This window comes from Micromonospora sp. GCM10011542, from assembly GCF_042650685.1.
In the GTDB taxonomy this organism is placed as follows: Bacteria; Actinomycetota; Actinomycetes; order Mycobacteriales; family Micromonosporaceae; genus Micromonospora.
Genome location: NZ_JBHSBO010000058.1, coordinates 567,504 through 681,498 on the forward strand (window position 1 = coordinate 567,504; position 113,995 = coordinate 681,498).

105 protein-coding genes, 1 tRNA gene and 3 pseudogenes (1 of these 109 running past the window's edge) are annotated in these 113,995 nt (G+C 72.6%); 35 read left to right on the plus strand and 74 right to left on the minus strand.

Annotated elements, in window-relative coordinates; all coding sequences use genetic code 11:
- From ACFOW4_RS23465 to ACFOW4_RS23510, 10 genes are all read right to left on the minus strand, one after another.
- Positions 1–667, minus strand: partial view of a glycoside hydrolase family 65 protein gene (locus tag ACFOW4_RS23465; RefSeq protein ID WP_377531238.1) — the 5' end (the start) only. It extends 1,739 nt beyond the left edge of the window; 667 of the gene's 2,406 nt are visible here — the first part of the coding sequence; its start codon is at positions 665–667; its stop codon lies off the left edge, out of view.
- Entirely contained in the window at positions 664–1,491 is an 828-nt protein-coding gene (locus tag ACFOW4_RS23470; RefSeq protein WP_377531241.1) for a beta-phosphoglucomutase family hydrolase, read from the minus strand. Before ACFOW4_RS23470 ends, ACFOW4_RS23465 begins: the two co-directional genes overlap by 4 nt.
- A gap of 60 nt (positions 1,492–1,551) precedes the next feature.
- The gene (locus tag ACFOW4_RS23475; protein WP_377531244.1) at positions 1,552–2,016 is read right to left on the minus strand and encodes a DUF4442 domain-containing protein; all 465 of its coding nucleotides are present in this window, start codon (positions 2,014–2,016) and stop codon (positions 1,552–1,554) included.
- Between the two features lie 65 nt (positions 2,017–2,081).
- Entirely contained in the window at positions 2,082–3,032 is a 951-nt protein-coding gene (locus ACFOW4_RS23480) for a hypothetical protein (protein WP_377531246.1), read from the minus strand.
- 94 nt (positions 3,033–3,126) lie between these two features.
- Positions 3,127–4,425, minus strand: coding sequence for an ABC transporter ATP-binding protein (locus tag ACFOW4_RS23485; RefSeq protein WP_377531249.1), 1,299 nt, complete (start codon positions 4,423–4,425; stop codon positions 3,127–3,129).
- A gap of 137 nt (positions 4,426–4,562) precedes the next feature.
- A complete protein-coding gene (locus tag ACFOW4_RS23490; protein WP_377531252.1) occupies positions 4,563–6,773 on the minus strand; it encodes a CDP-glycerol glycerophosphotransferase family protein in 2,211 nt (736 codons plus the stop codon).
- Positions 6,774–6,788: 15 nt separating this feature from the next.
- A complete protein-coding gene (locus ACFOW4_RS23495; protein WP_377531253.1) occupies positions 6,789–8,840 on the minus strand; it encodes a DUF5941 domain-containing protein in 2,052 nt (683 codons plus the stop codon).
- Entirely contained in the window at positions 8,837–9,583 is a 747-nt protein-coding gene (locus ACFOW4_RS23500) for an ABC transporter ATP-binding protein (protein WP_377531256.1), read from the minus strand. Before ACFOW4_RS23500 ends, ACFOW4_RS23495 begins: the two co-directional genes overlap by 4 nt.
- Position 9,584: 1 nt before the next feature.
- A complete protein-coding gene (locus ACFOW4_RS23505; RefSeq protein ID WP_377531258.1) occupies positions 9,585–10,412 on the minus strand; it encodes an ABC transporter permease in 828 nt (275 codons plus the stop codon).
- Between the two features lie 70 nt (positions 10,413–10,482).
- Entirely contained in the window at positions 10,483–11,853 is a 1,371-nt protein-coding gene (locus tag ACFOW4_RS23510) for an L-serine ammonia-lyase (RefSeq protein ID WP_377531261.1), read from the minus strand.
- Positions 11,854–12,189: 336 nt separating this feature from the next.
- Here ACFOW4_RS23510 and ACFOW4_RS23515 point away from each other — a divergent pair, with 336 nt between their 5' ends.
- Positions 12,190–12,396 (plus strand): PspC domain-containing protein, encoded by a 207-nt coding sequence (locus ACFOW4_RS23515; RefSeq protein WP_377531263.1) that lies wholly within the window; start codon positions 12,190–12,192, stop codon positions 12,394–12,396.
- A 104-nt stretch (positions 12,397–12,500) separates the two neighbouring features.
- Here the strand turns inward: ACFOW4_RS23515 and ACFOW4_RS23520 are convergent, their stop codons facing one another.
- From ACFOW4_RS23520 to pdxH, 7 genes are all read right to left on the minus strand, one after another.
- A complete protein-coding gene (locus tag ACFOW4_RS23520) occupies positions 12,501–13,337 on the minus strand; it encodes a DUF4230 domain-containing protein (RefSeq protein WP_377531265.1) in 837 nt (278 codons plus the stop codon).
- A 99-nt stretch (positions 13,338–13,436) separates the two neighbouring features.
- Entirely contained in the window at positions 13,437–14,597 is a 1,161-nt protein-coding gene (locus tag ACFOW4_RS23525; protein WP_377531268.1) for an acyl-CoA dehydrogenase family protein, read from the minus strand.
- A 34-nt stretch (positions 14,598–14,631) separates the two neighbouring features.
- The gene (locus ACFOW4_RS23530) at positions 14,632–14,937 is read right to left on the minus strand and encodes a type II toxin-antitoxin system VapB family antitoxin (RefSeq protein ID WP_007454850.1); all 306 of its coding nucleotides are present in this window, start codon (positions 14,935–14,937) and stop codon (positions 14,632–14,634) included.
- Positions 14,938–15,126: 189 nt separating this feature from the next.
- Positions 15,127–15,729 (minus strand): nitroreductase family protein, encoded by a 603-nt coding sequence (locus ACFOW4_RS23535; protein WP_377531270.1) that lies wholly within the window; start codon positions 15,727–15,729, stop codon positions 15,127–15,129.
- A 5-nt stretch (positions 15,730–15,734) separates the two neighbouring features.
- Positions 15,735–16,664, minus strand: a complete 930-nt coding sequence (locus ACFOW4_RS23540; protein ID WP_377531273.1) for an aldose 1-epimerase family protein — start codon at positions 16,662–16,664, stop codon at positions 15,735–15,737.
- A gap of 63 nt (positions 16,665–16,727) precedes the next feature.
- Entirely contained in the window at positions 16,728–18,029 is a 1,302-nt protein-coding gene (locus tag ACFOW4_RS23545; protein ID WP_377531276.1) for an MFS transporter, read from the minus strand.
- On the minus strand, positions 18,026–18,655 hold the full coding sequence (pdxH, locus tag ACFOW4_RS23550; protein ID WP_377531726.1) for a pyridoxamine 5'-phosphate oxidase: 630 nt from the start codon (positions 18,653–18,655) through the stop codon (positions 18,026–18,028). The genes ACFOW4_RS23545 and pdxH overlap by 4 nt, the downstream gene beginning before the upstream one ends.
- 281 nt (positions 18,656–18,936) lie before the next feature.
- Here pdxH and ACFOW4_RS23555 point away from each other — a divergent pair, with 281 nt between their 5' ends.
- The 3 genes from ACFOW4_RS23555 to sepH all read left to right on the plus strand — a co-directional run bounded on the left by ACFOW4_RS23555 (position 18,937) and on the right by sepH (position 22,738).
- The gene (locus tag ACFOW4_RS23555; RefSeq protein WP_377531279.1) at positions 18,937–20,043 is read left to right on the plus strand and encodes a citrate synthase 2; all 1,107 of its coding nucleotides are present in this window, start codon (positions 18,937–18,939) and stop codon (positions 20,041–20,043) included.
- A 302-nt stretch (positions 20,044–20,345) separates the two neighbouring features.
- The gene (serC, locus tag ACFOW4_RS23560; RefSeq protein ID WP_377531281.1) at positions 20,346–21,473 is read left to right on the plus strand and encodes a phosphoserine transaminase; all 1,128 of its coding nucleotides are present in this window, start codon (positions 20,346–20,348) and stop codon (positions 21,471–21,473) included.
- 185 nt (positions 21,474–21,658) lie between these two features.
- Complete coding sequence (gene sepH / locus ACFOW4_RS23565) at positions 21,659–22,738, plus strand: septation protein SepH (protein WP_377531284.1); 1,080 nt, start codon at positions 21,659–21,661, stop codon at positions 22,736–22,738.
- Positions 22,739–22,860: 122 nt separating this feature from the next.
- On the opposite strand, the gene thpR is transcribed toward sepH, so the two are convergent.
- The 5 genes from thpR to ACFOW4_RS23590 form a co-directional block, all read right to left on the minus strand.
- Entirely contained in the window at positions 22,861–23,439 is a 579-nt protein-coding gene (gene thpR, locus ACFOW4_RS23570; RefSeq protein WP_377531287.1) for an RNA 2',3'-cyclic phosphodiesterase, read from the minus strand.
- A 12-nt stretch (positions 23,440–23,451) separates the two neighbouring features.
- The gene (locus ACFOW4_RS23575; RefSeq protein WP_377531290.1) at positions 23,452–23,961 is read right to left on the minus strand and encodes a hypothetical protein; all 510 of its coding nucleotides are present in this window, start codon (positions 23,959–23,961) and stop codon (positions 23,452–23,454) included.
- A 148-nt stretch (positions 23,962–24,109) separates the two neighbouring features.
- On the minus strand, positions 24,110–25,390 hold the full coding sequence (locus ACFOW4_RS23580) for an MFS transporter (protein WP_377531293.1): 1,281 nt from the start codon (positions 25,388–25,390) through the stop codon (positions 24,110–24,112).
- Between the two features lie 72 nt (positions 25,391–25,462).
- Positions 25,463–25,912 (minus strand): MarR family winged helix-turn-helix transcriptional regulator, encoded by a 450-nt coding sequence (locus ACFOW4_RS23585; RefSeq protein ID WP_377531295.1) that lies wholly within the window; start codon positions 25,910–25,912, stop codon positions 25,463–25,465.
- A gap of 116 nt (positions 25,913–26,028) precedes the next feature.
- Positions 26,029–27,507 (minus strand): NCS2 family permease, encoded by a 1,479-nt coding sequence (locus ACFOW4_RS23590; RefSeq protein WP_377531728.1) that lies wholly within the window; start codon positions 27,505–27,507, stop codon positions 26,029–26,031.
- 89 nt (positions 27,508–27,596) lie between these two features.
- Here ACFOW4_RS23590 and ACFOW4_RS23595 point away from each other — a divergent pair, with 89 nt between their 5' ends.
- On the plus strand, positions 27,597–27,845 hold the full coding sequence (locus tag ACFOW4_RS23595) for a DUF2530 domain-containing protein (RefSeq protein WP_377531297.1): 249 nt from the start codon (positions 27,597–27,599) through the stop codon (positions 27,843–27,845).
- A 30-nt stretch (positions 27,846–27,875) separates the two neighbouring features.
- Here ACFOW4_RS23595 and ACFOW4_RS23600 read toward each other — a convergent pair whose 3' ends face one another.
- Positions 27,876–28,715 carry a DUF3027 domain-containing protein gene (locus ACFOW4_RS23600; protein ID WP_377531298.1) on the minus strand — a complete coding sequence of 280 codons (840 nt, stop codon included), beginning with the start codon at positions 28,713–28,715 and terminating at the stop codon, positions 27,876–27,878.
- 84 nt (positions 28,716–28,799) lie between these two features.
- On the opposite strand from ACFOW4_RS23600, the gene ACFOW4_RS23605 reads away from it, so the two are divergent.
- Both ACFOW4_RS23605 and ACFOW4_RS23610 read left to right on the plus strand, forming a co-directional pair.
- Entirely contained in the window at positions 28,800–30,530 is a 1,731-nt protein-coding gene (locus tag ACFOW4_RS23605) for an MFS transporter (protein ID WP_377531300.1), read from the plus strand.
- A complete protein-coding gene (locus ACFOW4_RS23610) occupies positions 30,527–31,177 on the plus strand; it encodes a futalosine hydrolase (protein WP_377531301.1) in 651 nt (216 codons plus the stop codon). Before ACFOW4_RS23605 ends, ACFOW4_RS23610 begins: the two co-directional genes overlap by 4 nt.
- A gap of 16 nt (positions 31,178–31,193) precedes the next feature.
- Here the strand turns inward: ACFOW4_RS23610 and ACFOW4_RS23615 are convergent, their stop codons facing one another.
- Complete coding sequence (locus ACFOW4_RS23615) at positions 31,194–32,021, minus strand: helix-turn-helix domain-containing protein (protein WP_377531303.1); 828 nt, start codon at positions 32,019–32,021, stop codon at positions 31,194–31,196.
- Positions 32,022–32,408: 387 nt separating this feature from the next.
- Here ACFOW4_RS23615 and ACFOW4_RS23620 point away from each other — a divergent pair, with 387 nt between their 5' ends.
- On the plus strand, positions 32,409–33,257 hold the full coding sequence (locus ACFOW4_RS23620) for a 1,4-dihydroxy-6-naphthoate synthase (RefSeq protein WP_377531304.1): 849 nt from the start codon (positions 32,409–32,411) through the stop codon (positions 33,255–33,257).
- Here ACFOW4_RS23620 and ACFOW4_RS23625 read toward each other — a convergent pair.
- Positions 33,218–33,604 (minus strand): cold shock domain-containing protein, encoded by a 387-nt coding sequence (locus ACFOW4_RS23625; protein ID WP_355588232.1) that lies wholly within the window; start codon positions 33,602–33,604, stop codon positions 33,218–33,220. The two genes, ACFOW4_RS23620 and ACFOW4_RS23625, sit on opposite strands and share 40 nt — an antisense overlap.
- Before the next feature lie 28 nt (positions 33,605–33,632).
- Positions 33,633–34,256 (minus strand): HAD family hydrolase, encoded by a 624-nt coding sequence (locus tag ACFOW4_RS23630; protein WP_377531307.1) that lies wholly within the window; start codon positions 34,254–34,256, stop codon positions 33,633–33,635.
- 86 nt (positions 34,257–34,342) lie between these two features.
- On the opposite strand from ACFOW4_RS23630, the gene ACFOW4_RS23635 reads away from it, so the two are divergent.
- Positions 34,343–36,829 (plus strand): helicase-associated domain-containing protein, encoded by a 2,487-nt coding sequence (locus ACFOW4_RS23635; RefSeq protein WP_377531309.1) that lies wholly within the window; start codon positions 34,343–34,345, stop codon positions 36,827–36,829.
- 49 nt (positions 36,830–36,878) lie between these two features.
- Here the strand turns inward: ACFOW4_RS23635 and ACFOW4_RS23640 are convergent, their stop codons facing one another.
- Both ACFOW4_RS23640 and ACFOW4_RS23645 read right to left on the minus strand, forming a co-directional pair.
- A complete protein-coding gene (locus tag ACFOW4_RS23640) occupies positions 36,879–37,115 on the minus strand; it encodes a hypothetical protein (protein ID WP_377531311.1) in 237 nt (78 codons plus the stop codon).
- Between the two features lie 93 nt (positions 37,116–37,208).
- Positions 37,209–38,096 carry a L,D-transpeptidase family protein gene (locus ACFOW4_RS23645; RefSeq protein WP_377531314.1) on the minus strand — a complete coding sequence of 296 codons (888 nt, stop codon included), beginning with the start codon at positions 38,094–38,096 and terminating at the stop codon, positions 37,209–37,211.
- A 169-nt stretch (positions 38,097–38,265) separates the two neighbouring features.
- On the opposite strand from ACFOW4_RS23645, the gene ACFOW4_RS23650 reads away from it, so the two are divergent.
- Entirely contained in the window at positions 38,266–39,945 is a 1,680-nt protein-coding gene (locus ACFOW4_RS23650; RefSeq protein ID WP_377531316.1) for a DNA repair helicase XPB, read from the plus strand.
- Between the two features lie 88 nt (positions 39,946–40,033).
- On the opposite strand, the gene ACFOW4_RS23655 is transcribed toward ACFOW4_RS23650, so the two are convergent.
- The 5 genes from ACFOW4_RS23655 to ACFOW4_RS23675 form a co-directional block, all read right to left on the minus strand.
- On the minus strand, positions 40,034–42,940 hold the full coding sequence (locus ACFOW4_RS23655; protein ID WP_377531319.1) for a hypothetical protein: 2,907 nt from the start codon (positions 42,938–42,940) through the stop codon (positions 40,034–40,036).
- 206 nt (positions 42,941–43,146) lie between these two features.
- Positions 43,147–44,115: a CPBP family intramembrane glutamic endopeptidase gene (locus ACFOW4_RS23660; protein WP_377531322.1), complete on the minus strand. Its 969-nt coding sequence runs from the start codon at positions 44,113–44,115 to the stop codon at positions 43,147–43,149.
- A 383-nt stretch (positions 44,116–44,498) separates the two neighbouring features.
- A complete protein-coding gene (locus tag ACFOW4_RS23665) occupies positions 44,499–45,059 on the minus strand; it encodes a hypothetical protein (RefSeq protein WP_377531323.1) in 561 nt (186 codons plus the stop codon).
- Between the two features lie 508 nt (positions 45,060–45,567).
- Complete coding sequence (locus ACFOW4_RS23670) at positions 45,568–45,993, minus strand: hypothetical protein (RefSeq protein ID WP_377531326.1); 426 nt, start codon at positions 45,991–45,993, stop codon at positions 45,568–45,570.
- A gap of 200 nt (positions 45,994–46,193) precedes the next feature.
- Positions 46,194–47,213: an aldo/keto reductase gene (locus ACFOW4_RS23675; RefSeq protein ID WP_377531327.1), complete on the minus strand. Its 1,020-nt coding sequence runs from the start codon at positions 47,211–47,213 to the stop codon at positions 46,194–46,196.
- A 156-nt stretch (positions 47,214–47,369) separates the two neighbouring features.
- Here ACFOW4_RS23675 and ACFOW4_RS23680 point away from each other — a divergent pair, with 156 nt between their 5' ends.
- Positions 47,370–47,948 carry a TetR/AcrR family transcriptional regulator gene (locus ACFOW4_RS23680; RefSeq protein WP_377531329.1) on the plus strand — a complete coding sequence of 193 codons (579 nt, stop codon included), beginning with the start codon at positions 47,370–47,372 and terminating at the stop codon, positions 47,946–47,948.
- A 163-nt stretch (positions 47,949–48,111) separates the two neighbouring features.
- Here the strand turns inward: ACFOW4_RS23680 and ACFOW4_RS23685 are convergent, their stop codons facing one another.
- From ACFOW4_RS23685 to ACFOW4_RS23700, 4 genes are all read right to left on the minus strand, one after another.
- Positions 48,112–49,071, minus strand: a complete 960-nt coding sequence (locus ACFOW4_RS23685; RefSeq protein ID WP_377531331.1) for a zinc metalloprotease — start codon at positions 49,069–49,071, stop codon at positions 48,112–48,114.
- A 257-nt stretch (positions 49,072–49,328) separates the two neighbouring features.
- Positions 49,329–52,355, minus strand: coding sequence for a S8 family serine peptidase (locus ACFOW4_RS23690; protein WP_377531332.1), 3,027 nt, complete (start codon positions 52,353–52,355; stop codon positions 49,329–49,331).
- Positions 52,356–52,556: 201 nt separating this feature from the next.
- Complete coding sequence (locus ACFOW4_RS23695; RefSeq protein WP_377531334.1) at positions 52,557–53,492, minus strand: alpha/beta fold hydrolase; 936 nt, start codon at positions 53,490–53,492, stop codon at positions 52,557–52,559.
- A 130-nt stretch (positions 53,493–53,622) separates the two neighbouring features.
- Positions 53,623–54,369, minus strand: a complete 747-nt coding sequence (locus ACFOW4_RS23700; protein ID WP_377531336.1) for a TIGR03089 family protein — start codon at positions 54,367–54,369, stop codon at positions 53,623–53,625.
- Positions 54,370–54,516: 147 nt separating this feature from the next.
- Between ACFOW4_RS23700 and ACFOW4_RS23705 the strand changes: the two genes are divergently transcribed.
- Positions 54,517–54,825, plus strand: a complete 309-nt coding sequence (locus ACFOW4_RS23705; RefSeq protein ID WP_377531338.1) for a hypothetical protein — start codon at positions 54,517–54,519, stop codon at positions 54,823–54,825.
- Between the two features lie 339 nt (positions 54,826–55,164).
- Here the strand turns inward: ACFOW4_RS23705 and ACFOW4_RS23710 are convergent, their stop codons facing one another.
- Both ACFOW4_RS23710 and ACFOW4_RS23715 read right to left on the minus strand, forming a co-directional pair.
- A complete protein-coding gene (locus tag ACFOW4_RS23710) occupies positions 55,165–55,566 on the minus strand; it encodes a hypothetical protein (protein WP_377531339.1) in 402 nt (133 codons plus the stop codon).
- Positions 55,567–55,685: 119 nt separating this feature from the next.
- Positions 55,686–56,267, minus strand: coding sequence for a TetR/AcrR family transcriptional regulator (locus ACFOW4_RS23715; protein ID WP_377531342.1), 582 nt, complete (start codon positions 56,265–56,267; stop codon positions 55,686–55,688).
- Between the two features lie 87 nt (positions 56,268–56,354).
- Here ACFOW4_RS23715 and ACFOW4_RS23720 point away from each other — a divergent pair, with 87 nt between their 5' ends.
- The gene (locus tag ACFOW4_RS23720; RefSeq protein WP_377531344.1) at positions 56,355–56,726 is read left to right on the plus strand and encodes a DUF4267 domain-containing protein; all 372 of its coding nucleotides are present in this window, start codon (positions 56,355–56,357) and stop codon (positions 56,724–56,726) included.
- Between the two features lie 26 nt (positions 56,727–56,752).
- Positions 56,753–57,247, plus strand: a complete 495-nt coding sequence (locus ACFOW4_RS23725; protein WP_377531346.1) for a cupin domain-containing protein — start codon at positions 56,753–56,755, stop codon at positions 57,245–57,247.
- 29 nt (positions 57,248–57,276) lie between these two features.
- Here ACFOW4_RS23725 and ligD (ACFOW4_RS23730) read toward each other — a convergent pair whose 3' ends face one another.
- Complete coding sequence (gene ligD, locus ACFOW4_RS23730; protein ID WP_377531347.1) at positions 57,277–58,191, minus strand: non-homologous end-joining DNA ligase; 915 nt, start codon at positions 58,189–58,191, stop codon at positions 57,277–57,279.
- Positions 58,181–59,122, minus strand: a complete 942-nt coding sequence (ligD, locus tag ACFOW4_RS23735) for a non-homologous end-joining DNA ligase (RefSeq protein WP_377531349.1) — start codon at positions 59,120–59,122, stop codon at positions 58,181–58,183. The genes ligD (ACFOW4_RS23730) and ligD (ACFOW4_RS23735) overlap by 11 nt, the downstream gene beginning before the upstream one ends.
- A gap of 85 nt (positions 59,123–59,207) precedes the next feature.
- Between ligD (ACFOW4_RS23735) and ACFOW4_RS23740 the strand changes: the two genes are divergently transcribed.
- Positions 59,208–60,233: a Ku protein gene (locus tag ACFOW4_RS23740; protein WP_377531350.1), complete on the plus strand. Its 1,026-nt coding sequence runs from the start codon at positions 59,208–59,210 to the stop codon at positions 60,231–60,233.
- 46 nt (positions 60,234–60,279) lie between these two features.
- On the opposite strand, the gene ACFOW4_RS23745 is transcribed toward ACFOW4_RS23740, so the two are convergent.
- The gene (locus ACFOW4_RS23745; RefSeq protein ID WP_377531353.1) at positions 60,280–60,672 is read right to left on the minus strand and encodes a PPOX class F420-dependent oxidoreductase; all 393 of its coding nucleotides are present in this window, start codon (positions 60,670–60,672) and stop codon (positions 60,280–60,282) included.
- Between the two features lie 194 nt (positions 60,673–60,866).
- On the opposite strand from ACFOW4_RS23745, the gene ACFOW4_RS23750 reads away from it, so the two are divergent.
- The 6 genes from ACFOW4_RS23750 to ACFOW4_RS23775 all read left to right on the plus strand — a co-directional run bounded on the left by ACFOW4_RS23750 (position 60,867) and on the right by ACFOW4_RS23775 (position 65,304).
- The gene (locus ACFOW4_RS23750) at positions 60,867–61,184 is read left to right on the plus strand and encodes a MerR family DNA-binding protein (protein WP_377531355.1); all 318 of its coding nucleotides are present in this window, start codon (positions 60,867–60,869) and stop codon (positions 61,182–61,184) included.
- On the plus strand, positions 61,154–61,501 hold the full coding sequence (locus tag ACFOW4_RS23755; RefSeq protein ID WP_377531357.1) for a thioredoxin family protein: 348 nt from the start codon (positions 61,154–61,156) through the stop codon (positions 61,499–61,501). The genes ACFOW4_RS23750 and ACFOW4_RS23755 overlap by 31 nt, the downstream gene beginning before the upstream one ends.
- A gap of 127 nt (positions 61,502–61,628) precedes the next feature.
- The gene (locus tag ACFOW4_RS23760) at positions 61,629–62,321 is read left to right on the plus strand and encodes an FKBP-type peptidyl-prolyl cis-trans isomerase (RefSeq protein ID WP_377531358.1); all 693 of its coding nucleotides are present in this window, start codon (positions 61,629–61,631) and stop codon (positions 62,319–62,321) included.
- A 188-nt stretch (positions 62,322–62,509) separates the two neighbouring features.
- Positions 62,510–63,361, plus strand: coding sequence for a hypothetical protein (locus tag ACFOW4_RS23765; RefSeq protein WP_377531729.1), 852 nt, complete (start codon positions 62,510–62,512; stop codon positions 63,359–63,361).
- A 45-nt stretch (positions 63,362–63,406) separates the two neighbouring features.
- On the plus strand, positions 63,407–64,057 hold the full coding sequence (locus ACFOW4_RS23770) for an HAD family hydrolase (protein ID WP_377531360.1): 651 nt from the start codon (positions 63,407–63,409) through the stop codon (positions 64,055–64,057).
- 233 nt (positions 64,058–64,290) lie between these two features.
- Complete coding sequence (locus ACFOW4_RS23775; RefSeq protein WP_377531363.1) at positions 64,291–65,304, plus strand: NADPH:quinone reductase; 1,014 nt, start codon at positions 64,291–64,293, stop codon at positions 65,302–65,304.
- 173 nt (positions 65,305–65,477) lie between these two features.
- Here the strand turns inward: ACFOW4_RS23775 and ACFOW4_RS23780 are convergent, their stop codons facing one another.
- Positions 65,478–67,112: a fatty acid--CoA ligase gene (locus ACFOW4_RS23780; protein WP_377531731.1), complete on the minus strand. Its 1,635-nt coding sequence runs from the start codon at positions 67,110–67,112 to the stop codon at positions 65,478–65,480.
- Between the two features lie 71 nt (positions 67,113–67,183).
- Between ACFOW4_RS23780 and ACFOW4_RS23785 the strand changes: the two genes are divergently transcribed.
- Positions 67,184–67,675 carry an NUDIX domain-containing protein gene (locus ACFOW4_RS23785; RefSeq protein WP_377531366.1) on the plus strand — a complete coding sequence of 164 codons (492 nt, stop codon included), beginning with the start codon at positions 67,184–67,186 and terminating at the stop codon, positions 67,673–67,675.
- A gap of 49 nt (positions 67,676–67,724) precedes the next feature.
- Here ACFOW4_RS23785 and ACFOW4_RS23790 read toward each other — a convergent pair whose 3' ends face one another.
- Positions 67,725–69,401 carry an MDR family MFS transporter gene (locus ACFOW4_RS23790; protein WP_377531368.1) on the minus strand — a complete coding sequence of 559 codons (1,677 nt, stop codon included), beginning with the start codon at positions 69,399–69,401 and terminating at the stop codon, positions 67,725–67,727.
- A gap of 74 nt (positions 69,402–69,475) precedes the next feature.
- Positions 69,476–70,018, minus strand: coding sequence for a type 1 glutamine amidotransferase domain-containing protein (locus ACFOW4_RS23795; protein ID WP_377531370.1), 543 nt, complete (start codon positions 70,016–70,018; stop codon positions 69,476–69,478).
- A 125-nt stretch (positions 70,019–70,143) separates the two neighbouring features.
- On the opposite strand from ACFOW4_RS23795, the gene rfaE2 reads away from it, so the two are divergent.
- Both rfaE2 and ACFOW4_RS23805 read left to right on the plus strand, forming a co-directional pair.
- Positions 70,144–71,943 (plus strand): D-glycero-beta-D-manno-heptose 1-phosphate adenylyltransferase, encoded by a 1,800-nt coding sequence (gene rfaE2 / locus ACFOW4_RS23800; RefSeq protein ID WP_377531373.1) that lies wholly within the window; start codon positions 70,144–70,146, stop codon positions 71,941–71,943.
- Positions 71,940–72,818 carry a glycosyltransferase family 2 protein gene (locus tag ACFOW4_RS23805; protein ID WP_377531375.1) on the plus strand — a complete coding sequence of 293 codons (879 nt, stop codon included), beginning with the start codon at positions 71,940–71,942 and terminating at the stop codon, positions 72,816–72,818. The genes rfaE2 and ACFOW4_RS23805 overlap by 4 nt, the downstream gene beginning before the upstream one ends.
- Positions 72,819–72,872: 54 nt before the next feature.
- Here the strand turns inward: ACFOW4_RS23805 and ACFOW4_RS23810 are convergent, their stop codons facing one another.
- Genes ACFOW4_RS23810 through ACFOW4_RS23820 form a run of 3 tightly spaced genes read right to left on the minus strand, consistent with a single transcriptional unit; the run spans position 72,873 to position 75,039 of the window.
- Complete coding sequence (locus ACFOW4_RS23810; protein ID WP_377531377.1) at positions 72,873–73,979, minus strand: glycosyltransferase family 9 protein; 1,107 nt, start codon at positions 73,977–73,979, stop codon at positions 72,873–72,875.
- A gap of 8 nt (positions 73,980–73,987) precedes the next feature.
- Complete coding sequence (locus tag ACFOW4_RS23815; RefSeq protein ID WP_377531379.1) at positions 73,988–74,536, minus strand: Hsp20/alpha crystallin family protein; 549 nt, start codon at positions 74,534–74,536, stop codon at positions 73,988–73,990.
- Positions 74,533–75,039 carry a DUF2231 domain-containing protein gene (locus tag ACFOW4_RS23820; RefSeq protein ID WP_377531381.1) on the minus strand — a complete coding sequence of 169 codons (507 nt, stop codon included), beginning with the start codon at positions 75,037–75,039 and terminating at the stop codon, positions 74,533–74,535. The genes ACFOW4_RS23815 and ACFOW4_RS23820 overlap by 4 nt, the downstream gene beginning before the upstream one ends.
- A gap of 175 nt (positions 75,040–75,214) precedes the next feature.
- Here ACFOW4_RS23820 and ACFOW4_RS23825 point away from each other — a divergent pair, with 175 nt between their 5' ends.
- Positions 75,215–75,832 (plus strand): pyridoxamine 5'-phosphate oxidase family protein, encoded by a 618-nt coding sequence (locus ACFOW4_RS23825; protein ID WP_377531383.1) that lies wholly within the window; start codon positions 75,215–75,217, stop codon positions 75,830–75,832.
- Between the two features lie 16 nt (positions 75,833–75,848).
- Here ACFOW4_RS23825 and ACFOW4_RS23830 read toward each other — a convergent pair whose 3' ends face one another.
- Both ACFOW4_RS23830 and ACFOW4_RS23835 read right to left on the minus strand, forming a co-directional pair.
- The gene (locus ACFOW4_RS23830; RefSeq protein ID WP_377531385.1) at positions 75,849–76,265 is read right to left on the minus strand and encodes a VOC family protein; all 417 of its coding nucleotides are present in this window, start codon (positions 76,263–76,265) and stop codon (positions 75,849–75,851) included.
- A gap of 63 nt (positions 76,266–76,328) precedes the next feature.
- Positions 76,329–77,102: a hypothetical protein gene (locus ACFOW4_RS23835; protein WP_377531387.1), complete on the minus strand. Its 774-nt coding sequence runs from the start codon at positions 77,100–77,102 to the stop codon at positions 76,329–76,331.
- A 162-nt stretch (positions 77,103–77,264) separates the two neighbouring features.
- On the opposite strand from ACFOW4_RS23835, the gene ACFOW4_RS23840 reads away from it, so the two are divergent.
- Positions 77,265–78,008, plus strand: a complete 744-nt coding sequence (locus tag ACFOW4_RS23840; RefSeq protein WP_377531389.1) for a hypothetical protein — start codon at positions 77,265–77,267, stop codon at positions 78,006–78,008.
- A 157-nt stretch (positions 78,009–78,165) separates the two neighbouring features.
- On the opposite strand, the gene ACFOW4_RS23845 is transcribed toward ACFOW4_RS23840, so the two are convergent.
- Positions 78,166–78,239 (minus strand) — tRNA-Thr (locus tag ACFOW4_RS23845).
- A 144-nt stretch (positions 78,240–78,383) separates the two neighbouring features.
- On the opposite strand from ACFOW4_RS23845, the gene ACFOW4_RS23850 reads away from it, so the two are divergent.
- Positions 78,384–80,147: a metallophosphoesterase family protein gene (locus ACFOW4_RS23850; protein ID WP_377531391.1), complete on the plus strand. Its 1,764-nt coding sequence runs from the start codon at positions 78,384–78,386 to the stop codon at positions 80,145–80,147.
- Between the two features lie 46 nt (positions 80,148–80,193).
- Here the strand turns inward: ACFOW4_RS23850 and ACFOW4_RS23855 are convergent, their stop codons facing one another.
- The 6 genes from ACFOW4_RS23855 to tmk all read right to left on the minus strand — a co-directional run bounded on the left by ACFOW4_RS23855 (position 80,194) and on the right by tmk (position 86,094).
- Positions 80,194–81,033: a stage 0 sporulation family protein gene (locus ACFOW4_RS23855; RefSeq protein ID WP_377531393.1), complete on the minus strand. Its 840-nt coding sequence runs from the start codon at positions 81,031–81,033 to the stop codon at positions 80,194–80,196.
- 301 nt (positions 81,034–81,334) lie between these two features.
- On the minus strand, positions 81,335–82,015 hold the full coding sequence (locus tag ACFOW4_RS23860; RefSeq protein WP_377531394.1) for a hypothetical protein: 681 nt from the start codon (positions 82,013–82,015) through the stop codon (positions 81,335–81,337).
- Positions 82,015–82,320 carry a hypothetical protein gene (locus ACFOW4_RS23865; protein ID WP_377531396.1) on the minus strand — a complete coding sequence of 102 codons (306 nt, stop codon included), beginning with the start codon at positions 82,318–82,320 and terminating at the stop codon, positions 82,015–82,017. The genes ACFOW4_RS23860 and ACFOW4_RS23865 overlap by 1 nt, the downstream gene beginning before the upstream one ends.
- Before the next feature lies 1 nt (position 82,321).
- A complete protein-coding gene (locus tag ACFOW4_RS23870; protein ID WP_377531398.1) occupies positions 82,322–82,651 on the minus strand; it encodes a YbaB/EbfC family nucleoid-associated protein in 330 nt (109 codons plus the stop codon).
- Positions 82,652–82,783: 132 nt separating this feature from the next.
- On the minus strand, positions 82,784–84,034 hold the full coding sequence (locus tag ACFOW4_RS23875) for a DNA polymerase III subunit delta' (RefSeq protein WP_377531400.1): 1,251 nt from the start codon (positions 84,032–84,034) through the stop codon (positions 82,784–82,786).
- Positions 84,034–86,094 (minus strand): dTMP kinase, encoded by a 2,061-nt coding sequence (tmk, locus tag ACFOW4_RS23880; RefSeq protein ID WP_377531732.1) that lies wholly within the window; start codon positions 86,092–86,094, stop codon positions 84,034–84,036. The genes ACFOW4_RS23875 and tmk overlap by 1 nt, the downstream gene beginning before the upstream one ends.
- A 341-nt stretch (positions 86,095–86,435) precedes the next feature.
- Here tmk and ACFOW4_RS23885 point away from each other — a divergent pair, with 341 nt between their 5' ends.
- Positions 86,436–87,644, plus strand: a complete 1,209-nt coding sequence (locus tag ACFOW4_RS23885; protein WP_377531402.1) for an amino acid deaminase/aldolase — start codon at positions 86,436–86,438, stop codon at positions 87,642–87,644.
- A gap of 113 nt (positions 87,645–87,757) precedes the next feature.
- On the opposite strand, the gene ACFOW4_RS23890 is transcribed toward ACFOW4_RS23885, so the two are convergent.
- Entirely contained in the window at positions 87,758–88,360 is a 603-nt protein-coding gene (locus ACFOW4_RS23890) for a TetR family transcriptional regulator (protein WP_377531404.1), read from the minus strand.
- A gap of 225 nt (positions 88,361–88,585) precedes the next feature.
- On the opposite strand from ACFOW4_RS23890, the gene ACFOW4_RS23895 reads away from it, so the two are divergent.
- Positions 88,586–89,902 (plus strand): D-arabinono-1,4-lactone oxidase, encoded by a 1,317-nt coding sequence (locus ACFOW4_RS23895; RefSeq protein ID WP_377531406.1) that lies wholly within the window; start codon positions 88,586–88,588, stop codon positions 89,900–89,902.
- A 117-nt stretch (positions 89,903–90,019) separates the two neighbouring features.
- Entirely contained in the window at positions 90,020–90,979 is a 960-nt protein-coding gene (locus tag ACFOW4_RS23900) for an endonuclease domain-containing protein (RefSeq protein ID WP_377531408.1), read from the plus strand.
- 74 nt (positions 90,980–91,053) lie between these two features.
- Here the strand turns inward: ACFOW4_RS23900 and topA are convergent, their stop codons facing one another.
- The 6 genes from topA to ACFOW4_RS23930 form a co-directional block, all read right to left on the minus strand.
- The gene (gene topA, locus ACFOW4_RS23905) at positions 91,054–93,888 is read right to left on the minus strand and encodes a type I DNA topoisomerase (protein ID WP_377531410.1); all 2,835 of its coding nucleotides are present in this window, start codon (positions 93,886–93,888) and stop codon (positions 91,054–91,056) included.
- A gap of 368 nt (positions 93,889–94,256) precedes the next feature.
- The gene (locus ACFOW4_RS23910) at positions 94,257–94,856 is read right to left on the minus strand and encodes a hypothetical protein (RefSeq protein ID WP_377531734.1); all 600 of its coding nucleotides are present in this window, start codon (positions 94,854–94,856) and stop codon (positions 94,257–94,259) included.
- A gap of 137 nt (positions 94,857–94,993) precedes the next feature.
- Entirely contained in the window at positions 94,994–95,536 is a 543-nt protein-coding gene (locus tag ACFOW4_RS23915) for a hypothetical protein (RefSeq protein ID WP_377531411.1), read from the minus strand.
- 114 nt (positions 95,537–95,650) lie between these two features.
- Positions 95,651–98,011, minus strand: a complete 2,361-nt coding sequence (locus tag ACFOW4_RS23920) for a sodium-translocating pyrophosphatase (protein ID WP_377531414.1) — start codon at positions 98,009–98,011, stop codon at positions 95,651–95,653.
- A 317-nt stretch (positions 98,012–98,328) separates the two neighbouring features.
- On the minus strand, positions 98,329–98,766 hold the full coding sequence (locus ACFOW4_RS23925; RefSeq protein ID WP_377531416.1) for an ATP-binding protein: 438 nt from the start codon (positions 98,764–98,766) through the stop codon (positions 98,329–98,331).
- Positions 98,763–99,119 (minus strand): STAS domain-containing protein, encoded by a 357-nt coding sequence (locus ACFOW4_RS23930; protein ID WP_377531419.1) that lies wholly within the window; start codon positions 99,117–99,119, stop codon positions 98,763–98,765. Before ACFOW4_RS23930 ends, ACFOW4_RS23925 begins: the two co-directional genes overlap by 4 nt.
- 189 nt (positions 99,120–99,308) lie before the next feature.
- On the opposite strand from ACFOW4_RS23930, the gene ACFOW4_RS23935 reads away from it, so the two are divergent.
- Positions 99,309–101,681: a DEAD/DEAH box helicase gene (locus ACFOW4_RS23935; RefSeq protein ID WP_377531735.1), complete on the plus strand. Its 2,373-nt coding sequence runs from the start codon at positions 99,309–99,311 to the stop codon at positions 101,679–101,681.
- A 52-nt stretch (positions 101,682–101,733) separates the two neighbouring features.
- Positions 101,734–102,312: a hypothetical protein gene (locus ACFOW4_RS23940; RefSeq protein WP_377531422.1), complete on the plus strand. Its 579-nt coding sequence runs from the start codon at positions 101,734–101,736 to the stop codon at positions 102,310–102,312.
- A gap of 78 nt (positions 102,313–102,390) precedes the next feature.
- On the opposite strand, the gene ACFOW4_RS23945 is transcribed toward ACFOW4_RS23940, so the two are convergent.
- The 9 genes and pseudogenes from ACFOW4_RS23945 to ACFOW4_RS23985 form a co-directional block, all read right to left on the minus strand.
- Complete coding sequence (locus tag ACFOW4_RS23945; protein WP_377531424.1) at positions 102,391–102,768, minus strand: Rv3654c family TadE-like protein; 378 nt, start codon at positions 102,766–102,768, stop codon at positions 102,391–102,393.
- A gap of 196 nt (positions 102,769–102,964) precedes the next feature.
- A pseudogene (locus ACFOW4_RS23950) lies at positions 102,965–103,318 on the minus strand (TadE family type IV pilus minor pilin); the annotation flags it as partial.
- 65 nt (positions 103,319–103,383) lie between these two features.
- Positions 103,384–103,551 (minus strand): DUF4244 domain-containing protein, encoded by a 168-nt coding sequence (locus tag ACFOW4_RS23955; RefSeq protein ID WP_081883916.1) that lies wholly within the window; start codon positions 103,549–103,551, stop codon positions 103,384–103,386.
- Positions 103,552–103,575: 24 nt separating this feature from the next.
- Positions 103,576–104,262 carry a type II secretion system F family protein gene (locus ACFOW4_RS23960; protein ID WP_377531428.1) on the minus strand — a complete coding sequence of 229 codons (687 nt, stop codon included), beginning with the start codon at positions 104,260–104,262 and terminating at the stop codon, positions 103,576–103,578.
- A pseudogene (locus ACFOW4_RS23965) lies at positions 104,262–105,433 on the minus strand (hypothetical protein). The gene ACFOW4_RS23960 and the pseudogene ACFOW4_RS23965 overlap by 1 nt, the downstream one beginning before the upstream one ends.
- Positions 105,430–106,641, minus strand: coding sequence for a TadA family conjugal transfer-associated ATPase (locus ACFOW4_RS23970; RefSeq protein ID WP_377531431.1), 1,212 nt, complete (start codon positions 106,639–106,641; stop codon positions 105,430–105,432). Before ACFOW4_RS23970 ends, ACFOW4_RS23965 begins: the two are co-directional and overlap by 4 nt.
- A pseudogene (gene ssd / locus ACFOW4_RS23975) lies at positions 106,638–107,741 on the minus strand (septum site-determining protein Ssd). Before ssd ends, ACFOW4_RS23970 begins: the two are co-directional and overlap by 4 nt.
- A gap of 233 nt (positions 107,742–107,974) precedes the next feature.
- Positions 107,975–108,964: a CU044_5270 family protein gene (locus tag ACFOW4_RS23980; RefSeq protein ID WP_377531433.1), complete on the minus strand. Its 990-nt coding sequence runs from the start codon at positions 108,962–108,964 to the stop codon at positions 107,975–107,977.
- A complete protein-coding gene (locus tag ACFOW4_RS23985) occupies positions 108,964–109,515 on the minus strand; it encodes an RNA polymerase sigma factor (protein WP_377531434.1) in 552 nt (183 codons plus the stop codon). Before ACFOW4_RS23985 ends, ACFOW4_RS23980 begins: the two co-directional genes overlap by 1 nt.
- A gap of 880 nt (positions 109,516–110,395) precedes the next feature.
- Here ACFOW4_RS23985 and ACFOW4_RS23990 point away from each other — a divergent pair.
- The 3 genes from ACFOW4_RS23990 to ACFOW4_RS24000 all read left to right on the plus strand — a co-directional run bounded on the left by ACFOW4_RS23990 (position 110,396) and on the right by ACFOW4_RS24000 (position 113,208).
- A complete protein-coding gene (locus tag ACFOW4_RS23990) occupies positions 110,396–110,806 on the plus strand; it encodes a YybH family protein (protein WP_377531436.1) in 411 nt (136 codons plus the stop codon).
- A 628-nt stretch (positions 110,807–111,434) separates the two neighbouring features.
- Positions 111,435–112,052, plus strand: a complete 618-nt coding sequence (locus tag ACFOW4_RS23995; protein WP_377531438.1) for a tyrosine-type recombinase/integrase — start codon at positions 111,435–111,437, stop codon at positions 112,050–112,052.
- 352 nt (positions 112,053–112,404) lie between these two features.
- A complete protein-coding gene (locus ACFOW4_RS24000) occupies positions 112,405–113,208 on the plus strand; it encodes an HAD family hydrolase (RefSeq protein ID WP_377531439.1) in 804 nt (267 codons plus the stop codon).
- A 17-nt stretch (positions 113,209–113,225) separates the two neighbouring features.
- Here the strand turns inward: ACFOW4_RS24000 and ACFOW4_RS24005 are convergent, their stop codons facing one another.
- Positions 113,226–113,972: an oxidoreductase gene (locus ACFOW4_RS24005; protein ID WP_377531441.1), complete on the minus strand. Its 747-nt coding sequence runs from the start codon at positions 113,970–113,972 to the stop codon at positions 113,226–113,228.
- Positions 113,973–113,995: the final 23 nt, after the last annotated feature.

A 113,995-nucleotide genomic window follows, 5' to 3' on the forward strand; every position in this document is an offset into this window, starting at 1 on the left:
CGGCGGCCACCCGCAGGCCGGAGACCTTGGTGCGGTGGATCAGCTGCCCGCCGTCGGGGGTGGTCAGCTCCTCCTCGGCCTGCAACGGCGACTCCAGCACCGCGGCGACCCGGGGGTCCTTGCTCTGCGGCGGCAGCGTCTCGTTGGCCACCAGCTCGGACTGCACGATCAGCCGGAGTGGGCCGTCCACGGCCTCCACCTCGTAGTTGATCGCGGCGACCGCCCGCTGGGTGAACGACACCAGGCGGGTGCTGCGGACCTTGACCTCCCGGCCGGCCGGCGAACGCCAGTGCAGCTCACGGTGCAGGGTGCCGGCGCGCAGGTCGAGGATCCGCTCGTGGGCGAGCAGCTCGCCGTAGCGGACGTCGAGGGGCTCGTCGTCGACCAGCAGCCGGATCAGCTTGCCGTTGGTGACGTTGACGATGGTCTGCCCGGATTCGGGGAAACCGAAGCCGGCCTCCGCGTACGGCAGCGGACGCAGCTCGTAGAAGGAGTTGAGGTAGGTGCCGGGCAGACCGTGCGGCTCGCCCTCGTCGAGGTTGCCCCGCAGCCCGACGTGCCCGTTGGAGAGCGCGAAGACCGACTCGGACTGGGCGAGCACGTCCATGTCCAGCCGGGTCTCCCGGACGTGCCACGGCTCGACCGGATAGGCGCGTTCCCTGATCATGCGGGTCTCCCTTCACCGGCCGGACGGCCCGCGGTCGACGGATCTCCGGCCCTGCCGCGGCGCGGTGCGGGTGGATCGGCGTGGGCCGCGTCGAGCAGGTCGGCGAGGTCGTCGACGACCACGTCGGCGCCGTGCGCGCGCAGCTCGTCGGCCTGCCCGACCCGGTCGACGCCGATCACGTAGCCGAACCCGCCGGCCTTGCCGGCAGCGACGCCGGAGAGCGCGTCCTCGAAGACCGCCGCCTGCGTCGGGTCCACCCCGAGCAGCTTCGCCCCGGCGAGGAAGCTGTCCGGGTGCGGCTTGCCGCGCAGACCCTGGGCCCGGGCGACCAGGCCGTCGACCCGCGCCTCCAGCAGCGGCTCGATCCCGGCGGCGGCCACCACCTCGCGCCCGTTGGCGCTCGCGGTGACCACGGCCCGGCGCAGCCCGGCGGCGGCCGCCGCCTTCAGGTACGCCACCGAGCCGGGGTAGACCTCGACGCCGGAGGTGCGCAGCCGCTCCAGCAGCAGGACGTTCTTGCGGTTGCCGACCCCGTTGACGGTGTCGGCGTCCGGTGGGTCGTCAGGGCTGCCCTCGGGCAGCACGATCCCCCGCGACGCCAGGAACGCCCGGACGCCGTCGGCGCGCGGGCGGCCGTCGACGTACCGGTTGTAGTCCGGGCCCGGGTCGAAGGGCCGGTACGGCTCACCGGTGGCCGTGGCGCGCTGCCGCAGGAACTCGTTGAACGTCTCCGTCCATGCGGCGTTGTGGACCCGGGCGGTCTGCGTCAGCACACCGTCCAGATCGAAGAGACAGGCGGTCACATGAGCAGGTAGGCCCAGCACGGTACGAATCTATCCATCCGGCCGGGCCTGCAAACCCGTTTCCGCCCGCGTCGGCGCTGCTCAGTTTGGCCGAAGCGTCCAGACCACGGTCATCGCCGAGGTGGGTGTGCCGTCCTGGGTGGCGATCTGCACCTCCACCGGGAACTCCGGCCGCCGGCCGGACTCCAGCTCCGCGATGACCTCCGGCGCCGGCCGGCCGAGGCGCGCGGTGGCCAGCACGGGCCCCATGGCGAGCTTCCGGTAGGCGATCTCCGCCCGGACGGCGAGCGGCACCGCCCGGTCCAGCAGCTGGCCGAACGCGGCGAGCACCACCGCACCCGAGGCGGTCTCACCGAGGGTGAACATCGCCCCGGCGTGCGGGCCGCCGACGTGGTTGTGGGTGGCCGACGAGTCGGGGAGCCGGACGACGGCCCGCACCCCGCCCTCCGCCTCGGGGGCCACCTCGACGAATTCGATGCCGAGCGTACGGGCGAACGGCACCGCTTCCAGCATGCCGGCCGCAACCTGGCGGGAGTCGATGGTCATGGTCCGACGTTACTAGCCGGTAACCATGGGGGCAACCAGGGACTTTCCAGGTTTTGGGCCGGCGCTCACAGGTTGGCGATCGTGCGCAGGATCTCGGCGTAGAAGTTGCCGTCGATGCTGCGGAACAGGGCGAAGTCCTGACCCGGGTCGCCGAAGAACGGGCGCAGCGTCCACGCCAGCTGGGTGCCGACGAAGCCGAAGAGCAGGATCCAGATGTACAGCAGCGTCATGCTGGCCGGCCGCTGCGCCGGCTCGCGGCGTACCTGCGGGTTGACCCACGGGCGCTGCGCGGACCCGATGGAGGCGCCGAGGGGCTGCCCGGCCGGCAGGGGCTGGGCCGGAACCGCCGGGGAGCCGACCTCGGCGGGGTTGGCGCCGTTGGGCACCGCACCGGCCGACGCGCCGGCGGACTCGGCCACCGCACCGACCGGCACCGGCTGAGCGGCGGGCTGCGCTGGCGGGGCGGCGGGAACGGCCGGCGCGCTCTCGGTCGGCGTCGCCACCGCCTGCGGGGCGAGCAGGCCGTGGTCGTTGAGTACCTGCATTCCGCCGGTCAGGAAGCGCAGCCCGACCAGCGCGGACAGGGTCAGGATCGCCACGTTGAGCAGCTTGAAGAAGCCGTAGTCCGGTGCGGTGATCAGGAAGAAGAGGCTGATCGGCGCGAACGCCACCGCCAGCATCGAGGTCACCGTGATCGCCACCATCACCAGCGCCAACGACTGGCGTACCGAGAGGCGGGCGCCGAAGACCAGGTTGAACAGGTAGAGCGTGGGCAGGCAGATGGCCAGCGTGACCAGGAACAGCAGGGGCAGCTTCAGCGCGGAGGTGAGCGCCATCAGCACGCTGTGGAAGGCGCCCAGCACCGCCCCGTAGCAGGCGAGGGCGATGGCGGAACTGGCCAGCATTCGGCCGGTCAGCGCGTTCAGGTCGCGCTCGGCCACGATCTGCTGCCAGATCCCCTGCCGGTCACGCAGGATGCGCTCGATGACGAGCGGACTCGGACGGTCACCCGACACGGGTGCACCCCTCTCGATGGGCTTTCACTGTGGACTGGGTGCGCCGACGGTAGGGCACCGGGCGGCACCGCCGCCACCCCGTCGGCGGTGGAGTTCAGCGCCAACCCACGTCGATCCGCGCCCCGCGCTCGTCGAAGAAGTGCAGCGCGTCCATCCGGACCGAGACGGCCAGCGGGTGACCGGCGGCGACCGCCGGGTACGGGGCGAGGCGTACCGCCAGCTCCGCCGGGCGCCGGTGGTGCCGGCCGGGGTCGGTCAGCACGCTGGTCCGGCCGCCGCCGGAGGGCTCGTCGCCCGCCTCCACCGGCTTGCCGGCGAGTCGCTGCATGACCTGACCGAACCGGCGCCGGCCACGCTGGCCCACCGCCGGCGGGTCCACCGACGCGCCCATCTCGTCGACCACGATCGCGGTGGCCCCGATGTCCAGGAACGCCAGCGACTCGTGCCCGTGGTGCTCCAGGAAGCGGATCCGCCCGCGCAGCACGTCGCCGGGGCTGTCCGGGGCGACCGGGGTGAGCGCCTCGGCCCGCATGCCGACCACGATCCGCTCGCCGTGGTAGTGCGCGACCGCCCGGCTGCGGATGTCGTCCCACGGCAGGTGGAGCGCCTGGTCACCGAGGTTGAGCGTGACGTAGCGGTCGAGGTGGACGTAGACCGACGCCTCCAGCAGGTTCATCCGCGGGCTGCCCAGGAAGGCGGCCACGTAGAGCGTCGCCGGCCGGCCGTACACCTGGGTGGGGGTGCCCACGTCCTGCAGGACACCCCGGCGCATGATGGCCACCCGGTCGGCCATGGTGAGCGCCTCGGCCTGGTCGTGGGTGACGTAGACGGTGGTGACGCCCAGCTCACGGGTCAGGCCGGAGATCTCCGCGCGCAGTTCCGCGCGCAGCCCGCTGTCCAGGTTCGACAGCGGCTCGTCCATCAGGAACAGCCCCGGTCGGCGGACGATCGCCCGGCCCATCGCCACGCGCTGCCGCTGCCCGCCGGAGAGCTGGCTCGGCTTACGCGCGAGCACGTCGCCGATGCCCAGCGCGCTGGCCACGTCGCTCACCCGCTCGCCGCGGGGCGTCGGCTCCACCCCCGCCAGCCGCAGGGGAAAGGCGATGTTGTCGCCGACCGTCATGTGCGGGTACAGCGCGAAGTCCTGGAAGACCATGGCGATCCTGCGCTCCCGCGGAGGCAGGTCGTTGGCGAGTTCCCCGTCCAGCAGCACGGCGCCCTGGGTCGGATCCTCCAGGCCGGCGATCATCCGCAGCACGGTGGACTTTCCGCAGCCGGACGGACCGAGCAGGACCATGAACTCACCGTCGTTCACGTCCAGGTTGACGCTGTCGACGGCGAGCGTGCCGTCCTTGAAGACCTTGGTGACGTCCTTGAGCGCGACGGTGGTCACCGTCACCTCCCCCAACTCTCGGCGAACCCCGCATGACTGTGACCAGGATCATGTGATCAGCACATCGGGTGAACGTCTCATGTTCGGTCGGCGACGACTCCGTTACCGCATATCGAGCGGTGCCGATCGATTGGCGATCAGCAGTGCGGCACCGGCTCGGCCCGCTCATCCAGGAAGACCCGGCGGACCACCCGTTCCGCGGCGTGCCCGTCGTCGAGCGCGCAGAACCGGCCCCGGAACTCCTCGCGCGCCTTGGCCGCCGCGTCCGAGCGCACCTCGCCGGTGCGGAACAGGTCGAGCAGGTCGGCGAAGGTGGTCGCCACGGCACCCGGCGGCTCCGCCGTGACGTCGAAGTAGACCCCCCGGGCCAGCCGATACGCCTCCCAGTCCGGGGCGTAGACCACGATCGGCCGGTCCAGCACCGCGTAGTCGAACATGGCCGACGAGTAGTCCGTGACCAGCACGTCGGCGACCAGGTACAGGTCCTCGACCCGCTGGTGACCGCTGACGTCACGGACCCGTTCCCGGTCCACCGGGCGGCGTGGCCGGCGGTCCCGGTCGTGGAAGTAGTGGCTGCGCATCAGCAGCCGGCCGGAGTCGCCCAGCACGTCGAGGAACCGGTCCGGGTCGAACGGCGGCCGGTAGCCCGGCAGGTGCTCGCGGTGCGTCGGGGCGTACAGCACCACCTGCCCGTCGGCGGGCAGACCCAGCTCCGCCCGGAGCCGGCGCACCTCCTCCGGGCCGGCGGTGACCAGCCGGTCGTTGCGCGGGTAACCCACCTCCAGCGTGGTGTACGTGGCCGGGTACGCCCGGTCCCACATCTGGGTGGAGAAGCTGTTGGCGCTGACGCTGTAGTCCCAGCGGTCCACCCGGCGTAGCAGGCCGGCGAAGTCCATCCGGCCGGCGCCGAGCGGATAGCGCTGTTGGTCGAGCCCCATCACCTTGACCGGCGTGCCGTGGTGGGTCTGCACGTGCACCTGCTCCGGCCGCTTGCGGACGAAGTCCGGGAAGTTGACGTTGTTGACGAGCCAGCGGGCCCGGGCCAGCACCCGGTAGTAGCCCGGGGTGCCGGCGACCACGTACTCCACACCGGTCGGCACGGTGTGCACCCGGTCCCGGCGCACGATCCACACCCCGCGTACCCCCGGCGCCAGCCGGCGGGCCGCCTCGTAGATCGCCGCCGGGTTGCAGGCGTAGCCCCGGTACCAGTAGGCCGCGTAGACGGCGAGCGTCGGGTCCACCGCGCGGCGCAGCTCGGCCCGGTAGTACTCGCGCAGCAGGCCGTCGCGGGTCAGCCGGGCGCCGCGACGGGCCAGTGGCACGAACCGACGCCGGGTGGTACGGACCCGCCGGCGGGCGGCCTCCCGGGCCCGACCGGCGGTACGCAGAGCGCTGAACGTCCGCCAGCGGCTCCCGGCGACCAGGCGGTGCTTGACCCCCTCCACCCCGTCCGGTCGGGGGTAGCCGCCCGGCGGCAGCCAGCGGGCGTAGTCGGCGCTGATCTGCGCGAAGAAGCCGGGACGTAGTTCGGGGGCGATCCGCTGCCCGTTGCCGAGCACCGTCAGGTAGTGCCAGATCATCCGTTCGAAGACCGCCGGACGCAGGTCCGCCACGGCCGGCCCCCAGGCGTCCATCAGTGTGAAGACCCGGTGCCACTGCGGGAAGACCTCGAAGTGCCGGTCGCCGCGGGTCTTCGTGATCGCCCCGGCTCGGCGCTGCCGGTAGTTGACGCAGACCCGGTCCAGCACGCCGATCCGCTCCGCGGCCATCAGCACGGGATAGCTGAACGAGACGTCCTCGTACCAGCCGGGCGCGAAACGCAGCCCCAGCTCGACCAGGAAGTCCCGGCGGACCACTCGGTTCCAGGCGGTGTGCAGCAGCCGCATCGCCTCCGGCCGGTCCCGCAGCCGGAAGGTGGCCGCCCCGGGAGACTCGGGGAACACCTCCACCATCGCGCTGCGGGTGGCGGTGTCGTTCCAGTGCGTCCGCACGTGGTCCACCAGCAGCACGTCGGGGCGGGTGGCACGCAGCCGCTCGGCGACCTCCGGCAGGCACCCCGGCGCCAGCCAGTCGTCGCCGTCGAGAAACCAGACGTACTCGCCGACGGCCCGGTCCAGCCCGACGTTGCGGGCCGGACCGAGGCCGACGTTCTCCGCCAGCCGCACCGAGCGGACCCGGTGGTCGCGGGCCGCGTACTCGTCGATGATCTCGCCGCTGGCGTCCGGCGAGCAGTCGTCGACGGCGATCACCTCGAGGTCACCGAACGGCTGGCCGAGGATCGAGTCCAGGCATTCGCGCAGGTAGCCCTGCACCCGGAAGGCCGGTACGACGAAACTGATCAGCGTCATCCGGCCGTCCCTCCGTCAGCCCGGCGTACCACCTCCCACGCTCACCGGCACGGCTGACGCCCGCGCGCTGCGGGCCGGCAGGACGACCCAGGCCAGGACGGCGCTCGCCACGAAGACCACGAGGAGGTATGTACCGAGTGTAGCCATTCCAATACTCACGATTCCGGCAATCGCCGCGAGGGCCAGCAGCACCGGGCGCCCCTCCCAGCCCAGGTTGGCCGGGTGCAGCGGCGGCGCCGCCTGCCGCTTCTCCAGCCGGGCGGTCAGGTCGTAGTGATGCACGGTGAGCACGAAGACGTAGCCGAAGATCAGCCATCCCGGCGTGCCGCCGACCACCCCGACCGCGATGGCGAACAGGTACTCGGCGGCCCGCAGGGCGGCGGGCACCAGCCAGTCCAGCGGGCCGTCGTGCGCGGCACCGGCCCCCAGACCGCCGACCAGCAGCACCAGCAGCGCCACCGGCACCGCCCAGGCCAGCCGCTCCGGCGCACCGGCGCCGACCAGGGCCGCGACCAGCAGCACCGCCGGCCCGAGCGTCGCGATCACCGCCAGGGTGAGCGGATCCAGCGGGCGGAGCACCGGCAGCCGCCGCGCCAGCGGGCCGTCGTCGCGGTGCAGGGTGGCGTCGACCGTGTCCAGCACCGGCACCCGCATCCAGCGGGCGCGCAGGGTACGCAACGCCCCGGTGTACGCGAACGCCAGCGTGCCCCAGACCAGCACCGCGATCAGGCTGACCAGCGGGTTGAACAGCGCGACGGTCAGCGCGATCAGCGCCCACCGCTCGCCGATCGGGAAGACCACGGTCCGCTTCAACCAGTACGACAGCGAGCCGGTGTCCGCCTGCACCCGGGTCGAGGCGGCGTTCAGCCTGTCGCCGATCCCGCCGGTGGAGCCCGCCGCCGGGCGGGGCCGGCGGGCGGCCTCGTCGTGCAGCACGCCGTACCAGGTGTCGGTCATGTGCCGGACGGTCTGCAACGTCATGGCGGCGATCGCCAACGCCCAGCCATTGCCCAGCCCGGCGTGCGACACCCCGAAACCGAGCCCGGCGTAGACCAGGTACTCCTTGGCCCGGTCGGCCATGGTGTCCAGCCAGCCGCCCCAGGCGCTGAAGTGCCGGGTGTAGCGGGCCAACTGCCCGTCCACGCAGTCGAGCACGAAGCCGAGGTAGAGCAGCACCGCCCCGCCGACCAGCGCCAGCCGGCCGCCGACGCCGAAGAGCACCGCCGCGGCCAACGCGAACAGCACCGAGATCACCGTCACCCCGGTCGGGGTGAGCCGCAGCCGGGCCGCCGCCCGCACCACGTACGGCGACCAGGTGCTGACGAAGTAGGTGGAGAAGAAGTCGTCCCGCTCCTTCACCGACAGCCGCAACTCGGCCCGCTTCTCGTCGACGGCGGTCACCGCCGCCTCGGCGGCGACCAGCCCACCCGCGTCGGTGACCCGGTGCGCCACGAGCAGCCGTACCCGCTGGGCGAAGACCTGGGTGCCGCGCGCGGCGAGGCCGGCGAAGAGCCGGTCCACGGCGGAGGCGGGGCCAGCGGCGGCGGCCGGTCCGCCGCCGCCCGCGGGCAGCGGCGAGACGTCCCCGACCGGGCCGAGCGGCGCGGCGATCGGCAGGGCGCCGACTCGCGCGGCCCGGGCGGCGGCGGCGAGGGCCGGCAGGTCGGCCACGCCGACCCGCAGCGCGCCGCCGAAGACGCCGGTGGCGTCGCCGTCGAGGGCGTCCACCGGGCCGGCGTCGACCACCTGGCCGCGTTCCTCGCGCACCGCGGTCCGTCCGAACACCGGCGGGTCGGCCAGCACCAGCGCCACCGTCGGCCCGACCGGGCTGGTCGCCAGGTGCCGCAGGACGGCTGTGTGCGCGACCAGGTCGGCGCCGGTGACCAGCAGCGGGCCGGTGGCGGCCTCGGCGATCCCGGCCAGTTCGTCGAGGTCGGCGGCGAAGCGCACGTGGTCGGCGCCGGCCCGGCGCAACTGGGCGGCGAGCCGGTCGGCCAGCGACTCGCCGGTCGTGGTGGTCAGGTCCGCCGCGGGTGTCCCGCCGGCGAGCACGATCGCGAGCGTCACTGGCCGGCCGCCGCGTGGTACGCGTCGAGCGCCTCGGCGATGCTGCCGTCGAGCGTCAACCGGCCCGCGTCGAGGTAGAGCCCTCGACGGCAGAACCGGGTCAGGTCCTTTTCGTTGTGTGAGACCAGCACCAGCGTGCGCCCCTCCCCGAGCAGACGTTCAATCGTCGCGTAACACTTCTTGCGGAACTCCGCGTCCCCGACCGCGGTCACCTCGTCCATCAGCAGAACCGGGTGCGGCAGGTGCGAGATGATCGCGAAGCCGAGCCGCACCTTCATCCCGGACGAGTAGTGCCGCACCGAGGTGTCGATGGCCCGTTCCACCTGCTCGCCGGCGAACTCGACGATCTCGTCGAAGTGCCGCCGCAGGTAGCCCGACGAGAGCCCGTGCAGCCCTCCGACCAGGTGCAGGTTCTCCCGCCCGGTCAGCTCGTTGGAGAAGCCGGCGGAGAGTTCCAGCAGCGGGGCCACGTCGCCGTGCACCCGGATGCTCCCCTCGTCGGGGATGAGCACCCCGGCGATCAGCCGCAGCAGGGTGCTCTTGCCGGTGCCGTTGCGGCCCACCACGCCGACCGTCTCGCCCGGCTCGATCGTGAACGTCACGTCCCGCAGCGGCCAGAACTGGCCGGCCGACGCGTTCCGCGCACCCCGGTGGATGAAGAACTCGCGCAGCCGCAACTGGCGCCGACGGTTGCGGACGAACCGGATGCCCAGGCCCTCGGACTCGATGATCGGGTCGGCCACGTCAGAGTTCCTTGAGCACGGCGGGTTCCAGCCGGCGGAACGACCACCAGCCGACGGCCAGCACCAGCAGGCTGCCGGCGATCGTGGTGACGAGCAGCCGGGCGTCCGGGAACTCGTCCGGGTACCAGATCGCGTGGTGCAACTGGAAGATCCCGACCAGCGGGTTCAACTCGTAGACCACCTTGAGCCAGCCCGGCAGGCCGGACTCCCGGACCAGGCTGAACGGGTAGATGATCGGCGTGGCGTAGAACAGCACCCGGATGATCAGGCGCATGAACCGCTCCACGTCGCGCATGAGCACGTTGAACGCGGACAGCAGCAGGGCCAGCCCGATCAGCAGGGCGGCCTGGATGGTCACCGCCAGCGGCAGGGACAGCAGCGACCAGCCGGGGTGGATCCGGCCGTGCGCCGCGTAGACCACCGCGATGGCGATCAGGATCGGCAGGCCGGCCGCGTACTCGGCGAACCGGCCGGTCACCCGGCCGATCGGGAAGACCTGGCGTGGCAGGTTCATCGTGGTGATCAGCCGGGACTGGCCGGTGAGCGCGTTGGTCGCCTCGCTCAGCGCCGAACTCGTCCACATCCAGGCGAAGATCCCGGTGATCAGGAACAGCGGATACGACCCGGCCGCCTCGCCGAGGTGCCGGCCGGTGTCCCGGGAGTAGAGCACGCCGAACACGAACCAGTAGATGGCACCCATGCCGAGCGGCTCGATCAGCGACCAGAGGTAGCCGAACACCGACTGCTGGTACTTTACCGCCAGGTCGCGCTTGACCAGGATGCGCAGCGAGGTGCGGTGCGACCACAACGCCGCGACGCCAGCGGTCACCGCAGCCTCCGCTCCCTGAAACGGACGACAGGCTAGCAGTCGGTGGACGAGCAGACCGAGTCAGGCGGACTCAGCACTCGATCACGTTGACGGCCAGACCGCCGCGCGCCGTCTCCTTGTACTTCACCTTCATGTCCGCGCCGGTCTCGCGCATGGTCTTGATGACCTTGTCCAGCGACACCGCGTGCATCCCGTCACCACGCAACGCCAGCCGCGCGGCCGTGATCGCCTTGATGCTAGCCACCGCGTTCCGTTCGATGCAGGGGATCTGCACCAGGCCACCCACCGGGTCGCAGGTCAGGCCCAGGTTGTGTTCCATCCCGATCTCCGCCGCGTTCTCGACCTGCTCCGGGGTGCCGCCGAGCGCCTCGGCCAGCCCGGCGGCGGCCATCGAACAGGCCGAACCGACCTCACCCTGGCAGCCGACCTCCGCCCCGGAGATCGAGGCGTTCTCCTTGAAGAGCACGCCGATCGCGCCGGCCGCCAGCAGGAACCGGACCACACCGTCGTCGTCGGCGTTCTCGATGAAGCGGGTGTAGTAGTGCAGCACCGCCGGGATGATCCCGGCCGCACCGTTGGTCGGTGCGGTGACCACCCGGCCACCGGCCGCGTTCTCCTCGTTCACCGCCAGGGCGAACAGCGTCACCCAGTCCATCGCCCGCAGCGGATCTGTGGTCGAGGTGTCCGCCTCCAGGCTGCGCCGCAGCTCCGCCGCGCGCCGCCGCACCTTCAACCCACCCGGGAGTACGCCGTCCCGCTCGCAGCCGCGCTCCACGCACTCCCGCATCACCCGCCAGATCTCCAGCAGACCGGCCCGGATCTCCGCCTCGCTGCGCCAGGAGCGCTCGTTGGCCAGCATCACCTCGCTGATCGACAGCCCGGTGGCGCTGGTCACCTCCAGCAACTGCGCGCCGGTCAGGAACGGGTACCGCACCCGCGTGCTGTCCGGCTTGATCCGGTCCGCGCCGGCCGCCGCCTCGTCCACCACGAAACCGCCGCCGACCGAGTAGTAGGTACGTCGGCGCAGCTCCGCGCCGGTCCCGTCGTACGCGGCGAAGGTCATCCCGTTCGGGTGGTACGGCAGCGAGCGTCGCCGGTGCAGCGTCAGGTCCCGGTCCGGGTCGAAGTCGATTTCGTGCGCGTCGAGCAGGCTGATCCGCCGCTCGGCCCGGATCCGCTCCACGCGTGGCCCGACCGTGTCCGTGTCGACCGTCTCCGGGGCCTCGCCCGCCAACCCGAGCAGCACCGCCGGCCCGCTGCCGTGGCCGTGCCCGGTCGCGCCCAGCGAACCGAACAGCTCAGCCTGCACCCGCGCCGTGTCGGCGAGCAGCCCGTCGGCCTTCAGCCCGGCCACGAACGTACGCGCGGCGCGCATCGGCCCCACGGTGTGCGAGCTGGACGGCCCGATGCCGACGCTGAATAGGTCGAAAACACTGATCATGGCTGCACTTCCTCGCCGTCGTCCCCGTCGTACGGGGTCCGGCCCGGTCGTGGCCGCCCGGTGGGACGGCCCCGCTCGTGGCCGCCCGGTCGAGCGGCCGTCGGTCACCCGGGGTGTGGGTGCCCGACCGGCGAGCCTACCCGCCCAGCTCAACGCCCGCCCGATGACCACGACATGGCCACCCACCCGGCGGGGAGGCATCGGGGTGGGACGGCCCGGGTAAGCACCTACGGGTCCGCGGGTCGCTGATCCTCCTCGGGACCGAGGTTGGGGTGGCCACACCTTTCTACCGTGGATTCCAGACGCGGCGCACCGCCGCAGAGTGGGAGTACGACGATGAGTCGCAAACTGGTCCGGCCCCGCGAGGGGCGCATGATCGCCGGTGTGTGCGCCGGCCTCGGTCGACGGTTCGGCATGTCCGCCGGGATGGTTCGGCTGCTGTTCCTGCTGTCGCTGCTGCTGCCGGGCACCCAGGTGATCGTGTACCTGGTCCTCTGGCTCCTGATGCCGAACGAGGACCGCTACACCACCACCCGCTACTGACCCGCTGACCGCCAACCCGGCGGATACGCACGGAAGCGCCCGCCCCGATGACCATCGGTGGCGGGCGCTCCGGCGCTCGGGTGGACGCGGCGCGGCCGCGGGAGTCAGGGGGCCGTGTAGGTGACGGTGACCTGCTCGTAGCCCAGGGAGCGGAGCAGCCCCTCCAGCATCTTGCGGGTGTTCTCCTCGGCCCGGGCGGACAGCCCGCTGTCCCGGGCGGCGGCGGTGATCCGCTCCTCGGCGAGCTGGTAGACCTGCTGCTGCCGGTTGGGATCGTTGCCGACCAGGTCACCGAGCCGGTTGAGCAGGCCGCGCCGCTCGGCGAAGACGTAGCTCTTCTCCAGGTCGAGGTTGGTCTCGCCGAGCTGCGGCGCGGGCAGCTTGATCTCCACCGACTTGCCGTCGGCCGACTCGACGACGGCGCCCTCGCCGATCTTGCCGAAGTCGACGTACGCCTCGACGCTGCCCGCCCCGACGAACAGGGTGCGCTCGTTGAGCAGGAAGTCCGGTACGTTGCGCCGGTCGTTCTGGGTGTCGACGACCACCTGGAAGTTGCCCTCGGCGGCGACGTAACGGCTGAGATCCTGGATCGACTTCAGCAGCGGCGGCTGGCTGCGGTCGGTCTGCTCCTTCGCGAACGGGTTGCGGAACTCCGGCAGGATGCCGGTGGCCTGCACCCCGAGCAGCACGACGACCGCGAGCGCCGCGGCCCCGAGCAGCCCGAGCAGGCCGCGCGTCGGCGCGCCGCCGCCACGGGAGCCACCACCGCCACCGGAGTTGCCACCGCCGCCGGAACCACCGACGCCACCGGAGCCGCCGACGCCACCGAGACCGCCCGGCACCGGCTCCGTCGGTGTGTCCGACCGTTGCTTGAGGTCGTCGCCCGTGGGGTAACCCGGGAACTCCCTCGTGGGGTCGTTGATGCCAGCGTCGCGGGCCATCACGCTCACCGTCCTCGTCAGACACGTCGTCTGTCATTGACGGTACGGCCCCCGTACGACACCCGCTCGGCGAGCGCCCCGAATGGGTGAACGCGCAGGTCAGGCGAAGGCGGAGAGCCCGGTGAGCCGCTGCCCGACGACCAACTGGTGGATCTCCGAGGTGCCCTCGTAGGTCAGCACGCTCTCCAGGTTGTTCGCGTGCCGCATCACCGGGTACTCACCGGAGACGCCGTTGGCGCCGAGGATCGTGCGGCACTGCCGGGCGATGGCCAGCGCCTCCCGCACGTTGTTCAGCTTGCCCACGCTGACCTGGTCGGGGCGCAACCGGCCGGCGTCGGCGAGTCGGCCCAGGTGCAGGGCCAGCAGCTGCCCCTTCGCCAACTCGACGGCCATGTCGGCGAGCTTGGCCTGGGTGAGCTGGAAGCCGGCCAGCGGCCGGCCGAACTGGGTGCGGGTGGTCGCGTACGTCAGGGCGGTCTCCAGGCAGTCGCGGGCCGCGCCGAGCGCGCCCCAGACGATGCCGTGCCGGGCCTCGGTGAGGCAGCTCAGCGGGGCCTTGAGCCCGACCGCCTCGGGCAGTTGGGCGTCCGCCGGGAGCCGGACGTCGTCCAGCACGATCTCGCCGGTCACCGACGCGCGCAGCGACATCTTGTGCCGGATCTCGCGGGCCGTGACGCCGGGCGTGTCCATGGGTACGGCGAAACCGCGCACGCCGTCGTCGGTGCGCGCCCAGATCACCGCGACGTCGGCGATCGGCGCGTTGGTGATCCACATCTTGCCGCCGGTGAGCACCCAGTCGTCGCCGTCGCGGCGGGCCCGGGTGGTCATCGACGCCGGGTCGGAGCCGTGGTCCGGCTCGGTCAGGCCGAAGCAGCCGATCGCCTCGCCGGTCGCCATCGGGGGCAGCCAGCGCTGCTTCTGCTCCTCGCTGCCGAAGCGCCAGATGGCGTACATGGCCAGCGAGCCCTGCACCGAGACCAGCGAGCGGAGGCCGGAGTCGCAGGCCTCCAGCTCCTGGCAGGCCAGCCCGTACGCGACGGCCGAGGCGCCGGCGCAGCCGTACCCGCGCAGGTGCATGCCGAGCAGCCCCAGCTTGCCGAACTCGCGGGCCAGCTCCCGGGCGGGCACCCGGCCCTGTTCGTACCAGTCGGCGACGTGCGGGCGGACCCGGTCGTCGACGAGCTGTCGCACGACGTCACGGATCTGCCGCTCCTCCTCGCTGAGCGACGAGGCCAGGTCGAGCAGATCGAGCACAGTCATGCCGTCACCTTAACGAAGCCTCAGGCCGGGCCGCTCACTCGATCGGCTCGGAGAGCACGAGCACCCGGGCGTGGATCTGGTTGCGCTGCTGCAGGGCCGCGCGCAGCGCCCGGTGCAGCCCGTCCTCCAGGTAGAGCCCGCCGTTCCACTGCACCACGTGCGGGAAGAGGTCGCCGTAGAAGGTGGAGTCCTCGGCGAGGAGCTTGTCCAGCGCCAGCTCGCGCTTGGTGGTGATCAGCTGGTCCAGGCGCAGTGGCCGCGGCGGGATCTCCGCCCACTGCTTGAGCGTCAGGTTGTGCTCCGGATAGGGACGCCCGTCCCGGACCGCTCTGAAGATCACGACGGCACGCTCCCCTCCCCCGCGGCCGGGCCGACCGACGGCACCGAGCCGGTCGCGGCGTGGCACCGCGCGGCGCGGCACCGATGACCGTGCCAGCCTAGCCGCCCAGCGCACACCGCGTTCTGCTCCCTGATGTCAGTTTCGCTACCGCTCGTCCGATCCTCAACCGGGCGAACGGGACGGAGCGTCTCAGCTCCATCGGCCGCGCCGGACCACCTCGTCCACCGGTCGTCGCCCACGACGCAGCGAGGGTGACCGGTGGTCGTCGGCCCGGTAACCGATGGTGACGGCGCCGATCGGCTGGTACTCCACCGGCACGCCGAACGCCTCCCGGTACGCGGACAGCCGCTGCGGCGGTATGCCGAAGAAGCACGCCCCGAGCCCCTCGTCCACCGCGGTGAGCAGCATCAGCAGCGCGGCGAAGCCGGTGTCGACGTACCAGTAGGGCACCGGCCAGCGCTCGGGCGACCGGTCCGCCCACCCCTTGTCCGGCTCGGCGTACCGCTCCAGGTATGCCGACTCGTTGGCGTGCGGCACGACGATCAGCGGCGCCCGGCGCATGCCGGCCAGCCAGCGCTCGCGCCCACCCCCGGCCGGGGTGGCCGCGGCCCAGAACCGGTCCCGGTCCGCCTCCTCCTCCAGCACCAGGAAGCCCCAGCCCTGGGCGAAGCCGGCCGACGGCGCGCGTACCGCGTGCTCCAACAGCCGGTTGACCACGTCGGGCGGGACCGTGCGGTCCGGGTCGTAGTTGCGCACCATCCGGCGACGCCGGACGACCTCGGCGAACTCCATCCCGGTCAGGCTCCGGGGCGGACGCCCCAGGCGCCCCGCCAGGTCGCGCCGGGCTTCAGCGTGATCACGTCCTTGCCCGAGCGGAACGCGTCCGGTGGGCAGGTCATCGGCTCGATCGCCACGGAACGGCGGTGCCGCTCGCCGGTGAGCGCGTCCCCGGTGAAGACCTGCCACCAGCCGAACTCGCCGTCGCCCCAGATGGTGACGGCCGACGAGCCGTCCGGCGCGCTCAGGCTCACCGACGAGCCGCCGTCGGCGTCGCGGATCACGTCGCCGAAGCAGAGGTCGAGCTGGGCGCCGCCGATCCGGCGGGGGCTGGTCCAGTCGTACTCGGTGCCGGCGACCGGCGTCGCCCCGACCGGCAGCAGCCGCCCGTCCACCAGCAGCCGGGTCCGGGTCGGCAGCCGCATGGTCAGGTCGTCGACCGCGACACCCGGCACTTGCAGGTACGGGTGCACGGAGAAGCCGAACGGCGCCGGCTCGCCGCCGGTGTTGGTGACCTCGTGCTCGGCGCGCAGCCCGTCCGCACCGACGCTCCACCGGCTGCGCAGCCGCAGCGGCCACGGGTAGCCGGGCTGCGGCGGCAGGTCGTAGCCGACCGTCACCGCGTCGGCCGACTGCTCCAGCAGCCGCCACGGCACCCAGTTGACCAGCCCGTGGATGGCCACGTGCCGCTCCGGCTCGCTCAGCGGGAGCTGGTGGGTCCGGTCGCCGAACGAGTAGCGGCCGTCGCGGATCCGGTTCGGCCACGGCGCCAGCACCTGCCCGGCGCAGCCGGGGCAGCACTCGTCGACCGCGTACCCGTCGAGCAGGTCGACGCCGTCGTGCCGGTACGTCCGTACCCCACCGCCCACCTCCACGATGACGGCCTCGTGGCCGGCGGCGGAGATGGTCCACTGGGCGCCGGAGGGCGAGCGCAGGTCGGGGCTTTCCATGTCGGCGACCCTAACCGGTCACTCCCGGGCCGCGCTCGACGCCGTCGCGACCCGATGGCCCGGTCACTCCGGCGCGGCGCTCGACGCCGTCGCGGCCCGGTAGCGCAGCAGCGCCGGGAAGGCCACCGCGAGCACCACCACGAGCACGGCCGAGGCGAGCCCGCCGGCCACCCAGGCGACCCCGCCGCCGAACCCGGCGGCCATGGTGCCGGCACGCAGGTCGCCCAGGCGTGGACCGCCGGCCACCACCACCGTGTTGACGCCCTGCAACCGACCCCGCATCCGGTCCGGCGCGTAGACCAGCAGCATCGTCTGGCGCAGCACCGAGCTGACCAGGTCGGCGGCCCCGGCCAGGGCCAGCAGGGCGACCATCAGCCAGAGCTGGTTGGCCAGGCCCGCCGCCGCGATGGCCACCCCCCAGCCGACCACCGCGAGCACCAGGCCGAGCCCCTGCCGGCGCAGCCGGCCGATCCAGCCGGACGTCAGCCCGCCGAGCATCGAGCCGATCGCGATGGCGCTGTAGAGCCAGCCGACCGTCGCCGGATTGTGGAACCGCTCGGTGGCGATCTCCGGGAAGAGGGCCCGAGGCATGGCCAGGATCATCGCGATGAGATCCACCCCGAACGAGAGCAGCAGCACCGGCGTCGTCGCCAGGTAACGGAACCCGTCGATGACGCTGGCCAGGCCGGCCCGCCGGGGTCCGTCCCCGGCCTCCGGATCCGGCTCAGGCGGCATCGCCGGCAATCGCCACGTCGCCCAGAACGAGGCGCCGAACAGCAGCGCGTCCACCGCGTACGCGAGCGGCAGACCCACGTCCGTCCGCCAGATCGCGAAGATCAGCCCGGCGGCGAGCGGCCCGAAGACCGAGGTGGCGGTGAACGTGGTGAAGTTCAGCGTGCTCGCGGCCGGCACCAGGTGCTCCGGTACCAGCCGCGGCAGGATCGCGCTGCGGGTCGGCGAGGTGATCGCGAAGGCGGTCGACTGCACCGCGACGAGCAGCAGCAACAACAGCGGACTGCCCATCCCGAGCAGGGCGTGCACGAGCAGCGCCAGCGTCGACGCCCAGAGCAGCACCCCGCCGCCGAGCAGTACCCGGCGCCGGTCCCGGGCGTCGGCCACCGCGCCGCCCCAGAGTCCGAACACCAGCAGCGGCAGGAAACCGGCGACGCCGAGCAGGCCGACCCAGAACGATCCCCCGGTCAGCCCGAACATCTCCACCGGCACGGCCACCGCGGTGAACTGGAAGCCGAACATCGCCACGCTGTTGCCGAACCACACCCGCCGGTACGCGGGCACGCCCAGCGGGCGCAGGTCGATCGCCCAGCGCCGCGCCCCACGCGGCCGGGCCTGCTGCACACCGGTCACGGCGCCAGCCGCTCGATGACCCAACCACCCTCGTCGGTACGCCGGAAGCGGAGCCGGTCGTGCAACCGGCCGGCCCGGCCCTGCCAGAACTCGACCGTGTCGGGCCGCACCCGCAGCCCACCCCAGTGCGGCGGGGCGGGGATCTCGGTGGTGTCGGCGAAGCGCTCCGCCGTCGCCCGGTAGCGCTCCTCCAACTCGGCTCGGTCCGGCACGACCTGCGACTGGGGGCTGGCCCAGGCGCCGATCTGGGAGCCGCGCGGCCGGGTGGCGAAGTACGCCTCGGTGGCGGCCCGGTCGATCGGGGTCACCCGTCCGGTTACCACCACCTGCCGCTGCATCGCGAACCACGGGAAGACCAGGCTCGCGTACGGGTTGTCGGTCGCCTCGGTGCCCTTGCGGGAGAGGTGGTTGGTGAAGAAGACGAAGCCGTCCGGGTCGTACCCCTTGAGCAGCACCGTGCGCCCGCTGGGCCGGCCGGCGGCGTCGGCGGTGCCGACGACCATCGCGTTCGGCTCGGGCAGCCCGAAGGCCACCGCGTCGGCGAACCAGCGGTCGAACTGGGTGTGCCAGTCGGCCGCCAGGTCCGCCTCGGTCAGGCCCAGGTCCGCGGCGTACTCGTTACGCATCGCGGCCGGGGCGGATGTGTCGCCCGTCACGTTCCCACTCCTCCTCAGCGGGCCGGCCGACGTCCCCCGACGCTGGCCAGCCCCTCCCGCCCAGTCTCACCGAGCCGCGAGCCGAATGCGCGTCCGGGGATGTCGCGTGCGGCACAGTCGCAGCGGGTCGCGTATCTGGTTACTCAGCAGGCAAGATGTTCCGAACACATCCCTGAGGGTCGCCTAAGGCGCTCGGCCGACCGGGCCGGATGAGCCTGACCGGGCGCACCGACCAGAGCCAGGAGAACGACATGGCCGATTTCAAACCCGGACTGGAGGGCGTCGTAGCCTTCGAGACCGAGATCGCCGAACCCGACCGGGAGGGTGGCGCGCTGCGCTATCGCGGCGTCGACATCGAGGATCTCATCGGCCAGGTCTCCTTCGGCAACGTGTGGGCACTGCTGGTCGACGGCCGGTTCGGGCCGGGCCTGCCCCCGGCGGAGCCGTTCCCGGTGCCGGTGCACTCCGGTGACATCCGGGTCGACGTGCAGTCCGCGGTCGCCATGCTGGCCCCGTACTGGGGGCTCAGCCAGCTGCTGGACATCTCCGACGAGCAGGCCCGCGAGGACCTGGCCCGCGTCTCGGTGACCGCGCTCTCCTTCGTCGCGCAGTCCGCCCGGGGCCTCGGCCTCCCGGCGGTGCCGCAGAAGGAGATCGACAAGGCGCAGACCATCGTCGAGCGGTTCATGAAGCGCTGGCGGGGCGAGCCGGACCCGCGGCACGTCAAGGCCGTCGACGCGTACTTCATCTCGGCCGCCGAGCACGGCCTGAACGCCTCGACCTTCACCGCCCGCATCGTCGCCTCCACCGGGGCGGACGCGGCGGCCTGCATCTCGTCGGGCATCGGCGCCCTCTCCGGCCCGCTGCACGGCGGCGCCCCGTCCCGGGTTCTCAGCATGCTGGAGGCCGTCGAGCGCAGCGGCGACGCGGAGGGCTACGTCAAGGGCGTGCTGGACCGCGGCGAGCGGCTGATGGGCTTCGGCCACCGGGTCTACCGGGCCGAGGACCCGCGCGCCCGCGTGCTCCGCCGCACCGCCAAGGAGCTGGGCGCGCCGCGCTTCGAGATCGCCGAGGCACTGGAGAAGGCCGCGCTGGCCGAGTTGCAGGCCCGCCGCCCGGACCGGGTGCTGGCCACCAACGTCGAGTTCTGGTCGGCCGTGGTGCTCGACTTCGCCGAGGTTCCGGCGCACATGTTCACCTCCATGTTCACCTGCGCCCGGATGGGTGGCTGGAGCGCGCACATCCTGGAGCAGAAGCGTCTCCAGCGGCTCGTGCGCCCGTCCGCCCGCTACATTGGGCCGGGCAGCCGCAAGCCCTCCGAGGTCGAGGGCTGGGCGGCCATCCCGCACGGCGTCTGAGCCGTAAGGAAGGGCCCCTTCTTAACGCCTGGCGTAGAGGAGGGGCCCCTTCTTAACGTCGGAGCCGGCACGGGGCGGGCAGCGCCGGGCCGAGGCCGCCGGTGTGGCGAAGGCCTCAGATCGCTGCGCGGGACCCCGACCGGCCGTAGGCCGCCGGGGTGCGAGGATGAGGGCCGGCAGTGTCGCCGGATCGCCGGTACGGATCCCGGCGCGCCGTGCGCCCCGCGTACGCGCCGCCGTCGGTCCGCACCGAGCCCTCTCACCGGGCCCGCCCTCGCCCATGCGGAAGGACCTTCAGAACCGTGGCTGACGCACCGACCATCCGGATTCCCGACGAGATCAGGCCCGCCGACGGACGCTTCGGCTGCGGCCCGTCCAAGGTGCGGCCAGCGGCCGTGTCCGCACTCGCCGAGGTGGCCACCAGCTACCTGGGCACCTCGCACCGGCAGAAGACGGTCCGCGACCAGGTGGCCCGGCTGCGCGCCGGCATCGCCGAGTTCTTCTCGCTGCCCGAGGGGTACGAGGTGGTGATCGGCAACGGCGGCACCACCGCATTCTGGGAGGTGGCCACGTTCGGGCTGGTCCGCGACCGGGCGCAGTTCGCCAGCTTCGGCGAGTTCGGCGCCAAGTTCGCCAAGTCCGTCAAGGACGCCCCCTTCCTGGGTGAGCCGACCGTCCGCAAGTCGGACGCGGGCAGCGCGCCGGCCCTGGTCGCCGAGGCCGGCGTGGACGTCTACGCGACGCCGCAGAACGAGACCTCGACCGGCGTCGCCGTGCCGATCAGCCGGGTGGCCGGGGCCGACGAGGGCTCGCTCCTGCTGGTCGACGCCACCTCCGCCGCCGGTGGCCTGGAGGTCAACGTCGGCGAGACCGACGTCTACTACTTCGCGCCGCAGAAGTGCTTCGGCTCCGACGGCGGTCTCTGGCTGGCCCTGATGTCGCCGGCCGCGCTGGAGCGGGCCGCCGAGATCAAGGCGTCCGGCCGCTACATCCCGGCCTTCCTCGACCTGGTCACCGCGATCGACAACTCGCGGCTGGAGCAGACGTACAACACCCCGGCGCTGGCCACCATCTTCCTGGCCGCCGAGCAGACCGACTGGATGAACGCGCAGGGCGGCCTGGCCTGGGCGGCCAAGCGCACGGCGGAGAGCGCCGCCGCCGTGTACGGCTGGGCCGAGCGCTCCACCGTGGCCACGCCGTTCGTCACCGACCCGGCGCTGCGGTCCAACGTGGTCGCCACCATCGACTTCGCCGACGGGGTGGACGCCACCGCGATCGCCAAGGCGCTGCGGGCCAACGGCATCGTGGACACCGAGCCGTACCGCAAGCTCGGCCGCAACCAGCTACGGGTGGCGCTCTTCCCGGCGATCGAGCCGGCCGACGTCGAGGCGCTGACCGCGTCCATCGACTACGTGGTCGAGCGCCTCTGAGCATCGTCACGGTCGGTGTCCGTCGGGGCCCCGACGGACACCGACCGTGATCATCGTTGCAGCTCAGTCGCGACATGCGGGGTGTCGCTTCCCCCACCTCCGGGCAGATGCGCGTACGGTGGTGCGAGACGCCCGGGTGGCCGACTCGTGGCGTGCGGCCAGCGAAGCGGGACGGAGGCAACGCTATGCGCCCAGTACGCTTCGTCGCCCTCTCCGAGGACGGCCAGGCCCTGGTGCTCGCCGACGAGGTCGGGCGCCTGCTCGCCCTACCGATCGACGAACGGATCGCCGGGGCGCTGCACGCCGAGCCGGGCGCCGCGCCGCTCGCGGTGGCGCCCAGCGCAGCCGACCCGATCCCGTCACTGTCCCCTCGGGACATCCAGGCCCGCATCCGCTCCGGCGAGTCCGCCGAGGACGTCGCCCGGATCGCCGGTGTGCCGGTCGACCGGGTGCTGCGCTACGCCGGCCCGGTGCTCCAGGAGCGGGCCATGCTCGCCCAGCACGCCCGCCGCACCCGGCTCAAGGGCGCGGAGAAGCCGACCCCGCTGGCCGAGGTGGTCAACGGCCGGCTGAGCCAGCACGGCATCGACACCGAGAAGATCTCCTGGGACGCGTACCGCCGCGACGACGGCACCTGGCGCATCATCGCCACCTGGCCGTCCGGCAAGGCCACCGCGCAGGCGATCTGGGATCTCGACAAGACCCGGCAGGCGGTCACCCCGCACGACGACATGGCGCAATACCTGTGCGCCGAGCGTCCCACGCCGATCCTCGGCCAGGAGCCGGCGCCGGAGCGGGGCGGGCACGCCCTGCCCGGTCCGTCGCGCGGCGAGCCGAGCCGGGGCGGGCACGGCCTGCCCGCGGCGTCCGAGCACCCGCGCGCCGGTCGGGACCCGATCCGGGCCGGGCGGGACGCACTGCTCGCCTCGCTGGACCGTCCGCTCGGCTCCTCGTCGAGTCGGGGCCTGGAGCCGCGTACCCCGGCTGCCCTGGGCGGGTCGGACGCACCCCGGCAGCGGCCGGTCGGTGGGGGCGCCGCGGCACTGCTCGGCGGTGGGCAGGGGTCGGCCTTCGACGACGACTCGGACGCGCCCAAGGAGGTGCCGGCCGTGCCGTCGCTCGCGGTGTTGCGGCCGCGTCGCACGGGCGCGGCGGCCGCCGCTGGCGGCGAGTCCACCGATGCCGCCGGCAAGCCGCGCAAGCGGCTGCCGAGCTGGGACGACGTGCTCTTCGGCACCGGCCCGGCCGCCCGCGAGTCCTCCTGACGCGTCGCGTTGACGGGTGGCGGTTCGCCACCCGTCGACGCGACGCACTCCAAGTGCACGGCGGCCCGCGTCCGGAGGCCCGGGCCTGGTGAACCCACCGCCCCGGCCGGATTGCGGCGCGGTCAGAGCGGCCAGGCGGCGATCCGGTCGTAGCTCGGTCGAGGGCCGAGGTGGCTGCGGACCAGCAGCAACTCGCTCGCCGGCCACTGCGGGCCCGCGTACCCGTCCAGGGTTGCCCGGTCGGCCTCGATGTCGGCCGGGTCCACCCGGTCACCGGGCCGGGCGACGGTCAGGTGCGGGCGGAACGGCCGGTCGTCGTGCGGCAGCCGGGCGTGCCGCAGCCGGGAGCGGACCAGCCGGGCCAGCACGTGCAGCGCCTCCACCTCACCCTGGACGTCCACCCAGAGCACGGTGAACCGGCCCCTGCCGAACCGGCCGCCGCCGCCGAGGCTCAACCGGGGTGCGGCGTCCCGCCCGTCGCGGAACCACTCGGCGGCCAGCCCGAGTGCGCTCTCCACCTCGACCAGCCGGGTGGCCTCCACCTCACCGAGGAAGGCGACGGTGAGGTGCAGGTGCGCCGCGTCGGCGAGTCGGACGTTGGTGCCGGCGGCGGCCGCCGCGCTCATCCGCAACCGGGCGAGCCGCGCGCCGAGGTGCTCGACCGCCTCGGTGGGCGGACAGACCGCCACGAACAGGCGCACCCCTTGGGCCGCTCAGCGGTGCCGCTGGCGGTGCCCGGCCCGGGCCGCCGGCAGGGCCAGCCCGGCGGCGTGCAGGACGCCCTCGACCCGGACCCGCTCGATCTCCTGGTCGACGCCGGTCAGCTCGGCGAGGTGTTCGGGGATGCCGAGGGCCCGGCAGGCCAGCTGGAGGCGGTCGTCGTACGCCTGGAGCACCGCGCCGTGCCAGACCATCGACCGGCCGGTGCCGCCGAGCCGCTGGCCACCGAGGCGGCGCAGGTCGGCGGCGAGCTGTTCCAGCGGTCGCCGGTCGGTGCGGTCGAACTCGCTGAGGTCGATGTCCCGGGTCAGCGCGTCCGCCTCGATGGCCCGGTCCAGGCGGGCGATGGTCCGCCGTTCCCGGCGTCGCTCGCGCCACTCCGTCCAGCCGCAGACCACCCGGTCGAGAATTTCGTCGGCGCAGAAGAGCAGGGCAAAGACCGCCGGCAGGCTGGCCACGGCGAGGAACGCCAGGGCCAGCAGCAGCGTGCGTCCGACTCCCACGCATCGACGCTAAGCCCCGTCGTGCCGGCCCGCCACCGGATTGGCCGCATCCGCGCCATCCGCTCAACGGGACGCGCCCGGCACACCGGCAGTTAGCAGGGGCCCCCTGCTATGCAAAATGCGATAACAAGGGGCCCCTCCTTACACCTCAGTCGGTGGAGGTCACGTAGAAGCGGGGCATCGGCAGCACCCGGAAGCGCAGCCGCGCGCCGGAGCGGCGCAGTTGCCAGGTGAGCGCGATCAGCGCGGTGGCCAGCGAGACCAGACCGCCGATCCAGATGCTGGCGCCGGCGCCGTAGGTTTCCGCGACCCAGCCGACCAGCGGCGCTCCCACCGGGTTGGTGCCGAGGAACACCAGCACCCACAGGGCCATCACCCGTCCCCGGAAGGCGGCGTCGACGCCGAGCTGGACCCGCTGGTTGGCGGCCTGGGCGAAGAACACCATGAAGAACCCGGTCGGCACGAGCAGCGTCACGACCAGCCAGTACGTCGGCGCGAGGCCGACCAGCGTGCCGAAGCTGGCGCAGGCGACCGCGGCGCCGAGCACCAGCCAGACCGACGGGCGGCTGCGCCGGCCGGTGCCGCTGAGCGCCCCGCCGAGCGCGCCGACCGCCAGCGCGGTGCTGAACAGGCCGAACGAGGCGGCGCCGGTGTGGAAGACGGTCTTGGCCAGGGCTGCCAGGGTGAGCTGGAAGTTGAACAGCGACATGCCGATGACCGACATCACCGCCATCGGCAGCAGCAGGTCGGGGCGGCGCCACACGTAGCGCAGCCCGTCGACCACCCGCGCCGAGGCGCGTTCGTCGCGGGGCAGGAGCGCGTCCCGGTGCAGCTCGGACGCGCGCATCCGGACCACGTTGACCAGCGGGGCGACCGAGCTGAGCGCGGTGAACAGGAACACCGGCCCCACGTCGAAGGCGGCGATGGCCAGGCCGGCGACCGCCGGGCCGACGATCCGGGCGGAGTTGAACACGGCCGCGTTGAGCGAGAGCGCGTTGGGCAGCAGGGGCGTGCCGACCAGCTCGGAGACGAACGCCTGACGGACCGGCGTCTCCACCGCGTTGGCCACGCCGAGAAGCGCCGCGAAGGCGAAGACGTGCCAGAGCTGGACGAGGTCGGTGAGGACCAGCAGGGCCATGCCGAGCGCCAGCACCGTCCAGAAGGCGTTGGCGGCGAAGAGCAGCACCCGCTTGTCGTAGCGGTCGGCGAGCCGGCCGGAGAGCAGGGTGAGCAGCAGCACCGGGGTGAACTGCAGCGCGGTGACCACGCCGAGCGCGGTGGCCGAGTTGTCGGAGAGCTCGAGGACGAGCCAGTCCTGGGCGATGAACATCATCCAGACGCCGATCAGTTTGATCAGCTGCCCGGACGCGAAGAGCCGGTAGTTACGGACCTGCAGGGACTGGAACATCGTGCTCAACCTGGCCTGCACTCTTGGTGCGCCTCCTCCGGACGTACGCGTCATCGACACGTGACGGCACGGCCCCGGTGGCGCGGGCGCGGCTCAGGCGCGAGCGAGCTGCTGGAGAATCTCGGCGGCCCTGTGCAGGGTCTCCCGTTCGTCCTCGTCGAGCGCGGCCAGCCGGTGGGCCAGCCACTCATCGCGGGCCCGCTCGAACTGGTCGAGCACGGCCTGCCCCCCTTCGGTAGCCGCGAGGATGACCTGCCGACCGTCGGTCGGATGGGGTGTCCGCTGCACGAGGCCGCGGTCCTCCAACTTCGCAACGATCTTGGTCATCGTCGGTGGCTGCACCCGTTCGACGTCGGCCAGTTCCCGGGGCGTCAGCGCGCCCGCCAGCCGCAGGCTGGTGAGCGCGGAGACCTGGGTGACCGTGAGGTCGCCGACCGGCCGGGCCTGTCGGACCCGCCGGTTGAGTCGGGTGATCGCATCACGCAACTGGGGAGCCAGCTGCGCCGGTGGCACGCGTTCCGCCGTCACCGTCCGCTCCGTCACGATAGTTAGCTTAACTAATGAGCCTGGCTAACGACATTGGATATGATCAGGCTCACGAGGAGGTTTGTGCTGGTCCGGGCGGGAAATCCGGTTCGAATCCCCGCCCGGACGCGCGTTCAGAGCACCAGGGACTCGATCGGCCCGCGCAGGAAGTACAGCACGAACAGCGCGGCCACCCCGTACAGCAGCGGGTGGATCTCCCGGGCCTTGCCCTTGGCCAGCTTCACCACCACGTAGGTGATCAGGCCGGCGCCGATCCCATTGGAGATCGAGTAGGTGAACGGCATCAGCACGATGGTGAGGAACGCCGGGATGGCGATCTCGTAGTCGGACCAGTCGATGGTGCGGACCGCGGTCATCATCAGGAAGCCGACCACCACCAGCGCGGTCGAGGCCGCCTCGAACGGCACGATCACCACCAGCGGCGCCAGGAACATCGCCAGCAGGAACAGCACGCCGGTGACCAGGCTGGCCACACCGGTCCGGGCGCCCTCCCCGACACCGGCGGCACTCTCGATGTACGAGGTGTTGCTGGAGGTGCTGGCCGCACCGCCGGCCGCCGCCGCGATCGAGTCGACCAGCAGGATCTCCTTGGCCTTCGGCGGGGTGCCCTGCTCGTCGAGGAGGCCACCCTCCTGGCCGACGGCCACCATCGTGCCCATGGTGTCGAAGAAGTCCGTGATCAGCAGGGTGAACACGAACATCAGCACGACCACCCAGCCGGCGCGGCCCCACGAGTCGAACACGTTGAAGTTGCCCAGCAGCGACAGGTCCGGCACGTCCACCACCGTCTTCGGCAGCTCCGGCACGTTCAGCGCCCAACCCTTCGGGTTGGGCTTCCCGTCGACGAAGGACGGGCCGATGTTGGCGACCGCCTCGACGATGACCGCCAGCACGGTGGAGGTGAGGATGCCGATCAGGATCGCGCCCTTGACCCGGCGGACCACCAGCACCAGCGTGAGCAGCAGGCCCACCACGAAGACCAGCAGCGGCCAGCTGACCAGCTTGCCGCCGATGCCCAGGCCCACCGGCACGGTGGTGTTCGCGACGTCCGGGACCCGACGGACGAAGCCGGCGTCGACCAGACCGATGATGGTCAGGAACAGACCGATGCCGACACCGATCGCCGTCTTCATCTGCGTCGGCACCGAGCGGAAGACCGCGGTACGCAGCCCGGTGAGCACCAGCACCGCGATGATCACACCCTCGATCACCACCAGACCCATGGCGTCCGCCCAGGTCATCTCCGGGGCGATCTCGTACGCCACCAGCGCGTTGACGCCGAGGCCGGCCGCGAGCGCCAGCGGGAACCGGCCGACCACACCCATCAGGATGGTCATCAGGCCGGCGACCAGCGCGGTCGCCGCGGCCAGTGCGGGGATCGGGAGGGACTTGCCGTCGCCGTCGACGGCACCACCGAGGATGAGCGGGTTGAGCACCACGATGTACGCCATCGTGAAGAAGGTCGCCAGGCCACCGCGGACCTCACGGCTCAGCGTCGAGCCGCGGGCGGAGATTTCGAAGAACCGGTCGAAACCGTTTCGCGGATGAGCGGGATCGGGTGGTGTGCCGTTCTCGGGCGGCGCTACGGCCATCGGGTCCTCGCAGGTGATCTTCCGATTTGTCGCGCGCATCGTCCCAGATCACCGGCCGGCAGGGAAAGTTGATCGCGTACGCTTGCCGGGTGCCGAAGGAGCAGCCGCCGCGGCCGGAGCCGCTGGACCCGCCGATGGTGCCGTTCGCGGTCGCCGGGCTGATCGCCTGGGCGGTGGCCGGACTGGTCTTGTTGATCTTCTTCCGCGACTGGCTGACCGAACACGATCACGAGAACTGGCTCTGGACCTGCCTGGCCGGTTTCCTGTGGGGCTTCCCCGGTCTCGCCACGATGATGCGGCACGACGCCAACCGACGCCGTCGCCGCGCCGCCAACTGACCCTGCCGACGCCGCACGCCGGCACGGACGTCAGGGGTGGCCGTAGGGCTCCCCCGGCTCGGCGGCCTCCACCGAACCCGGGGCGCGGCTGACCGACATGGCCTCCACCGCGCTGTCGTCGTACACCGTGGGCAACTCGTCCACCGCGGTCTCGGCCGCCTCGATCAGCGTCTCCGAGTGGGCACCGCAGCCGTGGTCGGCGCTGACCACCCGACCGTCGTCGGGGGCATAGAAGTTGCCGCAGGCGCCGAAGGCCTGGCGCAGCGCCCCGGCCAGCGGAAGGTAGAAGCCGCACGTGCCGCAGCGGGCGGCGGCCGGGGCGGCGGTGGAGATGGCCGCGGTCGGGCCGTGTTCGCCGTCGTACCAGCGCTGCGCCGCATCGGTGCGCCCCTCCCGGGAGAGCACCCGGGCCCGGCCCAGGCCCAGCTCCCAGGCCGTCTCCTCGACCGCCGGGTCGTCGGAGAGCAGGTAGCCGGGGACCAGCCGCTCGTCGTCCGGCGGGGTCGGCAGCAGGTCACCGGGGCCGAGGTCACCGGGCTTGAGCCGCTCCTGCCAGGGCAGCCAGCCGGGCGCGAGCAGCGCGTCGGAGCCGGGCAGCAGCACGGTCTCGCAGATGGTCACGGTACGGCTGCGCGGCACCCGGGTGACGGTGACCGCCCAGCGCCAGCCGCGGTAGCCCGCGAGGAGGCACTCGAAGTAGTGGGTGACCAGCCGGTCGCCTTCGGCCACGACCTGCAGGTGGTCACCGACATCGTCGGCGTCCACCTCGGTGATGCCGGCGCGGGCCACCTCGACGGCGGCGGCGCAGACCTGGTCGAGGCGGGCGGCACGGGTGGAGGCGGGCCTGGTCACCTCACCATTGTTCCCCATGCTCTCGTCACGCGTGACAGGGACTCCCGGGGAATCGCCGCAGTGGTGCGGCGCACGTGGAGTGGATGGGCGAGGATGGTGCACATGCCGCCGTACTCCCGCCCTGGGCGCTCCGTCCTCGGGCGGACCGTCGGCACCGGCATCCGCGCCGTACGCCTGCTGCTGCGCGGCTCGGTGGGCAGCGGACGCTGGGTGACCCGGCGGGCCGGTCGCGCCCGGACCCGGGGCGCCGGCGGCGAGGTCGGCATGGTCCGCCTCTTCGACCTGCACGCCGTGTCCTGCGCCGGCGACACCCTGATCGCGATCGGTCTGGCCGGGACGATCTTCTTCAACGTTCCGCTGGGCGAGGCGCGCAGCAAGGTGGCGCTCTACCTGCTGGTCACCATGGTGCCGTTCGCGATGCTCGCCCCCGTGGTGGGCCCGCTGCTGGACCACTTCCGGCACGGCCGGCGGTACGCGCTGGCGGCCACCATGCTGGGCCGGGCGTTCCTGGCCTGGTTGATCTCCGACTACATCCACGGCTTCGGGCTCTATCCGGCGGCGTTCGGCGTGCTCGCACTCTCCCGGGCGTACGGGGTGGCCCGTTCGGCGGCCGTGCCCCGGCTGCTGCCCGAGGGGCTCGGCCTGTCCCAGGTGGGTGCGCGGGCCAGCGTCTACGGCACGGTGGCCGGCGCGCTGGTGGCGCCGATCGGGCTGGCCGCGTTCTGGTTCGGGCCGCAGTGGCCGCTACGGGTCGCCTCGGTGATCTTCCTGGTCGGCATGGTGATCTCGCTGCGTCTGCCACCGCGGGCCGACTCGGAGCCGCCGGAGCGGGTGCCCCGCCCGCTGCGCGCACTGGGCCGGCACCGCGGCGACCGGCCGTTGGGGCGGGGCCGCCCGGCAGGCCGCCTGGTGATCGCGACCCTGATCGGCGCCGCGACGCTGCGCGCGGTCTACGGCTTCCTGCTGCTCTTCCTCGCCTTCGCGATCAAGAAGGGCGACCTGACCACCGTCGTATTCGGGCGGGACCTGGGCGCGGAGGGCGCGCTGGGCCTGGTCGGCGGCGCGCTGGCGGTCGGCACCTTCCTCGCCACCGCGGTCGGCACCCGGCTGCGCATCCACCGGCCGCTCGCCATCCAGTCCAGCACGATGGTCATCGTGGCGGGGGTGGCGGTGCTGGCGGTGGTCCGGTTCTCCCTGCCGATGGTCGCGCTGCTCTGCCTGGTGGCCGCGCTGGCCAGCGGCGTGTCGAAGCTGGCCGTGGACGCCTCGATCCAGGAGCGCATCCCCGAACGGCTGCGGGCGAGTTCCTTCGCGCACTCCGAGACGGCGCTGATGCTGGCGTTCGTCGCCGGCGGCGGTCTCGGGCTGGTCCCCTTCGCCGGGCGCACGGGCATCGCGGTCGCCGCCGGGGTCGGTGTGCTGGCCGCCGCCCGGGGCGTGCTGGTCGCCGGCCGGCTGCGCAGGGAACGACTGGCCGGCCGCCCGCTGGGCGACGACGAGCTGGTCGACGACGAGGTGACCGGGGACAAGCTGGTCGACGACACACCGGTCGCGGACGACCTGGCCGCCGACGGCGCGCGGGGCACGTCGGCCGACGACGGGCCGCACCACCGTGACCGGCCACGCGACGACCGGCCGCGCGGCGACCGGACACGAGGCGGGGACCCGACGCCGACCTCGCCGGCGCCGAACCAGGCCGGCGCGCAGAGCTACGACGAGCCGGGGCTGGCGCCGCCGGGCTACCACATCTACCGCCCATCCTCGGCCGTCGGCGGCCCCGGCGGCGGCGTCGACGACGAGACCCGCCGGGAGTCGCCGGGGCCCCTGTCGTGACCGGTCTGCTCGTGGTGACCGCGGTACCCGCCGAGGCGGACGCGGTCCGGGCCGGGCTGGCCGACCCCACGGTGACCGTCACCCCCGTCGGTGTGGGTCCCGCCGTGGCCGGTGCCGCCACCGCCCGGCTGCTGGCGCTGGCCGAGGCGGCCGGCCGCCCGTACCGCGGGGTGGTCAGCGCCGGTGTGGCCGGCGGCTTCGTCGAGCGGGTCGCGGTCGGCGGCACCGTGCTGGGCAGCGCGAGCATCGCCGCCGACCTGGGCGCCGAGTCGCCGGAGGGCTTCATTCCGATCGACGAGCTCGGCATGCCGCCCGCGCTGCTCGGCGGCGGCAGCATCGTGCCGGCCGATCCGACCATGCTGGCCGCGCTCCGGGCCGCCCTGCCTGAGGCCACCATCGGCCCGGTGCTCACCGTCAGCACGGTCACCGGCACCGCCGCCAGCAGCGAGGAGCTGCGCCGGCGGCACCCGAGCGCGGTGGCCGAGGCGATGGAGGGGTACGGCGTGGCGGTCGCCGCGGCGCAGGCCGGTGTGCCCTTCGCCGAGTTGCGTACCATCTCCAACCCGATCGGCCCGCGCGACCGGGACGCCTGGCGGTTACGCGAGGCCCTCAACGCCCTGACCGCGGCAGCCCCCGCGCTGCGCTGACCCGCCGAGGGCGAGGTCAGAGCCGTAACGCCAGTGCCGACGGCCGGCCCGCCTGAAGCTCGAACCCGCACGCCAGCAGGAAATGGACACCGCCCCACTCGGCAACGGCACGGACCGTCCGGATGCGGGACCTGCTCGTCTCCGCCGCCAGAAACTCGATCAGTCGGCGCCCGATGCCCAACCACCGCAGCTCGGGGACGACGACGCTTTCCAGCACCAGCTCCCGCTGATCACCGAGGTCCTCTCCGAAGAACAGGTCGACGCTCCGCTCGTGCGCCCGTAGCTCACCGACGACCTCCCCGTCGGACAGCTCCGCGACGTACCGCCGAGACGTCTCCGGCATCCCGACCCCGCTGGTACGCCGGAACGACACCTGCCCCCGCATCCGCTGCCGCCACCGCCGCTCGTCCCGCCGAGCGCGGTCGAGATCGTAGGTGAAGTCCGGTACCCGTGACGGCCACCGCTCCGGAGGCAGCGTCGAGGAGTACAGCCACCACGTGCCTGGCCAGTCCTTGAGCGTGCGAACCGGTCGCACGTCGAGGTGCGCGGGGTAGCGGCGCCCCACCTCGTCCCGGGGCTCGTCCTCCGGCCCGCTCAGCGACGCGTCGCCGTCGCAGCGGCAGGCACCCTCGCGTGGGCCGACAACGAGTTCACCCCCCGCCCCACGAACCAACCGCTCCACCGTCCGAAATCCCGGCTCGGCGTCCCGCCCCGCCTCGATCCGCGCCAGCGTGCTCTTCGGCACACCGGACCGCTCGGCCAGCTCCCGCTGGCTCAGGTCCGCCTGTCGACGCAGCTCACGCAGCACCGCACCCACGTCGACAGCCCCGTCACCGCCCGCCATCCGTCCATGCTTTTCAATCGACCGAGCGTCGTCAACAACCCCACCCCTCCTGTGGACAATCCTGTGGACAGCCCGCCCCACGCTCCCCCGGGCGCGCAGCGCGGGCGCCACCGCTCGTCGCCTATCGAGCTGCCCCAGATCTGGGGCAGCTCGATAGGCGACGTCAGACAGCGCTGCGCCCGCGGGTGGGACGGCCGCCGGGCGGCTTGGGCGAGCGTCATCGTCGCGGTTTTCTCAACCACCACGCGGAGACCAGCACGGAGACCAAGACCAGCACGGAGACCAGCCAGCGGCGAGCGTGCGACCGCGCGCGAGTCGCCACCGGGCGGATCACACTGGGCGGGGCACCCCGAAGGGGCGGCGCGGGGGCGGGGATAACGTGGGAGCGTGGCGCTCTCCCTGGCGATCTCCCCCTGCCCCAACGACACGTTCGTCTTCCACGCCCTGGTGCACGGCCGGGTGGCCGGCGCGCCGCCGGTGGAGGTGACGTACGCCGACGTGGACGTCACCAACACCGCGGCCGAGCGGGGGGCGTTCGACCTGGTGAAGGTGAGCTTCGCGGCGCTGCCGTGGCTGCTCGACGACTACCACCTGCTGCCCTGCGGCGGCGCGCTCGGTCGCGGGTGCGGGCCGCTGGTGCTGACCCGGGGCGACCGCGCCGGCGGGCCGGACCGCACCGACCTGACCGGGGCCACGGTGGCGGTGCCCGGCGACCGGACCACCGCGTACCTGCTGTTCCGGCTCTGGTCAGCGGGCAAGCCGCCGGCGCGGATCGAGGTCGTCCCGTTCCACGAGATCATGCCGGGCGTGGCGGCCGGCCGTTACGACGCGGGCCTGGTCATCCACGAGGCGCGGTTCACCTACCACCGGCACGGCCTGACCGCCCTGGTCGACCTCGGCGAGTGGTGGGAGGCCGACACCGGCCTGCCCATCCCCCTCGGCGCGATCCTGGCCCGACGCGGTGCCGTCGACCCGGAGGCCGCCGCCGGGTGGATCCGCGAGTCGGTCCGGCAGGCCTGGGCGGACCCGGCGGCCAGCCGGGAGTACGTCCTGGCGCATGCCCAGGAGATGGAACTCGACGTGGTGGACCGGCACATCGGCCTCTACGTCAACGAGTTCACCGCCGACCTGGGCGAGGCCGGGTTCGCCGCGGTGACGGCGCTGCTGGACCGGGCGGCCACCGCCGGGCTGGTGCCTCAGACCTCCAGCTCGCGCGCGACCGCGTGGACCAGCTGAGCGATCTTCTGCGCGGTCTTCTTGTCCGGGTACCGACCCCGGCGCAGGTCCGGCTGGACCTTCGCCTCCAGCACCTTGATCATGTCCTCGACCAGGCCGTGCAGCTCCTCGGCCGGCCGGCGACGCAGCTCCGCCATCGACGGCGGCGCGTCCAGCAGCTTGACCCCCATGGCCTGGGATCCCCGGCGGCTGTCCACCACGCTGAAGTCCACCCGCTGGCCACCCTTGAGGTCGGTGACACCCGCCGGCAGCGCGCCCTTGGGCAGGAACACGTCGCCACCCTCGTCACTGGTGACGAACCCGTATCCCTTGGCGGTGTCGTACCACTTCACTCGACCCGTAGGCACCTGAGAACCCCTGCTTCACTTGAGACGTCTACTGCTCCAAGGCTAGCTGGATCATCCGGTCGAGCGCCGCTGGGAATCCGGTGAGGTCGTCCAGCACCACCTCCGCCCCGGCGGCGCGCAACTCCTCCGCCGAGCACGGCCCGGTGGCGACGGCGATCCCGGGCACCCCGGCCGCCTTGGCGGCGACCATGTCGGCCACGTGGTCGCCCACGTAGTGGGTCGCGTCGTGCTGGCGCAGGGCCACCGCCTTCTCCTCCGCGAAGAGGTCGCCGGCCACCTCGTCGACCTTCAGGCCGAGATGGTCCAGGTGCAGCCGGGCCAGCCGGCCCAGTTTGGAGGTGACCACCAGCACCCGCCCGCCTCGGGCCCGGATCGCGTCGATCGCCTCCCGCGCGCCGGGCAGCGGCACCGTCGGGGTGATCGCGTACGCCGGGTAGAGCTCCCGGTACGCGTGCACGGCCCCCTCGACCTGCTCCGGCGGGAACCAGCGGGCGATCTCGGTGCGCAGCGGCGGACCGAGCCGGGCCACCGCGGCGTCGGCGTCCACCGGCACGCCGGTCTGCGCGGTCAGCGCCCGGTAGGCCGCGGCGATGCCGGGGCGCGAGTCGACCAGGGTCATGTCGAGGTCGAATCCGACAGTCAGTGCGGGCATGCCGAGAAAGGTACCCGGAGCGCATCGGGTCCAGCCGGACGTCCGAGGGGCGGGACGGCCCGCCGCCGGGCTAGCGTGGAACGACGATGACCACCTCACTCGCCGACCACCTACGGTCGCTGCCGGACGAGTCGTTGGCCGCGCTCCTCCAGCTGCGGCCCGACCTCGTCGTACCCGTGCCGGCCGACGTCTCCGCCCTGGCCATCCGGGCACAGTCCCGGGTCTCGGTGGCCCGCGCGCTGGACGGCCTGGACCAGTTCACCCTCCAGATCCTGGACGCCGCCCGGCTCACCCGGGACCCGGCCGACGGCAGCACCTCCACCGACGCGGTGCTGGCCATGGCGACCGCCGGGCCGCGCCCACCCGCGCCCACCGCCGTCCGGGCGGCCGTCAACCGGCTGCGCGCGCTCTTCCTGCTGTACGGCCCGGAGCACGCCCTGAACGTGGTGGGCGGCATCGACGAGGTCGCCCCGTACCCCGCGGGGCTGGGCCGGCCGGCCGCGGAGCTGGACCCGCGCGCGGCCGCCCTCTGCGCGGACCCGGCGAAGCTGCGCCGGACGCTGCTCGCCGCCCCACCCTCGGCCCGGGCGATCCTGGACCGGCTGGCGGCCGGCCCGCCGGTGGGCAGCGTGCCCCAGGGCGCGTTGCAGGCCCCGCCGCTCGGCGGCGAGGACGCGCTGCCCCCGGACCTGACCAACGGCGGGGCGCCGACCGGCTCCCCGGTGCGCTGGCTCGTCGACAACCGGCTGCTGGTGCGGGTCACCGGCGGGCCGGCGACGGCCACCAGCACCGTGGAGCTGCCCCGCGAGGTCGGCCTGCTGCTACGCCGGGACAGCGGCCCGCTCGGGCCGCTGCGGACCAGCCCGCCCGCCGTGGCCGCCACGCCGCGCGAGCCGAAGGCGGTCGACTCCGCCGGCGCCGGGCAGACCATGGAGGTGGTCCGGCACGTCGAGGGGCTGCTGGACCAGCTCGCCGCCGAACCGGCGCCGGTGCTGCGCTCCGGCGGCATCGGGGTACGCGACCTGCGCCGGCTGGCCCGGACCGCCGCGCTGGACGAGCCGACCGCCGCGCTGCTGCTGGAGGTGGCGTACGCGGCAGGGCTCGCCGGTGAGCTGGAGCTGTCCGGGACGACCACCGCCCGGTACGGGGCCGACCAGCAGGTGCTGCCGACCGGCGGGTACGAGGTGTGGCGCGCCGCCTCGCTGGCGCAGCGCTGGGAACAGCTGGCCCGGGCGTGGCTGGCGATGACCCGGCAGGTCGGGCTGGTCGGCCGGCGCGACGACCGGGACCGGCCGATCACGGCGCTCTCCGCTGAGGCCGAGCGGGCCAGCGCGCCGGGTACCCGGCGGGCGGTGCTCGGTGTGCTGGCCGACCTGGAGCCGGCGACCGCGCCCACGCCAGAGGAGGTGCAGGAGCTGCTGGACTGGCGGGCACCCCGGCGCAGCCGGGGGCGGGAGGCCGCCCACCGGGAGGTGCTGGCAGAGGCCGCCCAGCTCGGCGTCACCGGCCTGGGGGCGCTCACCTCGTACGGCCGGCTGCTGCTGGCCGACCTGGCGACGGCGGACGAGCGGGGCGCCGACGACCCGCTCGGGCTGCACGTCGACGCGGAGAGCGGCGACCCGTCCACCGCCGTCCGCGCGCTGGACGCGCTGCTGCCCGCCCCGGTCGACCACTTCCTGGTCCAGGCCGACCTGACCGTGGTGGTGCCCGGGCCGCCGGAGCCGGCGCTCGCCGCCGAGCTGGAGACGGTGGCCGAGCCCGAGTCGGCGGGTGGGGCGAGCGTGTACCGGGTCACCACGGCGAGCGTGCGCCGGGCGCTGGACGCCGGCTACTCGGCCGACGACCTGCACACGCTGTTCCGGCGGCGGTCGCGCACGCCGGTGCCGCAGGGGCTCACCTACCTGGTGGACGACGTGGCCCGCAAGCACGGCGGGTTGCGGGCCGGCTCGGCCGGGGCGTACCTGCGCAGTGACGACGAGGCGCTGCTGACCGAGGTGCTGGCCGACCGGCGGATGGAATCGATGTCGCTGCGCCGGCTGGCGCCGACGGTGCTGAGCACCCCGTACCAGGTCGGTCGGCTGCTGGGCGCGCTGCGCGACGCCGGGTACGCCCCAGTGCCGGAGGACGCCAGCGGCGCGGCGGTGCTGTCCCGGCCGAAGACCCGGCGGGCCCCGGCCCGGGTACCGGTGACCACCCGCACGCTGGACCCGCTGGTCACGCCGAAGCTGCCCATGCCTCGCCTGCTGGGCGTCGTGGAGCAGATCCGGCGGGGCGACGCGGCGGCGCGGGCGGCCCGGCGGGCACCGGCGGTGGTCCGCGGCGGCGCGCCGGGGCTGGGCGGCGGTCCGGTGCCGGCGAGCACCCACAGCGACGCCCTCGCGGTGCTCCAGCAGGCGGTACGCGACAAGGCGCTGGTCTGGGTCGGGTACGTCGACGCGCACGGGGCGACCGCGTCCCGGCTGGTCAAGCCGGTCTCGATCGGCGCCGGCTACCTGCGCGCGGAGGACGAGCGGACCGAGATGCTGCACACCTTCGCGCTGCACCGGATCACCGCGGCGGTGCTCGCCGACTGACCGGGCCACGGGAGGGTCGCGGCTGCCCCGGTCGGGGCAGCCGGCTCGGTCAGCGTCGGTTGCGGCGTACGGTGCCGATCACCGAGACGACCAGCAGCAGGGCGAACCCGGCACCGGCGGACTCGCCGACGGAGTTGACGAAGCCCTGGCGCTGCACCAGCCAGCCGAAGAGGAACCACCCGACGAGGGCGACCGCCGCCACCGCGTACGCGGCCACCGTGGCGGTGGACACGTCGTCGGGTGGCGGCTGGTCGTGGTCTCGGATCACGTCACGGTCGACCGTCATGCCCAGCCTCCCCGCCCGGTACGGCCCTGGACTCCCCAGGGTGTCACTCGCGGGACCGCAGTGACAGGGGTTAAAACCCCGAGCCGGGGCGGCTCAGGTGCCGGAGCGGCGGCCGACCAGCACCACGCGGGTGCCGATCTTGCCCAGCTCCCACATCCGGACGGCGTCGGCGTGCAGCAGGTTGACGCAGCCGTGCGAGCCGATCGACTTGTCGTGCAGGTAGGTGGTGGTCTCGTGGAAGCCCATGCCCTGGGTGAAGTGCTGCCAGTAGGGAAGCCACACCTCGTACGGGTCGGACCACTCCTTGATGTTCCGGAAGTTGACCTTGTACGTGCCGGCGGGGGTGCGGTAGCCGGGCATTCCGGTCCGCGTCACTGTCGGCTTCATGACCACCTTGCCGCCGCGCATCGCCCAGACCGTCTGCCGGGTCAGGTCGACGCAGAAGGTGGTGCCCGTGCCCGCCTTGCACGAGGCGGTGTCGGTGGTGGCCAGCCGCTTGGCCACGTCGTACGTGGTGGGGCCGGCGCGTCCCTGGACGGGGCGGATGTCGTACCGGCGCTGGAACTTCTTGATCGCGGCGCAGTCGGCGGCGGACTGCCGCCCGTCCACGGTCACCGTGCCGAAACCGCCCAGCCGGGCCAGGTACGTCTCCACCGCGCGCTGGTGCTCGCCCTGCGGACAGCCGGCGGCGGCAGCCGGCGCCACGGTGGCGCTGGCGGACGGCGCGGGAGCGGTGCTGCGGGTGGGTTTCGGCGCCGGCGCCGTCGTGCGGGCCGGCGGCGGTTTGGCCGGCGTCGTCGCCGGCCGGCCTCGCTGGTCCGGGCCGGGCGTGCCGCTCGCCCCCGTTGGCTGTTCCGCCGCGACCGGGGCGGGCCCCCCGCCTCCACCCCCGCCAGCCTGCGGATCGAACGTGCACGCACCGACGCCGACCAGCGTGACCACCGCCAGGGCGACCAGCCGGGTGATCCGGACATGCTTCATGAGGACCTCCCCTGGACCAGCCGTCCCTTTGCTAGACGTTCGTGAGTGCCGTCACGGTTGCGTCCGGTGAGCATCTTTCTTCCGACACCCGGCACCGTGCAACACTGGTTGGTCGGCCAGCGGTGGGTAAGCCCCGTGTTCGGCCGACTTTTCAGGAGAGGACTTTCGCGTGAGTGGTGGACCCCTGATCGTGCAGTCGGACAAGACCCTGCTGCTGGAGATCGACCACCCGGACGCGCAGGCCTGCCGGATGGCCATCGCGCCCTTCGCCGAGCTGGAGCGCTCCCCCGAGCACGTGCACACGTACCGGCTCACCCCGCTAGGCCTGTGGAACGCCCGGGCGGCCGGCCACGACGCCGAGGCCGTGGTGGACGCGCTGCTGAAGTACTCCCGCTACCCGGTGCCGCACGCGCTGCTGGTGGACGTGGCCGAGACGATGGACCGGTACGGCCGGCTCCAGCTCGCCAACGACCCGGCGCACGGCCTGGTGCTGCGGGCCCTGGACCGGCTGGTGCTCATCGAGGTCGCCAAGAGCAAGAAGCTCGCCGGCATGCTCGGCGCGAAGCTCGACGACGACACCATCCAGGTGCACCCCTCCGAGCGGGGCCGGCTCAAGCAGGCGCTGCTCAAGCTGGGCTGGCCGGCGGAGGACCTGGCCGGCTACGTGGACGGCGAGGCGCACCAGATCGACCTGGCCGAGGCCGGCAAGGACGGCCGCAAGCCGTGGACGCTGCGGTCGTACCAGCGCGAGGCCGTGGAGGCGTTCTGGGCCGGCGGGTCCGGCGTGGTCGTGCTGCCCTGCGGCGCCGGCAAGACGCTGGTGGGCGCGGCGGCGATGGCCGAGGCGAAGGCGACCACGCTGATCCTGGTGACCAACACGGTCGCCGGCCGGCAGTGGAAGCGGGAGCTGATCGCCCGCACGTCGCTGACCGAGGAGGAGATCGGCGAGTACTCCGGTGAGCGCAAGGAGATCCGCCCGGTCACCATCGCCACGTACCAGGTGCTCACCTCGCGGCGCGGCGGCGCGTTCACCCACCTGGACCTGTTCGGGGCCCGCGACTGGGGCCTGGTCGTCTACGACGAGGTGCACCTGCTGCCCGCGCCGATCTTCCGCTTCACCGCGGACCTCCAGGCCCGCCGCCGCCTCGGCCTCACGGCGACGCTGGTCCGCGAGGACGGCCGCGAGGGCGACGTGTTCAGCCTGATCGGCCCGAAGCGCTACGACGCGCCCTGGAAGGACATCGAGTCGCAGGGCTGGATCGCCCCGGCCGAGTGCACCGAGGTACGCGTGACGCTCACCGACGCCGAGCGGATGTCCTACGCCACGGCCGAGGCCGAGGAGCGCTACCGGATGGCCGCGACCGCCCGCACGAAGCTGCCCGTGGTGCGCGCCCTGGTGGACCGGCACAAGGACGACCAGGTGCTCGTCATCGGCGCCTACATCGACCAGCTCCACCAGCTCGGTGAATACCTGGACGCGCCGATCGTGCAGGGCTCCACCACCAACAAGGAGCGTGAGCGGCTCTTCGAGGCGTTCCGCACGGGCGAGCTGCGCACCCTCGTCCTCTCCAAGGTCGGGAACTTTTCCATCGACCTGCCCGAGGCGGCGGTGGCGATCCAGGTCTCCGGCACGTTCGGATCCCGGCAGGAGGAGGCCCAGCGCCTCGGACGGGTGCTGCGACCCAAGGCCGACGGCCGGCAGGCGCACTTCTACACGGTGGTCTCCCGGGACACGATCGACACCGAGTACGCGGCACACCGCCAGCGGTTCCTCGCCGAGCAGGGGTACGCGTACACCATCGTGGACGCCGACGACGTGCTCGGCCCGAAGCTCCCGAGCGTCGACTGAGGCTGCCCGCCGGGCCTTCGCCGACGGTTGACGCCGCACAGCACGGTGGGCCGCCCCATCCGGGACGGCCCACCGCGTCGACGCCTCGTCAGGAGTAGTCGACCAGGAAGTAGTAGCTGGTCGTGTCAGTCCACGTTCCGTCCGCCGTACGCCCGCGCACGCTCATGGTGTGCGAGCTCGGCGAGGTCGGCGTGTAGCTGACGGTGGCGACCCCGGCGGCATTCGCCGCCACCAGCACCGGCTGCCCGTCGTCGACCGTGTACTCGAACTCCGTCACGCCCGGACTGCCCTGGGTGAGGGTGAAGTCTCCCGGAACGCCCACCCCGCCGGCCCACTGGTTGGCCGGGTAGGTGCCCGACGCGACCAGCGGCGCCGTACCGACCAGGAACGGGTAGTCCGTCTGCGGCGTGTACGCGCCCGCCGCGGTCCGGCCCCGTACCGAGAACACGTTCGCGCCGTTGCGGTCCATGGTCACCAAGATGTCGGTCACCAGCGAGTCGGGAGTCTTCGGCACGCTCTGCCAGGCGCCGCCGTTGAGCTGGTACTCGAAGGTCGTCACCTCACCGATCTCGGTGTAGACCCCGAACCGGCCGACCGCGCCGATCCCGCCACGGGCGGTGTACTCGTCGTACGCGCTGCTCACGTTCACGCGCGGGTCGCGTACGCGGAAGTAGTACCGCCGCTCCGGGCTGACCGTGCCGTCGGCCGCCCGGCTGGTGACCGTCAACAGCGTGTACCCGGGATGCGCCGGCGTGATCTCGATGGTGGCCCTGCCGTCCGTGCCGGCGGCCACCACCTGCTCCTCGCCGCTGTACTCCAGCACGTAGCGGTACTCGACCACGTCGGAGCGGCCCGGGTTGAAGGTGAACCGACCCAACTGGCCCGGCTGGCCGGCGGAGTCGTTCTCCGGGTAGTCGCTGGACGTCACCACCGGCGCGTCGCTGACCTCGAAGGTGTAGGTCCGCGTCGGCGAGAAGGACCCGTCCGTGAAACGGGTACGCACCGTCAGCGTGTTGCGTCCGGAGCGATCCGGGGTGAGCGTCACCCGAGCCGAGCTGTACTCGGGGTCGACGGTCTGCTCGGGCCCGTCGTTGAGCCGGTAGAGGTAGGCGTCCACGTCCGGCATCGCGGTGTCGAAGTCGAACTCACCGGGGATGCCCACGCCACCCCACGCGCCGTACTCGTAGTAGGTGCTGGAGTAGACGATCGGCTTGGTGTCGATGACGTTGAACTGGTACTGCTCGATCTCCGAGACGGTGCCGTCGGCGCTGATGCTGCGCACATTCAGCGTGTACCAGTTCGGCTCGGTGGGCGTCCAGCGCAGCACCGCGGTGCCGTCCGCCGCCGCGTCGAGGCGGCGCATCTCGTCGTTGAGGAACGCGTACTCGTAGGCCACCACCCCGATCCGGCCGGGCCGGAAGGTGAAGCTGCCGGCGCGGTCCACCACGCCGTCGTGGTCCGGGAACGCGAAGTCCGCCGACTCGACGATCGGGGTGTCGCGGACCGACACGTCCTCGGTGTACGCGCCGACGAGTTCGGTTCCGGCGTAGCTGCGCACCTGGACCTTCACGAGACCAGCCTGCGGGAACACCACGGGAACATCGGTGGTGCCGTCGGCCTGCGCCGGGACCCTGACCTCGTCACCGTCACCAATCCGGTAGCCGAACTCGGTGACCCCCTCGACGTTCGTCGAGATCGCCAGTTGGCTCGGCAGGCCGACACCACCCACCGTCACCCGTACCTGCGGTGCCGTGGACTTGACGAAGAAGCGGTACTCGGCCACCTCGGACGAGTTCGACGCGCTGTCCACGGTCCGCACGCTCAGGTACTCGACGAACGAGGTGGGCGTGTATTCGAGGGTGACGTCCGCACCCGGCTGCGGCGCGGGGATGTAGTTGTACGTCTCGCCGAAGCGCCCCCAGTAGTAGCCGACCACGTCCGGCGAACCGTTGGCCGTGAAGGTGAAGGTGCCCGGAACGCCCGAGCCGCCGTGCGACTGGCCGTCGTCCGGGTACTTCGCCGAGGTGATCACTGGGGTGGCCGGCCGCTGCCCGTCCACCTTCACGTAGCACGGCTCGGCCCACGGCGAGTAGTCGTGACCGTCGTAGGCCCGGGCGGTCCAGGCCACCACGGTCCCGTGCGGGTACTGCGACATCTCCCAGCCGACCTTGGAGAGAGTGCTCCCGTAACTCGACCCGAACTGCTCGGAGCGCTGATCCTCGTGGCCGACCGGCCAGGCGGCGAACTGTCCGTTGAAATTGGAGTCGTTGGTGTCCGCGTCCGCGCCCCGGAGCATCAGGCCGTAGTTGCGCGCCCCCACCGGCTGCGGCTTGTCCTTCGTGCCGCAGGACCACGACGGAAACTCCAGCCCGATCTGTGCCACCGTCGGCGCGTGATTGGCCTCGGCGCGGATCGTCGGGAACGGGCGGAGCTTCCGGCCGTGGGAGACCATGCCCTCGTAGCCGTGCGGCACCCGGATCTCGAGGGTGAGGGTCTTCGTGCCCTGGGTCGCCAGCTTCTGCAGGGCCGGCATGATGTCCCAGACCAGATAGCCGGGGCAGGTGGCCGCGCCGCCAGCCTGGACGGTGCCGAGCAGCTCGCGCTGACGCGGCGCCGACTTCCAGCTCGTGGTCGCCTTGATCGGGTCGGTACGCCAGAGCTCGACCGGCTGGGCCGACGCGCAGTCAGCCGCCGACCTCTCCGCGACGATGACGTCGGCCTTGTGGATGACGGCGCCACGGAACCGGGAGATGTCGAAGGTGAAGTACGAGCGCGACTTGTGCTTGTTGCCGCCCGCATCCGTCCAGGCACCGATCGGCGCGTCTCCGGAGGGGTTGACGAACGACTGGCCCGGCAGGTACGAGTCGGTGTAGGCCCAGCCGGACCTGCTCACATCCCGCTGCTCGTATGCCTGCGCCGGCATGGCGGTGACGCCGACCAGGCCCGCACCGAGCGTAAGCCCGAGCGATGCGGCCAGCAGTCTTCGTGCGCGCACGAACAATGCAGCTCCCCCCGTGATCGATGGCGCCCTTCGCCATCGAGGGGCGCGAGCATATCGAGGCACGGCAGCGTTCCGCGTACGCGATTCGGATTACCTCCGACCGTCGATCGGCCCATTTGCCGCATGGCAAAACCCGTATGTCCCGAGTGGAATGAGTCAGGATTTGCCGGCCCGCTCCATCGGCGTTGCGGCTCACCCGATCACCGCCGGGAGTTCGCGTCCTCGGTGGCCGTCGTCTGCGGGGAATGCTGTTGTGCGTCCGCCACCACGCCGACAGCCGTCCGACTCGCGGGCATCCACCGGGGCCGGTGTCGCGCGACCAGGCGCAGGGCCGCGAGTACGCAGGCCAGGTAGGTGAGGTCACCGCCGAGCAGGACCAACGTGGCGCCGAGGGGCGCGTCCGCGGCGGTGGTGTCGTCGGCGGTGTCCAGTCCACCCGCGGCGGCTGTGGCCAGGAAGGCGAAGAGGTTGGTCGCGGCGTGCGCCGCGATGGACACCTCGAGACCTCCGGTACGGATGACCAGCACCGCCCAGATGATCGCGCCGACGAACAGGGCAACGAACCCGGACCAGGTGCCGAGGCCGTGCAGCAGGGCGAACGCCAGAGCCGAGCCGATGATGCCGACCCACCGGTGGTACGCCCCGAGGGCTTGCAGGAGGAACCCGCGGGCGGCGTACTCCTCACCGGCCGCCTGCAATGGCACCACGACGACGAGCAGCACCGCGAGCCCGAGGAACCGCCACGGGTCGATGGTCAGCCGCAGCTCGGACGCGCCGTCGTAGACCAGGACCAACGCCCCCATGACCAGGGCCGCCACGGCCACGGCGAGACCCCCGCACACGGCGAACCACCGCCAGCGCAGGCGACCGGCCACGGAGTGCAGTGTCCCCGCCGGCCGCCGCTGCACCAGCCGCGCGACACCGAGGGTGACCGGGATGAACAGGGCGAGAGACGCCAGCGCCAGGATGTTGTCGACGAGGGGGCTGCCGACCGACGCGCTGTCGTCGATCTCTCCGCCGCGCGCCCACGTCGCGGTCAACGCCACGCCCGCCAGCCCACACGCCGTCACGGCGGCGACGAACAACACGGCCAGCACGGCGACGGGTGGCGTCCACCACCGATGGAAGCCCAGTCGCGCCAGCCGCTCGTAGGTCAGCCCGTGTTCCACCCGCACCTGCTAGACCGCCGATCCGTCATGTCGGCCGCCGTCGTCGTGCGGCGCCGACCTCCGGGAACCACCGACGATTGCGATCCAGTCGGCGACCACGACCAACAGCAGGACACAGATTCCGAATATGGAGAAGGAGATGCCGTGGCCGAGCATGATGGATACCGCTGCGGCAATTCCTGCCAACAGAACCAGTACGGCAGTGCGGACCATCCATCGGCGTACCGGAGATGACGTTCTCACCATGTTTTCTGCGCCTCTGCTCGACGTGGGCGGACCACAGCCGTCGACGGCCTTCGATCGGCAATCATCGCATGCCTCCTCCTGAGCGGGTGGCCCGCCTGCACCAGCGGACGGACCACCCTCGACGCATGGAACACGGGTTACAGGTTGGCGACGCAGCCCGCTCCGGCGACAGCGATCGCGATCTTGATGTCCTCGGCGATGGCCGCCGGGTTGCCGCCGTACGTCTTGTACAGCGCGTTCAACGCACCGGCGGAGCACTGGGCCGACTTGTACCAGGCCCACTTCCGCGACTTCTTCGCGATGTCGACGATCTGCTTCCAGTACTTCTTGACGAACTTCGCGATCACGCTGGGAATCCCCAACGCCTCCGCGTTCGAGACGTCGGCCTCGCCCTCGTCGTTCAGGTCGTTGAAGACCTGCACGCTGTCCTGCAGAGCGGCGAGCGCCTGAGCGTCGAGGTCGCCGGCGACCTGAGCCGGCACGTCCAGGCGGAGGTTACCCGCGCGGTCGGCGACGAGGTAGGGCTCGACGGCATTCACCGTCGCCGCGAACGTGTCCGGGTCTTCCGCCGCCGCCTTGGCGACCGGGTCCGCGATGGCTGCACCTACCGCCTGGTTCGCCGCGGTCGGCACGGTGACGTCCGTAGACGCGGCTGCGGCGCCGGCGAAGCCGAAGACCGAGGCGACCGTCGTCGCCACCAGGACTCCCACTGCCTTTCTGAATCTCACTCGTTTCCTCCCGTGGATTGTTCGACCCCAACAGGGAGGCAGCACTCTGAATGCGACCTGCGCGATAGCGCGCGAGCGCGGTCGTGGCGATGTCGATTATTCGACTCGCCGGTGAGTGCATCCCCCGTTAATGCAGCAGCGTCAATTGCTGTCAGGAGGACACTAGGACAAGGGCGTGGTTCGCAGCAGGCCCGTCATTCCCGTAACACCGTCGCGGGTGTTGCTTTGATCGATGTCCATGATTTCGTCACCAGACGCATCGGCCCGTGGGCTGGTGAATCAGCCGACCATATGGCAATGCGTATGACAAACGTGACGACCGAATTTAACAGCCTGTTAGCAAAAGTGGCGGAGCGATGCTTCCCGCGCCGATCTTCCGAGGACGGCCGCCTCGCCGAGCAGGGCTACGGCACACCACCGTGGACGCTGGCGACGCCCTCAACTCGAAGCTCCCGAGCGTGGACTAACTACATTTTGATCAGTTCGGCGCCTGCGCCCGCGCACCGGTCAGCGCCAGGACAGCTAGGGCCTCGGCGCCCAGGCACCCCGCGAGGGACGTGAGGAGCTGAGGCTGCGCATCGAACAAATAGTCCTGGGCAGATACCCACAGCGCAAAGAGCGCGACGGCGACTGCCGCTGCGGCGAGCGGGTACAGCAGATCCCGCGTGCCAAGCAGCCCAAGTACGACCACCGCGGCGATGGGCAGCGTCAGGACGTAGTAGGGCAGGTAGACAGTGAGATTGGCGGCGAACCGGCCGCCGGCCTCCAGGTCACCCCATGCTTGCTGGTTGTGCGAAGAGAAGATCAGGCCATAGCCGAGCGCGCCCCAAGCGGCCGCCACCATGGAGGCAGCCAGCCCTCGCCATCCACGTCGAGCCCCGAAACCCGACAGTGATATCCGCACGCGGGGGACGATAGTCGCGCGGTGACTGCTTCGGGCAGGCTGGACTGCGTGTTCGCCCTGCAGCCCTGACGAGCCCGAGCGAGGATCTGCCCCCTTGATCCACTCCAGGTCGGCGATGTCGTGGTATGCGCGTCACTCTGATACCGCGACATCGCCGATGCGGAGTTGATCATCACTCCGGCCCGCGCGGACGGGCGGTATCAGCGGCGCCGCAGGGACGCGTCGAGCAGGGCCGGCGGCGTGTCGTTCTTCTCCTGCGGGGCCAGGTCGACACCGGGGGCGACGACGGCGTCGATCGCGTCGAGCACGTCGGCGGGGAGCACGGTGTCGGCGGCGGCGACCTGCGAGCCCAGGTGTTCCAGCGTACGAGGGCCGATGATCGCGCTGGTCACGCCGGGATGCGCGGTGACGAACCCGAGCGCGAGCTGGATCATGCTCAGCCCGGCCTGGTCGGCGATCGTGGCCAACCGCTCGACGGCGTCCAGCCGGGCCCGGTTGGACGCGATGGCGGTGTCGAAGCGCTGCGGCATGAACCGCGATCGGTTCGTGGTGACCTCCCGGCCCTCCCGGATGGCACCCGACAGCCAGCCCGAGGCCAGCGGGCTCCAGGCCAGGACGCCGAGCCCGTACTGCTGCGTCACGGGCAGGACGTGCGCCTCGATCCCGCGCTGGAGGATGGAGTAGCTGGGCTGCTCGGTGACGTACCGGCCCAGGTGGTGCTCGCGGGCGGCCCACTGCGCCTCGACGATGCGGTAGGCCGGGAAGGTCGAGGAGCCGAAGTACCGGATCTTCCCGGCGCGTTGCAGGTCGGTCAGCGCCGACAGCGTCTCCTCGTCGCTGGTGGTCGGGTCCCACCGGTGCATCTGGTAGAGATCGACGTGGTCGACGCCGAGGCGGCGCAGGCTGTCGTCCAGCGCCGTCACCAGCCAGCGGCGCGAGCTGCCCCGCTGGTTGCGGCCGTCGCCCATCGGCATGGTCGCCTTGGTGGCCAGCACGATGTCGTCGCGGCGGCCGGCGATGGCCCTGCCAACCATCTCCTCGGACTGGCCGTTGCCGTACATGTCGGCCGTGTCGATGAGGTTGATCCCCGTCGCCAGGGCGGCGTCGACGATGGCGGTGACCTCCTCCTGGGTGGTGTTTCCGATCTTGCCGAAGTTCATCGCGCCGAGCGCGAGGGAGCTGACCTGTACGCCGGTGCGGCCCAAGTTGCGGTACTGCATGAGATGTTCCTTCCGGCGCCGCGAGCGCGGTGCCTGCCTGGGTGTTTCCGTGCCCGCCATGGCATGATGGCGAAGCGGAACGTTGTTCCGCTAACGATACGGAACGCTGTTCCGTTTCGCAAACCCAAGGATTCCAGGTGGCAGGAGAACGGTGCGGTGACGGACGAGGCAGGGCAGGCCCCGCGCAGGCGGGCCGACTCCCGACGCAACGAGAAGGCGCTGCTCGACGCCGCCGCCGCGGCCTTCGTCGCTGCGGGCGTCGAAGCTCCCGTACGCGACATCGCCGCCCGGGCGGGCGTCGGAGTGGGTACGGTCTACCGCCACTTCCCCACCCGTGCGGACCTGGTCGTCGCCGTCTACCGGCACCAGATCGAGGCGTGCGCCGAGGCCGGGACGACCTGCCTCGACGACGCGACCAGCCCGTACGACGCACTCGCGCGCTGGATCGACCTGTTCGTCGACCTCCTGGTCACCAAGCACGGGCTGGCCGCCGCGCTGCAATCCGACGGTGCGCAGGTCAACACCCTGCACGCGTACTTCCTGGATCGGCTCGTGCCCGTCTGCACCCGACTGCTCGACGCCGCCGTCGCCGCGGGCGAGATCCGCCCCGGTGTGGAGGCCTACGAGCTCATGCGCGGCGTCGGGAACCTCTGCATCGGCGCGGGCAGCGACCCCCGCTACGACGCCCGCCGCCTGGTCGAACTCCTCATCGCGGGACTACGCCGACAGAGCTGACCAGCTCACCCGGGCGCTCCTTGATCCACTCCATGCCGGCGATGTCGCGGTGTCCGCGGCGCCCCGATACCGCGACATCAGCGATATGGCGTCGATCGGTGCACGCGGCGCGCATGCGAAAAGGGGCCGACGGGCCCCCGTCGACCCCTTGACGCGTGCCGAGCTAGCCGGCGCCACCCGCCCGGAATGCCACCCAGGCGTCGCTCATCCGGTCCGCCTGACCGGCGGTGAACATGTTCATGCAGGAGTCCTGCGTGTAGTCCATGAAGTTGTGGATCGGGTCCAGCCCGGGGGCGGTGCAGGTGTCCGCGCCGATCGGGCAGTTGAACTGCGGTGCCGCCTCGCGGGGAGTGTCCGCGACGAAGTCGCCGGAGGCGGAGCAGCCGTGCGCGAACGTGTGCTCCAGCATCAGCCAGTGCCCGACCTCGTGCGTCAGGGTGTCACCCAGGGAGTACTTGCCGGCCGTGCCGCCCGGCATCGACTCGTCGAGCATGACCACGCCGTCGATGTAGTCGCGGCCGTTGTTGTAACCCTTCGGGAAGTACGCCCAGCCGAGCAGCCCGCCGCCGATGTTCGCCGCGTAGACGTTCAGGGTGCGGGAGTCGCCGGTGTAGAGCGCCTTCTTCATGTCGCGTTCGTTCTTGCCCGGCTCCACCGTGTACCAGGCGCTGTTCACCGTCCACGTCGTGTCGACGAGGTCGAAGCGGAACGGCGTGTTCGAGGCGTTCGCCGCCGTGCGGCCCGCGAACGAGTCGTTGAGCACGGTCATCTGTGCCGCGATCAGGGTGTTCCACCTGGCCGTCTCCGCCGCGGTGAGCGCGTGGTCGGAGACCATGTGGAAGACCGTCGGCACGGTGACGCTGCCGTTGGCCAGGCGCGGGGCATCCTTGATCACTCCGTAGGCGTTCGCCTCGTTCTTCGAGTACAGCTCCGGTTCCTGGGCGGTGGCGCCCTCGGCGACCCGGGCCGCGCTCTGCTCGCCGGCGCCCGGCGCACACGTGCCGGCACCCGGGGAGCCGGTCACGGGTGCTGCCGCCACCGCGGCGTAGCCGCCACCGGACGCCAGGAGCGTCGCGGCGGTGGCGGTGAGGACTGCCAGTCGGAAGATTGGTCTCCTGTGCATCGGTGCACCTCTCGGGGGAATGGAGACGGCGCGGGGTCGCCATGACCAGCTCGACAACGTCGTCCTTCCGGTATGAGAACACGTCGGTGGCACCGGCAAAAGACCTGCGTACGGCCCTGATGTGAGGTGTAACGGCAGGGGGCCGGGCAGCGCTGTTATCGCCGTCCACCCGCGCCCCTGCCCCACCCGCCGGCCAGCGGGCGGGCCGACGGTGCCTGGAGCACACCGCCGACCCGCCCGCCCGCTTCAAACAGGTGTCACGGGCGCACGGTGATCGGGATGGTCTTGAGCGGGTCCTTGCCGTTGCTCAACACCAGGACGCCGATGTACCGGCGACCGGGGGTGAGACCCGACCAGCGCAACGTCAGGGCCGCCGTCCCACCCGCCATCACGGTGCGCTGCTGGGGATCGATGGTCAGCTTTCCGGCCGAGCTGCCGGGCACGCCGGGCAGCAGGGTGGTGATGGTGTACGTGTTGGTGCCCTGACCGGTCGGCGTGTTGAGGGTGTAGAGCTGCTCGATGATCAGCGTGTAGTCGCCGGCGCCGGGCAGCACCACGTTGGCGCCGTCGTGGCCGCCGTACGTGCCGAACAGCATCTTGCCGGTGCTGTCGTACACGTCGATCATGAACTCCGCGCACGGCGGCAGCGGGTCCGCCGTCCAGTCGATCTCGTCGCAGTGCGCGCCCTGCCCGGTCACCAGGATCTGCGGGTTGAGCGTGCCGGCCGGTACGTGCACCGTGCCCCGGTACAACGACGCCGGCAGCGGCACCGGCAGGTTGTCCGGCGAGCGGAAGTCCCAGATCGGTGCGTCGCCACGCAACGTGGTCGTGGTGCTGGTGCCGGCCGTCAGGCCGACGGGCAGCGCGGCCAGCGTGCCCTGGTAGCCGACCTGCGTGGTCATCGAGAAGCTGCCGGAGGTGCCGGTACCGGTGATCGCGTCGGGCGCGACCAGCCCGGTGTTCTTCACCACCAGCGGGATCCTGACCTGGTGCTGGGACGCGTCCCGCCACGTCAGCGAGCCGTCTGCCCAGGCACCGAACGCGCCGGCCCTGTTGGTGATCTGCACCTTGAAGGTCGCGGTCCGGCCGGCGCCCACGCGCAGGCTCGCCGGGGTCACCTTCACCGTGTAACCAGGCGGCTCCTGCACGCTCGGCGTGTAGGTGCTGCTCCGGTCGCTGACGTTGGTGACGGTACGGGTGACGGTCTGCGTACCCACCATGTTGCCCACCGAGATGGACGGGTAGTTGAGCTGGTTCGGCGCGATCGCACCGGTGGTGGCGCAGTGGTCGGCGGGCACCTGGCTGCCCTTGGCGGCCAGCCCGCACAGGTACTTGAGCCAGTCCTCCGGCGTGGAGTCGTAGACCAGGCCCGGGTCGAACGCGTCACCCGGGTGGACCTCGCCGGCGCCGTAGTTCAGCGGCGTGGCGTCGGTGTCGCCCAGCTTGATCGGGTTGCCCTTGTCCGTGGTGTCCACGGCGGTCGTCATGAGCGCGGACCGGATCGCCGCCGGTGACCAGCCCGGGTGCCGGGCCCGCAGCAGCGCGGCGATGCCGGCGATGTGCGGGGACGCCATCGACGTACCCGATTCGAGTGCGAAGTTCTGCCCGCCGAGCGCCGGGGAGAACGCCGCCGCGATGCCCACGCCGGGCGCGCTGATGTCCGGCTTGAGCAGGTCGTTGTCGTTGAAGTTGGACGGCCCCGCCGACGAGAACCCGGCAACCTGCGGCGCCTCGACCGGAGTCAGGGTGCCCGCCGAGATCGTCGCCGTCGCGTTGCCGGCCGCGAGGTACGTGGCGATCGCCGGCGCGTCGGTGTCGGAGATGTGCACGGTGGGAACCGCGTGCAGGTCAGGGTCCAGCGAGTTGACCGTGCCGTTGTAGAGCACCATGCCGACACCGCCGGCCTTCGCCACGGCGGCGCTCTTCGCGACCCGGTCGACGACCCCGCGCAGGCAGAACACGATGGCGCCCTTGACCTTGGCCGGGTCGAGTTCGCCGTCGGCGCAGAGTTCGGCGTCCTGGATCCTGTCGGGGTGCAGCGCGCTGGCCCTGGCCGAGACCAGCGGGGCCGGCCCGGCGCCGGTGCTGCCCACACCCACTCCGGTGATGGTCGTGCCGTTGCCGAGGGTGAGCGTCCGGCTGTACCGCTGGTCGGTGGTGCTCGCGGCCACCGTGGTCACCCAGGGGGTCGAGTTGTCGATGGTGCCGGCCTCCGGGCCGGCGTTGCCGGCCGCGGCGGCGACGAACACGCCGGCCGCGGCGGCGTTGAAGAACGCCGCCTCGATCGCGCTGAAGGTCTCGTTGTCATCGCCGATCGAGTAGTTGATGACGTCGACGCCGTCGGCGACCGCGTCGTCGATGGCGTGCACGATGTCGATCCCGCTGCCGGCCGCGGAGCCGGCGCCGGTGTCGTAGAGCGCCTTGTAGATCGCCAGCCGGGCGGCTGGCGCCATCCCGGAGATCGCACCCAGGGACTGGTCGCCGATCGAGGCCGGCACCCCGTGGTCGCCGGCCGCGGTGCTGGCGGTGTGGGTGCCGTGCCCGTTGCGGTCCCGTGGCGAGGAGTACTCGTCGGGGAACGCCTCGGCGAGCCCGCTGTCGTTGTACCAGCGCGCCCCGATCACCTTGTTGTTGCAGGTGACCGGCGCCTCGACGCCGACGTCGCAGGTGCCCTTCCACTTCGCGTCGATCGTCGCCTGGTCCGGACGCGGGCTGGGCAGCGGGGCGAAGCTCGTGCTCTCCGGCCAGAAGCCACTGTCGATGACGCCGACGATCATGCCCTCGCCGGCGTGGCTGACGTCGCCGAACTGCTGCTGCCACACCCCGCCCTGGCCGGTCAGGCCGAGATAGTCCGGTGTGTGCGCGGTGCTGGCGTGCACCTTCTGGTCCTCGTACACGGCCTGCACACCCCGGGTGGCGCGCAGCCGGGCCACCTGCGTGCGGTTCAGCTCCAGGGCGAAGCCGTTGAAGGCGGTGTCGAAGGTGGTCGTGGCCCGGCTGGCGGGGATGCCCACACCGGTCAGCACCGCACCGCGCTGCTGGCGCAGGTGCTCCCGGTACGCCCTGGCGTTGTGGGCGTTCCGGTCGAGCTTGCCGCCGGGGGCCGGCTTGGTCGCGGCCAGGCCGGGTACGCCACCGGCGTAGGTGGCCAACGGCTGTTCGGCGAGCTGGACGAGGTAGCGGGCGGTCGGCCCGCTGCTGTTCGCTGGCGCGGCCGGTGCGGCGCTCGCCGGGGCGCTCGCCAGTCCCGCCGCGATCAGCGCGGCAGTGGCCAGCACGCTCACCGGGGCACGTCTGATCCGCCCGGGCGAGGGTGTCTTCGGAAGTGGCACGTCGTTCCTCCACAGTGGTACCGATCGCCACCGGCTGGGTGGCGTGATCGAAACTAGAGCGGACGCGACCATTTATTCGGAAATTTTTACCTGCCGGAAATCTGGGAAACGAGTTCGTAACATCGCGAGTGCCGTCGAGGCTGGCGTGGACCGTCAGCCCAGGCGGCCGGCCGCGATCTGCAGGACCGCCTCGGCGAAGGCCCGCGGCGCCTCCTGGGGCGGGTTGTGGCCGACACCGCCGCCGAGGGTCCGGTGCTCGTACGGGCCGGTGAACCGCTTCGCGTAGGCGCTGGGGTTCAGGTGCGGTGCGCCGTTGGCGTCCCCTTCGAGGGTGATGGTGGGCACCGTGACGGGCGGGTTCTTCGCCAGCTTCGCTTCGATCTCGTCGTACAGCGGCTCGCCCTCGACCAGGCCCAGTCGCCAGCGGTAGTTGTGGATCACCACGTCGACGTGGTCGGGATTGTCCAGCGAGACCGCGCTGCGCTCGAAGGTCGCGTCGTCGAACGTCCACTTGGGCGACGCGGTCTGCCAGATGAGCCGGGCGAAGTCGTGCCAGTTCCGCTCGTACCCCTGCCGGCCGCGTTCGGTTGCGAAGTAGAACTGGTACCACCAGGGCAGCTCGGCCTTCGGCGGCAGCGGGCTCCGACCCGATTCCTGGCTGGCGATCAAGTAGCCGCTCACCGAGACCAACCCTCGGCAGCGCTCCGGCCACAGCGCGGCGATGACGTCGGCCGTGCGGGCTCCCCAGTCGAAGCCGGCGAGTATCGCGCTCGCCACCCCGAGCGCGTCCATGAAGGCGAGGGTGTCGGTGGCCAGCGCCGCCGGCTGGCCGTTGCGCAGGGTGTCGGCGGACCGGAAGCGCGTCGTGCCGTACCCGCGCAGGTGCGGCACGAGCACCCGGTAACCGGCGTCGGTCAGCAGCGGGACCACGTCGGCGAAGCTGTGGATGTCGTACGGCCAGCCGTGCAGGAGGATCACCACGTCGCCGTCCGGCGGACCGGCGTCGACGTACCCGATGGTCAGCACGCCCGCGTCGACCTGCTTCAGGTCGTCGAACGGCGTGTCCGCTGCGGCAGAGGGCTGCGTCATCGGCTGCTCCCACGACTCGTCAGGCGGGACGGCGTCTGGAGCCTAGAGCCGGGCGATGAGCGCCCGTGGCCGTTCGCACAAGGGCGTCCGGGACCATCACGCGCTGGCTACCATGCGGCACCCAGCCGGCTCAGAGGACCCGGGTGATCCGTTCGACGGCCAGCCGCGCGTCGAGGCGGGCGTGGTCCAGGTTCGCACAGAGCACCACGGACGCACCGGCGGACAGCGGGGCGAGCAGCCACTTCAAGGGCTGCTCGTGCTCGGCGGCGTCGACCAGCAGCCGGTCACCGGCCCGCAGGTCGAGCTGCGACGCGATCTCCGCCGCGATCCGGCCGTACGCGCCGTAGCTGGTGCCGTCCGGGGTGGCCGCGTCCGACGGGCGGACCTGGGCGTAGTCGGGCGGGGTGTCGGTGTGCCGGTCGACTTCGGCGGACCAGTCGAGCCAGCCGAGGGGCGTCTCGGTCAGCGGCCCGGAACGGGTCCCGACGAGGTACCGGTGCACCCCCTCGGGCACGTCCTCCAACCAGTCGTCCAGGCGTTCCGGGGTCACGAAGACCGCGTCGTACGGCCGGTCACCGCCCGGTTCGAGGACCGCCAGGCCGGCCGTCGCCCGAGGCCGGAACGACACCGCCGCGCCGATCGCCCAGGCGCCCAGCAACACCGCGGCGGTACGCCAGTGCGGCGGCAGCAGCACCGCGACGCGGCTGCCGGGGCCCAGCCCGCAACCGTCGCGCAGCAGGCCCGCGCTGCGCGCCGCCCACGCACCCAACTGGCTCGCGGTCAGCTCGGTACGCTCACCGGTCGCGTCGTCGAGGTAGGTGAGCATCGGCTGGTCGACCGGGTCACCGACGACCGGGGTCACCGTCCTGGCTTCCATCCGCACCCCTTCCGCTGCCGGCGATCCGCCCACCCTACTGAACACCCGGACGCGTCGACTTTGGTCACGCCGACATCGGCCGATAGCCGTATCGCCCCACCGCGTGGACGCGCGACGGTACGGGGGACGCCGACCCCGGGAGCCCCGATGCCGACCGACCAACCCACCGTCCCCGCCGATCCGCTGCCGCGCTGGCGGCGGCTCGCGCCGGTGCTGGCGCTGCTGGTGTGGTCCGATCGTGTTGGCTGGGGGCAGCGGCACGTGTTGGCTGCCGGCACGGCGAGCCTGGTCAGCGCGGCCGGCTTCGCCTACATGGTGCCGCCCTACGCCGCGGCGACGCCGGTGGAGTCGCTGGTCGGTGACGTCGCCGTCACTGTGGTGACCTTCGCGCTGGTCGGGGGCGCATGGTGGCGGCTGCGGCGCACGTCGCTCGCTGTTCACATCGCCGCAAAGTGATGCGCGGCGCCGGGCCGGTCACGCAAGGTGAATCCAGGCGCTGGCCACCCTCCCCACTTCGCCCCTTTGCTCTGCTTCAACAGAGGCAACACGCACGCTCCGTGAAGGTGAGGCTGGCCCCTCACCCTCGACGCCGCGACAAGAACAGCAGGTCGATCGCCTGTTGCGTCCGTTGAAGCAGAGCAAAGGTGGTGAGCGGTCCGACTGTCGGGGTGGCGCCGGCCACGCCGGGTGACGAGCACCGTCCCTCCCGTGTGTGGGCACGCACCGATCCGGCGACCGCCCTCCCTGTGCGGGTGCAGAGCTGGTGCAGACCGCAGGGAAATCGGGGCGTGCCGGTCAGCTCTGCCCTACGAAATTGCCAGGTGTCACGCCCTCGGCGACGACCGGATCAGGACGTACGTGATCAGGGCCAGGGAGCTGGTCACCGGGATGGGCAGGAGACCCGCGCGCGCCGGCGAGCAGGAGACGCTTCGCCCACGCGGTCTGCTGCCGGACCACGCAAACCGCCGCGGCGAGGACCAGCACGGCAGCGACGACCTGCAGGATGACAATGATCGACATGACCGGCGACCAGTCGTGCCGCACGAACTCGACGCCCTGCGGGCCGGCGGACCTGATGGTGCTGCGGACGGGAATCGCGAGCGCCGACAGCACCGCGGCGATGGCCGCGAGGACGGCGAGGCCGACCGCCGCGCGTCTCCTCCCGATGCGCGATCCGAGCATCATCGGAATTTCCACCTCCGCCTCCTGATTCGGCCGACCGCCTGTGCGGCAACCGGCCCCGCACCACCTGGCCAGTGTTGCGATCGGGGTCAAGGGCCTCTCGCCGACGGCCTCCCCGGTCGGCGACGTGGCGGTCAGCGTGGATCGCGGGAGAACCGGTCGACCAGTAGCGCAAGTCGCCGCTCGTGTTCCGGCCGCCGGAGCCGGCCGCTGCGCGTCAGCGTGACCAGGCCGTGCAGTCCACTCCAAAAGGTCTCGGTGAAAAGCTCCAGGTCGTCGTCACCGGCGAAAGGGCGCAGGGTCTCGGCCAGTTCGGCGAAGGCCCGGGCCAGGTCGACCGGCACGTCCCGAGTGGCAAAGGGCAGGTTGGTGGCCAGGTTGAACATCGCGTCGTAGAGCGCGGGCCGCCGTTCGGCGAACGCTGCGTACGCCGTGGCGATGCCGGCCACCGCCTGCCGCGGGTCGGTCACGGCGGCCCGGGCCGCGGCGAGTTCATCGGCCAGGTCGCTGCAGCCCTCCACGGCGACCGCCGCCATGATGGCGTCCTTGCCCTTGAAGTGGCTGTAGAGGACGGGCTGGCTGTACTCGATCTCGGCGGCGAGCCGGCGGGTGGTGACCGCGTCCCAGCCCTCCGACTCGGCCAGCTCGCGGGCTGCGGCGATGATCGCCCGCTCCCGTTCCGCCCGCTCACGCTCCCGCCGCGCCTGAATCGACATGACCGGACTCTAGCACCGCTAGCCAACCTGTCAGGGCTATGCTAGCTTCGCTCCTGAATCTAGCGGCGCTAGGAATCAGAGTTGGACATGCTCAGCACCATCGCCTACGGGCTCGCCGTCGTCCTCAGTCTCTTCTGTGTCTTCATCGGCGCCCGGTTCCTCCTGGCACCCCGGGCCTCCGCCGCCGGCTACGGCGTCCCGGCCAGACCGGACGGGGACTCCGCGTACCTCACGATCAAAGGCCTGCGTGACCTCAGCTACGGCCTGCTCGGCCTCGCCCTGACCGCCTTCACCACCGCCGACGCGGTCGCGTGGTTCATGCTGATCGTTGCGCTCAACCCGTTGGGAGACACCCTCGTCGTGCTGCGGCATGGTGGCACGAGGACCGTCGCCTTCGGCATCCACTTCGCCACCGCCGTGGTCATCCTGCTCGACGCGGCCCTGCTCTTCGCCCTCTGATCCACGCCACGACAGGAGTCGCCCCGATGTCCCTGATCACACCCAACTTCGACAGGTCCGTCGTCGTCCGATCCGCCGACGCCGAGGTGGTGGGACGGGCCCCCACCACGATCCGGCTGCTCGCCGACAGCAGCTCCACCGGTGGCGCCCTCTCCACCCAGCGGGTCACGCTGGCCAACGGCGCGGACGGCGCCCGCCCGCACCACCACGCCAACTCCGCCGAGCTGTTCTACCTGCTGGACGGCACCGCGCAGTTACTCTCCGGCGAGCAGGTGGTCACCGCCGAGCGCGGCGACCTGGTGATCGTGCCGCCGGGCGTGGCGCACGCGTTCGCCGCCACGCCGGGCGAGAACGCCGACATCCTCATCGTCATCACGCCCGGCGTCGAACGGTTCGAATACTTCCGGCACCTGGAGCTTGTCGCGTACGGGAAGGTGCCGCCGGAGAGCCTGCTGGAAGTGCAGGAGCTGTACGACACGTACTTCCAGGGCAGCGCGACCTGGGACGCCGCCCGCGCCTGACGCCCCAACCTGAACCGCCCGGGCCAGCCCTAGGACCCGGGCAGTTCTGGGCCGCCCTCGAGCAGCGGGGCGAGCAGGTCGTCGTACTCCTCGACCCGGTCCAGGACCTCGGCGGCGGTGAACTGGCGCACCGCCGGCTTCCGGCCGCGGGCGCCGGCCTCGACCTCGTCCCAGGTCAGCGGGGTGGAGGCGGACGGCACGTCCTGGGCCCGCAGCGAGTACGGCGCCACCGTGGTCTTCGCCGCGTTGTTCTGGCTCCAGTCGATGAAGACCTTCCCGGGGCGCAGGTTCTTCGCCATCTTCGACACGATCAGCTTCGAGTGTGCCTTCTCCAGCTCCTGCGCGATGCGCTTGGCGTAGTCGGAGACGTCGTCGGCGGACTGGGTGCCGGCGATCGGGCAGCAGAGCTGCATGCCCTTCTTGCCGGAGGTCTTCGGGTACGACTCGATCCCGTCGAGAGCGAGCCGGTCGCGCATCAGCACCGCCACCGGGCAGCACTCGGCCAGCCCGGCCGGCGGCCCCGGGTCCAGGTCGACGACCATCATGTCCGGGTGCTCGCCGACCTTCCACTGCGGCGTGTGCAGCTCAAGTGCGGCCAGGTTGGCCAGCCAGACCAGGGTGGGCAGGTCATCGGCGACCACGTAGTCGATGGTCTCCCGGCCCTTGCTGGAGCCGGGGGCGGGCAGCGTCTCCAGCCGCACCCAGTCGGGGGTGGCGGCCGGGGCGTTCTTCTCGAAGAACGAGCCCCCACCGACCCCGTTGGGGAACCGGATCCGGGTCAGCGCCCGGTCGCGCAGGTGCGGCAGCAGCACCGGGGCGATCCGGGTGTAGTAGTCGATCACCTCGCCCTTGGTGAAGCCGACCGCCGGATAGAGCACCTTGTCCAGGTTGGACAATTCCAGCGAGCGACCCTCGACGTCCACCCGCAACCGCTCAGCCGGCATCGTCGACCTCCTCCGGCGGCTTGTCCGGGCGCAACCGCAGCACCCGGGGGAAGCGCAGCCGGCCGTCCGGGGTGCGCTGGCCGTACTTCACCTCCACCACGACCCGGGGAGTTACCCAGATCGCGCCCCGGGCATCCTCGCGCGGCACACCCGCCGCGAACGGGGACACACCGGAGCGCAGCGGCTCCAACTCCGCGAGGAGTTGACGCTCGATGGCCGCGCCGATCCCGCCGCCGACCCGGCCCCGGTAGATCAGCCGGCCGTCCGGGCCGGGCACCCCGACCAGCAGCCCGCCGATGCGGCGCGCACCCGGGCGCCAGCCACCGATGACGAAGTCGCCCGTCACCTCCAGCTTGACCTTCAGCCAGTCCGGCGAGCGCACCCCGGGCCGGTACACCGAGCCGACCCGCTTGGCCATCACGCCCTCCAGCCCGTGCTCGCCGGCCGCCTCGTAGGTGGCCAGGCCGTCGGCGAAGACCGGCGGCACCGCCCAGCGGGCTCCACCCAGGGCCAGGCCGTCCAGGGCCTCGCGGCGGCGCTCGTACGGCCAGCCGGTGAGGTCCTCGCCGTTCAGGCGCAGCAGGTCGAAGATCATGTACGTGACGGGCATGACCGCGGCCAGCCGGGCGGCCTTGTTCCGGTCCCGGACGTGCATCCGCTCGGCCAGCGCGGTGAACGACGGCTGCCCGGTCTCGCCGAGCAGCACCACCTCGCCGTCGAGCAGCGCGTCGTCGACCTGCTCGGCCAGGGTGGCCAGTTCCGGGTACGCGGCGGTGATCTCCACGCCGGAGCGGGCGTACAGGTGCTGTCCGCCGGCCGAGATGTCGGCCAGCGCGCGTACGCCGTCCCACTTGAACTCGTACGCCCAGCCGTCACCCGCCGGGAGCGGCCCGGTCATCGCGAGCATCGGCTTGAGCGGCGCGCCGGGCACGACCCGACTGTAGTAGGAGGCGGAACGCCTCGCGTCCGGTTCGATGGGATGCGAGCATGGTCGATACCGGGGAAGGGAGCGCAGCATGCGGGCCATCTGGAAGGGAGCCGTGTCGTTCGGCCTCGTCTCGATCGCGGTGAAGCTGTACTCCGCGACCGAGGAGAAGGACATCCGGTTCCACCAGGTGCACCGCGAGGACGGCGGCCGGATCCGGTACAAGCGCACCTGCTCGATCTGCGGCGAGGAGGTCACCTACGACGACATCGCCAAGGGCTACGACATCGGCGGCGGCGAGATGGTGATCCTCACCGACGAGGACTTCGCCGACCTGCCGCTGACCAGCTCCCGGGCGATCGACGTGCTGGAATTCGTACCGGCCGAGCAGGTCGACCCGATCCTCTACAACAAGGCGTACTTCCTGGAGCCGGAGGGCACCGCGACCAAGCCGTACGTGCTGCTCCGCGACGCGCTCACCGACTCGGAGCGAGTGGCCATCGTCAAGGTGGCGCTGCGCCAGCGGGAGCAGCTCGCCACGCTGCGGGTACGCGAGGGCGTGCTGCTGCTCAACACGATGCTCTGGCCCGACGAGATCCGTACCCCGGACTTCGGCTTCCTCGACGAGGACCTCAAGGTCCGGCCGCCGGAGCTGGCGATGGCCAGTTCGCTGATCGACTCGATGACCGGCGAGTTCGAGCCGGACGTCTTCACCGACGACTATCGGGCGGCGTTGCAGGAGGTCATCGACGCCAAGGTGGAGGGGCGCGAGGTCGTCCAGCCGGAGGAGGTCGAGGAGGCCCCGGCCGCGGCGGTGGACCTGATGGCCGCGCTGAAGGCGTCGGTGGACCGGGCCCGGGCGGCCCGGGGCGAGCCGGCGGCGCGCGGCGGCGGCGGCGCCGAACCCACGCCCATCTCGGCGGCCCGCTCGGCGCAGAAGGCGGCCAAGGCGCCGGCGAAGAAGACCGCCGAGAAGAAGCCCGCCGAGAAGAAGCCCGCCGAGAAGAAGGCGGCCGAGCCGGCGAAGAAGACGGCCGCGAAGAAGACTGGTGCGAAGAAGGCCGAGCCCGCGAAGAAGACCGCCACCAAGAAGGCCGCCCCGCGCAAGACCGCCTGAGTCGGGCCGCCGGAGGCCCCGACCCGCGGGGCCCCCGGGTGGTCGATCAGCCCCGGCCGAGCTTCTGGGTCGGGGTGATCCGCACGATGACCCGCTCCTCGCCGGCCTGGCGGAACGGGTAGGTGTCCTGGCCGAGGTACTTCTTCGCCATCCGGTCGATGTGCGCGTCGGCGCCCTCGGTGACCAGCTCCGCGGTGCCCTTCACCCACAGGGTGCGGAAGTCGTCCGCCTTGTCCACCACGGAGACTGCCACCTCCGGGTTGCGCTCGATGTTCTCGTACTTCACCCGACCCTTGGCGGTGTTGAACAGGATGTGCTGACCGTCGGTGTCCACCCAGACGGGGGTGACGTGCGGACTGCCGTCGGCCTCGACCGTGGCCACGTGGGCGAGCTGCGGTTCGGCCAGCAGGGCCAGGTCTTCTTCGGTGAGGATCGCCATGGTCGGAATGTACCGGCGAAGCCCGTTGTCCACCCGACTTCCGCGCGGGCCGAGGTTGCCTTGACGCCGACGACAAGGTCTAGCGTTGGCGCGACGCCAGCGGCGAGGGAGGTCGGAATGCTGATCGGCGAACTGGCTGAACGCGCGCCGGCACGACCGCGCGGGCGCTGCGCTACTACGAGACGCACGGCCTGGTGCGGGCGGCCCGCTCGGCCAACGGCTACCGGGTCTACGACGAGGCCGAGCTGAGGGTCGTACGCGAGATCCGGGCGCTGCTCGCGGTGGGCTTCGCCCTGGACGACATCCGTCCGTTCGTCGCCTGCCTGCGCGCCGGCAACACGGCCGGGCACGTCTGCCCGGATTCGGTGGCCGTGCTGCGCCGGAAGCTGGCCGAGGTCGACGCCGGCATCGACCGGCTGCACGAGGTCCGGCAGGAGTTGCGGGACCAGCTCACCCACGCCATCGCCTCGCGGGAGGAAACATGTCTGCGGTTGCGCAGAACGACGCTCTGATCACCGTCACCGACGACAGCTTCGCCACCACCGTGCTGGCCGCCGATCGCCCGGTCGTGGTGGACGTCTGGGCCGAGTGGTGCCGGCCGTGCCACGCCATCTCCCGCAGCCTGGCTGAGCTGGCCGAGGAGTTCGCGGGGCGGCTGGTCATCGCCACCCTCAATTCGGACGAGAACCCGGAGACCACCCACCGCTACCGGGTCATGTCCCTGCCCACCCTGCTGATCTTCGATCGGGGCGAGCTGGTCGGGACGGTCGTCGGATCGCGGCCGAAGAACCACCTGCGGCAGACGCTCGCCCGGCACGTCGAGGGCTGAACGGGCCCGTTCCCGTCCTCCGCGAAACCCTGACTGCGGGCCCCGTCCGACGATCTCACCGGTCCGGGGAGGGCACGGTGGGCGTCCGGGCGGGTACCGTGTGCGTCGGCTTTCCCCCCGGCACCCGGTGCCGGCCACACCTTCGCAGCAGGGAGTCGACGACGTGAGCGAGCGCACGCAGCAGAACCAGGCCCCGGCGACCAAGGCGGGGCGGCGGCTGGCCGCCCAGTTGGCCGCGCAGAAGGCGGCCGAGGCGAAGCGGCGCCGCCAGGCGTGGGCCGGCGGCCTCGCCGGTCTCGCCGTGGTCGCCGTGCTGATCACCGTGTTCGTGCTGGTCGGCCAGGGCGACGACAAGCCCGCCAACCAGGCCGGCGCCACCCCCTCGGCGTCCGCGGCGGCCCCCGACGCCGCGGGCGCGCCGCCGGCCCCGCAGCTGCCGGCGGGCGCCGACCCGGCGCTGGCCAGCAAGCCGACGGTCCAGGCGGGCAAGGGTGAGCTGAAGAAGCTGACCGTGACGCCGCTGATCAAGGGCACCGGCCCGGCGGTGAAGAAGGGCCAGACCATCACCACGAACTACGTGGGTGTGTTCTACAAGGACGGCAAGGAGTTCGACGCGTCCTGGAAGACCGGCCAGCCCGCCTCCTTCCCGATCGGCGTCGGACAGGTCATCCCGGGTTGGGACCAGGGCCTAGTCGGGGTGACCGTGGGCAGCCGGGTGCAGCTCGACATCCCCGCCGAGCTGGCGTACGGCAGCGACGCGTCCGGCGGCCGGCCGGCCGGCCCGCTGCGCTTCGTGGTGGACGTGCTCGCCGCCCAGTGACCCGTCCGCTTCGCCCCTGTTGTCACCCGGGCGCGATGCAGTTGTTCACATGGGGCTTCCGGCCCGTCACCGACCGGCAGTAGGTTCGGCGTCACCCCGGGCGACCCGGTCGTCCGGGGTGACCATCCGGACGGGACGCGGAGGTGCACGTGACGGCGCTGGACGACCCCGGGCGGACCGCCCGGCTGATGTGGACGCACTTCGAGCCGGTGCACGCGGTCACCTACTTCCACCCACGGGCGCGGACCGCGTACGAGGCGGTCGGCCTGCGCGGCTACTGGCGGGGCTACTTCGCCGGGCGGGCCGCCCCACTCGGACCGGTCGGCGCGCCGTCCGTGGTGGCCGCCTTCTTCAGCTTCGCGCCGACGATGGTGGCCCGCGCGTTGCCGTCGGTGTGGCGACTGGCCACCCCGCAGGAGGCGCTGCGCGCCCGGCTCACCGGCGCCGTGCAGGCGCTCGCCGAGTTCACCTACGAGCTGCCCGAGTCGCACCTGGTCGAGGCGGCCGACCTGCTGGAGGAGGCCGCCGAACGGGTGGAGACCGCCGGCCGGGTGCTCGGCGCGGTCAACGCCGCCCTGCCCCGGGGCGAGTACCCCCTGGCCCGGATCTGGCAGGCCGCCACCACGCTGCGCGAGCACCGGGGCGACGGGCACGTGGCCGCGCTGGTCACCACCGGGCTCGACCCGGTGGAGGTGCTGGCCTGGCGCTGCCGGGTCGATCAGTCCCGCCAGTTCCACCAGGCGGCTCGCGGCTGGACCGACGAGGAGTGGGCCGCGGCCGAGGAGCGGCTGGTGGAGAAGGCCTGGCTGACCGCCGACCGGGCACCGACCGAGCACGGCACCGCCATCTTCCGGGCCGCCGAGGAGGCCACCGACCGGGCGGCGCTCGGCCCGTGGCGGGCGCTCGGCGCGGAGCGGACCGACCGGCTGCGTGAGCTGCTCGAACCGATCGCCACCCGGTGCCGCGCGATCATCCCGCCGAAGGCCCCGATCGGCCTGCCGGCGCAGCGCGCGGCGAACGCGCCCACCCCCGCCCGCTGAGGGACCGGCCGGCACGCGTCCGGCCGGTCCGGCAGGATTGGGTACGTGGTGGACGCGGTGCTCTTCGACCTGGACGGCGTGATCGTGGACTCCGAGCCCGTCTGGGAGGAGGTCCGGCGGGCGTACGTGGCGGCGCACGGCGGGGCGTGGCAGCCGGACACCCAGCGCCGGCTGATGGGCATGAGCACCGGCGAGTGGGCCGCCTATCTCAGCGGCGAGCTGGGCGTCGGGCGCACCGCCGAGCAGGTCGCCGCCGAGGTGGTCGGCGAGATGACCAGCCGCTACCTGGCGCACGTACCGCTGATCGACGGCGCCGACACGGCGGTCCGCCGGCTGGCCGCGCGGTGGCCGCTGGGGCTGGCCAGTTCCTCGCCCACCCGGCTGATCGCGGCGGCGCTGGACGCGACGGGCCTGGCCGACGCGTTCGGCGCGACGCTGTCGACCGAGGAGACCGCCCGGGGCAAGCCGGCGCCGGACGTCTGGCTGGCGGTGGCGGCCCGCCTCGGCGTCGACCCGGCCCGCTGCGTAGCGATCGAGGACTCCTCGAACGGGGTCCGTTCGGCGGCCGCCGCCGGCTGCCGGGTCGTGGCCGTGCCGCACGGCTCCTACCCGCTGGACCCGGACGCCGAGGCCCTGGCCGCCGTGCTGCTGCCCTCGATCGACGCGCTCACCCCGGAGCTGGTCGAGCGGCTCTGATCCCCTGCAGTGCTCGGTGGCGGCTGGCTGACGGGCACGGGTGGAACGCCACGGCTGTCACGGCTGACCGTTGCCAGCCCTGTTGTTCCACTCACCGGGTCGGTGTCCGGCGACCGCCCGGTTGTACGGTTTGCGGAGTCGCCCGGATCGGCATGACGGGGAATGGGCGGGGTACCGCAGCCGGCGGTGCCCGACCCGGGTGCCGCACGCCGCAGGCGGTGAGGAGACGGCGGATGAAGGCCATTGTGTACGAGCGCAACGGCGACCCCTCGGTGCTCAAACTGGTCGACCGACCGGTGCCGGAGCCCGGGGCGGGCGAGGTGCTGGTCCGGATGGCGGTCTCCGGGGTGAACCCGACGGACTGGAAGGCCCGCCGGGCGTTCCCGCTGCCGGCGGGCTGGCAGATCCCCGGTCAGGACGGCGCGGGCGTGGTGGAGGCGGTCGGGGCGGGCGTCGACCCGGATCTGATCGGCGAGCGGGTCTGGATCTGGGAGGCGGCCTGGCAGCGGCCGTGGGGCACGGCCGCCGAGTACACCCTGGTCCCGGTCCGGCAGGCGGTACGCCTCGGCGACGCCTCGTTCGACCTGGGTGCCAGCCTGGGCATCCCGTTCCTCACCGCGCACCGCTGCCTGACGGCGGGCGAGTTCATGCCGGACACGCTGCGCGCGGGCGCGCTGGCCGACCACACGGTGCTGGTGCAGGGCGGCGCGGGCGCGGTCGGCAACGCGGCGATCCAGCTCGCCCGGTGGGCCGACGCGACGGTGATCACCACGGTGAGCAGCCCGGAGAAGGCGCAGCTCGCGGCGTCGGCCGGTGCGTCGTACGTGATCAACTACCGGGAGCAGGACGTGGTCGAGGAGATCCGCAAGATGGCTCCCGACGGGGTGCACACCATCGTCGAGGTCTCCCCGGCCCGCAACGCCGCGGTCGACGTGCAGGTGCTGCGGCACGGCGGTGCGGTGTGCGCGTACGCCGACGACGGCGGGGACGAGGTGACGATCCCGATCCGGTCGCAGATGGTGCCGAACGCGCGCTGGCAGTTCGTCCTGGTCTACACCGAGCCGAAGGCGGCGAAGGCGCTGGCGGTGAAGGACGTGGCCGCCGCGGCGGCGCAGGGTGGCATCCGGGTGGGCGAGGAGGCCGGGCTGCCGCTGCACGTCTACCCGCTGGCCTCGGCGGCCGGCGCTCACCAAGCGGTGGAGAACTCGGCGGTGGGCAAGGTGCTAATCACCACGAGCGAGACCTGACCAGCAGATTTCCCTGTCATCGGGACAGAGGCGAACAAGTTTCGCAACAATGGCGGTGCGGGTCGCCCCGCAAAGAAGCGGGCGGCCCCGGCGCGGTGCGAACGCCGGGGCCGCCCCTGGGGAGGGATCAGGAGTTGTCCCTGTCCCAACAGGCGACGCAGCCCAGAAAAACGTTACGGGGCGGTGAGCTCGCGGACGGTCAGCTCGCCGCCGGCGTACCGCGAACGGACGACCTTCTTGTCGAACTTGCCGACGCTGGTCTTCGGCACCGCGTCGATGAAGGCCCACCGCTCGGGCAACTGCCAGCGGGCCACCGACGACGCCAGGAACTCGCGCAGCTCCTCCGCCGTCACCGAAGCGCCCTCCCGGACCACCACGGTGGCCAGCGGGCGCTCGTCCCACCGCTCGTCCGGCACACCCACCACGCACGCCTCCAGCACGGCCGGGTGGGCCATCAGGGCGTTCTCCAGCTCCACCGAGGAGATCCACTCACCGCCGGACTTGATCACGTCCTTGGCGCGGTCGGTCAGCGTCAGGAAGCCGTCCGGGGACAGCGTGCCCACGTCGCCCGTACGCAGCCAGCCGTCGCGGAACTTCTCGGGGTCCGGGGCGTCGTCCCCGACGTACCGGGCGGTCACCCACGGCCCGCGGACCTCCAGCTCACCCACGGCCGTCCCGTCGGCGGGCAGCGGCTCGCCCAACGGGCCGACGATGCGCGCCTCGACGCCGGCCGGCACCCGGCCCTGCGTGTAGCGGTAGCGCCACGCCTCCTCGCCGGTCGCCCCGGCCGGCGGACGGGAGACCGAACCCAGCGGGGACATCTCGGTCATCCCCCAGGCGTGGATCACGTCGATCCCGTGCCGCTCAGCGAACGCGTGCATCAGCGCCGGCGGGCAGGCGGAGCCGCCGACGATCACCTCCTGCAGCGAGGAGGTGTCCACGTCGTGGCTGTCCAGGTGGGCCAACAGGTCGTTCCAGATGGTCGGCACCGCGCCGGCCAGCGTGGGCCGCTCGGCGGCGATCATGTCGGCGATCGGGGCGGCCTGGAGGAACCGGTCCGGCATGATCAGCGACGCGCCGGAGAGGAACGCCGCGTACGGCAGCCCCCACGACATCGCGTGGAACATCGGCACGATGGCCAGCTCGCGGTCGGTCGGGCCGAGGCCGAACCCCTCCGGCATGCAGACCTGCAACGAGTGCAGGTAGATGGACCGGTGCGAGTAGGCCACGCCCTTCGGGTTGCCGGTGGTCCCGGAGGTGTAGCAGAGGGCCGCGGCGTCGCGCTCGTCCACCTCGGGCCAGTCGAAGACCTCGGGCCGGTCGGCGAGCAGCGCGTCCCAGTGGTGCACGGTGATCCGGTCGCCGGCCGCCGCCACCAGCGGGGCCGGGTCGCCGCCGCCGACCACCACCACGTGCCGCACCGTGGCCAGCTCGCCCATCACCCGGGCCAGCAACGGGATCAACGTCGAGTCGACAAGCACCACCCGGTCCTCGGCGTGGTTAGCGATGTAGGCGACCTGGTCCGGGAAGAGCCGGATGTTGAGGGTGTGCAGCACGGCGCCCATGCTGGGCACCGCGAAGTAGGCCACCAGGTGCTCGTTGTTGTTCCACATGAAGGTGGCGACGCGCTCGTCGCCGGTCACCCCGCACTCGTCGCGCAGGGCGTGCGCCAGCCGCGCGGCGGTGCGGCCGACCTCGGCGTACGTCATTCGGCGGGGCTCGCCACCGGTCCAGGTGACCACCTCGGCCGTGCCGTGCACGGTGGCGCCGTGGGCGAGGATCCGGGAGACCTGCAGGGGGGCGTCCATCATCGTGCTACGCATGGGTAACAAGCTAGTGTCGGCGGTCACAGCTTGGGAACCCCCGTAAATTGTCGCAGGTGAGCATCTCCTGGGCCGACTCGTACGTGGGGCAGCTGCGCGCGCTCGCCGGGGACCGGACGCTGATGTTCGTCGGCGCCCGGGCGGTGGTCCGCGACAACGCCGCACGCGTCCTGCTGATCCGCCGCTCTGACAACGGCCAGTGGGCCATGCCGGCCGGTGCCATGGAGCTGGGCGAGTCGATCGCCGACTGCGCGGTGCGGGAGGTACGCGAGGAGACCGGGCTGCGAGCCCTGCGGGTCTGCGCGTTCGCCCTCTACACCGGCCCGGACCGGACCAGCACCAACATGTACGGCCACACGTACCAGGTCTTCACCACGGCGTTCCGGGTGGAGGAGTGGGACGGCCAGCTGGAACGGATCACCGACGAGACCACCGACGCCGGCTTCTTCCCCCGCGACCGGTTCCCCACTCCGCTCTCCGGGTCGGTCCTGGAGACCCTGGCCGACCTGGACGTCTTCGAGCAGACCAACCGGCTGATCCTCAAGTAGGCCGACCGCCCCCGCGAAGGTTCCCGGGGACGGTCGGCGACGGAGACGGTCAGATCATCGTCTGGGACTTGGCCTCCATGTCGGCGGCGGCCTCCTCCTTCGACTCCTTGGTCAGCGGCTTGCCGCCCGGCGCCGGGGCCTCACCGCCGAGCGGGTCGGCTCCGCCGGTGGCACCCTGCGGGCCAGCGCCGCGCAGTTGGTTGTCGGGCAGCGCGAACGTCACCAGTACCGCCACGATCGCGATCAGGCCGGCGGTCAGGAAGACCATGTCCAGCGCCTCGACGAACGCGTTCTGGATCGCCGACCGCACCGGCCCGGGCAGGGCCATGATCGTCGCCGGGTCGTTGATCGAGATGTTCGCGCCACCGCTCGCCTGGACCGCGGCCTGCTGCTGCGGCGGAAGCTGGGCGATCGCGCCGGGCAGCCGGTCGGCCAACCCTCCGGCCAGCCGGGAGGAGAGCACCGCGCCGAGGATCGCCACGCCGAACGAACCGCCAAGCGACCGGAAGAAGGTGGCCGAGGAGGTGCCGGCGCCCAGGTCGCGTACGGAGACCGCGTTCTGCACCGCCAGGACCAGCGACTGCATGCACAGGCCCAGGCCGACGCCGATCACCACCATGAAGCCGAAGGCGATCCAGAGCGAGGTGCCCACCGACAGTTGGGTGAACAGCAGCATCCCGACCAGCAGGGTCACCGACCCGGCGACCGGGAACCACTTGTACCGGCCGATCCGGCTCATCGCCCGCCCCGTGATGATCGAGGTGACGATGATGCCGGTCATCATCGGCAGCATCAGCAGACCACTGCGGGTCGGCGAGGCGCCCTTGACGATCTGCAGGTACAGCGGGATGAAGATGATCGAGCCAAACATCACCAGGCCCAGCACGAACCCGGCCGAGTTGGCCAGCGCGAACGTGGCGCTGCGGAACAGCCGCAGCGGCAGGATGGGCTCGGCGACCCGGGCCTCCTGGAGCACGAAGAGGACGGCGAGCACCGCGCCGGCCACGAAGAGGCCGATGATCACGCCGGAGCCCCAGGCGTACTCGTTGCCGCCCCAGCTCAGCGCCAGCAGCAGGCAGCTCACCCCGGCCACCAGCAGGCCCGCGCCCAGCCAGTCGATGGCGTGGTTCCGCCGCTCGAACGGGATCAGCCGCATCACGTGGTAGCAGACCACGATGGCCAGGATCGCCAGCGGCACGTTGATGTAGAAGATCCACCGCCAGTCGGTCTCCGCGAAATAACCACCGACCAGCGGCCCGGCCACCGAGGAGATGCCGAAGACCGCGCCGAACAGACCCTGGTAGCGGCCACGTTCCCGGGGTGAGACGACGTCCGAGATGATGGTGAACGCCAACGTCAGCAGACCGCCCGCCCCGAGACCCTGGATGCCCCGGGTGATGATCAGCTGCGTCATGTTCTGCGACAGGCCGGCCAGCAGCGACCCGAGCAGGAACGTGCCAATGGAGAACAGGAAGACCGGGCGGCGCCCGTACAGGTCAGCCATCTTGCCGTACAGCGGTGTCGACGCCGTCGAGGCGAGCAGGTACGCGGTGACCACCCACGAGTAGTGGTTGATCCCGCCCAGCTCGCCGACGATGGTCGGCAGGGCGGTACCCACGATGGTCTGGTCGAGGGCCGCGAGCAGCATGCCGGTCATCAGACCGATCATGAGCAGACGGATCTGCTGGCGGTTCAGCACCGGCGCGGCGGAGGCTTCGGTGGTCATCTGCCCTTCTTTCCCGGCCCTCCGGGAACATGCCCCCGAACCGGGAAAAACCCCGTCGCCCCCGCCGGAACCGATCAGGCGGCGAAGCGGTTGACGATCTCCGCGCAGAAGGCGGGCAGATCGTCGGGCTTGCGGCTGCTGGTCAGGTTGCCGTCGGTGACGCACTCCTCGTCGACCCAGGTGGCGCCGGCGTTGGTCAGGTCCGTACGCAGACTCGGCCAGGAGGTCATCCGGCGGCCCCGGACCACGCCCGCCTCGATCAGCGTCCATGGACCGTGGCAGATCACCCCGACGGGCTTGCCCGCCTCGAAGAACGCCTGCACGAACCGGACCGCGTCCGGGTCGGTCCGCAGGAAGTCGGGGTTCGCCACCCCGCCCGGCAGGACCAGCGCGTCGTAGCCGCCGGCGTCCGCCTTGTCCGCGGTGACGTCCACCTCGTACGTCTTGGACTGGTCGAGGTGGTTGAAGGACTGGATGGAGCCGGGCTTGAGCGACACCAGCTCGACCGTGGCGCCGGCGTTCTCCACCGCCGCGCGCGGCTGGACGTACTCGACCTCCTCGACGCCGTCGGCGGCCAGGAAGGCGATCCGCTTGCCCTGCAGTGTCGTCGCTGCCATCTCGATGCATCTCCTCTCCGGGGGTACCCCGATCCCCTTCCCTGGCCCCTACGCCCGAAACGTCCCCGTCCTGGAGGCCCGCCGGCGCGGGTTTGACCTGGGGACCTCGGGGGATCCCGGGAGGCATGGCAGGAGCAGCAGCGGAACAGCGCCGGCTCGCCACCGTCGTGGAAAGCTGGCTCGGGCGCCCCGTCCTGATCATTGGTGACGCCATGCTCGACGAGTGGCGGTTCGCCGACTCCGACCGGCTCTGCCGGGAGGCGCCCGCCCCGATCCTCACCCTGCGCCGGCGGATCTCCGCCGCTGGCGGCGCCGCGAACACCGCGGTCAACGTCGCCGCCCTCGGCGGCCGGGCGGTGCTGGTGGCACCGGTCGGCGCCGACGTGGCCGGCGACGAACTGCACGACTGTCTGGACCGCGCCGGCGTCTGGGACCGTACGGTGAACCAGCCCGGACGACCCACCCCGGTGAAGCGGCGGATGCTCGCCGGCAACCAGATCCTGCTGCGCGAGGACTCCGGCGGCCCCGACGACCCGCTCGACGTCGACGGGGTGGCCCGGCTGCTCACCGCGCTGGACTGCGCCACCGAGGAGTTGCGCGCCGCCGCCGGCGGCGAGGCGCCGACCCTGGTGGTCTGCGACTACGGCCTGGGTGCCCTGCCCGCGCCGGTCCGCGCCTGGCTGGTCGAGCAGCGTGAGCGCTACGCCACCGTCGCGCTGGACGCCCACGACCTGGCCGACTGGCGGGGTCTCGCGCCGACCGTGGTCACCCCGAGCTTCGCCGAGGCGACCCGCCTGCTCGCCCGCGCGGCCGGCACGACGCGGCCAACCACCGGCAGTGAGCTGCACCTGGAGCACCCCGACGGCGACCCGAGCGACGGCCCGTCGGAACTCACCGTCGGCGCCGCGCCGGGCGGAGCCCGCACCGGCGACGCCGAGGTGCGCGCCGACCGCCCGGGACCGGTCGGCGAGCCGACGCCCGGCGAAAGTCGGGTGGCCCTGACCGGCGACGGACTGAGTGTCACCGGCACCGGCGTGACCGTGAACGCGGTCGTCGGGGAGGGCGTCGACCGGGCCGAACTGGCCGAGTCCCGCCTGGCCGAGTTGCGCGCGCACACCGGCGCCGACGTGGTGGCGGTGACCCTGGACACCGAGGGCGCGGTGGTCGGCGGCGCGGACGGGGAGCCGCGACGCAGCCACAGCACCCCGGTGCCGGCGAGTCATGCCGTGGGGGCCGGCGACGCGTACCTGGCCGCGATGACGCTGGCGCTGGCCGCCGAAGCGCCGCTGCCCACCGCAGCACAGCTCGCCCAACTGGCCGCCACCATCACCGTCTCGGACACCGGCACCTGCGTGTGCCGGCGCGAGGACCTGCTCACCGCGCTCGACCTCCCGCCGGCGGACGCCGGGCACCCCGCGGTGGTCGAGGCCGACGAGCTGGACGCGCTCATCGCCGAGCACCGCGCCGCCGGCCGGTCGGTGGTGTTCACCAACGGCTGCTTCGACGTGCTGCACCGGGGGCACGTGCGCTACCTGGAGCAGGCTCGGGAGCTGGGCGACCTGCTGGTGGTCGCGGTCAACTCCGACGGCAGTGTCCGCCGCCTCAAGGGGCCGGACCGGCCGGTGAACCCGGCGGAGGACCGCAGCGCGCTGCTCGCCGCCTTGTCCTGTGTGGACCACGTCGTGGTCTTCGAGGAGGATTCGCCGGCGGCGCTCATCGAGGCCGTCCGTCCGGACGTCTACGTCAAGGGCGGCGACTACCCGCCCGAGCTGGTGCCGGAGGCGCCGCTGGTACGCCGGCTGGGCGGCCAGGTCCGCACCCTCGGCTATGTACCCGACCGGTCCACCTCGGCGATCATCGAGCGGATCCGGGCCAACCGCCACGAGCGGGACGTCGACGCGTCGCTGACCACCCGACCGTCGTGAACCGGCCCCTCGACCTCGGCGACCCGGCGGAGTTCCGCGCCGACCGCCGGTTGGACGTGCTGATCCCAACCCGCAACCGGGCGGCCGAGCTGGCGGTCACCCTGGCCGGGCTGGCCGCCCAGGAGGGGGTGCCCGGCTTCGGGGTGGTGGTGAGCGACCAGTCCGACGGCGAGCCGGCGTTCGCCCACCCGGCCGCCGCCACCGTGGTCCGGGCGCTGCGGCACCGGGGGCACCCGGTGCTGCTCACCCGCCGGCTGCCCCGGCGCGGCCTCGCCGAGCACCGGGCGTACCTGCTGGCGGCCTCGGCCGCCCGGTACGTGCTCACCCTGGACGACGACGTCTGGCTGGAACCGGGGACGCTGCACCGGCTGGTCACCGCGATCGGCGAGCTGGACTGCGGGTTCGTCGGCAACGCCGTGCACGGCCTCTCGTACGCCGACGACGTCCGGCCGCAGACGCACGACCGCTACGAGGAGTGGATCGGCCGGCCCCTCCCGGAGCGGGTCCGGCCGGGGACCCCGGAGTGGGACCGGGCGCAGATCCACTCGGCGGCGAACCTGCTGCACGTGACGGGGAAGCTGGCGTTGCCGGCGGGCGCGTGGCGGGCGTACAAGATCTCCTGGATCGGCGGGTGCGTGCTCTACGACCGGGCCAGGCTGGTCGACTGCGGCGGCTTCGACTTCTGGCGTCGGCTGCCGGAGAAGCACCAGGGCGAGGACGTGGCCGCCCAACTCGCGGTGCTGGCCCGGTACGGCGGCGCCGGCATCCTGCCCAGCGGCGCCTACCACCTGGAGTCGCCCACCACGGTCACCGAGCGGGACGTGGAGGCGTGGGAGATCGTGCTCGCCGACGAGGACGCCCCGCAACCGGCCTGAGTATGTAAGGAGGGGCCCCTTGTTGACGCCAGGGCGTTAACAAGGGGCCCCTCCTTACAACCGCAGCAGCTCCCGGGCAGCCTCCAGCACCTCGACCGTCGGCACGTCGACGACGAACGAGTCCCGGTGCGGGCACTCGCCGTCGCCGGGCCGGTGCGGGTAGATGCCGGGCGTGCAGTCCACCCCGCAGACCGGGCAGTGCACGGTCCACGAGCTGATCGGCCGGTGCCGGCCGCGCAGCGGGTTCGCCACGGTGATGAAGTTGCCGACCCAGTAGATGCCGACCGTCGGGGCGCCCACCGCGGCGGCCAGGTGCAGCGGGCCCGTGTCGTTGGAGACGACCAGCGCGCAGTCGGCGTAGCAGCCGGCCAGGCCGCCGAGGCTGAGCGTGCCCACCTGCGGCCGGACCGGCACCCCGGCCGCGGCCACCACCCGGTCCACCACCTCCCGCTCCGACGGCGTGCCGGTGACCAGCACCTCGTACCCGTCGCCGTGCAGCTCGCGGGCCACCTCGGCGAAGCGGTCGGCCGGCCACCGGCGGCGGGTGTCGGTGGCACCCGGGTGCAGCGCCACGCGGACCCGCGCGGGCGGGCCGAGCACCCGGGCCGCCTCGACCCGGTCGGCGTCGGTGACCGCCAGCGCCGGCACGATGGTGGTGGCCGGGGCACCCACCAGCGCCACGACCTCGAGGTAGCGGATCACCTCGTGCTGGTAGTAGACGTACCGGATCCACCGGTCCAGCGGGGGCGCGTCCTCGGCACGCAGCCCGGCGGTGACCCGGGCACCAAGGCTGCTGATCAGCGGGTTCGAGTTGGCGCCCCCGCCGTGCACCTGCACCGCCAGGTCGAAGCGCTCGCTGCCGGCGGCGGTCACGAAGTCGTCCATGGCCGACTCCGGCTCGCCGGGCTCCGGGTGGCGGATGCCCGGCGCCGGCGGCACCACCAGCACCCGGTCCACCGGGCCGGGCCGGTCACGCCAGAGCTTCGCGTGCCACGGCGCCCCGAGCAACACGATCTCCGCCCGCGGGTACGCAGCCCGCAACGAATCCAACGCGGGCAGGACGAAGATGAAGTCGCCGAGCGCGTTGGCGCGCAGCACGGCGATGCGCTCCACGTCGGGTACGCGCTCGGCGGTGGGGCCGAGCAGCGACGGGGTGACCACGCGGCTCGCTACGGCCGGTCGATCTCACCAGCGGCGGTGTCCGGGTGGTGCAGCTCCCGGTCCGCCGCGGGGTCGACCGGCGTCGGCGTACCGACGGGCAGGCCGGCGGAGCGCGGCCCGGTGCGGCCCACGGTGATGGTGCGTGGCGTGGGCCGGGCGGCCCGGGGCAGCCGGACCCGGAGCAGACCGTGGTCCATCACCGCGTCGATGCCGTCCGGATCGACCCGGGACGGCAGGTCGACCCGGTACTCGAAGCCACGGGTCTCGAAGCCGCCCGGGATGCCCTGGTCGGCGTTGACCTCGGCCTCCGAGCGGGCACGCACGCACAGCTCCCGGTCGTCCAGCTCGACCGCCACCTCCTCCGGCGCCACGCCGGGCAGCCGGACCACGACCTCCCAGCCGTCAGCGGTCTCGCTCAGCTCCACGTCGGACGACCCGGCCCGACCGCCGACCAGCCGGCTCAGCTCGGCGCGCAACGACTGCAGCTCACCCATCGGGTCCCAGCCCTGCTGCCGGCCTCGCCAACCCCGTCCGAAGCCGCCACTCTGCTCGCTCATCGCACCTCTCCGATCCGCTGGGTGGCCGCGGGCGGCCGCAGTGAACTGGGCGCGTCCAGACCCGCCTCCTCGTCGACGCCCACGCCGAGCCGGTCGACCAACTCGCCGCCGAGCCAGGCGCTGATGCCGAGAATCGCCAGCGCGACGACCTCGATGGCGAGCAGAGCGCCACCGGCGGCCCGGGACTCGGCGTTGAGCCGGACCACCCAGATCGCGGCGAAGAGCAGGATCACCGCGAGGTTGGCGGCGGCGTGCAGCAGCGCCACCCGCTTGGCGCGGGTGCCGGTCGGGATGGCCAGCAGGTCGAACGTGCCGGCCGCCGCCGCGAGCAGGCCGCCGATCAGACCGACCGTGATGTTCCAGTACGCGACCTCGCCGAGGAAGTCCGGCCCGCCGACGGTGTCCACCAGGTCGAACAGGACCGCGGTCACCAGCAGGCCGACCGGGAACATCACCAGCATCGGGTGGACGGGATGACCCAGTACCTTGAGTCGACTCTCCATCTCCGGCCTCCACTGGTCGGCGCTGCGTGACTGGTCGTGCCGCGGACGCGCAGAGTGAGGCGGTACCCCCGACTCCCGGGGGCAAACCTCGCGCTGGTCGCGGCGGCCTAGGCTGGCGGCGAGGCCGTCGGACGGTGGCGCCGCCACCCGACTCAACGGCTCGGGGGAGGGTGACGTGACGGTGGAGATCACCTCGCACGAGGAGCTGCGCGAGCTGCTCGGAGTGCCGAACGCGCGGGCCGCGAACAAGGAACGCCCCCGGCTGCACGAACGCGACCGGCAGTGGCTGGCCGCGGCGCCGTTCTGCCTGGTGGCCACGGCGGGCGCGGACGGGCGCTGCGACGTCTCGCCCAAGGGTGACCCGGCCGGCTTCGCCCTGGTGCTCGACGACACGACCATCGCGCTGCCGGAGCGGCCGGGCAACAGGCGTGCCGACGGCTACCGCAACATCCTGGACAACCCGCACGTCGGCTTGATCTTCCTGATTCCGGGGCGGACCGACACGCTGCGGATCAACGGGCGGGCCCGACTGGTGCGCGACGCGCCCTGGTTCGACGACATGGTGGTCCAGGGCCACCGCCCGATCCTCGCGGTGGTGGTCGAGATCGAGCAGATCTTCTACCACTGCGCCAAGGCGTTCCTCCGCTCCGAGCTGTGGCGGCCGGAGACCTGGCAGCCCGACGCGCTGCCGTCCCGCGCCCGGCTGATCAAGGAGGTCGAGGCCCCGGCCGAGAGCCTGGAGGACCTGGAACGGCACTACGGCCCGGAGTACGCCAAGAAGATCTACGTCTGATCCCGCCCCGTCATCGCTACGCGCCCGCGCCGGGAAACTCGGCGGACACCATCCACAGGTGACCGTCCGGGTCGGCGAACACGCCGGTGTACCCCCAGGGCTGGGCGACCGGTTCGGTGACCACCTCGGCGCCGTCGGCACGCGCTCGCTCGACGAGCCGGTCGACGTCCTCGGGCGTCGCGACCGGCAGGTTGAGCAGGCACTCGCTGTGCCCCCGGGCCGCCACCTCGTGCTGGCCGATCACCCAGCCGAATCCGCCGGTCGGGATGAGCATCAGCCGCAACCCGCCGTTGACCACGAACTGCAACGGCTCGGGAAGGCCATCGTCCGCCACCTCCCCGATCGCCTCGAGGCCGAGCCCGTCCCGGTAGAAGCGGTGCGAGGTCGGACGGTCGGCGATGGGCAGACTGACGATCACGGGCGCGAAGGTCATGAGAGGACGCCTCCTGTGTCGGGCGGACAGGTTCCCAGGATGGACCGCTGCGGGCCGGGAAACTCATCGGGCAGTCGACGCGCCTCTGATCACCACGTACACGGCCAGACCGAGACCGACAAGGGCGACGCCGGCCACCCAGCGCAGGCTCAGACCAAGCATCAGCGGCACGGTGGCGAGCGCCGACGGGCTCGCCAGCAGGCACGCGACGCCCATCAGCGGATTCCACACCGTCGGTCCCACCTTCCCGCCCCGGACCGACCACCAACCGTCCGTGGTACGGAGCTTGAGCCGCGCCGCCTCGAACAGCATGGGCACGACGGCGACGCCGAACACCCCGAGGAACAGAGCCTGCAACCAGCCGCGGTGCCCCCCGGCCCCGGTGTCGACCCGACCACCGGCCGGTAGCTCGATCGCCACGGGCGTGCCCTCCCACAGCAGCGCCTCCGCCTGGGCGCCGTCGGTGAGTCTGCGGCTGCCCACCGTGGGCACGTGGGTCTCGGCGAAGAGCACGAACTCTTCGTCCTGCTCCACCATGAGGTGCCAGGTGCTGCCGGGGCCCCGGCTGTGCCAGGGGCCCGAAACGGTGACCGGGATCCGCTCGAGACAGCCCTTCGGCGGGTCGAGATCCGGCTCCACCCGCGCCATCCACGCGGGGCACTCAGCGGCTCGCCGCATCGAGACGGCGTCGCGGATGCCGTCGGGCACGTCGGCCAGCGCCCACAGCCCGAGTACGCCCGCCAGCACGCCGTAGAGCACGAGCAGTGCGGGCCGGGTCCAGAACGCCGGACGCCAGAACTGCCAGCCGCGAGGCGGTGTCTCCGCTCGCCTGGACACCACAACCACCTCCCCCCCGATTGTGGCGTGCCGTTGCCCCGAATTGAGGGGTGTCGCCCCGATTCACGGCAGCCGCAGCACCAGCGCTTTCGCCGTGGTACGGGCATCGGAGGTGGCTGCCGGGCAGCTACGGTGTGCCGCACTTCAAAGGGGGGTGGGTCGGTGGCACCTCGGGTGCGGCTCCTCGCGATGCTGCTGCTCGGCGCTGCGCTGCTCGGCACGGTCGGCCTGGCCGTCGGCTCCTGGTACGGCGGTCGCGGCGTCACGCCGCTCAACCTGGCCGAGGCTCCGAGGGTGGCGGCAGAGCTGCTCCCGGAGGCCGAGCCAACCGGCTCGACGTCGATACGCGGCTACCGGTACGGCGTCTTCCTGGCCCCTGCCGACTACGGCTCCAGTCGAGCGGACTTCCAGTACGGCTACCGCGTCGACTGCGCACTCTCCGAGCAGCTACGACGCAACGCCCAGGCCCAGGGCTGGCAGGGCCTGCGTCGCGTACCGGGTGCGTCGTGCGACGGCTGGCAGGCCGAGCGGGACGGCCTGAGGATCACGCTTGCCCACCGGGCACAGGGGTCCGTGCTGAAGGTCGAACCGGCCGCGCCGGACGGGCTCCTCGCCGCCACGCTCACTGGCACCCTCCTCGGCGCCGCCGCCGGTGCCGCGCTGGTCTGGCTGGCGGCGCGACGACGTCCACCGCTACCCCGGCTGGTCGGCCTGCTGGTCACGATCGCCCTGATCCCGGCCGTGACCCTCACCTGGGAGGACCTGTTCACGGACGGGCTCGCCGAGCCGGTGTGGCCCATCTGGCGGTCCTTCGCTCCGGTGCTGGTGCCGCTGTGTCTTGTCCTGCTGCTGGTGGGATCGATCGTTGGCGCGAGGCGACCGAGCGTTGCCCATTCCCCTCGCTGAACGAAGACGGCCGCGACAATCGACGATCGGCACCCCGGGCGTGCCGGCACGCAGGCGAGCGCCACTCTGCCCATGTGCGGGCTGGCACGGCCTGCGGCGCTGTTGTCGACCTTGGGAAACGGCGAAGCCCAGGTCTCTGACCTGGGCTTCTGTGCCGAGCCGCCTGACGGAATCGAACCGTCGACCTACGCATTACGAGTGCGTCGCTCTAGCCGACTGAGCTAAGGCGGCAACGATCGTCAAGTGTACGGCACCCCACCGGAGCCGGCCGAACGGGATACCCCTGTCCCGCCCGGCGACGGTAACCGGACATCGAAGACGATCCGGACGTCTACCGGACAGCGATCGTCGCGGGTCGGGGCTACGCTGCGGCGCGTGAGCGACGATCACGCCCCTCTCGACGGCTCCGATCATCCCGAGCGGACGGGTGGGCATACCAACGGTGAGCCGGCCGGGGAGCGGGCCGCCCGCCGGCCGCGGACGACGGATCCGCTGGAGCTGGGCTTCACGCCGCGCAAGCCGGTGCCGTGGCTGGCACCGTTCCTGCTGATCAGCACCGGCATCCGGACGCTGTTGGCGATGCTCTTCGGGGCGTACCTGGACAAGCGGGAGCTGCAGAACTCCCTCGACGCCCGCGTCGCGCGGCAGGTCGGGGCGGACGGCGGGCTGTGGCTCGACTACGTGGCGGACCTGGGTGACGGCTTCAACGCGACCTACTCGGTGGCGTACCTGCTGGCACAGCCGGAGCTGACCGTGGACGGGCACCGGCTGCCCCGGGCGCAGACGCTGGTGATGGGCGGCGACCAGGTCTACCCGTCGGCGGCGTACGCCGAGTACGAGAACCGGTGCAAGGGGCCGTACCAGGCCGCTCTGCCGGTGACCCCGCCCGAGCGGCCCACCCTCTTCGCGGTGCCCGGCAACCACGACTGGTACGACGGGCTGACCGCGTTCCTGCGGCTGTTCGTCCGGTCCCGCGACCGGCACTTCGGCGGCTGGGACACCGGCCAGTCCCGGTCGTACTTCGCGGTGGAGCTGCCGGCCGACTGGTGGCTGCTCGGCGTGGACGACCAGTCCGGCTCGTACCTGGACGATCCGCAGCTGGCGTACTTCGACGAGGTCGCCCGCCGGCTCGGCCCGGAGTCGAAGATCATCCTTGCGGCACCGGCACCGACCTGGGTGAAGGCCGCCGAGCACCCCACGGCGTACGACTCGATCGACTACTTCATCCGGACGATCATCTCTCCGACCGGGGCGAAGGTCCGGCTGCTGCTCTCCGGCGACCTGCACCACTACGCCCGGTACGCCGGCGCGGACCGGCAGCTGATCACCTGCGGCGGCGGCGGGGCGTACCTCTACCCCACCCACAAGCTGCCGGAGCGCATCGAGGTGCCACCGCGGGACACCCTGGCCCGCCGGGCCAGCCGCACCCGCCCGTACGACCTGGTGGCCCGCTATCCGGACGCGGCCCGCTCCCGGCGCTACGGCTGGGGCATCTTCCCCCGGCTGCCGCTGCGCAACCCGGGCTTCACCACCCTGCTCGGCACCCTGCACACGCTGCTGATGCTAGCCATGGCGGGCGTGGCGGCGAACCGGGCCGGGGGCACCGAGCAGCGGCTGTTCAGCGTCCCGCTGGCGGCGATGCTGCTGGTGACGGTGCTGGGCGCGGCCCTGTTCGCCAAGCCGCCCAGCGCCACCGGCAGACGGCACGCCCGCAACTGGATCCTCGGCGTCGGGCACGGGCTGGCGCACGTCGGGCTGGCCGCCGCTGGCACCTGGGCGTGGCTGTCACTGCCCTTCTACGACTGGCCGTGGCCGCTTCCGGTGGTGGCCGCCGCCGTGCTCTACGGACCGGTGAGCGGCCTGGTGGCCAGCCAGTTGGTGGCGGCGTACCTGTTGGTGGCGGGGTCGCTCGGGGTGAACGTCAACGAGCTCTTCGCCGGCCAGGGCATCGAGGACTCCAAGGCGTTCCTCCGGCTGCGCGTCGACCCGGACGGCACGCTGACCATCTACCCGGTCGCCGTGGACCGGGTCGCCCGCGACTGGCAGGTCAACCCGGATCAGTCCCCCACCGCGAGCTGGTTGACTCCGAAGACCCCACTGACCCCCCGCCTGGCCGAACCCCCGATCACCCTCCGCTGACCCCGCGACACCTGGTTGACCATTGGGCCGCGGCGGGGGCGGGCGGTCAGGAGGTGTAGTGCTGGTCGTGGGCCTGGCGGGGAGCGCAGACGGAGGCGCGGGAGCAGGAGCAGCGGGAGCCGTCGGCGTCCAGCCGGACGGTCACCGCGTCGCGGGGAACGCTGTGGCCGACCACCCGACCGTCGCCCTCCGGCGTGGAGACGCGGCTGCCGACGGCCGGCGCGGACTCCTGGAACCGCTGGTAGAGCGGGTGCTCGTACTTCAGGCAGCACATCAGTCGACCGCACGCGCCGGAGATGCGCAGCGGGTTGAGCGGCAGGTCCTGGTCCTTGGCCATCCGGATCGTCACCGGCTCGAAGTCGGTGAGGAACGTGGCGCAGCACAGGTCACGCCCGCAGGAGCCGATGCCGCCCTGCACCCGGGCCGAGTCGCGCGCGGACAGCTGACGCAGCTCGACCCGGCAGTGCAGGGTCGCGCCCAGGTCGCGGACCAGGGAGCGGAAGTCCACCCGGTGCGGCGCGGTGAAGTAGACGGTGCTGCGCTCGCCGCCGCCCTCGGCGGAGCCGAGGACGTGGTCGACGGCCACCACCTTCATCGGCAGGCCGTGCGCCCGGATCAGCCGCTTCGCGGCCACCTTCGCCTCGGCCTTGCGCCGGCGCAGCGTCTCGTCGCGGCGCAGGTCGTCGTCGCCGGCCAGGCCCACCAGCCGGGGAAAACCGTCGGTCTCCTCGGTGACCCACTGCGCGGCCCAGACGCACTCGGCCACCTCGGGCCCGTCGTCGGTCGGCACCAGCACCTTGTCGCCGACCTGCGGACGCCACTCGCCCGGGTCGAGGTAGTAGAGGCGCCCGTACCGGTTGAAGCTGACCGCGCAGAGCATGCCCATGCCCCCACCCTACGACGGACCACCGCCGTGGGCCGCGCCGGCCGTTGCCGGACGACTACGCCCCGCTGCCATCCATGACCGTCGACTTGACCGATTGTCGGCCCATCCGTTGCGCCGCCACCACTGGCCCGGACGGTTGAATCCGGGCCGAGGAGGGGGACAAACGAGGCCGGGCGGCGTTGAGTGGAGACATACCTGCGGGGGGTGCAGGGGGAAGACCACGGCGTCGCCGCCGGTGCCGGCCCGAGGGCCGGGCACCGTGCGCGACGCCGTGGCCTGCCCCGCCATGAGAGGCCGTCGGCTACCAGCCGACCCGGGTGGGCAGGTCGTACCGGGAGTGCCCGTCCGCCGGCGATCGCCAGGCCGACTCGGCCAGGCTGGGTGCCCACTGCCGCAGCAGCGTCTCGGCACCGTCGTACGCGACGCAGAGCACCGCCAGCACCCGCGCGGCGATCTCGGCGGCGTCGGCCACCCCGGGACCGACCGGCCCGGGGCGGGTCGGCACACCGGTCGCGGTGGCGGCGACCACGGTGACCGCCTCGGCCGAGCGCAGCACGTCGGCCAGGGCCCGGGCCAGCGCGAGACGGCTGCCCTCCACCCAGTCGGCCAGCGCGTCGGCGTACCCGGCGGTGGACTCCAGCCGACCGACCAGGCTCTCCGGCCCCTCGTCGAGGTGGCGTAGCAACGCCGCCCGCTCCCGCTCGTACGCCGAGGCGGCCGGCCCGGACCAGAGCACCGGGTCGGTCAGCGTGGCGGAGACGTCGTCGTAGCTCCGGACCAGCCGGCGCACCGAGTGCCCGGCCCCGGACAGGGGCGCCGGGTGCAGGTCGAGGAAGCCGCGGACCGCGTCGCCGGGCAACACCTGCATCCGACGCAGCAGCGGCCAGACCCGGTGCCCCTCGGGCACCCCGGCAGCGAGCAGCGTGTCCACCCGGCGCAGCAGGTCGAGGCCGGGCTCGGCCAGCCGGTCGAGGGCGTCCATCACGCCTCCCCGATCAGCCGGCGCCGGGCGGCCCGGTCGACCTCGCCGTAGCGGTCGGCGGCCTCGCGCACGGCCGCGGCGGCGGCGGCGAGTCGACCGGCGGCGGCCCGCGCCTCGCGGGACCGGTCGTCGGTCGCGGCGGTCCACTGCCGGTGCAGCGCGCGGCCGATCTCGCCGGGCCGGCCCGGGGCGTCCGCGCCGAACGCGGCCTGCGGTGGATCGCCGGCGGTCACCGTGCGGGACAGCGCGGTGAGGGTGGCGCCGGCCTCGTCGAGCCGGACGGCGAGCCCGTGGAGTGCGTGCATGTCAGGCCCCCGCGAGCGGTCGGTAGGCGGCGAACGTCTCGTTGTGCAGCTTCTCCCGGGCCCACTCGGCCGCGTCGGCCGCAGCGGTGACCGCGGCCTGCACCGACCCGGCCACGTCGCGGGGGTTGCGGCTGTGCAGCGGGCCGAGGAACCGGACGTCGGTGATCCGCCCGCCGGCGGGTACCACCACCTCGACCAGCCCGTCCGGCGACCGCACGGTGACCTCCACGGCCGTCACCGCCTGGTCGAACTCGGCCTGGAGCGACTCGATCCGGCGGTAACGCCGCACCGCCTCCTCGATCCAGGCCTCGTCGATCTCCCCCCGCGGCATCGGCCGACTCCTCCCGGGTCATCACTGAGCGTGCCGTAACCGTCACCACGGCATCACCGGACCGTACCCCGCGGCAATCGCGCCTGTCGATGCCTGTGGATGACCGGTCCGGCCGGCGGGACCCCGGTGGGCCTAGCCCTTCCAGAGGGCGAGCATCATCGCCTCGACCGCGATCCGGGGCTTGACGTTCGCCTCGATCGCCGCACGGCAGGCCAGCACCGCCTCCAGCCGGCGCAGCGCTCCCTCGGCGTCCCACTTCTGCGCGCCCGCGGCTGCCAGCGCGGCGGTGTCGGTGTGCACCGGAGCGACCGGTGCCCGCAGCGCCATGGTCAACGCGTCCCGGTAGAAGCCGGCCAGGTCGACCAGCGCCCGGTCCAGCGCGTCCCGCTGGGCCCGCGTGGCCCGGGACTTCTGCCGCTTCTCCAGCTCCTTGAGCTGCCCGGCGGCGCCCCGCAGCGCACCGGCCGCACCCCGGCCGGTGCCGCCCGCCCCCAGCGCCGTCTCCAGCGCCGCCCGCTCGGTCGCGTCGGACTCGGCGACCGACGCCTCGGCCTCCGCCTCGGCCGCCTCGATCAGCGCGGACGCCGCGTCGAACGCCGCGCCGACGCCGGTCAGCCGGCGGGGCACGGCGAGCACCGCCTCGCGCCGCTTGCGGGCCTCCGGGTCGCGGGCCAGCCGGCGGGCCCGCCCCACGTGCCCCTGTGCGGCCGCCGCGGCCCACTCGGCCACGTCGGGCGCGATGCCGTCGCGCCGGACGAGCACCTCGGCCACCGCCACGGCCGGGGGCTGCCGCAGCGGTACGACCCGGCAGCGCGACCGGATGGTCACCGAGATGTCGTCGGGGTGGGTCGACGGGGCGCAGAGCAGGAACACCGTGCGCGGCGGCGGCTCCTCGATGGCCTTGAGCAGTGCGTTGCCGGCCGCCTCGGTGAGCCGGTCGGCGTCCTCGATGACCACCACCTGCCAACGCCCGCCGGACGGGGTGCTGGCGGCGCGCAGCACCAGCGCGCGCATCTCGCCGACGCCGATGGAGAGCCCCTCCGGCACCACGAGCCGGACGTCGGCGTGGGTGCCGCCCATGGTGGTGTGGCAGCCGGGGCACTCGCCGCAGCCGGTGCCGTGCACGCACTGCAGGGCGGCGGCGAAGGCGCGCGCCGCGACCGAGCGACCGGAGCCGGGCGGCCCGGTGAAGATCCAGGCATGGGTCATCCCGGCGGCCGGGTCCACCCCGGCCGGAGCAGCCTCGGCCGGGCCAGCGGCGATCAGGGCGGGCGTCCGCTCCGCCGCGCCAGCGCGCAGCACGGCCGCCGCCGCGGCGGCGGCCCGGCGCAGCGTGTCCACCGCCTCGTCCTGGCCGACCAGGTCGGCGAAGACGTCCGGCATCAGGTCCGGTGCTCCATCGTCACCAGCTCCGCGTCGGATAACTCGGGCTGCACCGAGGTGTCCGGGCCCTGCGCCGGCCTCGGGTGCACGATGCCGCCCGGGGTGCCGATCATCTGCTCGACCCGCCGTGCCACCCGCTCGGCGATCTCGTCGGCGGGACGGGACGCGTCCAGCACCAGGTAGCGCTTCGGGTCGGCCGCGGCGAGGTCGAGGAAGGCGTACCGGACGCGCTCGTGGAAGGCGACCGACTCGGCCTCCAGCCGGTCGGCGCCCTGGTTGCGCGACGCCACCCGCGACAGGCCCGTCTGCGGTTCGACGTCCAGCAGCACCACGAGGTCGGGCTTGAGCCCACCGGTGGCCCAGGAGGAGAGCCAGGAGACCTCGTCGACCGGGAGCGTCCGCCCGGCGCCCTGGTACGCCAGGGACGAGTCGACGTACCGGTCGCTGATCACCACGCCGCCGCGGACCAGCGCCGGCCGGACCACGGTGGCCACGTGGTGCGCCCGGTCGGCGGCGTAGAGCAGCGCCTCGGCGCGCGGCGACGGCGCCTGCTCGCCGGAGGTCTCCAGCACCAGCGAACGGATCCGTTCGCCGACCGTGGTGGCACCCGGTTCGCGGGTGACCACCACGTCGCGCCCCTGGCCGCGCAGCCGCTCGGCCAGTGCGGCGAGCTGGGTGGACTTGCCGGCGCCCTCGCCACCCTCGAAGACCACGAAGAGCCCGGCGGAGACGAACGGCTCGGCCGGCATCAGCGGACGACCCCGGATGGAGCCCCAGAGGTCGGCCAGGACCGGGACGCCCTTCTTGTCGTCCATCTGCCCGAACGCGCTGATCCCGGCGAAGATGCCGGCGACACCGGCGGCGAGCAGCAACAGCCGGGTGGAGGAGACCGAGATGCCGAGGTCGGCGATGGTCAGCTTGCGGGAGCCACCGACGCCCACCAGCAGGCTGCTCAGGCCGATGGCCAGGATCAGCACCAGGCGGGTGCCGATCTGCACCACGGCGAAGACCCGGCCGCGCACCTCGTCGGCCACCTCGCCGCCGAGCAGGGTGGTGCCGGCGAGGAAAGCCATCCCGGCGCCCGCGCCGACCAGGATCGCGCCGAGGATCGCCATGGACAGGTGGATGGCGAAGGCGAGCACCAGCACCGAGGCGCTGGCCAGCACGATGCTCATGCCGAACCAGCGGCGCCGGGACATCTCCTTGACGATCATCGGGCCGAGGCCGATGCCGATCGCCAGGCCGATGAAGATGGCACCGAAGAGCAGATAGAAGGCGGCGTCGCCGGCACCGAGCGAGGCGGCGAAGAACTTCGCCGTGCCGATCACGATGCCGCCGCCGGCGAACGCGCCGAAGATGCCGAGCACCAGGCCGCGGACGAGCCGGGTCTGGCCGATGTACCTCCAGCCCTCCGCGAACTGGCGCCGCATGCTCTGCTCGGTGCGCTCCCGTTCGCCGGTCTGCGCCCGGCTGATCTCCTTGATCCCGAACGCCACCACGAGGGCGGTGGCCAGCCGGGAGAAGGAGTTGACCCAGAGCGCGAGCTGGGCGGGCTCCGCCCAGCCGAGGTCGCCACCGGCGACGGCCCGGACGCTGCGGTCGAGCACCGCGGCCACCAGCGCCGCGAGGATCGGGGTGAGGCCGTACGTGGTGATCAGCGTGAGCTGATTGGCCGCTTCCAACCGGGCGCGCGGGATCAGGTTGGGGACCGCGGCCTCCTTGGCCGGAATCCACAGCAGGGTGACCGACTCGATCAGGAAGGTGGCGACGGTCGCCCACAGGACCACCATCGCGCCGCTGGCGCCGGCGAGCGCCACCATCGGGATCGAGGCGAAGAGCACGAACCGGAGCAGGTCGCAGATGACCATGGTCCACCGGCGGTCGAACCGGTCGGCGAACACGCCGGCGACCGGGCCGAGCACCAGCGCGGGCAGCAGCCGGATGGCGATGACAGTGCCGAAGGCCGCGCCCTTCGCTGTGTCGCCCGAGACCTGGGAGGCGGCGAAGACCGAGGTGGCCAGCAGGCCGAGCCAGTCACCGAAGGAGGCCGCGCCGAGCACGATCCAGAGCCGCCGGAACGGTCGGATCCGCAGCACCGAGCGGATCGCCGCGTAGCCGGACGGATCCACCTGGCTCGCGGACTGGTTCGTGGCGCTGCCGGGCTGGCCGCCGGACGGCGACACGCCGGGCGACTCGCCGCTGTTCTGGCTTTCGATGGCCGTACCTCCACGTGCCGGCCCATCGCTGGGCAGTCCCGGTGGAACACTCTAGTCCCGGTGGGGAGCCGCCCCACCCGCGACATTCGCCTGCTCGCTGAGCCTAGGCCGCCGGAGGCATCGACCGCAGCCCGGACATACGCGAGGGTATTTCGCATTCACCGTCGGACAGTTAGCGTGCACACGTGGCCACCGAAAGCGACAAACTTCGCGAGCGCCTGGATCGGGCGACCGCCCACCTCGACGCGCCGTACGCGGTGGTCGACCTCACCGCCTTCGACGCCAACGCGGCCGCCCTGGTCGACCGCGCCGGCGGCAAGCCGCTCCGGCTCGCCAGCAAGTCGGTCCGCAGCCGGGACCTGATCGAGCGGGCCCTCGCCCGGCCCGGCTGGCACGGCGTGATGGCGTTCACCCTGCCCGAGGCGATCCGGCTGGTCCGGGCCGGGGTCAGCGACGACGTGCTGGTGGCGTACCCCACCGCCGACCGCGGCGCCCTCGCCGAGCTGGCCGCCGACCCGACGTTGGCCGCCGCGGTCACGCTGATGATCGACAGCACCGGGCAGCTCGACCTGGTCGACGCGGTACGGGCTCCCGGCCAACGCGCCGAGCTGCGGGTCTGCCTCGACCTGGACGCCTCCTGGCGACCGCTGCGCGGACGGGTGCACGTCGGCGTCCGCCGCTCCCCGGTGCACAGCGCCCGGGCGGCCGGCGCGCTCGCCGCCGCCGTCGCCGGTCGCGCCGGCTTCCGGCTGGTCGGCCTGATGTCGTACGAGGCGCAGATCGCCGGCCTGGGCGACGCGCCGCCGGGGCAGACGCTGCTGGCCGGCGCGATCCGGCTGGCCCAGCGCGGGTCGTACCGCGAGTTGCTGGCCCGCCGGGGCGCGGCGGTGGCCGCGGTACGCGAGCACGCCGACCTGGAGTTCGTCAACGGCGGCGGCACCGGCAGCGTGGCCGCGACCAGCGCCGATCCCGCGGTCACCGAGATCACCGCGGGATCGGGCCTGTACGGGCCGACGCTGTTCGACGCCTACCGCGCCTGGCGCCCCACCCCGGCGGCCTTCTTCGCCTGCGCGGTGGTCCGGCGGCCGACACCCGAGCTGGCGACGGTGCTGGGCGGTGGCTGGATCGCCTCCGGCCCGGCAGCCGACAGCCGGTTGCCCCGGCCATGGCTGCCGGCCGGGCTGAAACTGGTCGGCACCGAGGGGGCCGGCGAGGTGCAGACCCCGCTGGCCGGCGCGGCGGCGGCCACCCTGCGGATCGGCGACCGGGTCTGGTTCCGCCACGCCAAGGCCGGTGAACTCTGCGAACGGGTCAACGAGCTGCACCTGCTGCGGGGCGACGCAATCGAGGCGACCGTACCCACCTACCGGGGCGAGGGCCACGCCTTCCTCTGACGTCCCCGACCGGCCGACCGCCGCCTGGGCGGCGTGCGACCCGGGTCGAGCGCCTCGTGAAACGGCGTGCGACCCGGGCCGACCGCACTTGGGGGGCGTGCCGCCCGGGCGGCTCAGACGGGCTGGGTCGCCTCGGCCTGCTCGACCGGCCGGTCGGCGGCAGCGGGGCCGTCGACCTGGCGGTGCAGGTACTCCCGGATCAGCGCCTTCGCCTCGGCCAGCACGCGCTCGTCGCCCTCCGGCTGCCGCCGGAACGCGAGCTTGATCAGCGCGTCCGCCGCCTCCACCGCGATCTCCAGCACGAAGCGCAGTTTGGGTACGTCGTTCAGGCCGAAACGCTCGGTGAGCACCCGGGCCAACTGATCGGCGATCACGCCGTTGTTGTCCCGTTGCTCGTCCAGCAGGTGCAGGTCGACCACGTCGCCGAAGTGCAGGGTGCGGAACCCCGGGACGGTGCGGTGCATCGTGATGTACTCGTCGATCCCCGCGTCGACGCCGTCCCACCAGTGGGTCATCTCGTCGGAGGCGAGCCGCTCGTCGAGCCGCTGCAGGTAGGACTCCATCGTGCGCAGGGTCAACGCCTGCACGATCGCCCGCTTGTCCGGGAAGAACTGGTAGACCGACCCGATCGCCACCTCGGCGCGCTCGGCGAGCAGGGTCGTGGTCAGCCCCTCGTACCCGACCTCGTCGACAAGTTCGGCGCAGGCGTCCAACATGCGCTGTACCCGCGCGACACTTCGACCCTGCACCGGTACACGGCGCAGCGGCCCGGTCGTGGCGGCTGGTGTGGACACTCGGTGCCACCCCTTTCAACGGATGAACATATCTCAACGTCACGAGTCCGTGACTACCGGTATAACGAGCGGATCGCAATTGCGGTATTTACCAGGTACAACGTTCCTGATATGAAGTCAGTTCATATTCATGAATGAGGAGCGCGCATGGTCGACACGGCACCGCTCACCGCCCCCTGGTCCAACTGGGCCGGCAACCAGCGCGGTACGGCCACCGCCATCCTCCGCCCCCGTTCGGTGGCCGACGTCGCCGAGGCCGTCCGTACGACGGGTGCGGCCGGCGGCCGGATCCGGGTCGCCGGTAGCGGCCACTCGTTCACCGGCATCGCGCTCGCCGACGACCGGCGGATGGAGCTGTCCGAACTGGACACCGACATCCGGGTCGACACCGAGCGCCGGCTCGTCACCGTACCGGCGGGAATGACCCTGCGCGCGCTCAACGACCTGCTCGCCCGGCACGGCCTCGCCCTGCCCAACCTCGGCGACATCGACGCGCAGACGGTGGCCGGGGCGATCTCCACCGGCACCCACGGCACCGGCGCCGCGTACGGCTGCCTGTCCACGTTCGTCGAGGCCCTCACCCTGGTCACCGGCACCGGTGAGGTGCTGCACTGCTCCGCCGACGAGCACCCGGACGTGTTCGCCGCCGCCCGGGTCTCGCTCGGCGCGCTCGGGGTGCTGGTGGAGGTCACGCTCCGCTGCGTGGACGCCTTCGTGCTGCACGCCCACGAACGCCCCGCCGCACTCGACGACGTGCTCGGCGAGCTGCCCACCCTGGTCGAGGCGCACGACCACGTCGAGTTCTACTGGTTCCCCTACACCAGCCGGCTCCAGGTCAAGACCAACGACCGGGTACCCGCCGACGACCGGCCGCTGTCCCGGTTGCGCGGCTGGCTCGACGACGACTTCCTGTCCAACACCGTCTTCGCCGGCGCCTGCCGACTCGGCCGGGCCGTGCCGGCGCTGGCGCCGAAGATCAGCGCGGTCTCCGCAAGAGCGCTGACCGAACGCCGGTACACCGGCCGCTCCGACCAGGTCTTCTGCACGCCGCGCCGGGTCCGCTTCGTGGAGATGGAGTACGGGCTGCCCCGCGCGGCACTGCCGGAGGCGCTCGCCGCGCTGCGGCGGATCGTGGACGGGCTGCCGTTCAAGGTGCTCTTTCCGGTGGAGGTGCGGTTCACCGCCGCCGACGACATCTGGCTGTCGCACGGGTACGGCCGCGACTCGGCGTACATCGCCGTGCACCAGTACGTCGGCATGCCGTACGAGCCGTACTTCCGGGCCTTCGAGGAGGTGGCTGCCGGGCTGGGCGGCCGCCCACACTGGGGCAAACTGCACTACCGCGACGCGGAGTCGCTCGCCACCGCGTACCCCCGCTTCACCAACTTCGGCACCGTCCGCGACCACCTCGACCCCAACCGCCTCTTCACCAACCCCCACCTGACCCGAATCCTCGGCGCCTGACCGAGGCCCCTGAAAATCTTGGTACGAAAATGCCCGTAGAGGGGCGCTCTCGTACCAAGATCTGCCCGGTGTCCACAGGGGCGGACACGCCTGTGCGGGCGGGGGCAGAGTGGCGGGGTGCGGGCGAATCGGGGGTGGGCGGGGCTTCGGCGGGCCCTGCCTGTGGACGACGCCGACGAGCTTGCCTGGCTGCTGTTCCAGCAGGACGACGTCATCAGCCTGGACCAGACCCGGCGACACCTGTCGCCAAAGGCGACCCGCCACCGGATAGCCAGCGGCCGCTGGCGTCCGGCGCATCGCGCGATCCTCGTCGCGCACAGCGGCCCGATCAGTGCCGATCAGCACCGATGGATCGCCGTGCTCGCGGCCGGTCCGACGGCACTGCTCGGCGGTCTGACGGCTGCTCGAATCTGCGGTCTACGCGGGTACGACAGCCGGGTCATCCACGTGCTCCTACCGGCGCGGCAGCAGATTCGTGCGCTACCCCCTGGGGTGCGCGTCCACCGCACGACCCTGCTTCCCGTGGCCGACGTACACCCCTCGGCGCGGCCACCCCGCACCAGAGCCGCCCGCTCGTTGGTGGACGCGGCGCAGTGGGCGGCCACTGACGCCGAGGCGCGGGCAATCATCGCGGCCGGCTTCCAGCAGCGGCTCGTCGCCGGCGACGACCTGCGCCACGTGCTGGGGCGGCTGCCCCGGGCACACCGGCGACGGCTGATCCAGCGGACCGCCGCGGACGCCGCGGGAGGTGCCCATTCCCTGGCCGAGCTCGACTTCCTCGACCTGGTCCGTCGCGCTGGGCTACCCGAGCCGTCGCGCCAAACCGTTCGACGCGACGCCGCCGGGCACCGCCGCTACCTCGACGTCTGGTTCGAGGAGTGGCGGGTCCACGTCGAGATCGACGGTGGCCAGCACCTGGATCCCCGCACCGCCTGGGCGGACATGCGGCGGCAGAACGACCTGTGGATGGAGGGTGACCGCGTCCTCCGCTTCGCCGCCTGGGCGATACGCGCAGACCCCGAGGAGGTCGTCCGTCAGCTCCGAGCCGCCCTGAAAGCCGCAGGCTGGCCCGGCTGATCATCCCGCCTGGAGATCTTGGTATGAAACGGCCCCTGGAGGGGCGCTCTCGTACCAAGATCTCAGAAGGCGGCCTACTCCGTGCTGGTGGCGGCCTTGCGGGGGGCGGTCTTCTTGGCCGGGGTCTTCTTGGCCGCGGTGGTGGTGGCCTTCGCGGTGGTGGTCTTCTTCGCGGCGGTGGACTTGCTGGCGGCCGCCGTCTTCTTGGTCGCGGTGGCCTTCTTGGCCGGGGCCTTCTTCGCCGCCGCCTTCTTCTTCGGCGCCGGACCCTTGGCCCGCTTCTCGGCCAGCATCTCCGAGGCGTCCGCGAGGCTCAGCTCCTCCGGGGTCTGCCCGCGCCGCAGCGAGGCGTTGACCTCGCCGTCGGTGACGTACGGGCCGAACCGGCCGTCCTTGATCACCAGCGGCTTCTCGGTGAGCGGGTCGACGCCCATCTCGCGCAGCGGCGGTGCCGCGGCCCTGCGGCCACGCGTCTTCGGGGCGGCCAGCAGGGCCAGCGCCTCGTCCAGCGTGACGGTGAACATCTTGTCCTCGGAGTCCAGCGAACGGAACTCCTCGCCCCGCTTGACGTACGGGCCGTAGCGGCCGTTGTTGGCGAACACCTCGACGCCGTCCGGCGCGACGCCGACGAGCCGGGGCAGGCTGAGCAGCTTGAGCGCCTCGTCCAGGGTCAGCGAGTCGGGGGTCTGCGTCCGCAGCAGCGAGGACTTCCGCTCGCCGCTGGACACGTACGGGCCGAACCGGCCGGACTTGAGCACGATCGGCTCGCCGGTGGCCGGGTCGTCGCCGAGCTTGCGCTCGCCGCCGCCGCCGAGGAACAGCTCGTGCACCTTCTCGGGGGTCAGCTCGTCCGGGGCCAGCCCCTCGGGGATCGGCGCGCGGTCGCCCTGGGCGCCACCCTCCTCGCCCTCGGCCGGCGCCGCCGGCTGGCCGCCGGGCTGTTCCCGCTGGAGGTACGGCCCGTACCGGCCGACCCGGACGACGACCTCACGGCCCTCGTCGTCGGTGAAGAGCGGGATGGAGTTGACGCTGCGCGCGTCGATGTCGCTGAGGTTCTCGGTGACCAGCTTCTTGAGCCCGCCGGAGCGGGCGATGTCCTGGTCACCGGCACCGTTGGTGCTGCCGAAGTAGAAGGCGGTGAGGAAGTCGACGGCGGCATGGTCACCACCGGCGATCTCGTCCAGCTCGTTCTCCATGCTGGCGGTGAAGTCGTAGTCGATCAGGCGCGGGTAGTGCCGCTCCATCAGCCCGATCACCGCGAAGGCCAGGAAGGTGGGGATCATCGCCTGGCCGCGCTTGGTGACGTACCCCCGGTCCTGGATCGTCTGCATGATCGAGGCGTACGTGGACGGGCGGCCGATGCCCAGCTCTTCCAGGGCCTTGACCAGCGACGCCTCGGTGTAGCGCGACGGGGGCTGGGTGTGGTGGCCCTGCGCAGCGAGTTCGTCGGCGGTCAGCGGCTGGTCCTTGACCAGGGTGGGCAGCCGGCGCTCGGCGTCCTCGGCCTCGGCGTTCTCGTCGTCGCTGGACTCGACGTACGCGCGCAGGAAGCCCGGGTCGGTGATGGTCTTGCCGGTGGCGCCGAAGTCGGCCTCCTCCTGCGCGGCGGAGACCGCGCGGATGCGCACCGAGACGCTGGAGCCGACCGCGTCGGTCATCTGCGAGGCGATGGTGCGCCGCCAGATCAGCTCGTAGAGCTTGAACTCCTCGGCGGAGAGTTCCTTGGCCACCTCGCCCGGGGTGCGGAAGTTGTCCCCCGCCGGGCGGATCGCCTCGTGCGCCTCCTGGGCGTTCTTCACCTTGCCGGTGTAGCGGCGCGGCTCCGGCGGAACGCTGCGCTCGCCGTACAGCTCGACGATCTGCCGGCGGGCCGCCGCGATGGCGGTTTCCGACAGGTTCACCGAGTCGGTACGCATATAGGTGATGTAGCCGTTCTCGTACAGCCGCTGCGCCGTGCGCATCGTCTGCTGCGAGGAGAGGCGGAGCTTGCGGGCGGCCTCCTGCTGCAGGGTGGAGGTGATGAACGGCGCGTACGGGCGGCGGCGGTAGGGCTTCTCCTCCACCCGGGTGACGGTGAACTGCCGCCCCTCGAGACGGGCGGCGAGACCCCTGGCCCCGCTCTCGTCGAGGTGGACCACTCCGGCACCGGCCTTGACGCGGCCCGTGGTGGGCTCGAAGTCCTTACCGGTGGCGATCCGGTCGCCGTTGAGCGCCACCAGGGTGGCGTTGAAGGTGCGCGGCCCCTCGCCCGGGTTTCGCACGGCCAGGGTGGCCAGGATGTCCCAGTACTCGGCGGTGCGGAAGGCCATCCGCTGCCGCTCCCGCTCGACCACGATGCGGGTCGCCACCGACTGCACCCGGCCCGCCGAGAGCTTCGGCATGACCTTCTTCCACAGCACCGGGGAGACCTCGTAGCCGTACAGCCGGTCGAGGATCCGCCGCGCCTCCTGCGCGTCCACCAGATCGCGGTCGATCTCCCGGGGGTTGGCCACCGCGGCCTGGATCGCCGGCTTGGTGATCTCGTGGAAGACCATCCGCTTGACCGGCACCTTGGGCTTGAGCGTCTCCACCAGGTGCCAGGCGATCGCCTCGCCCTCGCGGTCCTCATCCGTGGCCAGGAAGATCTCGTCGACCTCCTTGGCCAGCTTCACCAGCTTGCTGATCTGCTGCTTGCGGTCGGCCGAGACGACGTAGAGGGCGTGGAAGCCGTTGTCGACGTCCACCCCGAGGCGGGCCCACGCCTCGCCCTTGTACTTCGCCGGCACGTCGGCGGCGTTGCGCGGCAGGTCGCGGACGTGACCGAAGCTGGCCTCCACGACGTACCCCGGGCCGAGGTAGCCCGAGATCGTCTTGGCCTTCGCCGGAGACTCGACGATGACCAGACGGGTGGTTCCAGCGTTACTCGGCACGTCTCTGTCGACCTCACTCCTGCTCGTGGCCTGCCGGCGCCCGGTCAGCGACCGCCCTCGGCCCCGCCGTCGCACCGGCGGTCCGGATGTCCAACGTAACGCGCCGTCCGCGTTTCGGGTTTCGCGGGCGGCAAACCGCCCCGGCGCGGCGCTCGACTCGCGCCCCGCCGCGCTCGGCACTGCCGGACGGCGCCACCGTACACCGTGTGTAGGGCTCGAAGCGGGTCACTGTGACGATGGCGGACCCTCGGCCGAGGCCCGACCCGCCCGTTTTCCGACCGGTTTCCTCCGGCGGCTGTCCGGGACCGGACACCCGGCCCACGACCGCCCTCCGCACGCGAACCGCGCGTTATGCGTGGTTCGTCCCGTCAGCCCGGCCAGGCGGCGGGTGGGGCCGCACGGGGTGCGTCACCGACGAGTTCGGCGAGTCGGCGCAGCCGCCGCCGCCCGACGATCCGGTACCCGGGCCCGCCCTCGCCCGGGCCGAGCAGCGTGCCGGCCAACCCGGCCGCGGCGAGCGCGGCGCCGACCGGCTCCCAGCACTCCTCGTCGGCCGCGCCGAGTCGGAGCAGGAAGCCGCCGGGCGGCTCCGGCGTCCCGGCGGCGGCGAGCCAGAGCCGCAGCCGCCGGCCGGTCAGGTGGAAACCCGCCGGCGGGCGCTTCACCGGACCGCGCAGCCACGCCGTGGCGAGCGGCTTCAACACCCGGGTGTACGACGTGCGCACGGCGTGTCGTTCGTCGCCGGTCGGCTCCCAACTGGCCGCCAGCCCGCGTAACGCCAGCTCGGCGACGAGCACGTGCACCCGCCAGCCGGCGTCCACCCGCACCGAGAGCCGGGCGGTGCCACCCATCCGCACCACCTCGGCCGGGCCGGCGAGCAGTCCGGCCAGGTCGGCGACCGCCGGTTCGGCCGCGTCCGCACCGAAGAAGACCAGTTGCCGGCCGCCCTCGTCGGCGTTCGCCGCCACGACGGGGGCGGGCTGGTCGGGGTCGGACGCGGCGGGCTCGGGGCGGGATCGGCGCGAGCGGGGTCGCGGCGGGGTTGGCTCGGGCGCCGGGAAGAGCACCGGAAGCGGCTGCGCCTCTCCGGTGTCGTCCAGCCCGCTCAGCGACACTCCGGCACCTCGTCGAAGGCCTGTTTCAGCTCCTCGGAGTTGAGCCGGCTGGTGTCCAGCGCGCTGGCGTCGTACTCCTTGTTGAGCGTCTCGACCGCGGCCCGCACCCCGTCGTAGAAGGCGGTGGCCTGGCCGGTGTTCAACCCCTCGATGGTCTCCCGCGCGCGGCCGTAGGCGTCGCGCATCTTCGACAGGGAGCTGCGGAAGCCGGCGGAGATCTCCTCGCCGTTATCCGTCTCCGGGACGCCAGCCCGCTCGATGTTGCGCCGCGCCGTCTCGCTGGCCTGCTCCGCCCCACCGAAGAGCCGCACCAGGTTCTCCTTGGCCTGCGCCGGCGTGGTCTGCGCACTCATCTGCTGATCGGTGCTGCTGGTCAACTTGCTGATCTCCGAGCGCCACGGCGTGAGCGCGCCGCAGACCGAGGCCGCCCAGGCCCGCGGGCTGGGGCCGGCGCCGCAGCCGGCGAGCACGACGACGAACGTGGCCAGGACCACCGTGAGCTTTCCGGCGGCAGACGCCCGGCACGTACGCATGCGTTGCAGCGTACGACCTCCGGCCGGGTGGGGCACCGGTCAGGACGGCAGACGTCGGACCGGTCGGTCCCCGGTCGGCGGACTGCGCCGACCGGGGACCCGGTGCCGGTCGGGTCAGGCGTTGATCGTCTCCGGACGGTGGTCCGTGCTGCCCGCGCCGGTGCTGCCACCGGCGTCGGAGTCGCCCATCGCGATGCCCTTGCGCTTGCTGAACACGACCGCCGCCACGATGATCGCCGTGGCCACCAGCGCGATGGTCACCCGCAGCGCGACGTTGCGGTCGTCGCCGACGCTCCAGGCCACCACGGCCGGCGCGATCAGCAGCGAGACCAGGTTCATCACCTTGATCAGCGGGTTGATCGCCGGGCCGGCGGTGTCCTTGAACGGGTCCCCGACGGTGTCGCCGATGACCGTGGCCGAGTGCGCCTCGGAGCCCTTGCCGCCGTACGCGCCGTCCTCAACCAGCTTCTTGGCGTTGTCCCAGGCACCACCGGAGTTGGCCAGGAACACCGCCATCAGGGTGCCCGCCCCGATCGCCCCGGCCAGGTACGCCGCCAGCGCGCCGGGCCCGAGACCGAAGCCGACCGCGATCGGCGCCAGGATGGCGAGCAGACCCGGGGTCATCAGCTCGCGCTGCGCGTCCCGGGTGCAGATGTCCACGACCTTGCCGTACTCCGGGCGCTGGGTGCGGTCCATGATGCCGGGCAGCTCACGGAACTGGCGGCGGACCTCCATCACCACGGCGCCGGCCGAGCGGGACACCGCGTTGATGGCCAGCCCGGAGAAGAGGAAGACCACGGCCGCGCCGATGATCAGGCCGACCAGGTTGCGCGGGTTGGCCACGTTGAGCGAGTTGAGGATCTCCGCTCCCACGTCGCCGACGCCCGCGTCCGCGTACGAGGTGCGCAGCGTGTCGGTGTACGAGCCGAACAGCGCGGTGGCGGCCAGCACCGCCGTGGCGATCGCGATGCCCTTGGTGATCGCCTTGGTGGTGTTGCCGACCGCGTCCAGCTCGGTGAGCGTCCGGGCGCCGTGCTCGTCGATGTCACCGGACATCTCGGCGATGCCCTGGGCGTTGTCGGAGATCGGCCCGAACGTGTCCATCGCGACGATCACGCCGACCGTGGTGAGCAGGCCGGTGCCGGCCAGCGCCACCGCGAACAGCGACAGGGTGATGGAGCTGCCGCCGAGGAGGAACGCGCCGAAGACACCGGCGGCGATCAGCAGCGCCGAGTAGACCGCCGACTCCAGCCCGATGCTGATGCCGGCCAGGATGACGGTGGCCGCACCGGTCTGCGAGCTCTTGCCGATGTCCTGTACCGGACGCCGGTTGGTCTCGGTGAAGTAGCCGGTCAGCGCCTGGATCGCGGCGGCCAGCACGATGCCGATCACCACCGCGCCTATGGCCACCAGTCGCGGGTTGCGGTCGACGTCGGTGAGCCCGCCCTCCAGCTCGGCGAAGGTCGCCGGCAGGTAGGCGTAGGCGGCGATCGCCACCAGCACCGCGGAGAGCACCGCCGAGATGTAGAAGGCCCGGTTGATGGCGGTCAGGCCGTTGCGGTCGGACGCGCGCAGCCGGGTGATGAAGACGCCGACGATCGCGATCAGCACGCCGATGGTGGAGATGATCAGCGGGAAGACCAGGCCGTCCTCGCCGAACGCGGCCCGGCCGAGGATGAGCGCGGCGACCAGGGTGACCGCGTACGACTCGAACAGGTCGGCGGCCATGCCGGCGCAGTCACCGACGTTGTCGCCCACGTTGTCGGCGATGGTGGCGGCGTTGCGCGGGTCGTCCTCGGGGATGCCCTGCTCGACCTTGCCGACCAGGTCGGCGCCGACGTCGGCGGCCTTGGTGAAGATGCCGCCACCGACCCGCATGAACATCGCGAGCAGCGCGGCGCCGAAGCCGAAGCCCTCCAGCACCGTCGGCGCGTCGCCCCGGTAGACCAGGACGACCAGCGCGGCGCCGAAGAGCCCGAGGCCCACGGTGAGGAAGCCGACCACACCGCCGGTGCGGAAGGCGATCTTCATGGCCGCCTCGCGGCCGCCCTGACGTTCCCGGGCCGCGGCGGCGACCCGCAGGTTGGCCCGGGTGGCCAGCCACATGCCGGCGCCGCCGATGAACGCGCTGAACAACGCGCCGACCACGAAGAACGCGGACCGGCCGATCTTCACCGCGATCTCACTGCCGTCGGTGTCGTGCACCGGCAGCAGGAAGAGCAGGATCACCGCGATCACCACGAAGATCGCCAAGGTGCGGAACTGACGCAGCAGGTACGCCGACGCGCCCTCCTGGACCGCGCCGGAGATCTCCTGCATGTTGGTGGTGCCCTTGCCGGCCGCCAGCACCGCCCTGGTCAGGGCGGCGGCGAAGGCGAGCGCCACCAGCGCGATGACCGCGGCGATGATGACGTACCTGGCATTGGCCCCGGTAAGGGATAGCCCGCCGCTGTCGGCGGCCAAGGTCTCGGACATCTGTGTCCTCCTGTACCGAACAAGCGCGCCGGGCAATGGAGACGCATCGACCGGCGCCTGAAATGCGGACTCGCAAGCGCGCGCCAACCCACTTCAGCGGACCAGCGATGACCACCCATACCCGCTGGCTGCGAGATGGATCACTTGCTGACAACCCGGGTACTGTAGCCCTCCGCAGTGTCGAGGGTCACAACCAGGGGGCACCGTGTCTCGATGATCTTCGTCGCTGTGTTATGAAACCAAATCTGATATAGGGCCCGATCCATGACAGCAAGGCCGCGCCCCGTGGGGGCGCGGCCTTGATCGGTGGACAGGGGTCAGCGGCCGACGGGCCAGACCATCCGCACCTCGGTGCCGATGCCCTCGTCGACCGGGCGCACCTGAAGGTCCTCGACGAAGCCGGCGAGCAGCGCGAAGCCGACACCCGTGGTCAGCGCCTCGTCGGTCAGCGACTCGTTGGCCAACTCGTCCGGCGGCAGGGCGGCCAGCCCGATGCCGGCCTCGATCGGCGCCCGGTCGACCACCCGCACCGCGTAGGCGCCGGAGTCGGACATCTCCACCAGCACCGGGTCCGCCAGGCCGTACTGGCGGTGCAGGGCCACCGCCCGGGTGCACGCCTCACCGATGGCCAGGCGCACCTCGTCCAGCAGGTCCTCGCGGACTCCGGCCCGCCGGGCGACGGCGACACCGACCAGCCGGGCGGTGCGCACGTGCACCGGCGCCGGAGAGAAGGAGAGCCGGACCGTCGCCATCACGCGCCGGCGCCGGCGGGGTCGGCGCCGACCGCCGCGTCGACCGTGGAATGCAGCGGGAAGACCTGATCCAGCGCGGTGATCCGGAAGATCTTGAGCAGCGGCTCCTTGTCGCAGACCAGCGCAAACGTGCCGCCGGCCGAACGCAGCCGCTTGAGCGCGCCGACCAGCACGCCCAGCCCGGTCGAGTCGAGGAAGTCCACCCGACCGAGGTCGACCACCACGTGCCGGGCACCGCCGTCGATCAGTTCGAGGAGCCGTTCGCGCAGCCGGGGCGCGGTGTAGACGTCCACCTCACCGCCAACCTCGAGCACCGTGTGCTCGGCCACGGTGCGGGTCGCCAGCGACAGCTCCATCGGACCTCCCTCGCGTGAGCCGTAAACTCTCCTGGGCATCTAACCACTACCGCCGGGAGACCCTGCGGTCGCCGGCGGAGGCTTCCCCTTACCCCGGGTGCCGACTTTTCATCTCCGAACACCAGTGCGAGAGTGCAGGACGTGACCAGCCACAACGTCAGGTCGACGCGCCTGGCGCCGGGCCACGACCTGACGTCGTCGCCGGCAGCCACCGTATCCGCCGGTCCGGGCACCCGCCCGGCACCGGCCGACCTGCTGCGCCGGCTGCGCGCCCGGGGCGCCACCGATCCGGTCACCCACGTCGAGCGGGTGCCGGCCCGCGCCGGAGTGCCGGCGCCGTGGCCGCAGTGGGCGCCGGAGGAGCTGCGGGCGGCGTACGAGCGCCGCGGCGTGGTCGCGCCCTGGCGGCACCAGGCCGAGGCGGCCAGCCTCGCGTACGACGGCCAGCATGTGGTGGTCGCCACCGGCACGGCGTCCGGCAAGTCCCTGGCGTACCAGCTCCCCGCGCTGGCCACCCTGCTCGCCGACCCCCGGGCCACCGTGCTCTACCTGGCGCCGACCAAGGCGCTCGCCGCCGACCAGCTACGCGCCGTCGCCACCCTGGAACTGGAGGGGGTACGCCCCGCCTGCTACGACGGGGACACCCCGCGCGCCGAGCGGGAGTGGATCCGCCGGCACTCCCGGTTCGTGCTCACCAATCCCGACATGCTGCACCACGGGATCCTGCCCGGCCACGCGCAGTGGTCCGGCTTCCTGCGCCGGCTGGCGTACGTGGTGATCGACGAATGTCACACCTACCGGGGGGTCTTCGGCTCGCACGTGGCGCACGTGCTGCGCCGGCTCCGCCGCCAGTGCGCGAAGTTCGGCGCGACGCCGGTCTTCGTGCTCGCCTCGGCCACCTCCGGCGACCCGGCGACCGCGGCCGGCCGACTCACCGGCCTGCCGGTGGCGGCGGTCACCGAGGACACCTCACCGCGGGGCGGGGTGACCTTCGCGCTCTGGGAACCACCGCTGCTCCCCTCCGACCCGTCGACGGCGTCCCCGGAAGCATCGCCGGCGGCGGTCGAGGTGGCGGATCTGATCCAGGTCCGCCGGTCGGCGCTGCGGGAGACCGCGGACCTGCTCGCCGACACGGTCGCGGAGGGGGTACGCACCCTCGCCTTCGTCCGGTCCCGCAAGGGCGCCGAGGTGGTGGCGGCCAACGCCCGCCGGGCGCTCGACGAGGCGGTACCCGGGCTCGGCGACCGGGTGGCCGCCTATCGGGGCGGCTACCTGCGCGAGGAGCGGCGCGAGCTGGAACGGGCCCTGCTGCACGGTGACCTGCTCGGCCTGGCCTCGACCAACGCGCTCGAGCTGGGCGTGGACCTGATCGGTCTGGACGCGGTGCTGATCTGCGGCTACCCGGGCACCCGGGCGTCGCTCTGGCAGCAGGCCGGTCGCGCCGGGCGCTCCGGGCAGGAGGCCCTGGCGGTGCTGGTGGCCCGGGACGACCCGCTGGACACGTACCTGGTGCACCACCCGGAGGCGATCTTCGGCGCGCCGGTGGAGGCGACCGTGCTCGACCCGGCCAACCCGTACGTGCTGGCGCCGCAGCTGGCCTGCGCCGCGGTGGAAGCGCCGCTCACCCCCGCCGACCTGGCGCTCTTCGGCGACGGCGCGAAGGAGGCGATCGACGAGCTGGTGGCCGCCGGGGCACTGCGACAGCGGCCGACCGGCTGGTACTGGCGGTACCGCGAGCGCCCGGAGGTGGACCTGCGTGGCGAGGGCGGCGCACCGGTCTGCGTGGTGGAGGCGTCCACCGGTCGGCTGCTCGGCACGGTCGACGGCGGTTCCTCGCACTTCCTGCTCCACCGCGGCGCCGTCTACCTGCACCAGGGCGTCTCGTACGTGGTCGACGACCTCGATCTCACCGACGGGTGCGCGCTGGTGCACGCGGAGGAGCCGGACTGGTCCACCCACGCCCGGGACGTCACCGACCTGTCGGTGGTGTCGGTACGTTCCTACGTGGACGCCGGGCCGGTCGGCATGTTCCTCGGCGAGGTGGACGTGACCAGCCAGGTGGTGTCGTACCAGCGACGCCGGATCGCCACCGGCGAGGTGATCGACACCCGGCCGCTCGACCTGCCCACCCGTGAACTGCGGACGGTGGCCGTCTGGTTCACCCTGTCGCCGGAGTCGCTGGCCGCGGCCGGCGTCGCGGCGGCGGACGTACCGGGCGCCCTGCACGCCGCCGAACACGCGGCGATCGGCCTCCTGCCGCTGATGGCCACCTGCGACCGCTGGGACATCGGCGGGCTCTCCACCGCCGTGCACCAGGACACCGAGGCGCCGACCGTCTTCGTCTACGACGGGCACCCCGGCGGGGCCGGCTTCGCCGAGCGCGCGTACGGGACGGCATCGGCCTGGCTGCGGGCCACCCGGGACGCCATCTCGGAGTGCGGCTGCGAGACCGGCTGCCCGTCCTGCGTGCAGTCGCCGAAGTGCGGCAACGGCAACAATCCGCTCTCCAAGCCGGACGCGATCCGGGTACTCGACGTGGTGTTGGCGAACCTGCCGGCCTGAACCTCTTGTGAGGTTGTGCGAGACTCCGGCGCACCATCTCGGAGGAGAACACATGCAGCTCGACAGTTTGCAGACCCAGCACCAGTTCCACATCCGTCAGCGGCTGCGGATGATGGTCAACCAGTACGAGGTCCGGGCCGTCGCGGCGGACGGCTCCGAGGGTGAGCTGCTGGCCTTCGCCCAGCAGAAGCGGCTCGCCTTCAAGGAGCAGGTGACCATCTACACCGACGACTCCAAGCAGCAGCCGCTGCTCGGTTTCAAGGCCCGCCAGCGCCTCGACCTCGGTGCCACGTACGACGTCACCGACGCGGCCGGCAACCCGATCGGCCTGTTCCGCAAGGACTTCGCCCAGTCGCTGCTCCGTTCCACCTGGCACGTCGAGCAGGCCGGCCTGCCGCAGGTGACGGGGCAGGAGCGCAGCATGCCGGTGGCGTTGCTGCGTCGATTCGTCGACTCGCTCTCCTGGCTGCCGTACCACTTCGACTTCACCGCCGGCGGCCAGCCGGTCTTCACCGTGGTGAAGAAGTGGGGACTGCGCGACAAGTACGTCGTCGAGATCCAGCACCCGCAGATCGACCGGCGCCTGGTCATCGCGATGGCCGTCGCCCTGGACGCCCTCCAGTCCCGCTGATTCCCGACCGGGACGCGGACCCGAACGGCCCGCGTCCCGGATCCGTCCTCGGTCAGTCCGGTCCGGACTCCAGCCCGGTCAGCCAGGCACCGGACCGGCGCGGGCGGTCGAGGCCGCCAACCGGGTCAGGCCGGGCAGCGGCGTGACCGTGACCTCGACGGTCACCAGCACGTCCAGACCGTCGAGCCGACAACCAACCAGGCGGCCACCGTTGCGTCCGGCGATGTCGGCCGCGGTGGCGCAGGCGGTGGCAGCGCCCTCGATCGCCGCACCGGCACCGGCCAGCGCGCCGAGGTCGGCCGCCACCGCCGCCCGTTGGCGGGCCTCCCCGGCGGCAGCGACGGCGGCACCGAACAGGCCCACCAGGACGAACACCAGCCCCACCGCGAGCAGGCAGACGGTCGCTCCGCCCCGCTCAGCGTCCGGATGCCCCGATCGGCCAGCTCGCCCGCTCACGGAACCCGCTCCTGAACCACCGGCTCCTTCACGTCCGACTTCCGTTCCACCGACTCCGCGGCGACCGACTCAGCCGCAGTCGATTCTGGGCGGCCGGCACCGCTCCGAGCGGCGCTGTCCCGACCGGCCATGCGCCGACCAGTTCCACGGCAGCCGGCACTGCGGCAACCCGTTCGGCGGCCGGCTCTGCGATGGCGGGCTCCAGGGCCGCGACGGCGGTCGCTGTCACGGTGATCCGGGGTAGCCGGCCGCCGAGGGCCCGCACCGGCGCTCGTACCGTCGCCCTGGCCCGCTCGCCGTCGACCGACACCGAGATGTCCGCGTCCCGGGGTGCGGCGCGGTGCCCGGCGGCGCCGCCGTCCTCGCCTCGGGCCGCGGCCAGCGCCGCCTCCCGGGCCACGTGCAGGCAGCTGGCCCGGGTGCTCACGGCGGTGACGGCGGTCAGACCGGCGAGCAGGAGCAGGAGCAGCGCCGGCAGGCCGGCCGCCAGCTCGGCGGTGAAGGATCCCCGGTCCCGCCCGGCCGCCGGTCGGGCCCCGGGGTATCTCAGCCCACGGCCTGCCGACTGCTGGACGGTGTGGGACGCCTGGCCAGGGCCGGCCGGCCGGCGCTGGATCACTTGAGCGCCCGGTCGATGACGGCGGTCAGCGCCGACTGGACGTTGCCCGAGGTCAGCACCTTCAGCAGGATGCCGGCGAAGGCCACGGCAGCCAGCGTGCCGACGGCGTACTCGGCGGTGTTCATGCCGGCGTCCCCGCGCAGCCGGGCGATGAGTTTGCGCATGACTGTTCCCCTTTCGATGGGTTGTCAGAGCACGTCGCCGAGGACGGCGACGATCACCGGCACCAGGCCGGCGAGAATGAACGCCGGGAGGAAGCAGAGCCCCAGCGGCAGGACGATGAGCACGCCCGCCCGGCGGGCCGACGCTTCGACGGCGGTTGCCCGGTCGGCACGAAGGTCGTCGGCGAGCCGGGTCAACGCGCCCGCGAGGGCGGCACCGCTGTTGGCGGAGCGGAGAGCGGCGGCGGCCAGCCGCTCCGCACCCGGCACTCCGTCCAGCGCCGACCACGCCTCCTGCGGGCCGCCGCCGAGCAGCAGCGTGCGGCCGACCCGACTGAGCCGGCCGGCGAGCGGTCCGTCCAGCGCCTCGGCAACCGCCAGGACCGAACGGTCCACCGGAGCACCCGCTCGCATCGCCGCAGCCAGCAGGTCGGCGGCGAGCGGAAGGTCGGCGGCCTCCCGCAAGCGTCGGCGCCGGACAGCCGGCGGCTCGATCCGCCGGAGCAGCACATCCAGCAGCAGCGCGGTCGGCACCGAACCGAGCAGACCGGGCCAACCGCCGAGGACGACGGCCACCGCGAGGCCGCCGAGCCCGGCGGCGAGCCGGATCGCGTCCGGTCGCCGCCGGCCGGCCCGCTGACCGCCGTGTGCCGTGTCGAGCCGCGAGCCGTCCGGTGCCGACCGACCAACGAGTTCCGGAAACGTTCGGGACATCAGCCGACCCGCCCTGGGGCGGCACCCAGACGTTCGGCCCAGAGCAGCCCGGCGACCTGGAGGGCGACGGCGAGGATCGCGCAGACCCCGCCGACCGGTGTGTGCAGGAGTACCGCCACAGGGTCCACGCCGATGCCGTAGCCGAGGCCGACCCCACCGATCGGCAGTGCCGCCAACAGCAGGGCGGTCGCTCGGGCCCCGGCCGCCTGCGCCGCCGCCGCGGCCAGCCCACGGTCGGTCGCCCGTGCGTCGGCCTCGATCCGCTCCGCCAGCGGCGCGCCGGTCCGATCGGCCAGCCGTACCGCGGCCGAGGTCAGCCGCCGCAGCCGCTCGGATCCGTCGGGCCGCCCGTCGGCTGTCACCTCGACCGCCGACGGTACGGGCAGCCCCGCCCGCAGGTCGGCGGCGAGACCGCAGAGCTGATCCAGTGCGCGCCGCCGCGCCCGCTCGGTGTACCGGCTCGTCCGCCGGCGCAGCAGAGCACGCACGCCCAGCGTGCCGTAGCCGGCCAGCACAGCCCCCGCCACCGGGCCGGCGAGCACGGCACCGACGCCCGCTCCGGCCAGACCTGCCCGACCAGCATCGGCCGCACCGAATGGTGGCCGGACCACCTCGGACGGTCGGCCGTGCTGGCCTCGCCGCCGGCGCCCCGAGGCCGTCGTACGTCCGGTGGTCGAACCTGGTCGGGGCCAGGATGCCCTGACGGTGGCGCGGCGGCTGCGGCCGGGCGGCGGCCATCCCGACGCGTCGGTGGCCGCGACGGCCCGGCTGAACGGGTCGGTCCGGGTGCACCGCCGGTCGGCCACGGCCAGGGTGCGCCGGTGGCGTTGTCCCGGGTGGACCAGCCGGCCGGGGTGCCCCGGCCGGCCGCTCCGGTCGGCGGCGCATCATCGACAGCCAGGGGCCCGGCAGGTCCACCGCGCGTCGGGCCGGCCGACCGGGACGGGCCGCTGACCCGCCCGACCGGACTGCCGAGCGCTTCCGGCGGGCCGTCCGGATCGCGTCGCAGCTCGGTGATCCAGTCCACCAGCGGGTCGTCGGCCTCGGCGGCCACACGACCGGACGACGTCAGCACGGCGCGGCGCCGGGCGCGCAGACTGTGCAGGGGCCACGCCACCAGGGCCGCGGCAGCCAGCAGCAACAATGCCACCAGCCACGTTCCGCCGGTCATGCCGGACCTGCCGAGCCCGGCCACGGCTCAGCGAGGATCGGCGGCACGGGCACCTCGCGTTCCCGCAGCAGGGCGCCGAGGGCGCGAGCGGCGAGCCCCAGCCCTCGGCCGCGTACCCAGGCGGGAACGACGGTCACCAGCCGTTCCGGACCTTCGGGCAGCAGCAGGCTGACCGACTCCAGCACCCGGCCCCGATCGCCCCGGCGCACCTGGAACAACACCTGCAGGGCGGCGGCCACCTGGGCGTGCAGGGCGGCGCGGGGTAGCCCGCCGAGCATGCCGAGCGCCTCCAGCCGGGCCGGTACGTCCGACGGGGTGTTGGCGTGCAGGGTGCCGGCGCCGCCGTCGTGGCCGGTGTTGAGCGCGGCGAGCAGGTCGACGACCTCGCCGCCCCGGCAGTCCCCGACCACCAGCCGGTCCGGGCGCATCCGCAGGGCCTGTCGGACGAGGTCGGCGAGGCCGACCACGCCGGAGCCCTCCACGTTGGCGGTCCGCGCCTGCAGCCCGACGACGTGCGGATGCCCGGGTCGCAGCTCGGCCGCGTCTTCGACCAGCACGATCCGTTCGGTCGCCGGCACGAGCCCCAGCAACGTGTTGAGCAGGGTCGTCTTCCCCGAGCCGGTGCCGCCGATCACCAGGTACGCCAGTCGGGCGGCGACGACGGCGGCGAGCAACGGCGCCACCGGTCGCGGCACGGTCCCCTGCCGCACCAACTCGTCGAGGGTGAACGGCCGATGCCGGAAGGTCCGCAGGGACAGGTAGGGACCCTCGGTAGCCACCGGTGGCAGTACGGCGTGCAGTCGGGTGCCGTCGGGGAGCCGGGCGTCGGCGTACGGGGAGCCGTCGTCGAGCCGCCGCCCGGCGGTGGAGATCATTCGCTGCGCCAGCCGGCGTACCTCGTCCGCCGAATCGATCGGGACCGCGACCTGGTGCAGGCCCGCACCCCGGTCGACCCACACCCGGGTCCCGTTGACCAGCACGTCGGTCACCTCCGGGTCGGCCAACAGCGGGGCGAGGGGCCCGGCGCCGACGAGGTCGTCGTGCACGCGATCGGCGATGCGCAGCACGGCGGTGTCGCCGAGCACCGCGGCGGTGGGCTCGGCCCGTACCGCGGAGACGATCGCCGCCGGCGTGACCGGGGTGGTGGCGGCGGCGATCCGCTGCCGCACCCGCGCGGAGAGGGCGCCGTCCTCCGGCCGGCCGGTCATGCCGCACCCGTCGCGGGTACGCCGGTGAGGTCGGTGACGATGCGCTGGCAGAGGACGGCGAGTGGGCCCTTGCCGGCGGCGGCCGGTGCCTCGCCCCGTTCCAGGCCGCGGCAGAGCCCCGGCTCCGGCCGGAGCGTGCCGGCGAGTGGAAGCCCGAGTGCCCGCGCCACCTCGGTGGCCCGTAGCCGGCCGGGGGCGGGACCCCGCACGACCACCGACAGCGCGGCGCAGTGCGGGAGGGCCGCGGCCACCACCCGGGCGGCGGCCGCGGTGGCGTGCAGCTCGGCGGGAACGACGACGAACGCCTGGTCGGCCGCCTGCAACGCGATCACCGCGGCGTCGTCCAACTGCCGGGGCAGGTCGATCACCACGAAGTCACGGCCGCGGCGGGCAGCATCGACGGTCGCCGCCATCGCCGCCGCGGGCAGCGCCAGCAGGTCCCCGCGGTCCCACGAGAGCATCACCAGATCACCCCGGCTGGGCAGGGCCTGGACCAGCGCTGGTGCGTCGACCCGTCCGTCGGCACCGGTGAGCGACGGTCAGCGCAGCCCTTCCACCTGCTCCCAGCCGAGCACCAGGTCGAGACCTCCGCCGAGCGGGTCGGCGTCGACCAGCAGGGTCCGCAGCCGGGACCGGGCGGCGGTCACGGCGAGCCCACCGGCCAGCACGCTCGCCCCGGCACCGCCACGCCCACCGAGCAGAGCGACGATCCGGGCGCCGGAGCCGGTGGGGCCGTCCGGCCCCTGCTCCGCGAACCGGTCGACCAGCCACGGCTCGGCAGCGGGCAGGGTGACGACGTGCTCGGCGCCGATCAGCTCGGCGACCTGCCAGCCGGGGTCGAGTTCACCGGCACGCCCGACCAGCACCAGCCGGGGCCGGTGCGGCAGGCGGGCCCGCAGGCACGGCTGGGCCTGGTCAGCGCCGAGCAGCACCAGCGGGGCCGGTTGCCAGCGGGTGCGGGCGGCCGCCGGGTCGGCGGCGAGCTCCACCTCGGTGCCGCCGGCGGCGGCGAGACGGAGCAGATCGTCGAGCAGATCGTCGTCGCCGGTGACGACCAGCGGTAGCCGTCGGATCGGCGGAACGGAGGTACGGGGTGGCATCGCGGCCTCCAGCGGTCGGGCTCCGGTGTGCCGCCGACCCTGCTCGGAATCCGGCCCGCTGGCCGCCCCGCCACCGCCCCCTGTGGATAACGCTGGCCCCTGTGGACAACACCCGCCCCGGCAGTTGATCTGCTACGCGGCCCGCACGACGCCGAACTCATCCGGCCGTCCGGGTGGCCGGTGACCAGCGCTGCGGCCGGGGCCGCTCGGCGGACGAGTGGCGCGCCGGCGGATCACTCCGGCCGGTCCCTCCAATCGGTTTCCAGGAACAACTGGTACGCGCCGAGACGCACGGGTGACAGCGTCAGCGACTCGTGGGCGAGCAGTTCCCCCGTCCGTCGGTCGAAGATCAACAGCGACTGCTGCGCGTGTTCGCGGTCGTCGAACGTGATCGCCACGCCCTCTCGTCCGGCGCGGTCGGTCACCTGCCCCCGCCACAGGAATCCGGGGACGTCGGCGAGGACTCGCAGGATCTCCGCACGGGTCCGCTGCGGCACGACGTACTGCCCGTAGACCCTGCTGACCTCCTTGCTCGCCGCGCCGCCGCCGTACTCGACCTTGAGCACTTCACGCAGCCCCGACCGGTCGGACGGCAGCGGCTCGATCGGCTCCGGCGGCAGCGGAATGGTGTCGGGTGCGGAAGTGCCGGAGATCCTGGGACGGTCGAACTGGCGCTGCCAGTAGTCCCGGGACTCCTGGTCGGGGTACTGCGGTGCGAGCTGGTTGGTCAACTGGTTGCCGGTCCCGTCCGCGGCCTGCCACACCTTCGTCTCGCCAACGAAGCCGACGTGGTGCCGGCCGTCGGGGGACGTCATCACCGGGTCGCCCCACTTCCTGGAGTGGTGGAACATGTAGCGCCCGGTGCGGGTGTCGTACTCCGCCTCGACGAGCTTGCCGGCCAGGGCACGCAGCTGCGGGCCGGCCGCCGACGCGTCGGTCCGGAACTGGTAGGCGACCGGTTCGAGCACCAGACCCGGTGCGTCGGTGGTGTCCGCGGCCTCGAACGGCTGGAGGACCGACACCGCGCCGGCGGCGACCGCCAGCGTTCCGGCCGTCAGGACCAGCCGGCGCGTCGGGCGTACCGGGCGACGGCGGGCCGCACTCTCGGTGGCGCCGGCACGGTCGATGAGGTCGCGCGCCGACGTTGGGGGTGGCGCGACGGCGGCGTGCCGGGCCGGGTCGGCCGGGCCGAGGAGGGTACGGGTTCGCTCTTCTCCGGCCATCACAGTTCCTTTCGGGGGCTTGCCAGCACCGCGTGCCCCGCCGGCCGGGCGGGCTGGTCCGACATCGCTTCGGTGAGACGACGGCGAGCACGATGCAGGCGCACCGCCGCGGTCGCTCGGGTACAGCCGAGGACCTGGGCCGCCTCGGCGACGGTCAGCTCCTCCCAGCCGATCAGACGGAGGATCTCCTGGTCGAGGTCGCGCAGAGTGGCCAGAGCGGCCTGGACGTCCGTCACCCCCACGGTCGCGTCGGCGCCGGACGAACCCGCCCGCACCAGGTCGACGTCGGTGATCGGGAGTACGGCGGGAGCGGTCCGGCGGGACCGCCACTGGTTCGCCAGCAGGCGCCGAGCCACCCCGTACAGCCAGGGCAGGCTGCGGTCCGGCACCTCCTTGCGGCGCCGCCAGGCGATGACGAAGACCTCCTGGGCCAGCTCGGCCGAGGCATCGGCGTCGGCGAGCCGCCGGAGGCCGTACCTCACGATGTTCGCGTACTCGGCGGCGTAGAGGCTCGTGAACCAGCCCTCGTCGCGCCTTCCCGGTGGACCCACCCGAACTCCTGACTGTTTCGGCGACTCTCACCCTGATCTGTGTCACCGCCGGCCCGTCGATTACCGCCCAGGACGACCAAGAAAGAAGGTAGGGCCGGGCGCGCGGATCTTGAGGAGGGCGAGCCGGCCGAGGTCAGCCGGCTGCCGGCCCACCAGCATTGGTCAACGGTCTGTCGTTCTACGGCGGCCCCGGCTTCCCGCCTTCCGCGCCAGCCGCCGGGGTTAGGCGTGACGGCCGCAGAGCGATAGCGGCAGCGGCCGGCGCGCGCCCCCGGCGGCGGCGCGTGCGGTCCGCTTGTCGGGCCGCCTTGAAGACGTACAGAAACTTTGAACAACTCCGCCGGCAGCCGGCCGGTTCGTACGTCTGTTCGATTAGGCTGCTGGTGGTGGAGGTGCAAGGTCGGTGGTGGAACGGCGCTTGGGGTCGCATGGCCCGGCGCGACATCTGGCTGACTTCCGACGGCCGGCACTGGCGGGTCCGTGGCCGCCTCGGTGGTGACGGAGGGCAGGAGGTCTCGCACGACTTCCCGGACGAAGCATCCGCCCGCTCGATGGTTGATCGGATGATGAAGACCTCGGCTGGCACCTGGCGGGATCTCAACGGAGGCGATCCGGCAGGAGTCCAACCGTCGGCAGGCTGAGTAGCCAGCGCTCAGTGCGGGCCCGGCCCCCCTGACGGTCCGCGGCATCCTGGAACATGTTGATCTAGTCAATCCATGCTCCTATCAGGAGCATCCTCGCATCCCGCGCCTGACCCCACACCAGTCGAAAACGGAACCATTTATCACCAAACGGCCTTGAGTTTGGGTCAGTGGCACCTGGGTAGACGGCGGAGCGCTGAGCCGCACGGCAGTTCAACCAACACGAACCGGAGGGTAAAATGTCGGAGTCCTATCCACTCGCCACTGAACCCGAAGGCGTCGTCGCGTCGCTGGTTGAGCGATTTAACTCCGGCAAGGTCAGCGCAATGATGGCCCAGTTCGAGCCGGGGGTCGTGCTCGTCGCGAAAGATGGGCGACCCCTCACTGATCCCACCGAGATCTCTGCCGAACTTGAGCGCGATCTCAGTCTCGGTTTGCCGCTGAAGGCCAAGGCGCGCCACGTGTTCGTTGCCGGCGATATCGCCCAGATCGTGCTAGATTGGTCGATTGATGGCACAGGTCCCGACGGCGAGCACGTACACGTCGAAGGCTCGGCAAGTGATGTCGTGCGCCGCGGCGCGGATGGACGCTGGCGGTACGTGATCGACAATGCTCTTGGGACGGCGGTGCGACTGCGACAGCCCGCCTGACAGTGTGCGCCACGGCAGCTCCCGCTGATGGACCACTCTTCAGCCTGGCCTCGGTCACCGGCACGTGGTGAAAATGCCCGTATCACGGGAAGGTTAGGTTTCCCGCTCAAGCCTCACGTGAACGGGCCGTCGGTTGGGTAATCCCACTGCGCTTCATGTGGTCGAGATTTTAGACCTGAACGCCCGAATCCTCCCGGGCGGACGACCGAATCCCATATGGTGCTGGCGCACTGACCTAAACGGACCGGCCCGCGCTCGGTAGCGCTCAACGGCAGGCGTCTGCCCGGACGTGCACGCCGCACCACGGGCGGTCACCGCCGCGCGGTCGTCGCCCTGGTCCTCGACGTCAATCCGTCCGACCACCTCAAGCTTCGACGGCACGTTGGCGCGTTCCATCTCGCCGCGGTACTCACGCCACTGCCGCAGCAGCTCGTCATGACGCCTGCCGCGACGTCAAGCCGGTCACGATCAACCGTGAGGACCTCCTCGGCCGGCTACTGCCCGCCGTCCCACCTCGGCACCGGGGGATCGTCTCCGCCGCCGCCGGTGCCGGTCTGCGCTGGGGTGAATGCGCCGGGCTGATGTGGCCTCAGTCGACCTCGACCGGGCATCGCTGCGCGTGGTCCAAGTGGCCGAGGAGACTCACGGCGGAATCGTGCTGCGCCCGTACCCGAAGAGTCGCGCCGGGGTGCGGACCGTGCCGCTGCCCGGATTCCTCCTGGCCGCATTCCACGAGCTGCACACCGCCGCCGATCAGCCGGACCCGCGCACGCTCGTCTTCCGCGACCGGGTCGGACGGCCACTGCGACGGTCGAACTTCCGGCGTCGAGTCTGGCTGCCCTCGCTGGTCCGCGCCGGGCTGCTCGGCCAGGTCGCCAACACCGGCCCGCACCGGTACCGCGCGACCTGGCCGGACCGAGACGGCGTCGAGTGGTCGGCCGAGTTCACCACCGAGCGGGAGGCCATCGCCTGCGTGGCCGGCAAGGCTGCCGGCGGCATGCGGTTCCATGACCTGCGGCACGCCTACGCCACCTGGCTGGTCACCGACGGCGTTCCGATCATCCTGTTGCAGCGGGTCATGGGCCACGAACAGGCATCCACGACGCTCAACCGGTACACGCACACGCCGGACGACTACGCCGCCCGTGTCCTGGCTGCCTTCGACAGGTCTGCTGCCTCTTTGCTGCCTCCGACCGAGGAAATGCCCTCGGACGGGGCCTTCGATGCGGACGGGGACGACCTGTGACCTGGGCCGCAACGCTAACCCCGGAAAGGGACGACCCCCGTCGGGGGGAGACGGGGGTCGTCGACGGTTCGGCTCCGGGGGGGTCGAGCCGAACCACTCAGCGGTCACGGGGGGTGCAACCGCCGAGGGTCTGCGTGTTGTCCGAGATATGAATACTCGTCCGTGCGGACAAGTCTGCCTGAGCGGACCCGTCACGTCGAGTGGTGCTGACTCCACTCACTGCGAAAATCTCCTCGCAGAGTGTGAGCGTGATCACGATGAGCGGAGGTGGTGGCGCCGGCCCGCAGGTCTGAGGGGTTACCGGACCCCAGGCACCCGCCGACGATAGACCATCCGGCTAGACTTTCGCGCCGTGGGCCGAAGTGCCGCTTTCTTCGATCTGGACAAGACCGTCATCGCCAAGTCGAGCGCCCTGGCGTTCGGTCGGCCGTTCTACCGGGACGGTCTGATCACCCGGCGTGACGTGGTCAAGTCGGCGTACGCGCAGCTGATGTTCCGGCTGGGCGGCACCGACGAGCAGACCATGGCCCGAACCCGGGACTACCTGGCCGCGCTCTGCAAGGGCTGGCAGGTGGAGCAGGTCCGCCAGATCGTCGCGGAGACGCTGCACGAGCTGATCAACCCCTACGTGTACGCCGAGGCCGCCGCGTTGATCGAGGAGCACCAGGCGGCCGGCCGGGACGTGGTGCTGGTCTCCGCCTCCGGCGAGGAGATGGTCCGCCCGATCGGCGAGTTGCTCGGGGTGACCGACGTGATCGCCACCCGGATGGCGGTGCGGGACGGCCGGTACAGCGGCGAGGTCGAGTTCTACGCGGCCGGCCCGAGCAAGGTCGAGGCGGTCGGCGAGCTGGCCACCGCCCGGGGCTACGACCTGGCCGACTCGTTCGCCTACTCCGACTCGTACAGCGACCGTCCGCTGCTGGAGTGCGTCGGCCACCCGAGCGTGGTCAACCCGGACCGGCAGTTGCGCCGGCTGGCCGTGGAGAACTCCTGGCCGGTGCTGGAGTTCCGGCACCCGATCCCGCTGGGTCGCCGGCTGCGCGAGCGGCCCGCCGTCCCGGTCGCGGCGGCGGCCCTGGGTGTGGGCGTCGGGGTGGCCATTGGCATCGCCTGGTACGGCCGGCACCGCCGCACCCGCGCCGCCGCCAACGCCTGAGCGGGCCTGGGCCGGGGTCAGGAGGCGGCGAGGATGTCGTCGCCGATCGTGGTGAGCTGGTCGGCACCCACCTCCATGGCCGACATGTAGTGGCGCAGCCAGGACCGTAGGCCGTCGGGGGTGCCGGTGGCGAAGGCGCCGGCCGCGCCCACGTACTCCGGCTCCCGCTCGCGGTGGCCGACGTCGACGCCGAGCAGACCGCGCGGGTCGAGGCCGCTGGAGAGCAGCACCAGCCGGGCGGCGCCCCGGGCCACCACGCCGGACGGCCCGGCGAACGGACGCAGGTTCAGCAGCTCGCCGTGGACCACGGCGGCCAGCACGAGCGGAGAGACCTTCGTGCCGCCGGCGACCAGCCCGGCCAGCCCGTCGAGCCGGGCGGCGACCACCGGGTCGGTCACCGGGCGACCCAGCTCGGCCTCCGCGACGATGTCCCGTGCGGCGAGGACGTGCAGCTTGGCGAGGGCCTGCCGGGGCGCCTTCGGCCAGAGTTCGCTCAGCCCGGGCAGCGCCCCGGCCACCCGCAGCGCGCCCTGGAGCACCGGGTCGGTGACGGTGCCGGCGCGGACCGCCTCGCGTTCGTGCGCAGCCCCCTCCAGGGCGGCGCTCGCCACCGCGGACCGGAGGCTCACCTCGGCCGCGACCTGGCCGCCGTGCCGACGCAGCGCACGGTGCCCGAGTGCCTGGTCGAACCGCTCGCGGGCCCGCTCGACGGCGGGGGCGATGTCGGCGAGCGCGAGCAGTGGGGCGAGCGGGTCCGTGGTCACCCCGCCACGCTAGCGAGCCGGCC

Excerpts from the sequence above, each read along its gene's own strand:
- ACFOW4_RS23475 (WP_377531244.1), bottom strand. The coding sequence starts at position 2,016 with ATGACCATCGACTCCCGCCAGGTTGCGGCCGGCATGCTGGAAGCGGTG.
- ACFOW4_RS23490 (WP_377531252.1), bottom strand. The coding sequence starts at position 6,773 with ATGACGCTGATCAGTTTCGTCGTACCGGCCTTCCGGGTGCAGGGCTAC.
- ACFOW4_RS23510 (WP_377531261.1), bottom strand. The coding sequence starts at position 11,853 with ATGATCAGTGTTTTCGACCTATTCAGCGTCGGCATCGGGCCGTCCAGC.
- ACFOW4_RS23515 (WP_377531263.1), top strand. The coding sequence starts at position 12,190 with ATGAGTCGCAAACTGGTCCGGCCCCGCGAGGGGCGCATGATCGCCGGT.
- ACFOW4_RS23520 (WP_377531265.1), bottom strand. The coding sequence starts at position 13,337 with ATGGCCCGCGACGCTGGCATCAACGACCCCACGAGGGAGTTCCCGGGT.
- ACFOW4_RS23525 (WP_377531268.1), bottom strand. The coding sequence starts at position 14,597 with ATGACTGTGCTCGATCTGCTCGACCTGGCCTCGTCGCTCAGCGAGGAG.
- ACFOW4_RS23535 (WP_377531270.1), bottom strand. The coding sequence starts at position 15,729 with ATGGAGTTCGCCGAGGTCGTCCGGCGTCGCCGGATGGTGCGCAACTAC.
- ACFOW4_RS23540 (WP_377531273.1), bottom strand. The coding sequence starts at position 16,664 with ATGGAAAGCCCCGACCTGCGCTCGCCCTCCGGCGCCCAGTGGACCATC.
- pdxH (WP_377531726.1), bottom strand. The coding sequence starts at position 18,655 with ATGCGTAACGAGTACGCCGCGGACCTGGGCCTGACCGAGGCGGACCTG.
- ACFOW4_RS23555 (WP_377531279.1), top strand. The coding sequence starts at position 18,937 with ATGGCCGATTTCAAACCCGGACTGGAGGGCGTCGTAGCCTTCGAGACC.
- sepH (WP_377531284.1), top strand. The coding sequence starts at position 21,659 with ATGCGCCCAGTACGCTTCGTCGCCCTCTCCGAGGACGGCCAGGCCCTG.
- ACFOW4_RS23590 (WP_377531728.1), bottom strand. The coding sequence starts at position 27,507 with ATGGCCGTAGCGCCGCCCGAGAACGGCACACCACCCGATCCCGCTCAT.
- ACFOW4_RS23600 (WP_377531298.1), bottom strand. The coding sequence starts at position 28,715 with ATGGGGAACAATGGTGAGGTGACCAGGCCCGCCTCCACCCGTGCCGCC.
- ACFOW4_RS23605 (WP_377531300.1), top strand. The coding sequence starts at position 28,800 with ATGCCGCCGTACTCCCGCCCTGGGCGCTCCGTCCTCGGGCGGACCGTC.
- ACFOW4_RS23615 (WP_377531303.1), bottom strand. The coding sequence starts at position 32,021 with ATGGCGGGCGGTGACGGGGCTGTCGACGTGGGTGCGGTGCTGCGTGAG.
- ACFOW4_RS23630 (WP_377531307.1), bottom strand. The coding sequence starts at position 34,256 with ATGCCCGCACTGACTGTCGGATTCGACCTCGACATGACCCTGGTCGAC.
- ACFOW4_RS23635 (WP_377531309.1), top strand. The coding sequence starts at position 34,343 with ATGACCACCTCACTCGCCGACCACCTACGGTCGCTGCCGGACGAGTCG.
- ACFOW4_RS23640 (WP_377531311.1), bottom strand. The coding sequence starts at position 37,115 with ATGACGGTCGACCGTGACGTGATCCGAGACCACGACCAGCCGCCACCC.
- ACFOW4_RS23645 (WP_377531314.1), bottom strand. The coding sequence starts at position 38,096 with ATGAAGCATGTCCGGATCACCCGGCTGGTCGCCCTGGCGGTGGTCACG.
- ACFOW4_RS23675 (WP_377531327.1), bottom strand. The coding sequence starts at position 47,213 with ATGCAGTACCGCAACTTGGGCCGCACCGGCGTACAGGTCAGCTCCCTC.
- ACFOW4_RS23685 (WP_377531331.1), bottom strand. The coding sequence starts at position 49,071 with ATGCACAGGAGACCAATCTTCCGACTGGCAGTCCTCACCGCCACCGCC.
- ACFOW4_RS23695 (WP_377531334.1), bottom strand. The coding sequence starts at position 53,492 with ATGACGCAGCCCTCTGCCGCAGCGGACACGCCGTTCGACGACCTGAAG.
- ACFOW4_RS23700 (WP_377531336.1), bottom strand. The coding sequence starts at position 54,369 with ATGGAAGCCAGGACGGTGACCCCGGTCGTCGGTGACCCGGTCGACCAG.
- ACFOW4_RS23705 (WP_377531338.1), top strand. The coding sequence starts at position 54,517 with ATGCCGACCGACCAACCCACCGTCCCCGCCGATCCGCTGCCGCGCTGG.
- ACFOW4_RS23715 (WP_377531342.1), bottom strand. The coding sequence starts at position 56,267 with ATGTCGATTCAGGCGCGGCGGGAGCGTGAGCGGGCGGAACGGGAGCGG.
- ACFOW4_RS23720 (WP_377531344.1), top strand. The coding sequence starts at position 56,355 with ATGCTCAGCACCATCGCCTACGGGCTCGCCGTCGTCCTCAGTCTCTTC.
- ACFOW4_RS23725 (WP_377531346.1), top strand. The coding sequence starts at position 56,753 with ATGTCCCTGATCACACCCAACTTCGACAGGTCCGTCGTCGTCCGATCC.
- ligD (WP_377531347.1), bottom strand. The coding sequence starts at position 58,191 with ATGCCGGCTGAGCGGTTGCGGGTGGACGTCGAGGGTCGCTCGCTGGAA.
- ACFOW4_RS23740 (WP_377531350.1), top strand. The coding sequence starts at position 59,208 with ATGCGGGCCATCTGGAAGGGAGCCGTGTCGTTCGGCCTCGTCTCGATC.
- ACFOW4_RS23745 (WP_377531353.1), bottom strand. The coding sequence starts at position 60,672 with ATGGCGATCCTCACCGAAGAAGACCTGGCCCTGCTGGCCGAACCGCAG.
- ACFOW4_RS23755 (WP_377531357.1), top strand. The coding sequence starts at position 61,154 with ATGTCTGCGGTTGCGCAGAACGACGCTCTGATCACCGTCACCGACGAC.
- ACFOW4_RS23765 (WP_377531729.1), top strand. The coding sequence starts at position 62,510 with ATGTGGACGCACTTCGAGCCGGTGCACGCGGTCACCTACTTCCACCCA.
- ACFOW4_RS23775 (WP_377531363.1), top strand. The coding sequence starts at position 64,291 with ATGAAGGCCATTGTGTACGAGCGCAACGGCGACCCCTCGGTGCTCAAA.
- ACFOW4_RS23780 (WP_377531731.1), bottom strand. The coding sequence starts at position 67,112 with ATGGACGCCCCCCTGCAGGTCTCCCGGATCCTCGCCCACGGCGCCACC.
- ACFOW4_RS23790 (WP_377531368.1), bottom strand. The coding sequence starts at position 69,401 with ATGACCACCGAAGCCTCCGCCGCGCCGGTGCTGAACCGCCAGCAGATC.
- ACFOW4_RS23795 (WP_377531370.1), bottom strand. The coding sequence starts at position 70,018 with ATGGCAGCGACGACACTGCAGGGCAAGCGGATCGCCTTCCTGGCCGCC.
- rfaE2 (WP_377531373.1), top strand. The coding sequence starts at position 70,144 with ATGGCAGGAGCAGCAGCGGAACAGCGCCGGCTCGCCACCGTCGTGGAA.
- ACFOW4_RS23815 (WP_377531379.1), bottom strand. The coding sequence starts at position 74,536 with ATGAGCGAGCAGAGTGGCGGCTTCGGACGGGGTTGGCGAGGCCGGCAG.
- ACFOW4_RS23820 (WP_377531381.1), bottom strand. The coding sequence starts at position 75,039 with ATGGAGAGTCGACTCAAGGTACTGGGTCATCCCGTCCACCCGATGCTG.
- ACFOW4_RS23830 (WP_377531385.1), bottom strand. The coding sequence starts at position 76,265 with ATGACCTTCGCGCCCGTGATCGTCAGTCTGCCCATCGCCGACCGTCCG.
- ACFOW4_RS23855 (WP_377531393.1), bottom strand. The coding sequence starts at position 81,033 with ATGGGCATGCTCTGCGCGGTCAGCTTCAACCGGTACGGGCGCCTCTAC.
- ACFOW4_RS23860 (WP_377531394.1), bottom strand. The coding sequence starts at position 82,015 with ATGGACGCCCTCGACCGGCTGGCCGAGCCCGGCCTCGACCTGCTGCGC.
- ACFOW4_RS23865 (WP_377531396.1), bottom strand. The coding sequence starts at position 82,320 with ATGCACGCACTCCACGGGCTCGCCGTCCGGCTCGACGAGGCCGGCGCC.
- ACFOW4_RS23870 (WP_377531398.1), bottom strand. The coding sequence starts at position 82,651 with ATGCCGCGGGGGGAGATCGACGAGGCCTGGATCGAGGAGGCGGTGCGG.
- ACFOW4_RS23875 (WP_377531400.1), bottom strand. The coding sequence starts at position 84,034 with ATGCCGGACGTCTTCGCCGACCTGGTCGGCCAGGACGAGGCGGTGGAC.
- ACFOW4_RS23890 (WP_377531404.1), bottom strand. The coding sequence starts at position 88,360 with ATGTTGGACGCCTGCGCCGAACTTGTCGACGAGGTCGGGTACGAGGGG.
- ACFOW4_RS23895 (WP_377531406.1), top strand. The coding sequence starts at position 88,586 with ATGGTCGACACGGCACCGCTCACCGCCCCCTGGTCCAACTGGGCCGGC.
- ACFOW4_RS23915 (WP_377531411.1), bottom strand. The coding sequence starts at position 95,536 with ATGCGTACGTGCCGGGCGTCTGCCGCCGGAAAGCTCACGGTGGTCCTG.
- ACFOW4_RS23920 (WP_377531414.1), bottom strand. The coding sequence starts at position 98,011 with ATGTCCGAGACCTTGGCCGCCGACAGCGGCGGGCTATCCCTTACCGGG.
- ACFOW4_RS23930 (WP_377531419.1), bottom strand. The coding sequence starts at position 99,119 with ATGGAGCTGTCGCTGGCGACCCGCACCGTGGCCGAGCACACGGTGCTC.
- ACFOW4_RS23940 (WP_377531422.1), top strand. The coding sequence starts at position 101,734 with ATGCAGCTCGACAGTTTGCAGACCCAGCACCAGTTCCACATCCGTCAG.
- ACFOW4_RS23955 (WP_081883916.1), bottom strand. The coding sequence starts at position 103,551 with ATGCGCAAACTCATCGCCCGGCTGCGCGGGGACGCCGGCATGAACACC.
- ACFOW4_RS23960 (WP_377531428.1), bottom strand. The coding sequence starts at position 104,262 with ATGTCCCGAACGTTTCCGGAACTCGTTGGTCGGTCGGCACCGGACGGC.
- ACFOW4_RS23970 (WP_377531431.1), bottom strand. The coding sequence starts at position 106,641 with ATGACCGGCCGGCCGGAGGACGGCGCCCTCTCCGCGCGGGTGCGGCAG.
- ACFOW4_RS23980 (WP_377531433.1), bottom strand. The coding sequence starts at position 108,964 with ATGGCCGGAGAAGAGCGAACCCGTACCCTCCTCGGCCCGGCCGACCCG.
- ACFOW4_RS23990 (WP_377531436.1), top strand. The coding sequence starts at position 110,396 with ATGTCGGAGTCCTATCCACTCGCCACTGAACCCGAAGGCGTCGTCGCG.